78 protein-coding genes and 1 riboswitch are annotated in these 107,465 nt (G+C 74.3%); of the genes, 38 read left to right on the top strand and 40 right to left on the bottom strand.

Going from position 1 to position 107,465, the window contains the following annotated elements; genetic code table 11:
- Nucleotides 1-128 precede the first annotated feature (128 nt).
- Nucleotides 129-368 carry a hypothetical protein gene (locus tag CLV70_RS32720; RefSeq protein WP_106130486.1) on the bottom strand — a complete coding sequence of 80 codons (240 nt, stop codon included), beginning with the start codon at nucleotides 366-368 and terminating at the stop codon, nucleotides 129-131.
- Between the two features lie 233 nt (nucleotides 369-601).
- On the opposite strand from CLV70_RS32720, the gene CLV70_RS32715 reads away from it, so the two are divergent.
- Together CLV70_RS32715 and CLV70_RS32710 are read left to right on the top strand one after the other, a co-directional pair.
- A complete protein-coding gene (locus CLV70_RS32715; protein WP_211303981.1) occupies nucleotides 602-2,173 on the top strand; it encodes a serine/threonine-protein kinase in 1,572 nt (523 codons plus the stop codon).
- Between the two features lie 18 nt (nucleotides 2,174-2,191).
- Nucleotides 2,192-2,259: riboswitch (guanidine-III (ykkC-III) riboswitch) on the top strand.
- Nucleotides 2,260-2,273: 14 nt separating this feature from the next.
- Nucleotides 2,274-2,588: a DMT family transporter gene (locus tag CLV70_RS32710; protein WP_106130485.1), complete on the top strand. Its 315-nt coding sequence runs from the start codon at nucleotides 2,274-2,276 to the stop codon at nucleotides 2,586-2,588.
- A 77-nt stretch (nucleotides 2,589-2,665) separates the two neighbouring features.
- Here the strand turns inward: CLV70_RS32710 and CLV70_RS32705 are convergent, their stop codons facing one another.
- Entirely contained in the window at nucleotides 2,666-2,866 is a 201-nt protein-coding gene (locus CLV70_RS32705; RefSeq protein WP_211303980.1) for a hypothetical protein, read from the bottom strand.
- A 295-nt stretch (nucleotides 2,867-3,161) separates the two neighbouring features.
- Here CLV70_RS32705 and CLV70_RS32695 point away from each other — a divergent pair, with 295 nt between their 5' ends.
- A complete protein-coding gene (locus CLV70_RS32695; protein ID WP_106130484.1) occupies nucleotides 3,162-4,175 on the top strand; it encodes a hypothetical protein in 1,014 nt (337 codons plus the stop codon).
- A gap of 13 nt (nucleotides 4,176-4,188) precedes the next feature.
- On the opposite strand, the gene CLV70_RS32690 is transcribed toward CLV70_RS32695, so the two are convergent.
- From CLV70_RS32690 to CLV70_RS32675, 4 genes are all read right to left on the bottom strand, one after another.
- Nucleotides 4,189-4,533 (bottom strand): helix-turn-helix domain-containing protein, encoded by a 345-nt coding sequence (locus CLV70_RS32690; RefSeq protein WP_106130483.1) that lies wholly within the window; start codon nucleotides 4,531-4,533, stop codon nucleotides 4,189-4,191.
- 107 nt (nucleotides 4,534-4,640) lie between these two features.
- On the bottom strand, nucleotides 4,641-6,185 hold the full coding sequence (locus CLV70_RS32685; protein ID WP_245908601.1) for an MDR family MFS transporter: 1,545 nt from the start codon (nucleotides 6,183-6,185) through the stop codon (nucleotides 4,641-4,643).
- A complete protein-coding gene (gene helR / locus CLV70_RS32680; protein WP_106130482.1) occupies nucleotides 6,182-8,329 on the bottom strand; it encodes an RNA polymerase recycling motor ATPase HelR in 2,148 nt (715 codons plus the stop codon). The genes CLV70_RS32685 and helR overlap by 4 nt, the downstream gene beginning before the upstream one ends.
- Before the next feature lie 191 nt (nucleotides 8,330-8,520).
- The gene (locus CLV70_RS32675) at nucleotides 8,521-9,126 is read right to left on the bottom strand and encodes a TetR/AcrR family transcriptional regulator (protein ID WP_106130481.1); all 606 of its coding nucleotides are present in this window, start codon (nucleotides 9,124-9,126) and stop codon (nucleotides 8,521-8,523) included.
- Between the two features lie 80 nt (nucleotides 9,127-9,206).
- Here CLV70_RS32675 and CLV70_RS32670 point away from each other — a divergent pair, with 80 nt between their 5' ends.
- The 5 genes from CLV70_RS32670 to CLV70_RS32650 all read left to right on the top strand — a co-directional run bounded on the left by CLV70_RS32670 (nucleotide 9,207) and on the right by CLV70_RS32650 (nucleotide 13,897).
- A complete protein-coding gene (locus CLV70_RS32670) occupies nucleotides 9,207-10,091 on the top strand; it encodes an alpha/beta hydrolase family protein (RefSeq protein ID WP_106130480.1) in 885 nt (294 codons plus the stop codon).
- Between the two features lie 20 nt (nucleotides 10,092-10,111).
- The gene (locus CLV70_RS32665) at nucleotides 10,112-10,948 is read left to right on the top strand and encodes an LLM class flavin-dependent oxidoreductase (RefSeq protein ID WP_106130496.1); all 837 of its coding nucleotides are present in this window, start codon (nucleotides 10,112-10,114) and stop codon (nucleotides 10,946-10,948) included.
- A gap of 37 nt (nucleotides 10,949-10,985) precedes the next feature.
- Nucleotides 10,986-11,678: a hypothetical protein gene (locus CLV70_RS32660; protein ID WP_106130479.1), complete on the top strand. Its 693-nt coding sequence runs from the start codon at nucleotides 10,986-10,988 to the stop codon at nucleotides 11,676-11,678.
- Between the two features lie 117 nt (nucleotides 11,679-11,795).
- Complete coding sequence (locus tag CLV70_RS32655) at nucleotides 11,796-12,872, top strand: sensor histidine kinase (protein ID WP_106130478.1); 1,077 nt, start codon at nucleotides 11,796-11,798, stop codon at nucleotides 12,870-12,872.
- Between the two features lie 38 nt (nucleotides 12,873-12,910).
- Nucleotides 12,911-13,897, top strand: a complete 987-nt coding sequence (locus CLV70_RS32650) for a LysR family transcriptional regulator (RefSeq protein WP_106130477.1) — start codon at nucleotides 12,911-12,913, stop codon at nucleotides 13,895-13,897.
- Nucleotides 13,898-14,262: 365 nt separating this feature from the next.
- Here CLV70_RS32650 and CLV70_RS32645 read toward each other — a convergent pair whose 3' ends face one another.
- Nucleotides 14,263-16,050: a glycosyl hydrolase gene (locus tag CLV70_RS32645; protein WP_146164246.1), complete on the bottom strand. Its 1,788-nt coding sequence runs from the start codon at nucleotides 16,048-16,050 to the stop codon at nucleotides 14,263-14,265.
- Nucleotides 16,051-16,233: 183 nt separating this feature from the next.
- Entirely contained in the window at nucleotides 16,234-17,319 is a 1,086-nt protein-coding gene (locus CLV70_RS32640; protein ID WP_106130475.1) for a citrate synthase 2, read from the bottom strand.
- Between the two features lie 68 nt (nucleotides 17,320-17,387).
- Here CLV70_RS32640 and CLV70_RS32635 point away from each other — a divergent pair, with 68 nt between their 5' ends.
- Nucleotides 17,388-18,590, top strand: coding sequence for a citrate synthase (locus CLV70_RS32635; protein WP_106130474.1), 1,203 nt, complete (start codon nucleotides 17,388-17,390; stop codon nucleotides 18,588-18,590).
- A gap of 213 nt (nucleotides 18,591-18,803) precedes the next feature.
- On the top strand, nucleotides 18,804-22,178 hold the full coding sequence (locus CLV70_RS32630; protein WP_106130473.1) for a CARDB domain-containing protein: 3,375 nt from the start codon (nucleotides 18,804-18,806) through the stop codon (nucleotides 22,176-22,178).
- A 121-nt stretch (nucleotides 22,179-22,299) separates the two neighbouring features.
- On the opposite strand, the gene CLV70_RS32625 is transcribed toward CLV70_RS32630, so the two are convergent.
- The 9 genes from CLV70_RS32625 to CLV70_RS32585 all read right to left on the bottom strand — a co-directional run bounded on the left by CLV70_RS32625 (nucleotide 22,300) and on the right by CLV70_RS32585 (nucleotide 32,436).
- Nucleotides 22,300-22,959 carry a copper resistance CopC family protein gene (locus CLV70_RS32625; protein ID WP_106130472.1) on the bottom strand — a complete coding sequence of 220 codons (660 nt, stop codon included), beginning with the start codon at nucleotides 22,957-22,959 and terminating at the stop codon, nucleotides 22,300-22,302.
- Nucleotides 22,960-23,006: 47 nt separating this feature from the next.
- Nucleotides 23,007-23,822 carry a MerR family transcriptional regulator gene (locus CLV70_RS32620; protein ID WP_106130471.1) on the bottom strand — a complete coding sequence of 272 codons (816 nt, stop codon included), beginning with the start codon at nucleotides 23,820-23,822 and terminating at the stop codon, nucleotides 23,007-23,009.
- Between the two features lie 81 nt (nucleotides 23,823-23,903).
- Nucleotides 23,904-24,752, bottom strand: a complete 849-nt coding sequence (locus CLV70_RS32615; protein ID WP_106130470.1) for an ABC transporter permease subunit — start codon at nucleotides 24,750-24,752, stop codon at nucleotides 23,904-23,906.
- Entirely contained in the window at nucleotides 24,749-25,750 is a 1,002-nt protein-coding gene (locus CLV70_RS32610; RefSeq protein WP_106130469.1) for an ABC transporter ATP-binding protein, read from the bottom strand. Before CLV70_RS32610 ends, CLV70_RS32615 begins: the two co-directional genes overlap by 4 nt.
- Nucleotides 25,747-26,916, bottom strand: a complete 1,170-nt coding sequence (locus CLV70_RS32605; RefSeq protein WP_106130468.1) for a hypothetical protein — start codon at nucleotides 26,914-26,916, stop codon at nucleotides 25,747-25,749. Before CLV70_RS32605 ends, CLV70_RS32610 begins: the two co-directional genes overlap by 4 nt.
- Nucleotides 26,900-27,550, bottom strand: coding sequence for a sigma-70 family RNA polymerase sigma factor (locus CLV70_RS32600; RefSeq protein ID WP_211303979.1), 651 nt, complete (start codon nucleotides 27,548-27,550; stop codon nucleotides 26,900-26,902). Before CLV70_RS32600 ends, CLV70_RS32605 begins: the two co-directional genes overlap by 17 nt.
- A gap of 72 nt (nucleotides 27,551-27,622) precedes the next feature.
- Nucleotides 27,623-29,092 carry a GTPase domain-containing protein gene (locus CLV70_RS32595; protein ID WP_106130467.1) on the bottom strand — a complete coding sequence of 490 codons (1,470 nt, stop codon included), beginning with the start codon at nucleotides 29,090-29,092 and terminating at the stop codon, nucleotides 27,623-27,625.
- Nucleotides 29,093-29,447: 355 nt separating this feature from the next.
- Nucleotides 29,448-31,406, bottom strand: coding sequence for a P-loop NTPase family protein (locus CLV70_RS32590; RefSeq protein ID WP_158277877.1), 1,959 nt, complete (start codon nucleotides 31,404-31,406; stop codon nucleotides 29,448-29,450).
- Nucleotides 31,407-31,560: 154 nt separating this feature from the next.
- On the bottom strand, nucleotides 31,561-32,436 hold the full coding sequence (locus CLV70_RS32585; protein ID WP_146164244.1) for an IniB N-terminal domain-containing protein: 876 nt from the start codon (nucleotides 32,434-32,436) through the stop codon (nucleotides 31,561-31,563).
- A 278-nt stretch (nucleotides 32,437-32,714) separates the two neighbouring features.
- On the opposite strand from CLV70_RS32585, the gene CLV70_RS32580 reads away from it, so the two are divergent.
- The 8 genes from CLV70_RS32580 to CLV70_RS32545 all read left to right on the top strand — a co-directional run bounded on the left by CLV70_RS32580 (nucleotide 32,715) and on the right by CLV70_RS32545 (nucleotide 44,135).
- Nucleotides 32,715-33,773 carry an Hsp70 family protein gene (locus CLV70_RS32580; protein WP_146164243.1) on the top strand — a complete coding sequence of 353 codons (1,059 nt, stop codon included), beginning with the start codon at nucleotides 32,715-32,717 and terminating at the stop codon, nucleotides 33,771-33,773.
- A gap of 8 nt (nucleotides 33,774-33,781) precedes the next feature.
- A complete protein-coding gene (locus CLV70_RS32575) occupies nucleotides 33,782-36,478 on the top strand; it encodes a helix-turn-helix transcriptional regulator (protein WP_106130463.1) in 2,697 nt (898 codons plus the stop codon).
- Nucleotides 36,475-38,295: a sensor histidine kinase gene (locus CLV70_RS32570; RefSeq protein WP_158277876.1), complete on the top strand. Its 1,821-nt coding sequence runs from the start codon at nucleotides 36,475-36,477 to the stop codon at nucleotides 38,293-38,295. Before CLV70_RS32575 ends, CLV70_RS32570 begins: the two co-directional genes overlap by 4 nt.
- Nucleotides 38,296-38,336: 41 nt before the next feature.
- Nucleotides 38,337-39,131, top strand: coding sequence for a cellulose binding domain-containing protein (locus CLV70_RS32565; RefSeq protein ID WP_158277875.1), 795 nt, complete (start codon nucleotides 38,337-38,339; stop codon nucleotides 39,129-39,131).
- A gap of 250 nt (nucleotides 39,132-39,381) precedes the next feature.
- Nucleotides 39,382-42,639, top strand: a complete 3,258-nt coding sequence (locus tag CLV70_RS41880) for a sensor histidine kinase (RefSeq protein WP_106130460.1) — start codon at nucleotides 39,382-39,384, stop codon at nucleotides 42,637-42,639.
- Nucleotides 42,640-42,677: 38 nt separating this feature from the next.
- Nucleotides 42,678-43,100 carry a roadblock/LC7 domain-containing protein gene (locus tag CLV70_RS32555; protein ID WP_106130459.1) on the top strand — a complete coding sequence of 141 codons (423 nt, stop codon included), beginning with the start codon at nucleotides 42,678-42,680 and terminating at the stop codon, nucleotides 43,098-43,100.
- Nucleotides 43,100-43,468, top strand: a complete 369-nt coding sequence (locus CLV70_RS32550; RefSeq protein WP_245908599.1) for a DUF742 domain-containing protein — start codon at nucleotides 43,100-43,102, stop codon at nucleotides 43,466-43,468. Before CLV70_RS32555 ends, CLV70_RS32550 begins: the two co-directional genes overlap by 1 nt.
- A 112-nt stretch (nucleotides 43,469-43,580) precedes the next feature.
- Entirely contained in the window at nucleotides 43,581-44,135 is a 555-nt protein-coding gene (locus CLV70_RS32545) for a GTP-binding protein (RefSeq protein ID WP_106130457.1), read from the top strand.
- A 555-nt stretch (nucleotides 44,136-44,690) separates the two neighbouring features.
- On the opposite strand, the gene CLV70_RS32540 is transcribed toward CLV70_RS32545, so the two are convergent.
- From CLV70_RS32540 to CLV70_RS39335, 3 genes are all read right to left on the bottom strand, one after another.
- A complete protein-coding gene (locus CLV70_RS32540) occupies nucleotides 44,691-46,079 on the bottom strand; it encodes a tryptophanase (protein WP_211303978.1) in 1,389 nt (462 codons plus the stop codon).
- Nucleotides 46,080-46,108: 29 nt separating this feature from the next.
- Complete coding sequence (locus CLV70_RS32535; RefSeq protein WP_106130455.1) at nucleotides 46,109-47,206, bottom strand: tryptophan dimethylallyltransferase family protein; 1,098 nt, start codon at nucleotides 47,204-47,206, stop codon at nucleotides 46,109-46,111.
- 113 nt (nucleotides 47,207-47,319) lie between these two features.
- A complete protein-coding gene (locus CLV70_RS39335) occupies nucleotides 47,320-47,880 on the bottom strand; it encodes a hypothetical protein (RefSeq protein WP_146164242.1) in 561 nt (186 codons plus the stop codon).
- Between the two features lie 130 nt (nucleotides 47,881-48,010).
- On the opposite strand from CLV70_RS39335, the gene CLV70_RS39330 reads away from it, so the two are divergent.
- Nucleotides 48,011-48,760 carry a GAF and ANTAR domain-containing protein gene (locus CLV70_RS39330; protein WP_146164241.1) on the top strand — a complete coding sequence of 250 codons (750 nt, stop codon included), beginning with the start codon at nucleotides 48,011-48,013 and terminating at the stop codon, nucleotides 48,758-48,760.
- Here the strand turns inward: CLV70_RS39330 and CLV70_RS32525 are convergent.
- The 5 genes from CLV70_RS32525 to CLV70_RS32505 form a co-directional block, all read right to left on the bottom strand.
- Nucleotides 48,757-49,311, bottom strand: a complete 555-nt coding sequence (locus CLV70_RS32525) for an STAS domain-containing protein (protein WP_158277874.1) — start codon at nucleotides 49,309-49,311, stop codon at nucleotides 48,757-48,759. The two genes, CLV70_RS39330 and CLV70_RS32525, sit on opposite strands and share 4 nt — an antisense overlap.
- Nucleotides 49,312-49,482: 171 nt before the next feature.
- A complete protein-coding gene (locus CLV70_RS32520) occupies nucleotides 49,483-50,064 on the bottom strand; it encodes a DUF3455 domain-containing protein (protein ID WP_106130452.1) in 582 nt (193 codons plus the stop codon).
- 155 nt (nucleotides 50,065-50,219) lie between these two features.
- On the bottom strand, nucleotides 50,220-50,795 hold the full coding sequence (locus CLV70_RS32515; RefSeq protein WP_425440256.1) for a copper resistance CopC family protein: 576 nt from the start codon (nucleotides 50,793-50,795) through the stop codon (nucleotides 50,220-50,222).
- On the bottom strand, nucleotides 50,753-51,916 hold the full coding sequence (locus CLV70_RS32510) for a Dyp-type peroxidase (RefSeq protein WP_106130450.1): 1,164 nt from the start codon (nucleotides 51,914-51,916) through the stop codon (nucleotides 50,753-50,755). Before CLV70_RS32510 ends, CLV70_RS32515 begins: the two co-directional genes overlap by 43 nt.
- Nucleotides 51,913-52,473, bottom strand: coding sequence for a copper chaperone PCu(A)C (locus CLV70_RS32505; RefSeq protein WP_106130449.1), 561 nt, complete (start codon nucleotides 52,471-52,473; stop codon nucleotides 51,913-51,915). Before CLV70_RS32505 ends, CLV70_RS32510 begins: the two co-directional genes overlap by 4 nt.
- A 160-nt stretch (nucleotides 52,474-52,633) precedes the next feature.
- Between CLV70_RS32505 and CLV70_RS32500 the strand changes: the two genes are divergently transcribed.
- Together CLV70_RS32500 and CLV70_RS32495 are read left to right on the top strand one after the other, a co-directional pair.
- The gene (locus CLV70_RS32500) at nucleotides 52,634-53,209 is read left to right on the top strand and encodes a DUF2087 domain-containing protein (protein ID WP_106130448.1); all 576 of its coding nucleotides are present in this window, start codon (nucleotides 52,634-52,636) and stop codon (nucleotides 53,207-53,209) included.
- A gap of 198 nt (nucleotides 53,210-53,407) precedes the next feature.
- Complete coding sequence (locus CLV70_RS32495) at nucleotides 53,408-56,056, top strand: glycosyl hydrolase (protein ID WP_106130447.1); 2,649 nt, start codon at nucleotides 53,408-53,410, stop codon at nucleotides 56,054-56,056.
- A 7-nt stretch (nucleotides 56,057-56,063) separates the two neighbouring features.
- Here CLV70_RS32495 and CLV70_RS32490 read toward each other — a convergent pair whose 3' ends face one another.
- The gene (locus CLV70_RS32490) at nucleotides 56,064-56,453 is read right to left on the bottom strand and encodes a VOC family protein (protein ID WP_106130446.1); all 390 of its coding nucleotides are present in this window, start codon (nucleotides 56,451-56,453) and stop codon (nucleotides 56,064-56,066) included.
- Nucleotides 56,454-56,540: 87 nt separating this feature from the next.
- On the opposite strand from CLV70_RS32490, the gene CLV70_RS32485 reads away from it, so the two are divergent.
- Both CLV70_RS32485 and CLV70_RS32480 read left to right on the top strand, forming a co-directional pair.
- Entirely contained in the window at nucleotides 56,541-57,311 is a 771-nt protein-coding gene (locus tag CLV70_RS32485; protein ID WP_106130494.1) for an FkbM family methyltransferase, read from the top strand.
- Nucleotides 57,312-57,415: 104 nt separating this feature from the next.
- On the top strand, nucleotides 57,416-60,625 hold the full coding sequence (locus CLV70_RS32480; protein WP_106130445.1) for a penicillin acylase family protein: 3,210 nt from the start codon (nucleotides 57,416-57,418) through the stop codon (nucleotides 60,623-60,625).
- A gap of 19 nt (nucleotides 60,626-60,644) precedes the next feature.
- On the opposite strand, the gene CLV70_RS32475 is transcribed toward CLV70_RS32480, so the two are convergent.
- From CLV70_RS32475 to CLV70_RS32455, 5 genes are all read right to left on the bottom strand, one after another.
- Nucleotides 60,645-61,871, bottom strand: a complete 1,227-nt coding sequence (locus CLV70_RS32475) for an MFS transporter (protein ID WP_106130444.1) — start codon at nucleotides 61,869-61,871, stop codon at nucleotides 60,645-60,647.
- Nucleotides 61,868-63,190 (bottom strand): GH1 family beta-glucosidase, encoded by a 1,323-nt coding sequence (locus tag CLV70_RS32470; protein WP_106130493.1) that lies wholly within the window; start codon nucleotides 63,188-63,190, stop codon nucleotides 61,868-61,870. The genes CLV70_RS32475 and CLV70_RS32470 overlap by 4 nt, the downstream gene beginning before the upstream one ends.
- Before the next feature lie 35 nt (nucleotides 63,191-63,225).
- Nucleotides 63,226-64,050, bottom strand: a complete 825-nt coding sequence (locus CLV70_RS32465) for a phosphatase PAP2 family protein (RefSeq protein ID WP_106130443.1) — start codon at nucleotides 64,048-64,050, stop codon at nucleotides 63,226-63,228.
- A 46-nt stretch (nucleotides 64,051-64,096) separates the two neighbouring features.
- The gene (locus tag CLV70_RS32460) at nucleotides 64,097-64,903 is read right to left on the bottom strand and encodes an SAM-dependent methyltransferase (RefSeq protein WP_106130442.1); all 807 of its coding nucleotides are present in this window, start codon (nucleotides 64,901-64,903) and stop codon (nucleotides 64,097-64,099) included.
- Nucleotides 64,904-64,989: 86 nt separating this feature from the next.
- Complete coding sequence (locus CLV70_RS32455) at nucleotides 64,990-66,120, bottom strand: Rossmann-fold NAD(P)-binding domain-containing protein (protein WP_211303977.1); 1,131 nt, start codon at nucleotides 66,118-66,120, stop codon at nucleotides 64,990-64,992.
- Nucleotides 66,121-66,202: 82 nt separating this feature from the next.
- Here CLV70_RS32455 and CLV70_RS32450 point away from each other — a divergent pair, with 82 nt between their 5' ends.
- A complete protein-coding gene (locus CLV70_RS32450; RefSeq protein ID WP_106130441.1) occupies nucleotides 66,203-66,772 on the top strand; it encodes a TetR/AcrR family transcriptional regulator in 570 nt (189 codons plus the stop codon).
- A gap of 31 nt (nucleotides 66,773-66,803) precedes the next feature.
- On the opposite strand, the gene CLV70_RS32445 is transcribed toward CLV70_RS32450, so the two are convergent.
- Complete coding sequence (locus tag CLV70_RS32445; protein ID WP_146164240.1) at nucleotides 66,804-67,214, bottom strand: hypothetical protein; 411 nt, start codon at nucleotides 67,212-67,214, stop codon at nucleotides 66,804-66,806.
- 160 nt (nucleotides 67,215-67,374) lie between these two features.
- A complete protein-coding gene (locus CLV70_RS32440; RefSeq protein WP_106130439.1) occupies nucleotides 67,375-67,956 on the bottom strand; it encodes a dihydrofolate reductase family protein in 582 nt (193 codons plus the stop codon).
- Between the two features lie 92 nt (nucleotides 67,957-68,048).
- Between CLV70_RS32440 and CLV70_RS32435 the strand changes: the two genes are divergently transcribed.
- A complete protein-coding gene (locus CLV70_RS32435) occupies nucleotides 68,049-68,570 on the top strand; it encodes a hypothetical protein (protein ID WP_106130438.1) in 522 nt (173 codons plus the stop codon).
- On the opposite strand, the gene CLV70_RS32430 is transcribed toward CLV70_RS32435, so the two are convergent.
- Nucleotides 68,543-68,995, bottom strand: a complete 453-nt coding sequence (locus tag CLV70_RS32430) for a hypothetical protein (RefSeq protein WP_106130492.1) — start codon at nucleotides 68,993-68,995, stop codon at nucleotides 68,543-68,545. The genes CLV70_RS32435 and CLV70_RS32430 overlap by 28 nt on opposite strands.
- A gap of 92 nt (nucleotides 68,996-69,087) precedes the next feature.
- Between CLV70_RS32430 and CLV70_RS32425 the strand changes: the two genes are divergently transcribed.
- Nucleotides 69,088-69,672: a hypothetical protein gene (locus tag CLV70_RS32425; protein ID WP_106130437.1), complete on the top strand. Its 585-nt coding sequence runs from the start codon at nucleotides 69,088-69,090 to the stop codon at nucleotides 69,670-69,672.
- Between the two features lie 7 nt (nucleotides 69,673-69,679).
- Here the strand turns inward: CLV70_RS32425 and CLV70_RS32420 are convergent, their stop codons facing one another.
- Both CLV70_RS32420 and CLV70_RS39940 read right to left on the bottom strand, forming a co-directional pair.
- Nucleotides 69,680-71,776 (bottom strand): peptidoglycan-binding domain-containing protein, encoded by a 2,097-nt coding sequence (locus CLV70_RS32420; protein WP_106130436.1) that lies wholly within the window; start codon nucleotides 71,774-71,776, stop codon nucleotides 69,680-69,682.
- A complete protein-coding gene (locus CLV70_RS39940) occupies nucleotides 71,773-75,009 on the bottom strand; it encodes a hypothetical protein (protein WP_158277873.1) in 3,237 nt (1,078 codons plus the stop codon). Before CLV70_RS39940 ends, CLV70_RS32420 begins: the two co-directional genes overlap by 4 nt.
- Before the next feature lie 165 nt (nucleotides 75,010-75,174).
- On the opposite strand from CLV70_RS39940, the gene CLV70_RS32410 reads away from it, so the two are divergent.
- The 5 genes from CLV70_RS32410 (at nucleotide 75,175) to CLV70_RS40580 (ending at nucleotide 94,963) form a co-directional block, all read left to right on the top strand.
- Nucleotides 75,175-83,334, top strand: a complete 8,160-nt coding sequence (locus CLV70_RS32410; protein ID WP_106130435.1) for a DUF6603 domain-containing protein — start codon at nucleotides 75,175-75,177, stop codon at nucleotides 83,332-83,334.
- Nucleotides 83,331-86,456 (top strand): hypothetical protein, encoded by a 3,126-nt coding sequence (locus tag CLV70_RS32405; protein ID WP_106130434.1) that lies wholly within the window; start codon nucleotides 83,331-83,333, stop codon nucleotides 86,454-86,456. Before CLV70_RS32410 ends, CLV70_RS32405 begins: the two co-directional genes overlap by 4 nt.
- Nucleotides 86,456-92,401, top strand: a complete 5,946-nt coding sequence (locus CLV70_RS32400; protein WP_106130433.1) for a hypothetical protein — start codon at nucleotides 86,456-86,458, stop codon at nucleotides 92,399-92,401. The genes CLV70_RS32405 and CLV70_RS32400 overlap by 1 nt, the downstream gene beginning before the upstream one ends.
- Entirely contained in the window at nucleotides 92,398-94,197 is a 1,800-nt protein-coding gene (locus tag CLV70_RS32395; protein ID WP_146164239.1) for a hypothetical protein, read from the top strand. Before CLV70_RS32400 ends, CLV70_RS32395 begins: the two co-directional genes overlap by 4 nt.
- Nucleotides 94,198-94,381: 184 nt before the next feature.
- A complete protein-coding gene (locus tag CLV70_RS40580; protein WP_106130431.1) occupies nucleotides 94,382-94,963 on the top strand; it encodes a tRNA 2-selenouridine(34) synthase MnmH in 582 nt (193 codons plus the stop codon).
- 61 nt (nucleotides 94,964-95,024) lie between these two features.
- Here CLV70_RS40580 and CLV70_RS32385 read toward each other — a convergent pair whose 3' ends face one another.
- Together CLV70_RS32385 and CLV70_RS32380 are read right to left on the bottom strand one after the other, a co-directional pair.
- Nucleotides 95,025-95,765 (bottom strand): hypothetical protein, encoded by a 741-nt coding sequence (locus CLV70_RS32385; protein ID WP_146164238.1) that lies wholly within the window; start codon nucleotides 95,763-95,765, stop codon nucleotides 95,025-95,027.
- A 71-nt stretch (nucleotides 95,766-95,836) separates the two neighbouring features.
- Nucleotides 95,837-97,162, bottom strand: coding sequence for a DUF2079 domain-containing protein (locus tag CLV70_RS32380; protein ID WP_106130429.1), 1,326 nt, complete (start codon nucleotides 97,160-97,162; stop codon nucleotides 95,837-95,839).
- Nucleotides 97,163-97,255: 93 nt separating this feature from the next.
- Here CLV70_RS32380 and CLV70_RS32375 point away from each other — a divergent pair, with 93 nt between their 5' ends.
- A complete protein-coding gene (locus tag CLV70_RS32375; protein WP_106130490.1) occupies nucleotides 97,256-97,933 on the top strand; it encodes a response regulator in 678 nt (225 codons plus the stop codon).
- Nucleotides 97,926-99,311: a sensor histidine kinase gene (locus tag CLV70_RS32370; RefSeq protein WP_211303976.1), complete on the top strand. Its 1,386-nt coding sequence runs from the start codon at nucleotides 97,926-97,928 to the stop codon at nucleotides 99,309-99,311. The genes CLV70_RS32375 and CLV70_RS32370 overlap by 8 nt, the downstream gene beginning before the upstream one ends.
- 197 nt (nucleotides 99,312-99,508) lie before the next feature.
- Here the strand turns inward: CLV70_RS32370 and CLV70_RS41455 are convergent, their stop codons facing one another.
- Nucleotides 99,509-101,461, bottom strand: coding sequence for an ABC transporter ATP-binding protein (locus tag CLV70_RS41455; RefSeq protein WP_245908596.1), 1,953 nt, complete (start codon nucleotides 101,459-101,461; stop codon nucleotides 99,509-99,511).
- Between the two features lie 201 nt (nucleotides 101,462-101,662).
- Entirely contained in the window at nucleotides 101,663-103,243 is a 1,581-nt protein-coding gene (locus CLV70_RS32355; protein ID WP_106130489.1) for an ABC transporter transmembrane domain-containing protein, read from the bottom strand.
- A gap of 129 nt (nucleotides 103,244-103,372) precedes the next feature.
- Between CLV70_RS32355 and CLV70_RS32350 the strand changes: the two genes are divergently transcribed.
- The 5 genes from CLV70_RS32350 (at nucleotide 103,373) to CLV70_RS32330 (ending at nucleotide 107,335) form a co-directional block, all read left to right on the top strand.
- Nucleotides 103,373-103,909, top strand: a complete 537-nt coding sequence (locus tag CLV70_RS32350; RefSeq protein ID WP_106130488.1) for a GNAT family N-acetyltransferase — start codon at nucleotides 103,373-103,375, stop codon at nucleotides 103,907-103,909.
- Nucleotides 103,910-104,259: 350 nt separating this feature from the next.
- Nucleotides 104,260-105,012 (top strand): SGNH/GDSL hydrolase family protein, encoded by a 753-nt coding sequence (locus CLV70_RS32345; RefSeq protein ID WP_106130428.1) that lies wholly within the window; start codon nucleotides 104,260-104,262, stop codon nucleotides 105,010-105,012.
- A 92-nt stretch (nucleotides 105,013-105,104) separates the two neighbouring features.
- Entirely contained in the window at nucleotides 105,105-105,797 is a 693-nt protein-coding gene (locus CLV70_RS41450; protein ID WP_170148692.1) for a DUF2752 domain-containing protein, read from the top strand.
- Nucleotides 105,798-105,826: 29 nt separating this feature from the next.
- Nucleotides 105,827-106,318: an RDD family protein gene (locus CLV70_RS32335; protein WP_106130427.1), complete on the top strand. Its 492-nt coding sequence runs from the start codon at nucleotides 105,827-105,829 to the stop codon at nucleotides 106,316-106,318.
- A 381-nt stretch (nucleotides 106,319-106,699) separates the two neighbouring features.
- Nucleotides 106,700-107,335, top strand: a complete 636-nt coding sequence (locus CLV70_RS32330) for a hypothetical protein (protein WP_106130426.1) — start codon at nucleotides 106,700-106,702, stop codon at nucleotides 107,333-107,335.
- Nucleotides 107,336-107,465 lie beyond the last annotated feature (130 nt).

Here is a 107,465-nt window from a genome sequence, read left to right as displayed (position 1 = left end):
TCGGTCAACACCAGCGGTGCAGTCGGGCGCCCGGTTCGTGCCATCAACCCACCCTACACCGACTTAACAGGCGAATTTCCGGCGCAGCACACTAGGGGGTGCGGCGTACGCGATCGGCGTGGGCCCCGTCAGTCGCGGCGGTAGCCGCGGCCGATGAGCCATTCTCCCGCCGCGTACAGGGCCAGGGCGCCGGCGACGATGCCGGCCTGGACGTACCAGTGGCGCAGCGGGCCGTCGGCGAAGTTGCCCGCGATGATCAGGCCCTTGAGGCCGGCGACCGCGAGGAACGCGACCACTCCCATGCCGATCCAGCGGCGGTCCGCGCGTACGCCCTCGGTTGCCCGTTCGGTCTTGTCGTTCTCGATCATGTGGGCAATCGTCGCCGGTGCGGGGCGGGGCGCGCATCGCCCGCCGGACATAGATCTTCCGACAGAGGCGGGCCGGGAGCCGCACGTTCTACTCAGGAGGAGTGGTTTCGGCGAGGTTACGGCAACCTGAGCGGCTCCTTTGGCCGGCCGCCACGATGGAGGCGCTGAGGTAGGGTCCGTCACGGCGGTGCACCGACGTACCGGAAGACCGACGGGAGAAGAAGCGACCCGACATGGACCGGATAGGTGCGTACCGGCTGCTCCGCCGGCTCGGCGAGGGCGGCATGGGCACCGTCTATCTCGCGGTCGATCCGCGGGGACGGCAGGTGGCCGTCAAGACCGTACGCGCCGACGTGGCCCGCGAGGACCAGTTCCGGCGGCGGTTCCGCAGCGAGGTCAACCGGGCCCGGCAGGTGCCGCCGTTCTGTACGGCCGAGGTGCTCGACGCCGACCCGTACCACGATCCGCCGTACCTGGTCGTGGAGTACATCGACGGACCGAACCTGTTCGAGGTCGTCCGGGAGCAGGGTCCGCTGACCCGCGCCCACCTGCACAGCGTCGCCGTGGGCATCGCCACCGCGCTGACCGCGATCCACGGCGCCGGGGTGATCCACCGCGACCTCAAGCCGGGCAACGTCCTCTTCGGGCTCGGCGGGATCAAGGTCATCGACTTCGGCATCGCCCGGGCCCTCGACGCGACCAGCCAGCACACCCGCACCAACCAGATGGTGGGCACGGTCGCGTACATGGCGCCGGAACGCTTCGACCACGAGTCGTCGTCGCGGGTCGACACGGCCGCGGACATCTTCGCGTGGGGTGCCGTGGTGGCTTTCGCGGGCACCGGCCGTACCCCGTTCGGCGCGGACTCCGGACCGGCGACGGCCGTGCGCATCCTCACCCAACAGCCGGAGTTGTTCGACCTGGAGGAGCCGATGCGGGGCCTGGTCGCCCGGGCCCTGGCCAAGGAGCCGCGGGACCGGCCGACGAGCCGGGAGCTGCTCGACGACCTGCTCGCCGTCGCCCCGCAGGCGCAGGACCGGCTGGTCGACGCCCCGGCGGCCGGGCTGCGCGGCACCCCGTTCCTGCGGGAGATCGTGGAGGAGGCAGCCGGCCGGCGATCCGCACCGCCGCCGGCCGCGTCGCCCGCCCCCATCCCGATGACCTCCACCGAGGTACGCCTGAACCGCCCGGCGTGGCGCCCCCGCCCCGCGTCACCGTGGCGCCGGGCGACCTCGGTGCTGCGCCGCTTCCAGGTGGCCGCGGTCGCCGCAGTGGTGCTCGCGGTGACCGCCGTGGTGGTGACCGCCCTCAACGGCGAGGCGTCGGGCCCGGACGGCAACGCCGGCGCGTCGACCGCCGCGGCGCCGACCCCGCAGGCGCCGAGCCTGCTCACCGGCGACCGGCGCGTCGCGTTCCGGCTCACCGGCTCCGGCCGCGAGCTCGGCCTCGAGGGCAGCGGGCGGGCCTCCCTCGGCGACCGGGCGAGCCCGGCCGACTTCACCGTGGCGGCGCGGGTGGGCTCGTACCAGATCAGGCACGTCCCCCGCGACGGCGGCCCGGCGGAACGCTGCCTGGAGGTGACCGGCCGCGGCCCGGCGGCGACGCTGCGGCTGGGTTCCTGCGACGACCTCGGCACCAGCGCGTTCACGCTGACCCCGGCCGGCGGCACCGCCACGTTCGTCATCGTCAGCCCGGAGCACGGCGTGGTCCACTGGAGCGACGACCGGGCGGCCCTCTCGCTGGAGTCGCCGGACTCCGGCCAGGACCCGACCCGCTTCACCCTGATCGACCGGGGCCCGCTGTAGGGGCAGGTACGATGGGCGGCGATGCGGCGACGCCGCCATCCCGGACGAGTTGCGTGTCGTACCCGGCCTGCGAAGACGACCGCCGAAAAGGTGAGCCGTCATGGCCTGGATCGTCCTGATCATCTCCGGCATGCTCGAAACCGTCTGGGCCGTCGCCCTCGGCAGGACCGCCGGCTTCACCCGGCCGGTGCCGTCGGCCGTCTTCCTGGCGGCGCTGACACTGAGCATGGCCGGCCTCGCGTACGCACTGCGCAGCATCCCGGTGGGCACCGGCTACGCCATCTGGGTCGGCATCGGCGCGGTCGGCACGGCGGTGGTCGGCATGGTCGCCCTCGGCGAATCGACCAGTCTGCCCCGCGTACTGTGCCTGCTCCTGGTCGTCAGCGGCGTGATCGGCCTCAAGATCTTCCACTGACCACCCGACCCCGGCCTCGTGCGGCACGGTCACCGCCTCCGCGACGTCAGCCGCGGTGCGCAGCGCCGTACCGATGCTCATGGGGCCGGCGGCGAGCCGCTCCGCCAGGGTGCCGCGAGGTGGTGCGCCCAGTTGTCGGCCAGCACCTTGATCGCGACGCGGGAGTCGAGCACGTCGTCCTCGGCCAGCCAGACCGTGGCGAACGCGCCGGAGCCCAGCCTCCGCACGACCCGGTAACGGCCGATCTCGGCGGGCATGGACACGTACGTATTATTCATGGACCGCAGCTGTGACGGGGGCCCGGATGCGCGACGACCACCAGGAAGACCTCGCCCGGCGGGCGGCGGCCGGCGACGCGGCGGCGCTCGACGCGCTGCTCCCGGTTCCTGCCGTGCCCGCAGGACGCGGAGGAGGCCTGCCAGGACGTGCTGTTGCAGGTCGCCCGCAACATCCACCGCTTCGAGGAGCGCGCGTGGTTCTCGACCTGGCCGCCTGCATCGCCGAGGGCACGGTGAAGTCGCGGATCCACCACGCCCGCGCGCACGTCCGCGGGTCGCTGATGCGCGGCTCGACGTGATCCCGGCCTACGACGAGCCGTCCACCCTGACCGGGGCGCTGCAACGCGGGCTGGGCCGGGGAGCGCGCCGGGCGTCGGACGATCCGGCCGGCCGGTCGGCGGTGGCGCAGTGCCTCGCCCACGACTACCGATGGGACCGGCAGGCCGACGAGCGGGCCGTCTACCTGGCCCGGCTGGTGCGCGACCTGGGCCTGCCGGTGGCGCCGCTGGCCGGGATGCTGCGCGAGGGGCACGAGGCCGCCGACGGCGCGCTGGAGGTGCTGGAGGTTCTCGCCCGCGCCGGTAACGCGGAGGCGCTCGAGGCTGTCCGCCCCTACGCCGGGACGACGACGCCGCGCCGGAGGGTGCCGCCGCGACCGTACGAGGCGTCGCCGGCCACGGCGTTGCTGAGACTGCTGCGCGCCGGCGACCTCGACGGGCAGCGGGCGGCCCTGCGCGAGCTGAACCGGCGCGGCCCGGTGCCGGAGCTGCCGGCCCTGCTGGATGCTCTGCCGGTGCGGGAGCTGGCGGGTCCGCTGGACCGGGCGCTGGAGTTGCTCGGCGCGGCCGTTCTCGCCCCCGCGCGGTCCTGGTCCGCGACGCCGGGCCACCCGCTGCGGTGGACCGGATGCCGCGTGCTCGCCGCGCACGGCGACGAGTCGGACGTGCCCGCCCTGCTGGCCGGCTGGGACGACCTGGCCGGCCGGTGCGGCTATCAGGATCTTGCCGCCGGGCTGGCGCGGATCGGCGGCCCGGCCGCGCGGGAGGGCGTGGACCGGTTGCACGCCGCATGGCTCGGCCCGCACAGCGCCGAGCGGGCCGCCTGCCTGCGCGCCCTGCTGGTGCTCGACCCGGCGGGCTCCGGCGAGCTGCTGGTCGAGGGCCTGTGGGATTGCGAGAGCGACGTCCGGGAGCTCGCCGCCGCCCACGCCTCGCCCGACCGGCCGGTGCGGGACCGGCTGGCCGAGCTGAGCGGGGACCCGATCGAGACCCCGGGGGTACGCGCCGCCGCGGCGGCGCGCCTCCCCTGACGGGTCCGGGTGATCAGGGCCGGTGACGGTCCGGGCCGCCCCGGGGCCGCACGCCGCGACGGCCCTCGGGGTAGACCTTGTGGAACGCGATCAGCCAGCGGATCTGCTCCCGGGGCGGTACGCCGCAGCCGCGCAGGAAGCCCAGCAGCGTCTCCTGCCGGGGCGTCCCCCCGGCGGTGATCAGGTTGTGGACCGTGGCGCGGGAGATCGGCGTCCCGGCGTCGCGGCTGCGCCGGGCCACGCTGTCCAGGGATCGTCTGCGGGTGTCCATCAGGGAACGGAGGCGCCCCGCGAACTCGACCGGCGTGGTCGCGCCGGTCGGATCCGGGGGTACCGCCGAGGTGGTGGCGACGCTCATTTCCTTCGCCCTCGTCCTTGGTCGGATCGGCCGAGCCGTGTGCAGCCCGAAACCGACCTTCGTGCGACGGGACCGCCGAAACAAGTACGCGGCTGCGTGCATGCCGGCTACCGCGCCGCCGCCTCCTCCTCGGCGCGCCGCTCGTCGCCGCTGCGGGTGTGCAGCGGCTTCTCCCTGATGAACAGCACCGCGACCACGGCCAGCGCGGCGATGGGCGCCCCGACCAGGAACAGTTCGGCGGTGGCCCGGGCATAGACGTCCGCCACCACCGCCCGTACCGGATCCGGCAGTATCTTCAGATCGGGCACCGCCTGCGTGCCGCCGCCGGTGGCCGCGGCCTGCGGGAATTTCTCGGCGAACAGGGTGGTGACCCGGGCGGCCAGCACCGCGCCCAGCGCGCTGACCCCGATCGCGCCGCCCATGCTGCGGAAGAAGGTCAGCGCCGACGTCGTGGCTCCCAGCCGCTGGGCGGGGACGTCGTTCTGCGCCGCCAGCACCAGGTTCTGCATCAGCATGCCGACCCCGATCCCGAGGACCGCCATGTACGCCGACAGCTCCGGCACGCCGGTGTGCTCGTCGATCGTGCTCAGCAGCAGCATCCCGGCGGTCATCACCACCGCCCCCGCGACCAGGTATGCCTTCCACCTGCCGTACTTGGTGATCAGTTGACCGGCGATGGTGGACGACACCAGCAGCCCGAAGATCATCGGCAGGCTCATCAGCCCGGCCACCGTCGGGGATTTGCCCAGCGAGATCTGGAAGTACTGCGACAGGAACACGGTGCCGCCGAACATCGCCACGCCGACCAGCACGCTCGCCGCGATGGTCAGCGCCACCGTGCGGTTCGTGAAGATGCTGAGCGGGATGATCGGTTCCGGCACGCGGGTCTCCACCCGCGCCGCGACGACCAGCAGCGCCACCCCGGCGGTGACGAACAGGGCCGTCTGCCACGAACCCCACGGGAACCGGTGACCGGCCAGCGTCGACCAGATCAGCAGGTCGCAGACCCCCGCCGTGATCAGCAGCGCGCCCCACCAGTCGATCGTCACCTCCCGGCGTACCGAAGGCAGGTGCAGGGTCTTCTGCAGCAGCACGATCGCGGCCAGGGAGAACGGCACGCCGATGAAGAAGCACCATCGCCACCCCAGCCAGGACGTGTCGACCAGCACACCGCCGATCAGCGGGCCCGCGATCGTCGCGATCCCGAAGACCGCCCCGAACAGACCCGAGTAGCGGCCCAGTTCGCGCGGCGGGATCATCGCCGCCATCACGATCATCGCCAGCGCGCTCATGCCGCCCGCGCCGACGCCCTGCACCACCCGGGAGGCGATCAGCACCTGCACGTCGGGGGTGAAGCCGGCGATCAGCGACCCGGCCACGAACAGCCCCAGCGAGAGCTGGATCAGCAGCTTCTTGCTGTAGAGGTCGGCCATCTTGCCCCACAGCGGCACCGTCGCCGTCATCGCCAGCAGCTCGGTGGTGACGATCCAGGTGTACACCGACTGGGAACCGCCCAGGTCGGCGATGATCCGTGGCAGCGCGTTCGACACGATCGTCGACGCCAGGATCGCCACGAACATGCCGAGCATCAGTCCGGACAGGGCCTGGACGACCTCCCGGCGGGACATTCTCGCGGTGGTGACGGCCGTCATCGGCTCTCCTCGGTGGTCGAAGTCAGCACAACCAGTTGCCGGGTGGCGCGGGTCATCGCGACGTAGCGGTCAACGGCTCCCTCGATGCCGTCGCCGAACGCGTCCGGGTCGACCAGCACGACCAGGTCGAACTCGAGCCCCTTCGCCAGCTCCGGGGTAAGCGACCGCACGCGCGGCACCGGCCGGAACGCCGGATCGCCGATGACGCAGGCGATTCCCTCATCGTTCTCCGCGAGCCAGGCATCCACAATCGACTTCCCGTCGGCGGCGTCGCCGCGGACGACCGGGACGCCGCCCTGCCGGATGGAGACCGGCACGTTGGCGTCCGGCAGGGCCGCCCGGATGACCGGTTCCGCCTCGGCCATGATCTCGGCCGGTGTCCGGTAGTTGACGGTCAGCGAGGCGAGGGTGATCCGGTCGAGCCCGGCGCGGGCGAGCCGGTCCTGCCACGACTCCGGGAAGCCGTGCCGGGCCTGGGCCCGGTCGCCGACGATGGTGAAGCTGCGCGAGGGACACCGCAGGAGCAGCATCTGCCACTCGGCGCCGGTCAGCTCCTGGGCCTCGTCGACGACGATGTGCGCGAACGGGCCGGCGAGCCGGTCGGGGTCCGCGGCGGGCAGAGCACCCTCGTCGACCAGGGCGTCCCGGAAGTCCTCGCCCCGCAGCATCGTCACGAGGCCGGTGCCGTACTCGTCGTCGGCGACCGCGATCAGGTCGTCGACGACGCGGGTCATGCGCTCGCGTTCGACGGCCACGGACGCGTCGTGGCGGCGCCGGCGTCCGGCGGCCTCCGGGTCGCCGAGCCGGTGCCGGGCCGCGTCCAGCAGCGGAAGATCCTCGACGGTCCAGGCCCGCGGGTCGTCACGCTGCAGCCTGCGTACGTCGCCGGCTCCGAGCCAGGGCGCGCACCTGCGCAGGTACGCCGGCACCGACCAGAGGTCGCCCACGATGTCGGCGGGCTCGAGCAGCGGCCAGGCCCGGTGCAGCGCCGTCCGCAACTCCCGGTGCTGCGACAGCGATCCCCGTGCCAGGCCCTTGTCCTCCAGGATGGTCAGCAGTTCCGCCCAGATCTGCTCGCGCGCCTCGTTGTGCGGGGTGCCGGGCTCGCGCGCGTCGAACGCCCGCGCCCAGTCGTCCGCGCTCAGCCGCGCCTCCGCCTCGTCCGTCGCGACCGTCATCCCCCGCGCCGGCGGCTCCTCGTGGAAGGCGACGGCCGCCTCGATCGCCCGGACCAGACCCGCGGCCGACTTCAGCGCCGCCACCTCCGGGTCCGTCTCCCGCACGGCCGCGGCCCCTTCCGGTACGAGATCCCGCAGCGTGCACGTCCGCACGTCGTCCTCGCCGAGGCTGGGCAGCACGTCGGACACGTACGCCAGGTACGGCTCGTGCGGCCCGACGACCAGCACCCCGCCCCGGCGGTGACCGAGGCGGGGGTCGGCGTAGAGCAGGTACGCGGTGCGGTGCAGGGCGACGACGGTCTTGCCCGTACCCGGACCGCCGTCGACGACCAGGGCGCCGCGCGACGGCGCCCGGATGATCGCGTCCTGGTCGGCCTGGAGCGTGCCGAGCACGTCGCGCATCCGCTCCGACCGGTTGCCGCCGAGGCCGGCGATGAAGGCGGACTGGTCGTCGAGGGCGGCATGCCCCTCCAGCCCGTCCGGGGTGAACACCTCGTCCCAGTAGTCGCCGACCCGGCCGCGTACCCAGCGGTAGCGGCGGCGGCTCACCAGCCCCATCGGGTCGGCGTGGGTGGCCCCGAAGAACGGTCCGGCGGCCGGGGAACGCCAGTCCAGCAGCAGCCGGCGGCCGGTGAGGTCGGTGAGGCCGAAGCGTCCGACGTACACGGGATCGCTGCCGTCGGCGGCGACCATGCGCCCCAGGCACAGGTCGAGGCCGAAGCGCCGCAACCCGCGCAGCCGGGCGGTCAGCCGGTGGATCTCCTGGTCGCGGTCCAGCGCCTGCCGCCCGATGCCGCCGCGCGTTTTCCGTTCGGCGTCGAGCCGCCCGGAAAGGTCGGCGATCGCTTCGGCGAGGCTTTCGGCGATGGCGGCGAAATGGCGTTCATCCCTTTCGATAAGCGCCGGGTCGGCCTTGTGGGAAAGCCGCTCGGGAAGGTCGAACACGCTGGTGGTGAGCGGGGGCACGGCATCAGCTCCGATCGGGAATGGCCGATGAGATCGCGCCGGAAGCGGGCACGACGAAGCACACCCCCTGAAAGAGGCGATGTGTTTCCGGCTACGAGAAGCGATTCTGCGCCATCACCCGGGGCTTGCCGCAAGCCCCGGGGTGCGGTATACCTTGGAAAGGGAAAGGAGTGCGTACTCCTTTCCCTTTACTATGCGGTGCGCAGACCCGTGAGCAGGTAGCCGACCACCCGGCGGGCGTCGTAGCGGGGATCCCAGTTCGCGCCGATGCAGAGGTTGCCGACGGCGAGCAGCAGCTCGAACGGCTCGATGCCGGGCCGGATCTCCCCCGCCGCGGCGGCCGCCTCGAGCAGCTCGGCGCAGACCGGCAGCAGGCGGTCCAGGAAGTAGCCGTGCAGGGTCGCGAACGTGGGATCGTCGGACCGGAGCGCCTCGGCCAGCCCGTGCTTGGTGACCAGGAAGTCCACGAAGAGGTCGATCCAGCGGGCCAGGGCGGCGTGCGCGGAACCGCCGGCCGCCAGCAGGGCCGGGCCCGCCTCGGCGCACGCCTCGACCTGATGGCGGTACACCGCGACGACCAGGTCGGCCCGGGTCGGGAAGTGACGGTAGATGGTGCCGACGCCGACCCCGGCCCGCGCCGCGATGTCGCGTACGGGTGCGTCGACGCCGGCCGCGATGAACGCCGCCGCGGCCGCCTCCAGCAGGGTCTTCTCGTTGCGCCGGGCGTCCGCCCGCTTGCGCGGGGCCGCCGCCGTACCGCCCGTGTCCGCCACCGCGCTGTTACCTCCGTCACCCATCTGGCAAAGCGGAACCTTGTTCCGTATCGTCGGTACCGGAACTTCGATCCGCTTACCCATCATGTCACCTGGGAGCAGCCATGAACACCGTTGTCCTCTCGGCCCGCCCTGTCCTGCTGCCGGCCCCGGACCGGGGCGATGACCTGCGCGTACGCGTGACCGCCCCGGCCGGCGGCGGCAAGCTGCCGCTGATCGTCCTCTCGCACGGCTTCGGCGGGTCCCTCGACGGCTACGCCCCGCTGGTCGACCACTGGACCGCGCACGGCTTCGCGGTCGTGCAGCCCACCCACCTCGACTCGCGGACCCTCGGCGTCACCCCCGACGACCCCCGCTACGGCGACATCTGGCGCATCCGGGTCCGGGACCTGACCCGCGTCCTCGACCACCTCGACCTCGTCGAGGCCGCCCTGCCCGGCCTCGCGGGCCGCCTCGACCGCGGCCGCATCGCCGTCGCCGGGCACTCCTGGGGCGCCCAGACCGCGAGCATGCTGCTCGGCGCCCGGGTCCTCGACGCCGGCGGCGTACCCGGCGAGGACCTGACCGACCCGCGGGTCAGGGCCGGCGTGCTGTTCGCCGTGCCCGGCACCGGCGGCGCCGACCTGACGCCCTTCGCCGCCGAGCACTTCGCCTTCATGAACCCCGACTTCACCGGGCTGACCACCCCGACCCTCGTGGTCGCCGGCGACAAGGACCAGTCGGCGCTCAGCGTCCGGGGCCCGGAGTGGTTCACCGACGCGTACACGCTCAGCCCCGGCGCCCGGAGCCTGCTCACCCTGCACGGCGCCGAGCACTCGCTGGGCGGGATCACCGGCTACGCCGTCACGGAGACCACCGACGAGAGCCCCGAGCGGGTCGAGGTGATCCGGCGGGTCAGCACGGCCTTCCTGCGCAGCGCCCTCGACCCCGCGGACCCGTCCTGGCCGGCGGCGGACGCGGGCGGCCTGGGCCGGATCGACTCCAAGTGACCCGGCCCAGCTTCGGCATCATGACGGCGCCCATGCAGGTGGACTACGACGACGTCCTGCGGGTCTGGCGGGAGGCCGACGAGGTCGAGGAGATCGCGCACGCGTGGCTCTTCGACCACCTCATGCCGATCGGCGGCGACCCGGCCGGGCCCGCGTACGAGGGGTGGACCCTGCTGTCGGCGCTCGCCGCGCAGACCCGGCGCCTGCGCGTCGGCCTGCTCGTGACCAGCAACCGGTTCCGCCCGCCGGCGATGCTCGCCAAGATCGCGACGACCGTCGACATCGTCTCCGGCGGGCGCCTCGACTTCGGCATCGGCGCGGGCTCGCGGCCGGACCACCCGCTGGCCCGGCGCGAGTACGAGGCACACGGCCTGCCGTACCACGACTTCGCGCACTCCGTCGGCAGCCTCGACGAGGCGTGCACCGTCATCCGGCGGTTGTGGACGGAGACCGAGCCGTTCGACTTCGACGGGACGTACGTGCGGCTCACCGGCGCCTACGGAAATCCGAAGCCGGTGCAGCGGCCGTACCCTCCGATCGTGATCGGCGGGCGTTCCTCCGCGACGCTGCGGGTGGTGGCCCGGCACGCCGACGTGTGGAACATCCCCGGCGGCGACCTCGAGGACGCCGTGCGCCGCAGCGCGCTGCTGGACCGCTATTGCGCCGAGATCGGGCGCGATCCCGCCGCGATCACCCGCTCGATGCACCTGCAGGTCGCCTACGACCGTCCGCAAGCGACCCGGGACGCGATCCGCGGGGCGCTGGCCGCCGGGTTCCCGCACCTCGTGCTCGGCCTGCCGGCGCCGTACCCGGCCCGGGTCGCGCGGTGGGTCGCCGAGGAGCTCATCGCCCACTAGCATGTGGCAGTTCCGACGGCGGTGGAGACGAGGCGACATGCGGTGGTTCCGGGGCGGGGCGGGCAAACGGCAGGTCGACCACGACCCGGACCGCCGGCAGGCGCTGCTCGACGAGGTGCGCGAACGCTTCGGCGTGCACGTCCCGCAGCGCTTCCCCGAGCAGGCCCGGGCGGTGGCCGAGCTGCTGACCGGTGACGACGGTCTCGCCGTGGCGGCCACGATCCTCCAGCAGTACGCCGACGCCGCGTACGCGGACCTGGTCTCGCAGGTCCGCCCCGGATATCCGCTCGACCGCCGCAACTACCGCCCCTTGTGGTCGGCCGCCGGGTCGCAGCTGCGGTGGCAGCTGTTCGCCCTGCCCGGCGGCTTCCACCCATACGTGCAGGTCGCGGGTGCCGTCGCGGCGGTGGGCGGGCAGGCCCGGCGGATCGTCCGGGTGACCGACCCCCGCCCGCTGCTCTCCCACCTGTTCGAGGTGCTCGACCTGCTCCTCGACGGCTGGGAGTTCGCCCGGGTGCGGGTGGACACGGACGCGGCCTCGCTCGCCGTCACCCTCATCACCGCGGCCCGCGACCTCAACGCGGAGCTGGACGACCCGCCGCCGCTGCCGCCGCCGGTCCGCGAGCTGATGCGCCGCAACCGCACGATCGACGTGTACGCCACCACGGACAACCGCATCGCCGGCACCTTCAACCCGGGCAAGACGATGCGCGAGGCCCTCCTCGCCTGAGCGGGCTCGGGCGATCTTGACGCCGGCCTGACAGTGCGCCTGACATAATCCCGGCGTGCATGGCATGCCGGGACTCCCAGGGGCGGCGCGCGGCGCCGGCCGGGCCGGGCTGCCCTGATGTCGCTCCGCGTGCGGCTCGCCATCGCCTGCTTCGGCGTGGTGACGATGGCCTACGTGATCGACTTCTACGCCGACCTGCTGCCGGTGGCCATGCCGTACTACGTTCCGTGCGCGGACGACATCAACGGCATGGCCTGCCGCATCTCCCGCAAGGTGCCGATCACCGACTTCTACAAGTACGGCCTCATGCTGGCGGCGACGGCGATCGTCCTCCCGCTGATCGTGCGCTGGGTGCTGACCCCGGTGCGCCGCCTCGTGCCGGTCGTCGAGCAGGTCGGCCCGCAGAACCTGGGCTACCGGGTACGCCCGGGGCGCCGCAGCCGCGACGAACTCAAGCGGCTCGGCCGGGCCCTCGACGCGATGATGGACCGCATCGCCTCCGGGTACGAGGGCCAGCGCCGGTTCGCCGCCAACGCCTCCCACGAGCTGCGCACCCCTCTGGCGCTGCAACGCACGCTGATCGAGGTCGGCATGGCCGAACCGCTGACGCCCGAGCAGTCGGCCCTGCTCGCCGGCCAGCTGCTCGCCGCCAACGCCCGCAACGAACGCCTGATCGAGGGCCTGCTCGTGCTCAGCCAGGCGGATCAGGGGCTGGCCGCCCGCACACCCCAGCGCCTGGACCGCATCGTCGCCGACATCCTCGAGACGCACGCACCCGCCGCCGAGGAAGCGGACGTCAAGATCCTCACGTCGCTCTCCCCGCGTACGGTCCCGGGCGAGAAGGTCCTCCTGGAACGCCTCGTCCGCAACCTCGTGCACAACGCGATCAAGTACAACCACCCCGGCGGCACCGTGCGCGTCGCCGTCGGAGCAGCGCCGTCAGTGGCCCTGACCGCCTCGCCGTCCCTCGCCCTGACCGTGGAGAACACCGGCCCGGCGGTGGCGGCCGAGGACGTGGCCCGCCTGTTCGAGCCGTTCACCCGTCTCGCCTCGGACCGCATCGACCACAGCGGCGGCAGCGGACTGGGGCTGGCCATCGCCCGCTCGATCGTCCAGGCCCACGACGGCACCATCACGGCGGTCCCGGCGGACGGCGGCGGCCTGCGCTTCTCGGTGACCCTCCCGCACGCCTGACCCACCCGGCTCCCGCTGGGGCGCCCCGAGGAGACGCCATGGAACTGCGGCACCTGCGGTACTTCGTCGTGCTGGCCCAGGAGGAGAACTTCCACCGCGCGGCCCAGCGGCTCCACGTCTCGCAGTCGCCGCTGAGCCGCCAGATGCAGGCCCTGCAGGCCGAGATCGGGGCGGCGCTGCTCGAACCGCACGGCCGGGGCGTACGGCTGACCCCCGCCGGCCGGCTCTTCGCCCAGCGTGCCGAGGCGATCCTGGCCGCCTCCGACGCGGCCGTCACCGAGGCCCGGCTGATGGGCCAGGGCCGCATCGGCACCATCCCGATCGGCTTCGAGACGGGAACCGCCTACTTCGGGACCCTCGCCGCCATCGTGACCACCGCCCGGCGCCGCGAACCCCGCATCACCCTCGACCTCACCCCGATGAGCAGCGCCGAGCAGTGGGAGGCCCTCCAGGCCGGCACGATCGCCCTCGGCTACGGCCACTACCCGCCGGACGATCCGGACCTGGCCTGGCGGGAGATCAGCCGCGCCCGCATCGGCGTGGTCCTCGCCGGCGACCACCGGCTGGCCGCCCGCCCCGAGCTGACCCTGGCGGACCTCCGCGGCGAACCGGTGCTGCTCCAGCCCCGCCGCCACTACCCCCGGCTGCACGACGACCTGATCGCCGCCGTCCGCGCCCGCGGGCTCGTGCTCGACGTGCTGGCCGAGATCACCGACCTCGAGGCCATCCTGGCCCTGGTCGCCGGCGGCGACGCGGTCACGTTCCTCCCGGAGAACCAGATCCCGATCCTGCTCCTGGGCACGGCCGTCTGGAAGCCCGTGACGGACCTGGACGTGCACCGAGCCGACATCGTCATGTGGCGCCGCCAGGACGAGCGGTCGCCGCTGCTGCGCCCCCTGATCGACATCGTCCGGGAGGTCGCCGAAAGGCCCCGCCATGAACCGGACCACCCGAGCGGCCGTTCCTCCGGTCATGAGCATGGTGGAGACCCAGCGAACCGTCCCGGGATCGGCGAATCTGGCTAAGGCGGCTCGGCTGGAAGGCGTTTTCCGGCAGGAGACGGCGCGGTTGAACAAGGAGCGACGGGACGATTTGAGTACCTCGCGTGATTCCCCGCTCGCCCCTTACGAATATCGGGATCGAGTAGCGCAGCAGGGCTATGCGGACCGCGCCGGGCAGAACGCGGGACTGGCCCGCGCGGCGGCCATATCGTCGGTCTCCCGTCCCTCGCCCGCGGCACCCGCGCGACCGACCGTCCGTGGAAACAGTCCCGCTGCGACGCCCCGCCGCGGCCGGACTCGCTGAGCCTACGCCGTACCGGAAGGCCCTTTCGCCGGTGCGCCCGCCCGGATGAATGCCGGGCGGGCGCACTTCGCCGCGGAGATCCGTCTCAGCGCGGGGTGCCGAAGTCCTGGGTCCACCAGGGACCGCCGTCCGAGTCGCGGACCACACCCACACCGACTTCCCGGTAATCGCAGTTCAAGATGTTCTGCCGATGACCGGGGCTCTCCATGAAGCCGGTGAAGGCCGTGTACGCATCGTGCTTGCCGTACATGGCGATCTCGGGGGTGGGGAAAGCGCCCGGCGCGATGTTCTCGGCGATTGCCGACCAGGTGTAACCGGCCGCGGTGAACCGTTCGCCGAGGCCCTGTTCCCCCGAAAGCTGGTGTTCCAGCTTCTTCCGCCCGGCCATCAGCTGCGAATGTGCACGTGCCGCTACGGTCAGGGCGTCGTTCTTGATGACCGGCCGGCAATTGGCTTTGCCGCGTTCGACGTTGATCAGTTCGATCATGCGATCTTCCAGCGCGGCCTCGCCGGACGGCTTGGGCTGGTCGCCCGGCTTGGGCTGGTCGCCCGGCTTCGGCTGGTCGCCCGGCTTCGGCTGGTCAACCGCGGGCGGCGGATTCCCCGGGCCGGGCTGCGAGGGACCCTGGGACGGCCCCTGAGACGGGACCTGTGCCAGGTTCGAGCCTCCGGAACCCGGGGGTACCAGGCCGGCCGCGGCCGGCTGCGGCCGGCCCGCGTCCCGGTAAGCCACGCCCGCCTCGGTCGCAGTGCCGTCCTCCCGGTACAGGCCGTACGCCTCCGATTTCGCTGCTGCCGTGGCCGGCAGGGACGAATACGCGTAACGCTCCACATACGGCGTCGCGTTCAACTGCTCTGTGGTCTTCGAAAGAAACGTGGCCAGCTGCTTCGCGTCCGGATACCGCGGCTCACCCTTGAAGTTGGTGAGGCCGAACTGAGTGATCCAGATCGGCATGTCATAGCGCTCGTGAACCCTCTCCACATAGGCCATGAGCTGGCCGGCCGCGGCATCGCTGAAATCCGACCCGAACCAGTGCAGGGCGATGAAGTCGACCCGCAGCTTCTTGTTCCGGGCTCCCTTCAGGAAGCGGTCCAGCCAGCCGTCGGATACATCGGCCCCGGCGGAGACCGCCGGGCTGCCGAGGCGCAGCCCGGTCCTCTCGAGACGGGGCCAGAGCTTGAGCGCCCTGTCGACGGTCAGGTGAGCCTGATCCCTGCGATCGGGTTCGTGGAAGCCGAGCAGGGTCTTACTCGACTTCTTCGCGGCCTCGAGCTCGGTGGCGGTCACGGAGCCGGGGCCCCAGATCGTCGCGACGAACTCGGCCTCCGCCGGAATGTCCCGGTTGTCGGACGACCAGTCGTGATACCAACTGGCTCCGATGGCGCGCATACCGTCGGCCGCCCGCGGGAAGGGCCAGGTACTCACGCCCTTCTTCGAATCGGCCTGCGCGGTCTTCGGAACCGGCAGGGTCCATGACTGGGTCTGGACCGCTGCGCATTTCCAGATCTGCAGGGCCACGCCGTCGCGACCACCCTCATGGGCATCCAGACACTTGCCCGAGCCCGTGTTGATCAGCTGCCCGTTGGCGAACCGCCACCGCCGCGCATCCGTACCGTCGCAATCGAGCAACTGCACAGCCGTGCCGTCGCCCGACGACCCGCCCGCGACACCGAGACACTTGCCCAGGGCACGAACCTCTCCCTGCCGCTGATCGATCTCCCAGCGCTGCCGGTCGGAACCGTTGCAATCCCCGAGCCGGACCGCCGCCACACCGGTGCTCCCCGGCTCTGCGACGTCGGCACACATACCGGCCGCCCCGATGATGGCGGCATCGTTGCGGGCCGGTCCGGTCTCCGCCCCGGCGTCGGGCATGGCACCCACCCCTGCTGCGATCACCGCCCCGACGGCCCCTAGAACGGCGACACCGCGTGCCGTCCGGTTCCTTCGCAAGTCCTGCCAGGCACTCACCATTTGCCTCCGTATCCCGCAGTGGCCACACCCGAGCCGGCAGGCGACAGGTGCGCGCGGGAGTAACGGACAACACAAGGCCCGGGTTCACGTCCAGCCCGCGACCTGTGACGGTTCGCGGTCGGCCGGGCCCACGTAGTCCGCGGACGGGCGGATGATCTTTCCGAGCCGTTTCTGTTCGAGGATGTGGGCGCTCCAGCCCGCCGTACGCGCGCACACGAACAGCGGCGTGAACAGGTCGGCCGGCACGCCCGCGAAGTCGAGGACGATGGCGGCCCAGAATTCGACGTTGGTCTCGAGGACGCGGTCCGGCTTGCGGTCGCGGAGTTCGGCCAGCGCCGCGTTCTCCAGGGCCAGCGCCACCTCGTAGCGCGGGGCGCCGAGTTCCTTGGCCGCGGCGCGCAGGATGCGGGCCCGGGGGTCCTCCGCGCGGTACACAGCGTGTCCGAAACCCATCAGGCGGCGACCGCCGTCGAGGACGCTCCTGACGTACCCGCGGGGGTCGCCGTCGCGTTCGACGGCCTCGACCATGCCGAGGGCGCGGGACGGCGCGCCGCCGTGCAGCGGCCCGGACATCGAGGCCACCGCGCCGGAGAGGGCCGCGGCGACGTCGGCGCCGGTGCTCGCGATGACGCGGGCGGTGAACGTGGAGGCGTTCATGCCGTGCTCGGCCGCACAGATCCAGTAGCGGTCGATCGCCTCGGCGTGGCGCGGGTCCGGGTCGCCCTGCCAGGTGATCAGGAAGCGTTCGGCGGCGGTCCGGCCCTCGTCGACGCGCCGCCGCGGCACCGGTGGCAGGTCGCCGCGGGCGCCCTGCGCCACGAACGACAGCATCGCGGCCGCCGTGCGGGCCAGGTCGTCGCGCGCCTGCGGCTGGTCGATATCGATCAGCGGGCGGAGTTTCCCGTACGCCCCCAGCATCGCCGTCGCCGCCTGGAGGTCCACCCGCGGGTCGCCGGAGCGCACGGGCAGCGCCGGCGCCTCCACGGGGGCGAGCGGGCGCTCGAAGTCGCCGTCGACGAGCAGCGCCCACACGTCGGCGAAGGTCGCGCCGCCGATCAGCTTCTCCACATCGATGCCGCGGTAGCGCAGCGCGCCGCCGTCACGGTCGGGTTCGGCGATCTCGGTGTCGAAGGCGACGACGCCGGCGAGGCCGGGCTTCACGTTCATCATGGGCCCACTGTCCGGCCCGGCGAATCCAGTTGTCAATGTTGATTCAGTCAACATGAGAAGATGACCACATGGGCGAGGACCGGTTGCTGACCACGGACGAGGTCGCGATGCACCTCGGGGTCAAGAAGGCGACCGTCTACGCGTACGTGAGCAGGGGTCTGCTGAGCAGCAGGCGCCACGCCGGGGGCAAGGAGAGCCTGTTCAGCGAGGCCGACGTCCGGGCGTTCGGGGCGCAGCGGCGCAGGGGGGCCACCGACTCGCCGGCCATCCACACCGGCATCACGCTCATCACCGGCGACACGCTGTACTACCGCGGCCTCGACGCGGCCGGCCTGGCCCGCCGGGAGCCGTTCGAGGCCGTCGCCACCCTGCTGTGGACCGGCGAGCTGCGGCCCGTGCCGTTCGCCGGCGACCCGGAGCTGCGCGCGCTCGCCGAGGCCGTGATCGCGCCGCTGCCCGCGGACGCCCGGCTCGCCGATCTGCTCCGGGTCGTCGTGGCCGCCGCCGGCTCGGCCGACCGGCTGCGCTTCGACACGACGCCCGCCGCGGTGACCGCGACCGGCCGGACCATCGTGTCCACCATGGTCGGCGCGCTGCCGGTCCGGTCGGGCGAGACGGCGCCCGGACCGTTCCCGCTCGCCGCCGAGCTGTGGCGCCGGCTCACCGCCGAGGCGCCGGCCCCCGAGCGGATCGGCGCGCTCAACGCCGCCCTGGTGCTGCTCGCCGATCACGATCTGGCCGCCTCCACGTACGCGGCCCGGGTCGCGGCCTCCACGCGGGCGCATCCGTACGCGGTGGTCGGCGCCGGGCTCGCCGCGCTCGACGGGCCCCTGCACGGCGCGGCGAGCGGGCTCGTCGTCGAGATGCTCGCCGAGGCGGTACGCACCGGCGACGCCGTCGGCACCGTCTCGCGTCAGCTGCGCGCGGGCGGCGGCGTACCCGGCTTCGGCCATCCGCTCTATCCCGGCGGCGACCCCCGCGCCGCCGCCCTGCTCGCGCTCGTGACCGCCCTCCCGGCCGGCCCGGGCGTCCTGGCGGCGATCGGCGAGGTCGCCGCGGCGATGGCCTCGCGGGCCGCCGCGGCGCCCGACATCGACTATGCGCTGGCGGCGTTGACGCTGGTCACCGGCATGCGGCCGGACGCCGGCGAGGCGATCTTCGCGATCGCGCGGACGGCCGGCTGGCTGGCGCACGCCATCGAGGAGTACGGCGACGAGCCCAGCCGGTTCCGCCCCCACGGCCGGTACGCCGGCCGCCTCCCGCGCGCCTGAGCGCCCGCCGCCGCGCCGTCCGGCCGGGCAGCGCCGCCGCGTCCGTGACCAGCACCCGTTGACGAACTGGTCACATATCTGAAACCTTGAATACCCACTCCTGCAAGAAGTTCGCAGAGGGACGAAATTTCTGCTCCTGCTTCTGCAACTTCCCGTCCTTCTCCCCCTGCACGGATCCGCTCTGTCGTCCCCCGAACAGAACAGAGGGCACCCATGACCCCCAGGTCCAGACGCCGCCTCCTCGGCGGCCTGCTCGCCGCCACCCTCGTCGCGGCCGGCCTCACCGCCGGCCCCGCCCACGCCGCCGGGGGCCCCAACCTCGCGGCCGGGAAGACGGCCACCGCGAGCGGCGCCCACGGCGAATACCCGGCCCGCAACGTCACCGACGGCAACGCCCAGTCGTACTGGGAGAGCCCCACGAACGCCTTCCCGCAGTGGATCCAGGTCGACCTGGGCAGCGGCGTCAGCATCGACCAGGTGGTGCTCAAGCTGCCGCCGGCCGCCGCGTGGGCCACCCGTACGCAGACCCTCAGCGTGCAGGGCAGCACCGACGGCAGCAGCTTCAGCACGCTGTCCGGCTCCGCCGGACGGGTCTTCGACCCGGCCTCCGGCAACACGGTGACCATCGGATTCACCGCGGCGACGGTGCGCTACGTGCGGGCGACCATCACCGCCAACACCGGCTGGACCGCGGGACAACTGTCCGAGTTCGAGGTCTACGGCACCGCCGGCGGCCCCGATCCCGACCCGGACCCGGACCCCGACCCGCCGGTGGGCGGGAACCTCGCGGTGGGCAAGCCGATCGAGGCGAACTCGTCCACGTTCACCTTCGTGGCCGCCAACGCCAACGACGACAACACCGGCACGTACTGGGAGTCGGCGGGCTACCCCGGGACCCTGACCGTACGGCTCGGCGCCAACGCCGACGTGACCGGCGTGGTGGTCAAGCTGAACCCCGACCCGGTGTGGGGCCCGCGTACCCAGAACATCCAGGTCCTCGGCCGTGAGCAGGCCGCGACCGGGTTCACCTCGCTCAAGGCCCGCGCGGACTACGCCTTCCACCCGTCGGGCAACCGCAACACCGTCACGATCCCGGTCACCGGCCGCGTCGCCGACGTGCAGCTCCAGGTGTTCGCCAACTCCGGCGCACCCGGCGGCCAGGTCGCCGAGTTCCAGGTGCTCGGCCAGTACGCGCCGAACCCCGACCTGGTCGTCACCGGGCTGACGTGGTCGCCCGCGACGCCCGACGAGACGACGCCGGTGACGGTGGCCGCGACCGTGCAGAACCGCGGCACCGCGGCGGCCCCGGCCAGCTCGCTCAACGTCAGTGTCGGCGGCACCGTCGCCGGCACCGCGGCGGTCGGCGCCCTCGCCGCCGGCGCCTCGACCACCGTGCAGGTCAACGCCGGACGGCGCGGGCAGGGCAGCTACGCCGTCTCGGCGGTCGTCGACCCGTCCAACACGGTGCCCGAGCAGAACAACGACAACAACAGCTTCACCTCACCCACCCAGCTGGTCGTCGCCCAGGCGCCCGGCCCCGACCTGCAGGTTCTGAGCGTCACGACGAACCCGCCCAACCCCGCCGCCGGCGCGGCGGTCAGCTTCTCGGTGGCCGTCAACAACCGCGGCACCAGCGCGGCAGCGGCCAGCGTGACCCGGGTCAGCGTCGGCGGCACGACGCTGAACACCAACACCCCGCAGATCGCCGCCGGCGCCACCGCCACCGTGGCGATCTCCGGCACCTGGACGGCCACCGCGGGCGGGGCCACGGTCACCGCCACCGCCGACGCGACCGGCGTCGTGGCCGAGACCAACGAGGACAACAACGCGCTGACCAGGTCGATCGTGGTCGGGCGCGGCGCCGCGGTGCCGTACGTCGAGTACGAGGCCGAGGCCGCCCGATACCAGGGCACGCTGCTGACCGCCGACCCGCTGCGCACGTTCTCGCACACGAACTTCGCCACCGAGTCGTCCGGCCGCCAGTCGGTGCGGCTCACCGGCACCGGCCAGTTCGTCGAGTTCACCTCCACGAACCAGGCCAACTCCATCGTGGTCCGCAACTCCGTGCCGGACGCGCCGGGCGGCGGCGGCCAGGACCACACCATCAGCCTCTACATCAACGACGCGTTCGTGCAGAAGCTGACGCTGTCGTCGCGCAACAGCTGGCTCTACGGCACCAGCGACGACACCGAGTCGCTGTCCAACACGCCGTCGGCCGACGCGCGCCGGCTCTTCGACGAGTCGCACGCGCTGCTGGCCCAGTCGTACCCGGCCGGCACCCGGTTCAAGCTCCAGCGGGACGCGGCCGACAGCGCGGCGTACCAGATCATCGACCTGATCGACCTGGAGCAGGTGGCCCCGGCGCCGACCGCCGTGCCCGCCGGCTGCACGTCGATCACCGCGTACGGTGCGGTCCCGAACGACGGCAACGACGACACCGCGGCGATCCAGCGGGCGGTGACCGACGACGAGAACGGGGTCATCGGCTGCGTCTGGATCCCGGCCGGCCAGTGGCGCCAGGAGCAGAAGATCCTCACCCCGGACCCGGCGCGCGGCCAGTACAACCAGAAGGGCATCCGCAACGTCGTCGTCCGCGGCGCCGGCATGTGGCACACCCAGCTCTACTCGAACACCCAGCCGCAGAACGTGGTCGGCAACATCAACCACCCGCACGAGGGCAACGTCGGCTTCGACATCGACGACAACACCCAGATCTCGGACCTCGCCATCTTCGGCAACACGCAGAACCGTTCCTACCGCGGCCACGGCCTCAACGGGCGCTTCGGCAAGAACACGAAGATCAGCAACGTCTGGATCGAGCACGTCAACGTCGGCGCCTGGGTGGGTCGCGACTACTCCGACACGCCCGCCTACTGGAACCCGGGCGACGGCCTCGAGTTCTCCGGCATGCGCATCCGCAACACGTTCGCCGACGGCATCAACTTCAGCAACGGCACCCGCAACTCGCGCGTCTTCAACTCCTCGTTCCGCAACACGGGCGACGACGCGCTCGCCGTGTGGGCCAACCCGCGGGTCAAGGACACGTCGGTGGACGTGGCCTCCAACAACCGGTTCCTCAACAACACGATCCAGCTGCCGTGGCGGGCCAACGGCATCGCCGTCTACGGCGGGTTCGGCAACAACGTCGAGAACAACCTGGTCTACGACACCATGACGTACCCGGGCATCATGATCGCCACCGACCACGACCCGCTCCCGTTCAGCGGCACCACGCTGGTCGCCAACAACGGCCTCTACCGCGACGGCGGCGCCTTCTGGAACGAGGACCAGGAGTTCGGCGCGATCACGCTCTTCCCCAAGACCTCGGACATCACCGGGGTCACGATCCGCGACACCGAGATCGTCGACTCCACCTTCGACGGCATCCAGTTCAAGAACGGCGGCGGCGCCATGCCGAACGTCGCGATCACCAACGTACGCATCGACAAGTCCAACAACGGCGCCGGGATCCTGGCGATGGGCGGGGCACGCGGCAGCGCGAACCTGTCCAACGTGACGATCACGAACTCGGCCGACGGGAACATCGTGATCCAGCCCGGATCCACGTTCACCATCGCCGGCAGCTGACCGTCCCGCCCGGGTGGCGCCTCCGGCTTCCGGCCGGGGGCGTCACCCGTGGCCGACCGTCCCCATCGGGTCGCGCTCCCGGCTTCCGGCCGGGGCGCCACCCGTGGCGGACCGTCCCGCGTCACCCGTTGCGGCGGGAACCGCCGAGGGCGGCCGGCGGGCGCACCACCAGGTACGACAGCCCGGCGGCCACGAGCAGCAGCACGGGCACCAGCCAGACCCACACGCTCGCGTCGTCCGCCGGTTCCTCGCTCGCCGCGGCCGGCTGCCCCGCGACGGCGAGCAACTCCGGCTGCGGCCCCTCCACCGGCGGCTGCCAGCCCGCCGGCACCGGCGTCGACCCTCCGGTGTACGAGAACCGCAGCTCCCCTTTGACCTGATCCCCGTCCGAGGCGACCGTGTGGTAGCGCACCACGTAGTCCCCGGGCGCCGGCCAGTGCATGACCCTGACCTTGACCGGGAAGCCGGTGGGATACAGCTGCGGCGCCCAGGTGCCGTCGGTCAGCTGGTATTCGCGCACGGGCGTGGCCAGCCGGACCGGCTCCGCGTTCGACCAACCGCCGTCGACCCGGTCCCCGGTGGGCGCGGTCACGGTGAAGTACGCGTACGGTGCGGGCTTCTCGGTGAAGGTCAGCGAGACCGCCTCGATCGGCTCGCTCACGACGGCGTCCGCGGCCGGAACCGTGACGACCAGGCCCCCGTGGGCCGACGCGCGCCCGGGTGCCACGACGGCCCCGGCCAGCACCCCGGCGAGCAGAACGGCGAAACCGCGGCGCACCATGGCCGAAGGCTAACCGCTGCCGCTCACCTTGGACAGACTCCGGGCGCTCAGCGGAACGGCACGGCCACGTCGCAGATCACGTCCTCGGGGCCGGTCGCGTCCAGGTCCGCGCCGTATCCGTAGACCTCGCGCGCCGCGGCCGTCACCGTGTGGCCGTGCTCGCGGACCCAGCGGTGCGCCGCGTCGTACACCGACAGGATCTGCGGCGGCTCGAAGTGGCCCCGGCGCACCGGGACGTACGCCTCGCGGTGGGCCGGCTCCGTGCGTACGGAAGCCTCCGGCCGGACCGGCACGCAGACCTCGACCGGGCCCGGGGCGTCCTCGGTCACGTCGCCGTGGAAGACCACGAAGCGCGGGCCCGTCGCACCGCCCGAGCGAGCGGCCAGTTCGGTGAGCCGGTCGGTCGCCTCCCGGATCCACCGCAGCTCCGCGGCGGTGACGTACCGCAGCTCGGTGACGATGTGCTGCTCGGGCACGTCGCGGACGGAGACCGGCCAGGTGCCGCCCGGGGCCGGCGCCGGCGTCTCGGCGGCGAGGCTGCGCACCAGGCGGTCGGCGAGCTCCCGCTGGGCGGCGAGCCGGCGCTCCACTCCCGTCCAGTACCCGGCGAGAAGCTCCGCCGCCTCCGGGGCGGCGGCGCCGACGATCTCGGTGATCTCGGACAGCGGCATGTCGAGCCGGCGCAGCAGCGCGATCAACCGGCCGGCGTAGAGCTGGCCGCCCGTGTACCGCCGGTAGCCGGTCGCGGCGACCACCTCCGCCGGGCGCAGCAGGCCGATCCGGTCGTAGAGCCGGAGCGCCCGGACCGACAGCCCGGACCGGCGGGCGAACTCCCCGATGGTCAGCAGCCCGGCGCCACCCATGATCGCCTCCCGTCCCGGCGACGACCGCGCGCCGCCGGAGTCAGCCTGCAGTCTCCCCCAAGGTCAGGGTCAAGCGGGCCGTCACAGGTCGCGCCGGCCGAAGGCGAGGGCCGTCAGGGTCAGCACCAGCATCGTCCACACGCCTGTCCAGGCCAGATAGGTCACCGTGAGCGGCGCCATGCTGAGGAACGGCGACTCCTCCACGCCCGTACCCACCTGCAACAGCAGCGCCGGATCCTGGAACGAGTTCATGGCGCCGCGCCACAGCCCGTCGGTCGGCAGCAGCATCCTCGACACCGTACCGACCTGCGCCATGCTCTCGTTGCCGAGCGCGTCGCCGACCGAGCCGACCACGCCCGCGATCCACGTCGCGCCGAACAGGCCGACCGCCACGATGCCCGACGCCATCGGCGAGATCGCGGTCGACAGCAGCAGCCCCAGGGTGAGCAGCACCGTCGTCTGCAACGCCAGCAGGGCCAGCCCGGTCAGCGGCTTCGGCGGCCAGTAGCCGACGGTCACCCGCACGATGACGAACTGGGCGAACCCGGCCACGACGACGAACCCGCCACCGAACACGACCAGGCCCAGCCACTTGCCGGCCAGCACCGCCCAGCGGCGGACCGGACGGGCCAGCACCGCCAGCGCGCTGCCCGACTCGATCTCCCCGGCCACGGTCGGGCCGGCGAGGAAGGCCGTACCCAGCGCGGCGATCAGGCTCAACCCGAACATCACCAGGTTGAGCACGATCGACCCGGCCGCCTTCGCCTCGCCGGAGGTCAGCCCGCCGAACTCGGCGTCCAGCCGGGCGAACCCCCACGCGCTCAGCGCGAGCAACAGGAGGGTCAGCACCGCCAGGGACCGCAAGACCCGCCGGCGTCCGGCTTCCTGCAGGGTCAGGGCGGCAACGATCCATACGGTACGCGCGGTCATCGATGCTCCTCGCCGGATCCGGTACGCAGAATGTCCAGCAGCCGTTCCTCGAGGCTGATCCTGGTGGGCTCGACCGCGTGCACGCGCACCCCGAGGGCGACCAGGTCGGCCACCAGCCCGGGCACGGCGCCGGGGTCAGGGTCGGGGTCGGCGGCCAGCGCGACGGTGAACACCTCCCCGGGATCACCGTCCCGGGCCCGGGTCCACGCGCCGGCCTCCGCCAGCCGCGCCTCCGCCCGCGCCCGCACCCCCTCGAGCCGCAACCGCAGCTCCCGCCGCCCGAGCAGCTCCGCCAGGGTTCCCGAGGCCGCCACCCGGCCCCGGTCCAGGATCACGACCCGATCGCAGACCCGTTCCACCTCACCGATCAGGTGCGAGTTCAGCAGCACCGCGACCCCGCGCTCCTTGAGAGCGAGCAACAGATCCCGTACGTCGGCACGCCCGAGCGGATCCAGGGCGCTGGTCGGCTCGTCCAGCACCACGAGCTCCGGGCGGGCGACGAGCGCGACGGCCAGCCCCAGCCGCTGCTGCATGCCCTTCGAGAAGCCGCCCACCCGGTCGCCGGCCCGGTCCGCGAGACCCACACCGGCCAGGCATTCGCGCTGGTCGGCGGCGGAGACGGCGGTGCCGGAGAGGCGTACGTGCAACCGGAGCACCTCGGCGGCGGTCAGCCAGGGCTGATAGCGGAAGAGCTCCGGCAGGTAGCCGGCGCGGGCGCGGGACTGCGGGTCCCCGGCGGGCCGCCCGAGCAGCAGCACCTCGCCGGCGTCCGGCCGGACGAGCCCGAGCAGGATCTTGATCACGCTCGTCTTCCCGGCGCCGTTCGGGCCGAGCAGCCCGACCACCTCGCCCCGGCCGACGGTGAACGAGACGCCGTCGACCGCGGTCCGCCGCCGGTAACGCTTGCGCAGCCCGGAACACCACACGGCGGGCGCCGGCGGCAGCTCCGAGAGCAGCCGCTCCGCGGCGGCCAGGCTCTCCCCGGCCGGGCCGGTCATCGGTGCCACCGCAGGCCGCGGGCCACCGTCAGCACCTCGTCACCGCTCAGCGAGCCGGCGACCGCGGTGACGACGCCGTCGTTCACCCAGACCACGGCGGCCATCACGCCGTCCCGCGAGGCGAGCACCGTGGCCGGCGTCCCGTTGACGTCCGCCTGCCTGCTCGTCAGATGCTCGACGGACATGAACAGCGGCAGCGTCGTCCCGTCACCGGAGAACGCGCGCAGCTGCGACGCCACGTTCGGCGGCAGGATCGGCAGCGACAGCAGGTAGTCCCGCGCGGTCGCGAAGGGAATGCCCTCCGAGTACGCCTTCGGCGCGACCAGGCGGCCGACCACCATCGCCGGCACCGGGCGCCCCGCCGACCAGACCGCGGCCACGCCGGGCCCCGCCACCAGCCGGAACCGGCTCCCGTCGAGCCTCGCGGGCGGCGGCGGCAGCGACTCCCCGGCCGCGGCGGCGGTCCGCGCGGCCGTCTCCGCCTCGTACGTGAACACCGCCGTCGCCCGGTTCGCGACGTGGTACTCCGGCTCCCCGGACACCCCCCGCGGCAGCTCCGTCACCCGCGGGATCGTCAGCCCGGCCGCCTCCTCCGCGGCGGCGGGGCCGCTCACCCGCCGTACGCTCACCCTCTCGGTCACGTCGAGCCGGCCGAACGCGGACAGCTCCGGCAGCTTCACCAGATCGGCCTCCGGCGCGGTGACCGGGGTGATCTGCTCGGCCCGGAAGATCGGCAGCCAGTCGGTGGCGGCCGCGGCACCGGCCCCGGCGAGCAGCGCGACCACCCCGGCGACGGCGACCACCGGGCTGCGCAGCGCGGCCCGCCAGCGCCGCCGGTCCGGGTAGGCGGCGCGCTCCCCCACGGACGCCCGCCCGGGGCGTTCTCCCGCGGACGCCTGCCCGGGGTGCTCCCCCGCGTCGAGGGCCTGCGACAGGCGGGCCCATCCGCGGTCCACGTCCGGCGCGGCACCCGTCCCGGGCGCCGCGTCGGTGATCGCCGGGTTCTCCCAGGCCAGGGCCGCGGTCATGAGTGCCGCGTCCTCCCGGGCGGCGGCCAGACCGGCCAGGCACGCCGGGCAGCCCGCCACGTGTTCGCGGTCGGCCTGGGAGACGCCCGCCGGATCGTCCACGAGCCGGCGCACAATGCCGTCAGTCGGATGACGCATGACGGTTCAACTCCTTGCGTAGGGCGGACTCGGCACGGCGCACGGTGGTGCCCACGCTGCCGGGGGAAAGATCGAGGGCGGCGGCGACCTCCGCGTAGCTGAGGCCGCTGTGCCGCAGAACGAGGGCGACGGCCTGCTTGCGGGGCAGCCGGGCCAGCGCCGCGCGGACCCGCCGGCGCTCGTCGAGCGTCACGACCGCGTCGGCGACATCCCCGGCCACGGCGTCCGCGTCACCGGCGAACTCCTCCCGCGCCACCCGCCGCCGGCCGGACCGGAGATGGTTGAGGGCGGTGTGCGCGGCGGCGACGGACAGCCAGCCGGTCGCCTCGGCCGCCGGCACCGACGAGCGCCCGAAGGTGAGAAACACCTCCTGCGCGACGTCCTCGGCCTCGTCCCGCGAGCCCAGCACGCGGGCGGCGACCCCGACGACCCGCGGATACGCCCCCCGGAACACCATCTCCAGGTCGGGACGCACGCCCCCGCGCCCGGGCAGAGCCGTCACCGCACCGCCGTCCTTCCACCCGGCCCGCACCGCACCGCCGTCCTTCCACCCGGCCCGCACCGCACCCGGCACGGACAGCACCGCCGCCGGTCCGGGGCCCGGGGGTCCCGCGAGCTCGACTTGTTCCTCCATATCTTCAGAGCACCGCGGAGCCCGCACATGTGACATGGCGTGGAAAAAGCCGGCCCGGCCGCCGGGTACGGCTCAGGGCAGCTGCTGGAGCATTGCCTCGCAGCTGCGCAGCACCGTCTGGGCCGCCTCCATCTGCTGGCCGGTCCGGTCCGGCTGCTGGGCGAGCACCCGCCACCTGTCGGCCGCGGCCGCCGCATGCGCGCGGATCTCGTCCGGTGGCGCCTCCGCGGGCAGGCCGAGCCGCTCGACCAGGGTGCCGCCCTCGCCCCCGACCAGGCGGCGCCCCTCCACCGCCAGTTCGCCCGGGAGCCCGGCGCGGCGCGCGCGCAACGCCGCCAGCAGGCGCAACTCGCGGAACTCGTGGGCCGCGCTCACGGTCTGCTCCACGCGTACAAGAAGGTGCCCCGACTGGGGTCTCGGCTCGCGATGCGCCAGCTGTTCGACGGCTATCAGGGCAGTGCGGGCCTTGAGCACCGTACGGCGGGCCGAGAACAGGTCGGTGATCGCCACCTGGAGCTCGGCGAGCCCGCTGTGCCGCAGCAGCGCCTCGGCCAGCGCGCTCGGATCACGGGCCCCGGAGCGCACCAGCGTGGTGGCCAGCTTGACGCCGGTCAGCGTCAGCCGGTCGAGCAGCCGCTCCCGCCACGCCGGCTCCAGGGCGATCGCCTCGCCCGCCGCCCGGAACCGGTCGACGGAGAGCAGGTACGGTTCCAGCTCCGCCCGCGACGAGCCGGCCAGCACGGCGAGGGCGTCGAACTCGTCCTGGCGCAGGCTGCGGGCGGCGTACCCGAGAAGCCCGGACACCGCGAGCACGTCCTGGCACAACATGGTCAGGTCCGGCTCGTGCCGCCGCCGGCGGGCGATCTGCTTCGCGGCGAGCATGGCGTCGACCCGCCCGCCGGCGGTCTCGTCGGCACGGGACAGGACGACGACGTGGTGCAGCGGCAGGGTGGCCGCGGCCCAGCCCCCGCGGGCGGGCGGCAGGCGGTGAAGGTCGGCGGAGGCGAGCGTACGGCTGAGGAACAGCACCGCGTCGGCCTCCTGCCGCATCCGGGCGGCCCGCAGCCACCCGTCATCCCCGGGCGGAAGCCCTGGCGTGTCGTAGACGTGCGTGTGCCGCAGCGAGCGACTGGGCCACTCGACGTGCACCTCGTGGATCTCGCCGTCCTGCTCCGCCGCCTCGTACGGCCGCAGCGAGTCGGCCAGCTGCAACCCCTGCTCGGCCCGGTGAACCGGCAACTCGTACGGCGCCCCGTGCCGCGGCCGCACCTGGGCCCGAGGCTGCGGCCCGTCCCGATACCACGCGGGATGCCCGCCCTGCCCCCGCGACCGCACGGGCGCGACACTCTCCCCGATCAACGCGTTGACCAACGTAGACTTCCCGGCCTGGGAAGGCCCGGCCACGGCGAGCAGCAGCGGCCCGTCAAGCCGCACGGCATGCCGGTGCAGCCACTCCTGCGCCCGCGGGCTGTCATGGTAGATCCGCATCGCCTCGGCAAGCACCTCGTGCACCCGCCCGGCAAGCCCGTCCTCGGCGCTCATCGTCCCCCCGCGCGATCCGCCCCCACGAGCCGCCCTCGCCTGCGACCGGCCCGGCGCTCCCCCGCCACCGCAGTAAACGGCGGGGCGGCGGTCACCCGGTTCCCGAGCCCAGCGCCGCACGCCCGGCCCGACCGCGGACGACTCCCGAGCCCGACACCGCACACCCGGCCCGACCACGGACCACTCCCGAGCCCGACACCGCACACCCGGCCCGACCACGGACCACTCCCGAGCCCGACACCGCACGCCCAGCTCGACCGCGGACCACTCCCGAGGCCGACGCCGCGCGCCCGGGCAGCGGACGTCCCGTTCCCCGGTCCGGCGGTACGCACCCGGCTCGGCAGCGGGGCGGTGGTCATCCGGTTTCCGATGCCGTGGCGCCGATGGCCGGGTTGCGGGCCGGGGACAGGGCCTGGGCCTGCTGGTAGAGGCCCGAGAGCCGGTCGAGTTCCTGTTCGATGCGCCGGGCGCGCTGGGCTCGGGCGGCGAGTTCGCGGTCGGCGGCTGCCTTGGCCGAGCGGAGGGACTCGATGATGGCCTCGTGGATGTCCTCGGTGACGCCGCTGTAGTGGTCGCGGAGGGTGCGCTGCATCCGGCGTACGGAATCCTTGGCGTCCTTGGCCAGGCCGATGAAGATCTGGTCGATGTGGCGCTGCACCGCCAGTTTCGCCGCGGCCTGGCGGCGTTTGAGCAGGGACTTGCCCTCCTCGCGGACGGTGCGGCTGCCGAAGAGGGCGCCGCCGCCGATCGAGATGGGGTTGATCAGGGACATTCCGGCCATGCTGGTGGCCAGGCCGACCATGAGGATGCCGCCGTACGAGCCGCGCAGACCGGTGAAGAGCTTCTGCGCCGTCGTGAACCGCTCGACCGGCGGCGCGTTGAGGTCGGTCGCGCGGTCGGGGAGCTGGTCGAGGGGGACGCCGGCCCAGCCGGGGAGCACGTCGTCGCCGTACTCGGGGAACTGCTCGGCCACCCTGTACGCCAGCCACTCGCCACGCTCGGCGAGCCAGGCGAAGCTCGACTCGGCCGCCTCCTGGACCGCCTGGCGCAGCCACGCGTGGAAGTCGTCCCACTCGCGGGCCGGGTCCATGGTGTCGAGGGTCTGCTCGGCCTCGGCGAGCACCGCGCGGGTCCGCTCGCGCAGGTCCTGCTCGACGTCGGACATGAGGTCGCCCGACTCGTCGGCCAGGCAGTTCTGCCAGCGGGTCGTGATCCGGCGCAGATCCTCGAGGCGGCGCTGGGCCTCGTGCAGCTGCTCGACCGCGGCGGACGGCTCGGCGCTGCGCACCAGGTCGGCGCGCAGAGGGGTGACGATGTCCTCGATGACCAGCCGGCCGACCACCGAGACGGTGTCGCGCGCGAGGCCGTCGTGCTTGGTCGCGACCGTGTCCCGCAGGTGCGCGATGAGGTGCGGGAATCCGGACTCGTCGTTGAGCTCGGTGCTGTTGGACCGCACGGCGTGGTCGCGCAGCGTGCTGGAGAGGGCGATGACGGTGGCCGGCACCTCGGCGGCGATGAGCTGATCGCGGGCGTGCGCGACGGCATGACGCCAGCGCGGCGCGATGTCGGTCTTGGTCAGGGCCACCACGACGTGCGGGTAGAGCCTGCACAGGTCGACGAGCACGTCGAGCTCGGCGTCCGTGAGCTCGCGCGTCGACTCACAGGCGAAGACCACAAGATCGGCCCTCGCGTACGTGACGAGCCGCCGAAGCTCGTCGGTGGCCGCCACCGCGTCCTCGGGCAGCTGCGGCGGCGCGGGCGTGTCGATCAGCACCAGGCCGCCGGCCAGCAGGGCCCGCGGAAGCTGGACCTCGGTGTGCAGGAGCGAGGCCGCCGACGCGGGCTGGGTGAGCAGCGCCTCGGCCATCGACCTGCCGAGTTCCTCGGTGGACAGCGGGACGCTCCCGTGCAGGCCGGGCGGCGCGGTCCACGCCGCCGCCGGTCCCGCCCGGGTCACCAGCTGGGCGGCCGGGGTGTCGCCGTGGCGCACGACCGTGGCGACCCCGCCGGCGGAACCGTGCCCGACGGGGCACACCGGAGCGTTGATCAGGGCATTGACCAGGTGGCTCTTGCCCTGGCCCGCGGCGCCGGTGACGAGCACCCGGAGCTGCGGGTGCAGCAACTGTGCGCGACGGCCGGACAACCACTCCTGCAGATCGGCGCGACCGTGCGTGGTGCACATCTGGATGGTCGCGTCCAGCACGTCGAGCCAGAGCGGCGCCTGCGCCTGCGCGGCGACCTGCGTCCGGCTGTCGGCATGCACTGGCGAGGTGGGGGCCACCGGTGCCGCAGCCCCCACCTCCCAGCGTTGCATCTTCCCTGCCCGTTCTTCCGCTCGTTGACGTTGTGCCCGTGCCATGCCGTGGCAGGCTGGTGCCACCCTCCGGCACCGCGCCACGCCATGGCCCCGTCAGCGGCGGCTGTCCTGCCCCGTCGCCGCCGGCTACGACCACGGTGCGGGCTCGGGCCTAGAAGAGCAGGTCCGTCACCGCGCCGTGCGCGTGGTCGGCCGTGTCCGGCGCGGTGTGGTGACCGAGCCCGTCGACCAGTCCGGTCACCGGCGAGGTCACGTCACCCGCGACATCCAGGACCCCCTGGGTCGCATCGTGCGATACGGCGCCGAGCGGGTCCGAACCGGTCACGGAGCCGACGACCGAAGAGACTGCCGGGTCGAGGTGCGTCACGTCAAGGTCCGCAACGTCGTGCAGGCCGATCGTCGAGGTCACGCCGGTGACGACCGAGGCCGTTCCGTCCAGCGTCGCGCCGGCGTCCACACCGGTCGAGGCGATGAGACCGTCGGCGTCGCCCACGACCGTCGTGGTCACCGAGGTGGCGGTGGAGACGCCCGCGTCCAGGCCCAGGCCCGGGTCGTGCACCGCGGACAGCGCGCCGTCCACAGGAGCGGTGACCGAGGTGGAGACCGGAGCGTCGACCGTGGCAGCGTGCTCGAGGCCTACACCGACCGCCGGGGTGCCGGCGAGCAGGCCGTCGGTGCTCACCATGAAGGCGCCCGCACCGGCATACGCCACGTCCGGCGCCGCGTGCGCACCGGGAGTCAGGTTGCCGGTCATGGCCTGCAGCTGCGCGACCGCCGCGGAGACGTCGGCGTCGGCGACCCCGGTGGTCAGGTCGTGCACGCCCAGCGGAGCGGTCACGGCGGCGACGTCGGACAGCGGCGCGTAGTCGACCACGAGCGGGATGACTTCCTGCACGTCGACGGCGGTGACGTCGCTGAGGCCGGCGTCCGCGAGGACGCCCTCGGGGTCGAGCTCGAACGCCGACCGGGCGGCCGGGTCGTAGATGAGGTTGAGAACGAAGTCCTGCAAGGTGGGCGAGGAATCCATGGTGGCCATGCTCCTGGGATGGTGGTCGGATGGCGCCGGATCGTCACCCGGCATTGATCACCGTAGAGCGGGGAGGCGGCCCGGGCATCGGGTGCGGACCCCCTTCCTCGGACGCCGCCGCCCGGTGATCCGCCCCCGCCGGCCATTAGGGGCTTAGGGGATTCGCGGCCCCAAGGTTGGGGGACGATCTTCGATGCCCGATCTGGTACGAACGTTAGGGTTCTGCCCGTCCACATCTGATCGCCGCCGGTGCCCACCGACGGCAAGGAGCGAATCACGTGCCGTACCTGCTGGGGATCGATATCGGGCAATGCTCCGTGACGGCTGCCGTGTGCCGGCCGACGGTCCACCCGCACCGCCGCGCCGCCGAGCCGGGGTGGGCTCCCGCCGAGGTGGTCGCGCTCGCCGGCCCGGGTCCGTCGATCGGGTCCGCGCTGCTGCTCTCCGCGGGCGGTGACCTGGTCGCGGCCGAGGTCGGTGCGGGCCACGCGGTCGACCGGGCCGCCGGCTACCTGCACCGGGTCGGCGACGACGTGGCGGTCCTCCTGGGCGGACACGCGTTCCCCGCGCAGACGCTGGTCGCGGGCATGGTGAGCTGGGTCGCGGGCCGGCTGTGGCAGCTCCAGGGGCAGGCGCCGGACCGGATCGCCGTCGCCCATCCGACCGGCTGGGGTCCGCACCGCCTCGGGCTGCTCCGCACCGCCTTCGCCGAGGCCGGTCTCGGCGAGCCGGCCCTGGTGCCGCGCGCCGGGGCGGTCGTGACCAGCGTCCAGGCCGCCGGGCAGCTCCCGGCCGGCGGCGGGGTGCTCGTCGTGTTCGAGCTGGGCGCGTCCGAGCTCGAGGTCTCGTTGATCAACCCGCACACGGCCGGCCGCTACGAGATCATCACGTCGGTGCGCTGCACCGACGTGAGCGGCGGCGATCTCGACGCCGCCGACGCCGGCACGCAGCGGTCCCTCCTGCGCTCCGGGGTGGACCTCGTCCTGCGTACGGTGGCGGCCTGCGGTGTTCCGGCCGGTGAGCTGTCGGCCGTCCTGCTCGCCGGTTCCGCGGCGGGGCACCCCATGCTCGGCGACCTGCTCTCGGCGGCCCTCGGGGTGCCCGTCCTGCAGAACGGTGACCCCCGCACGACCGTGGCCTGCGGCGCCGCCCTGTCCGTCCGGCCGCGCGGCCGGCGCCCGGCCGCCACGCCGATGGTGCCGATGGTGCCCGAGTCGCCCACGGCCGAGGCGCCGCTGATCACCGCGACCCGGCCGGTCTCGCCCAGCCCGCAGGCGGCGCTGCAACCACCCAGACCACCCGTCAAGGTGACGGCGGCTCCGGGAGCGCGGCGATGAGCCCCGGGATGACGACCCGGTCGGCCGCGCTGCTGAGCCCGGCCGCCGGTGCCCTGGTGCAGCAGGTCCTCGACGATCCGGCGGCGCCGCTGAGCGTTGCCGTCTGCGGGCCCGGCGGGTACGGCAAGACGGCACTCCTGCGCGAGCTGGCCGCCTGCTACGAGGCCGCGGGTGTGCCGGTCAGCACGCTGTGGCAACCGGCCGCCGACACCTCGCAGGCCGGGGTGCTGCTGGTCGACGACGCGCACCTCGCCGGGGACGACCGGCTGCGGGAGATCGCACGGCGCGCGGACGAGCCCGGCGCGCGCGTCGTGGTGGCGTACCGTCCATGGCCGCGACCTGCGGCGATGCCGGCGGTGATCGACGTGCTGCGCCGGCACGGGCCCGTGGTCGTGCTGAACGCGCTGACCGAGTCGCAGGTCGCCGCCCGGTGCGCCGAGATGTGGGGGACGGCGCCCGAGCCGGCGTGGACCCGATCCCTGCTGACCTGCAGCGGCGGGGTCCCGCGCTACCTCGACCGGCTCATCGACGGACTCGGCGACGGGGTCCCGGGCCGCGGTGAGCCCGCGGCGGTGACAGGCCGCAGCGAGCCGCCGTGGCAGGCGCCGGCGGCCGCCCTGGCGCCCTTCGCGGCCGAGTTCGACGAGCTCGAGGCCGATCTGCTGACGGTGCTGCTCGCCATGGAGGCGGGCGCCGGGCTCTCCACCGAGCTCGTCGCCGCCCTCCTCGAATGCGAAGCCGAGCGGGCGACAGCCCTGGTGGCGGCGGCGAAGGCCACGGGCCTGCCCACCGCCACGGGAGCCCTCGTGCCGCTGGCTCAGGAGGCGCTCACCCGGCACGGCCCGGTCGCCCAGCGCATCCGCGTACGCCAGAAGCTGGCCGGCTGGCAGCTCGCCCGGGGCGGCTCCGTGCTGGCGCTGATGCGGCCCCTGCTGGACGTCATGCCCGGGGCGGGCACCGAGGACCCGGCGATCGGTGCGCCCTCGGTGGCGCTGGCCCCGCAGGCCGACGGCGCCGATCTCGGGGCCGCGTTCCTCGCGGCCGGCGACGAGGCCCTGCGCGGTGATCCCGCGCTCGCGGCCCAGCTGTTCGCCGCCGCGTCGCGGGCCGGCCGGCCCGCCGTCGCCCGGCGGGCCCTGGCGACGGCGCTCGCCGGCGACCTGGGCCAGGCGTCCCTGCTGGCCGACGAGGTGCTCCGCGGCGGGCCGCCCGAGCAGCGCGGCGAGGCAGCCTGCGTCGGGGCGGCGGCCCTGGCGCACCGTAACCATCTGGCCCGCGCCGTCGAGCTGTACCGGTGGGCCACCCCGCGCCTCGCCGCCGGGTTCGGCGCCATCGCCCTGGTCGGGACCGGGCGGGCCGAGGAGGCCGGGCAGTTGCTCGGCTCCTCGTCGTCGGAGCCGGGTGATCCGTCCGCCGGGCCGCCGACGCTGCTCGAGACCGCCGCGTACGAAATGGGCCGGGGTGTCCTCGACTCGGTGGGGCCCTCCCCCGCGGGGGCGCTGAGCGCGCTGGTGCAGGCCACCGAGCTGCTCGAGCCGTCGGGGGCGGCCGTTCTGCTGCCGGACAGTCCCGCGGCGCTGGCCGCCCTCATCGCCGTGCACTCCGCGGAGTTCGGCACCGCGCGCACGGTTCTCGACCGGGCCATCGGAACGGGGCTGGGCGGGCCGCTGTTCCAGCGGCGGCACCGACTGCTGCTGGCCTGGACCGCGATGGCGCAGGGCCGCCACGCCCATGCCGCGGAGCAGGCCGCCCTGGCGGGCGTGCCGATCGGTGTCCCGGCGCCGGCCGAGGGCGAGGGCGAGGTGGACGGTGCCGGCGCCGAGTTGCAGGGACGTGACCTGCTGTTCGCGGCGGCGCTGCGGCTCGGGCTGGCGCGCCGGGCCAGCGACCTCGTCGCCCTGCGCGCCGCCTGGCCGGAGGCGGCCCACGCGCTCATCGGGCAGCCGATCGACCTGTTCACCCTGATGCCGCTGGGCGAGATCGCCATCTGCGCGGCGCGGCTCGGGGAGCAGCGGCAGGTGCAGCTCGCGCTGACCGCGGCGGACGAGCTGCTGAGCCGGCTCGGCGACCCGGTGCTGTGGAGCGTCCCGCTGCACTGGATCCGCCTGCACGCCGCGTTCCTGGCCGACGACCGGGCGGCCGGTGAGCGTCACGCCGCCGCCCTGCGCGAGCATCGCGACCGCAACTCCTACGCCGCGGCGCTCGCCACCGCGGGCCAGTGCTGGCTCGACGTGCTGTCGGACCGGATCGATCCGCACGCCGTCGAGGACGCGGCGCAGGCGATGGCCGATCTGGGTCTCGCGTGGGACGGTGCGCGGCTGGCCGGGCAGGCCGCTATCCGTACGCCGGACCGCAAGGCGATGACCTCACTGCTCGACTGTGCCCGGTCGCTGCAGGCACGTCAGGAACCGGACCTGCCGGCCGAGGCGCCGGGTCGCCGGGGCGCGGGGGCGGAGGAGAGCTCCCGGCCGATTCTCAGCGACCGGGAGCAGGAGGTGGCCACCCTGGTGCTCGCCGGGCTGACGTACAAGCAGGTGGCAGACCGCCTCTACCTGTCGGCGAAGACCGTCGAGCACCACATGGCCCGGATCCGGCAGAAGCTCGGCAGCACCGACCGTCGCGATCTTCTGGCCCGGCTGCGTACGCTCACCGGCGCGCCCGCGGAGGCACACCCCGCGGGCGAATCGGATCGGAGGCGACCGTGACCGGTGGCAACGCACGGAACCGGAGGCGGCTGACCCGAGTGGGCGGCGGTCTGCTCGTGCTGCTGTGGGCCGCGGCGGCGATCCCGCTGACCCTGGACGCGACCGAGGTGGCCCGCACGCGGGCGATCGCCCGCGTCATCGGCGGCCCGACCGACGCCGTGATCGTGCAGCTCCAGGAGGAGCGGCGGCTGTCCGCCGGGCGGCTGGCCGATGTGGTGGACCGCAGCGCCCTGATCGCGCAGCGCGACCGCACCGACGAGGCCGTCCGGCAGCTGCGCGACGCGCTCACCGGCCCGATGCGGCGCACCGCCATCGGTCCCGAGGCGGCCGGCGGCACCGACATCCTGCTGCGGCAGGTGGACGAGCGGCTGGCCCTGCGCGCCCTGGTCGACGGCAGCAGCCCGGATCCCCGGAAGGTGCTGAACGGTTACACCGGCATCGTCGCCGCCGCGTTCGAGGAGGCGCCCTGGCTGTGGCCGGACCGCAGCACCGGCACCGGGTCCTCGCTGCTCGCGCTGGGCCGGGCCCGGGAGGCGCTGTCCAACGAGGACGCCATCCTGGTCGGGGCCGCCGGCGCCGCGACCCTCGACGCCACCGACCGCACCCGGGTCGCCACGCTGGTGCTGACCCGCCGGGTTCTGCTCGAGGAGGCGGCCCAGCAGCTCCCCGACGCTTCCGTGCCTGGCTACCTCGCGCTGACCGCGGACCCCGCGATCGTCCGGCTGCAGGGGCTGGAGGACGACCTGCTCGACCCCTCCGCGGCGGCCGGGAAGCGCATCGCCCCGGCCTGGGCGACCTCGCTGGACGGGTCCCGCACCAAACTGCGCGCCTTCGAGACCGGGGCGGTGCGCGAGGCCAGCCGCGAGGCCGTGCCCGGCGCCGTGGCCACCGTGGCCGGTGCGGGCCTGGTCGCGGGGCTCGGCCTGGTCGCGGTGGTGGCCGCGCTCACCTGGCTGCGCCGGCTCTTCAGCGGCCTCGGCGCCGACGCGGACCGGACCCCGGCGACCGTACGCGGGGAGTCGACGGAGGACGCCGCGCTGCTGGATCTGCTGCTCGAGCAGAACCGGCGCAACCAGGGCCTCCTCCAGCGGCTGATGCGCCTGCTCGACGGCGTACGGGGACGCACCGACGACGAGGACGCCCTGGGTGAGCTGACCCGGGTCGGTCACCTCGCCGGCCGGGTCCGGCGCAACGTGGAGAAGACCGTCACCCTCAGCGGGGGTACGCCCGGACGCCGCTGGAGCAGCCCAGTTCCGGTCGCCGGCGTGGTGGACGAGGCCGCCGCGGAGGTGCCCGGCTCGGAGCGGGTGTCCATCCCCGACCTGGAGCCGGCCGAGCTGGTCGGCGCCGCCGTCCTTGACGTGACCCACCTGCTCGCCGAGCTGATCGAGAACGCCGCCGCCTTCTCCCCCGCCGAGGCCCCGGTGCTGGTCACCGGCCGGTACGACGAGGACCACTACGTCCTCGCGGTGACCGATCACGGGCCCGGCATGTCCGAGGACGATCTCCGCGTCGCCGCCGAGGTGCTCGCGACGACCGCCGCGCCGCAGACCCGCGCGTGGGACGGCCTGTACACGGCGGGCCGCCTGGCCCATCGCGCCGGTGCGACGGTGCGGTTGCACAACGCCGACGACGGAGGGCTGACCGCGCAGGTGTTCCTGCCGGCCGCCCTCGTGGCGAGCGAGGGTATGTCCGCTTCGGATCTGGGTACCGGCGGGGACACGGCGGTCGTCGATCTGCCGGCGACGCGGCGGCTCGTACCCCGCCAGCGTCCCCGGCCCGGCGCCGCCATGTCGACGATGAGCAGCGATGAGTAGCGGCGAGCGGGGCTCGCGCCATGAATGAGGAGAGGCGCGGCATGTCGGAACCACCGCGGCGCGAGCGCCGTTCCCCCATGGTCGTCCTGCTGGACGCGGCCATGAAGCTGGCGGTGTCGGCGCAGGCCGGCCCCCAGCCCCGGCTGGAACCGGCCGGGCAGGCCCGTCGTACCGCCAGGACCTGGCTGGTGCTCGGCGCGCTGCTTGCCATCGGGGGGACCATCGCCGTGGTCACGGTGCTGCTCCAGGGGCCGGACGACCTGTCGTCCCTGCCGCCGCACACCCCGGCGCGTACCACGGTCGCCGGGGACACCAGCAGCAGTGAATCCGCGTCGGCCCTCCCCGCCACCTCCGGGGCGACCGGCACGGCGCCGGCCCCCGGAACCGCGCCGACGACGGCCGCGCCGGGAGCGGGGCCGAGCGCCCCGCTGTTGCCCCCGACGTCGTCGCGGCCGACCGAACGGGCAACCGTGCCCTCGGCCGTGGCGCTGACCGCGCGTTACTCGGCCGCCAACGGGACCGGACTGCTCGGCTACCGGGCCGAGGTGGCGGTCGCCAACCCCGGCACGGCCGGCCACGACGGCTGGGAGCTGACCCTCACGCTGCCCCGGCCGACGCTGCAGATCGCCGCCGTCTCCGGGGCCACCGCCCGCCAGGACGGTGCGACGTGGACCTTCGCCCCGGACGCCACCACCCGGTCCGTACCCGCGGGGGGCTCGGTCGTGGTGTCCTTCGAGGTCCGGGGCGCCACCCTGCTGGACGCGGCACCCCAGGCCTGCCAGATCGACGGCCGGCGCTGCGCCGGCGTCGGCCCGACCGATCCGCCACCGGCATGAGCACCCGTCGGTGGCGGTCCGGCGGCCGCACTTTCCACCCGCCGGATGAGCACCCTGCACCCGTCCGTGGGACAAACGCGGCACCGGCCCGCCGGACGGGCGACGCTAGGATGAGGACTCCTGTCGACACGGGCCCAGGCACACGCCGAGGGAGTCGGATCCAGCCGTATCCACGTACCGCGAAAGACCCGGATGGAACCGGGAAAGCGCTGCTCAAGGGCACTTTCCCACGACTCAGATCGCGAGCACAGTGACCGACAAAAGCGAATCCGTCGAGGCTGCGCGGGCCCCGGAGAAATCGATCAAACGCCGCATCGCCCGCCTCATTCTCGTGCCCGGTGTGGCGGCGCTCGTCCTGTGGCTCGCCACCTCCACCTACCTGGTCTTCAACGGCTACTACGACCGCGAGGTCGCCAACGGCGTACGAAAGGTGTCGATCCCCGCCGTCCGCACCCTCGCCGCCATTCAGCGCGAACGGCGCGAGAGCATCGACTACCTGTCGCACGCGGCGAAGGACCTGCCGAAGCTGATCGCCGAGCGGCAGCAGACCGACTCGCTCGTGGAGAAGCTGCGGTCGGCCGCCGGCTCGGTGCTGAGCAAGGCGCCGCGGAGCATCGACGTACGGTGGGCGGCGTTCTCGGACCGCCTGGACCGGCTGCCCGGCATCCGCAGCACGATCGACTCCGGCCGCGCCGGGCGCCAGCAGACCACCGAGTTCTACGACGAGCTGGTCAACGCCGCCATCGAACTGTTCGACACCCAGGCGCGGGTCGTGCCCGACGCCACCGCCACCCAGGGCGGCATCACCGCGACCGACACCTTCCGCGCGGGCGACCTCATGGCGCGGGCCAGCTCGGTGATCTCCAGCGGCTTCGGCTCCCGCGGCCTCGCATCGGAGGACCACCTGCAGTTCGTCAAGATGGTCGGCGCCTACCACGCGACCCTCGACGCGGCCGTGCCCCACCTGCACCCGGACGCGCGAGCCGAGTACAACCGGATGGCCGCGACTCCTGAGTGGACGTCGCTGGTGACGGCGGAGAACGCGCTGATCACCGCGGGCCCGTGGAAGACGCGCGCCCCACGGACGTTGCAGCTCAACGCCGAGCAGTGGGACACGGTCACCAACGCGATCGCCGAGCAGCTGGTGTCGCTGACCGTCACCCAGGCCGACCGGACCTCCAGCGACGCGCTGCGCACCGGCAACAACCAGCTGCTCGCCGCCGCGATCGGCAGTGCGGTCGCCCTGCTCATCGCGCTGGGCGCGATCATCTCCGCCGTCCGCCAGTCGCAGGTGCTGGTCAACCGGGCCCTTTCCGTACGCCTGGCGCAGCTGGGACAGGACGCGGTGACGGTCGTCGACGAGCGCCTGCCCTCGATCATCGCGAAGCTCCGCCGCCGCGAGAAGGTGGACCTCGGCGTCGAGCTGCCGCATCGCGACTACGGCCGGGACGAGATCGGTGACCTCGCCACCGTGCTCAACCGGTCCATGCGCGCCGCCGTCGACGCCGCCGTCGAGGAGGCCACCACCCGGGCGGCCGGCATGGCGATGCTCATGGGCGTCGCGCGGCGGCCCCAGCGTCCGCTGCAGCACGGCCTCAAGGTCATCGAGGATCTGCAGAACCGGATCGGCGACGAGCAGATCCTCGGCGAGCTGTTCGACATCAACCACCAGCTGACCCAGACCCGCCGGTTCCTCGAGAACCTCATCATCCTGGCCGGTGGGCAGGCCGGGCGGCGGTTCCCCCGACCCGTGCCGGTGCGCCGCGTGCTGCTCGGGGCGGTCGCCGAGACCCGGCAGTACCAGCGGGTCACGCTGCGTCGCACGCCGGAGATCGCGATCAGCGGCGCGTCCATCGCCGGCATCACCCACCTGGTGGCGGAGCTGCTGGACAACGCCCTGGTCTTCTCCCCGCCGGAGTCCGAGGTGTGGATGAGCTGCACCCAGGCGCACAACGGCGTGGTGATCGAGATCGAGGACGCCGGCGTGGGCATGCCGCCGGAAGCCATGGAGGCCGCGAACGTCCTGCTGGCCACCGCGCCGACGCCCGACCTGAGCGGCCTGAAGGGCGGCGCGCAGATCGGCCTCTGGGTCGTCGCGGAGCTCGCCAAGCGCGGCAACATGCAGGTCACGCTCCGCACCTCGGCGTACGGCGGCGTGCTGGCCGTGGTGCTGCTGCCGGCGAGCGCGATCGCCTCCGGCGAGGACCTGCGCCGGATCACGAACGAGCCCGGCGACGAGCGCCGCACCCTGACCGTCGACCCCTTCGACGAGCTCGGCGAGGACGGCCCGCAGGCGGTGACGGTCCCGGCGTCCCGCGACCGGTCGGCCGCGGCCCCGGCAGCCTCCAACGGTACGCACGGAGCCCGGCAATCCCTCGCCCAGGAGCGGACCGCCCCGCACCCGACCGTCGGCACGCCGGCCACGGCTCCCACCGCCTCCCCCACCGCACCGAGCGCACCCTCCGGCGGCCAGGCGGCACCGGGCATCTGGCCACCCCCGCCGGGCGCCCCGACGTCCGCGCCGACCGCACCGCACCCGGCGCCGTCCGGGCTGCCGGGCGCCCACAACGGCCGCCCCACGGCGGGCGTGAGCTCCCCGGCAAGCACGGGCCAGCAGGCAGGCACGGGCCACCCGGGCGCGGGTCAGCAGGCGGGCGCGGGCCACCCGGGCACGGATCTCCCGGCGCGCGCGGGCCATGCGGGCACGGGCCTCCCGGCGGGCACGGGTCATGCGGGCGCGGGTCAGTGGACTGGTTCGGGGCAGCAGGCGGGCGTTCCCGGCAGGCAGTCCGGGGCCCCGACCGAGGCCCGGGCGGAGACCACCGAGCCTGCGGCGAGTGCGGCGGGCGGCCCCACCCGGCCGCCGCTGCCGCAGCGCCGTCCTCAGGAGAATCTCGCGCACCAGCTCAAGGAACAGCCCCTGGAGAGCCAGGCCACCGGGCCGGCGCACTCGCCGGAAACCGCCCGCAACCGCCTGGCCAGCTACCAGCAGGGCTGGCGCGCCGGCCGCACGGGAGACCTCAACCTGCCGAGCGGCGCTCCCGGCGGGACAACACCGCCGGGCCACCGCACCGGCGACATCACACCGCCGACCGGCACCCCCGGCATCGCTCCCCCGCCGAGCCAGCGCACGGGTGACCCCGGCCTGGCCCGACGCGGCACGGGCGACCTCGTTCCTCCCGGCCACACAGCCCACGCGGCTCCCTCGCCGAACCGCCACGCCAGTGACACCCCTGCCCCGCACCGCGGCACCGCCACGCCGTACAACGGCACCGCCTCAACCCGCACCAGCAGCGCCCTACCCCACAGCGGCACCATTCCGCACAGCAGCAGCGCCCCGCCCCACAGCGGCACCATTCCGCACAACGACGGCACCGTTCCGCCCCACGGCGGCACCGCTTCACCCCACGGCGGCACCGTTCCGCCCCACGGCGGCACCGCCTCGCCACACGGCGGCGACGTCCCGTCCGACGGGGGCGATGTTCCGCCCGGCCGCCGCAGCGAATGACCGCACCCGCACCGCAACCGACACAGACGGGAAGAGCCATGGAACCGACCGCTCACAACGACCTCACCTGGATGCTCGACGAGCTCACGGCCGTGGACCAGGTGCTGCACGCGCTCGTGCTGTCGACCGACGGACTCGTCGTGCAGAAGTCCCGGTCGCTGCCGCAGGACGCCGCCGAGCTGCTGGCCGCTGCCGCGTCCTCGTTGTACAGCGTGGGGGCCGGGGTCGGGCGCCGCTTCGAGAGCGGGCCCGTCGACCAGATCATCGTCGAGTTCCACGACCGTACGCTGTTCATCGCCTCGGCCGGGGAGAACGCGCGCCTGGCGGTGCTCGGCGACGAAGAGGTGGACATGGGCACGGTGGCGTACGAGATGGGCCGGCTCGTCACGCGGATCGGCCAGTACCTGGGTGCCGAGCGACGGACTCCGCAAGCATCGGTCAACGGGCATGCCGGGCGTTGATGATGGATTTCGACGCCCGGCGGCACCGGGACGACGCCGAGCAGGGGCAGCTCGTACCCCTGTATGTGCTGGTGAACGGCCGCACGACGCCGCGCAACGCGTCGCTGGATCTGGCCACGCAGGTGGTCGCGCTGCCGGCCGACACGACCGTGCTCGAGCCGGAGTACCGGGAGATCCTGTGGCAGTGCCGGCAGTGGATGTCCATCGCGGAGATCTCCGCCTATCTGCAGCGGCCGCTCACCGTGGTGAAGGTGCTGGTGGACATCCTGCTCGAACAGGACTATGTGGCCCTCGGCTCCGCCGCGCAGCGGACGGTCTACGATCGCGCCCTGCTGGAGACACTGCTCGGCGGGCTGCAGCGCCTGTGAACCCGCAGCGGCGAGCAGGGGCCGCCATCCCGTACCCCCGCACCACCACCGACCCGGCATCGAGGCGCTGCCCAGCGGCCTCCGCGACCCTGACCGAGGACTGACACGCTATATGGAACGCACATCCGCCAAGGTGGTCGTGGCCGGTGGCTTCGGCGCCGGCAAGACGACGCTGGTCGGCTCGGTCAGCGAGATCTCGCCGCTGACCACCGAGGAGGTCATGACCGAGGCCAGCGTCGGGGTGGACGACCTGGCCGGGCTCGAGGAGAAGACGCGCACCACGGTCGCCCTGGACTTCGGCCGGATCACGATCAACGCCGAGGTGGTGCTCTACCTTTTCGGTACGCCGGGACAGGACCGCTTCTGGTTCATGTGGGACGAGCTCGCGCAGGGCGCCCTCGGTGCCGTGGTGCTGGTCGACACGCGCCGGCTGCCCGCGAGCTTCGCCTCCATCGACTATTTCGAGCGGCGCGGCATCCCGTTCGTGGTGGCCGTCAACACGTTCTACGGCGAGTGCGCCTACACCGACGACGAGATCCGATCGGCGCTCCAGCTGAGCGCCGACGTGCCGTTGACCCGGTGCGACGCCCGCCAGCGGGATTCCGCCCTGGACGCGCTGATCCGGTTGCTCCAGCACGTCCTGGCCAAGCTGCCCACGGCAGCCTGACCCCGCGCTACCTCGTCGGCGCGGCGCGGGTGAGGGCGGGAAGTGCGGATGGGCGCCGGCGATCGATCGGCCCCGGCGGCCGGTGGGCGCCAGCGGTCGGTGGGCGCCAGCGGCGGGTGGGCGCCAGCGGCGGGTGGGCGCCAGCGGCGGGTGGGCGCCAGCGGCGGGTGGGCGCCAGCGGCGGGTGGGGCGTCGACGTTCGGTATGCCCACGGTCGGCGGGCGCCGAAGGGACGCGGCAGCCGCGGCGGTCCATGGCGGCGCGGCGGTCCATGGCGGCGGTGCGGCGGTCCACGGCGGCGCGGCGGTGCGACGGCGCGGCGGGCAGTGCGGCGCGCACCCGCGGTCGGCGGTGGCGCTGGAGCGGTCAGCGTCCCAGGGCCGGTCGAGTCTGGGATCGAAGTCGGGCTCAAGGGTCGCACCGAGGACGGCCGCTCGGGGCGAACGGCCGTCCGACGGCAAGCCGGCAAGCGGCCAACCGACCGGGCGAACGCCAAGTCGGCGACCGGTCGACCGCGCGAACGCCGAACCGGCGCACGGCCGACTGAGGTGAGGGCTACACCGCGGGCTCGAGCCGGACCTTGAAGTGGCGTAGCACCCGGGGCGCCGCGGTGATTCGGTAGCCCGGGACCTGGTCCGGTTGCTTTGCGATCTCGCCCAGGGTTCTGGCCACGTACTCGAGGTGGGCTTCGGTGTAGACCCGGCGGGGGATCGCCAGCCGGACCAGTTCGAACGGGGCCGGGCGGACGAGTTGGTGGTCGTCGTTCAGTTCGCCGAGGTAGAGCGAGCCCAGCTCGGCGCAGCGGATGCCGCCGGTGAGGTAGAGCTGGCTCGCCAGGGCGTGGCCCGGGAAGCGGCCCGGGTCGAGGTGGGGCAGGAGGCGGCCCGCGTTGAGGTACAGGGCGTGGATGCCCGCCGGCTGCACCGTGTCGACGCCTGCCTCGTTGATGAGGCGGGCCAGGCGGGCCGTCGACGCCGCCCGGGAGCGCAGGTAGTCCTCGTCCACGACCTCGCGGAGGCCGACCGCGAGGCGTTCGAGGTCGTGGCCGGCCAGGCCGCCGTACGTGGAGAAGCCCTCGGTGGCGATCAGGTTGGCCTCGCACGTGGCGAAGATGTCGGGGTCGCGGACGCCGATGACGCCGCCGACCGGTGCCAGCCCGTCCTTCTTGAGGCTGATGACGCAGCCGTCGGCGAGCTGGAACGCCCGGGTGGCGATCTCGCGGGGGCTCAGGTCCGCGTAGCCGGGTTCGCGCTCGCGGACCAGCCAGGCGTTCTCGGCGAACCGGGCCGCGTCCAGCCAGAACGGCACCCGGTAGCGGCGGCACAGTTCGCTCGCCGCGGTCAGGTTGGCCATCGACACCGGCTGGGCGCCGAGGCCGTTGTTCGTGATGGTCATCAGCACCAGGCCGACGCGTTCGCCGTCCGGACCGGCGAGGGTGCGTTCCAGCGCGTCGAGGTCGACGTCGCCCTTGAACGGGTCGTCGCTGTCCAGGTCGAGCGCCCTCGGGGTGGGCAGGTCGCGGGCCTCGGCGCCGGCCAGTTCGACGTTGGCGTGGGTGGTGTCGAAGTGGGTGTTGCTCAGGCAGATCTGCCCCGGGCGCAGGATGGTGGAGAAGACGATGCGTTCGGCGGCGCGGCCCTGGTGCACCGGCAGGACGTGCGGATAGCCGGTCAGGTCGCGCACCTCGTCGCGGAAGGGAAACCAGGACCGGGCCCCCGCGTACGACTCATCGCCGCGCGCCGCGGCCGCTTCCTGGGCGGACGACGTGGCTCCCGTGCCCGAGTCGCTGAGCAGGTCCACGGTGATCTGGTCGGCGCGCAGGTTGAACGGGTTGTAGCCGGCCGCCGCATACGCCTCCCGGCGCTGCCCCGCGGTCAGGAACGGGATCGGTTCGACAACCTTGATCCGGTACGGCGGCAGCAACGGAAAAGCTTCCTCGGGCACGACATTTCTCCTACCGGTGACGAGCGGTGCTAGGCGACGCGGCTGCCGGACCAGCCCTGCCCCGACCGGGGGCTGCTGACGGCGTACGCCTCGGACGACAGATAGACGGACACACCCGGCCGGGGCGGCCCCACGCGCAGCGACACGTGCGCGATCAGCCCCACGCCGTCCTCGAGCGGCCGGTCGGTCACCGCTCGTACGGCCGGTGCGAGCCGGTCCGGCGCGAAGCCGTGGCGGATCAGCAGCTCCCGGACGCGGTCGTACGCCTCCCGGTCGTCGGCGACGTAGCTGCGGATCGGCACGTACACGCTGTAGCCGACGGGCTGTTCCGCTCCGGGGCGGAACGTGTAGCTGCTGATGATGGGGCGCCCGTCGTAGGGCCCGGCGGATCCGGCGCCCAGTTCGCAGAACCCCGCCACTTCGGCCGGGTCCACGCCCGGGACCACGGCCGCCGCGCGGGCCACGTCGGCGAGGGTCGCGTCGTGCTGGGACACGTACAGTTTGATCCGGGCCGTGGGTCTGTCGTGCAGGTCGAGGGCGAAGAAGGTCAGGCGGTCGGCCTCGCCGAGCCGGCCCGGCCGCAGCCCCTCCTCGCGCACCGTCCGGAAGGCCGCCCCGGCCCCGAGCCGGTCGAGGGCCTCGTGGACCAGCGGGACGGACCGGGCGACGCCGTGGAGCTCCGGGTTGAGGTAGACCTTGAACTCGGGCAGTGAGCGCAGGATCAGCGAGTGCCACATGCCGAAGGCGCCCTGCGGCCGGTCGGTCGCGAACAGGTCGAGGACCCGTTCGAGGCGTTCGAGGCTGAGCCCGTGCCGCGGGGCCTGCCGCCGCACGAAGGACAGGGCCGGCGCGAGGCCGGCGGGGGTGGCCGGGTCTGTGACCCCGGCCTCGGCGAGCAGGCGCAGCACGGGCGGGCCGTCGCGGTCGAAGGCGACGGAGAACTCGATCGGGGTATGGTCGTCCGCGATGTCGGAGGCCCAGCCGGGTCCGGCGGCGAGCGGACGGTTGCCGGCGCTTCCGAGGAGGTCGGCGACGAGGTCGGCGGAGGCGGCGGGATCGGCGTGCGTCACCTCGCACAGCCGGATCATCTGATGCGTGACGTGCGCGACGAGCGACTCGATCGGCACCGACCCTCCACTCAGGACCGAGGGCACCTGCTCAGATCATTTAAATCGTCCGACATCAATTAGTCCAGCCACGACCGGGTGAAAAAGTTGGTTTGTGTGGATCACCACAGCGGTCAGCTCCCGCCCTTGCGGTAGTTCTCCACGCTCTCCCGGAAGGCCTTGCGCTGGCAATCCTGCTCGTCCTCGTACGCCTTGTTCGCCCCGGCGTTGTCCTCGTAGCGGATCGCGATCGGGTCGCCGCCGACCGTGACCTTGTGGCCCCTGTCCACGAGGCAGCGCGCGGTCTCCCGCAGCAGGTCGGCGAACTCGGGGTTGGTCCGGCGCTCGCGCTCCATCCAGGTCTCGGGGTACAGGTGGTCGCACTTGCGGGCGGCCTCCTTGTTCCTCTCGTACTTCTTCAGGTCGGGGCGGTCCTGCTTGGGCCCGGCCACGCCCTCGCCGTTGAGGCACTTGTTGAAGACCTCGACGTACCGGTCGAAGACGTCACCGCCCTCGTCGGGTCGGACCACCGGACGCTCCCGGGTCGCCGCCGAGGGGGTCGTGGCCGGCGCCGGACCGCCGGACCGGAGGGTGGCCACGTCCGCGCTCTCCTTGTCCCGCGCGTCGGTGCAGCCGGCGAGCAGGAGCAGGGCGGCGAGCGCGCCGGCCGTCACGAGGGAGGTCTTGATCCGCATCGGACCACCATGGACGAATGTTGTCAGGAACCTGTCAGGGCGGGTGAGCGGACGAGGAAGGGTGTCGCGGACGGGGCCGCGGCGGCATGATGGGAAAGGTCCGGAGTCGCCCCTGGTGAGGAGAGCGGACGTGACTCAGGGTGATGCCGGCCGCGGCCGGCCGTCGACGTCGTACACCGGCGAGCCGGTTCCGGACGGCCTCGTGGAGATCCTCGTGGATCTGGCCCGGTCCCTGCAGGATGAGTCCGACCTTCAGGACACCCTCGGCGCGATCGTCACGGCCGCGGTGGGAACGGTGCCGGGCGCCGAGCACGCCGGCCTGACCGTCGCGCAGTCCGGCCGGCGACTGCGGACCTGTGCGGCCACCGCCGACGTGGTGCAGGAGGTGGATGCGATTCAGTACGCGACGAGCCAGGGCCCGTGCCTGGAGGCCAGCCACGAACATCGGACGATCCGGCTGTCCGACATGAACCGGGAACGGCGCTGGCCCGACTTCTGCACGCGGACGGCCCGTCTGGGCGTTCTGAGCATGCTGTCCTTCCAGCTGTACGTCGAACGCGACAATATGGGCGCGCTCAGCCTCTACAGCACCCGGGCGAACGCGTTCTCCGACGAGTCGGAGCATGTCGGACTGCTGTTCGCCGCGCACGCCGCGGTCGCCATGGCGGGCGCCCGCCGGGAGCAGGACCTCGTCCGGGCGCTCTCGGCCCGCGACCTCATCGGCCAGGCCAAGGGCATTCTGATGGAGCGCCACAAGCTGACCGGCGATCAGGCGTTTCAGCTGCTGGTGCGGGCCAGCCAGCGCGCGAACACCAAGCTCACCGACATCGCCCACCAGCTGGTGGAGACCGGCGAGCTGGCTGAACGCGCCGTCCGCTAGCCGTCACTGCGCGGGGCCGGGGACTCCCGGACGGGCGTCTGCGGCTGCCGCCGCAGGTCGCCGGTGAGGCGCAGGGCTCTTGCCTGATCGCGGATCTCCCGGGAGGCCCTGCGGACGGCGGCGGAGCGAATGAACAGGTCCGCCGTCGACTCGGACACGACAGGATTCTTCGGCGGCCGGGGCGCGCCGGCGGGCGCCGGGAGGCCGAACAACTCGCACAGGCGGGTGATCTCGAGGACCTCGGTCACGGCGGGCCGGGGATTCGTCAGGACCAGCCGGCCGCCGGCGTTGCCGACCAGACCGCGGCAGATCAGCAGGGCCCGGATGCCGGAGGAGTCCAGGAAGTTCAGCCTCGACGCCTCGATCTCGACGACCGCCGGGGCCGCGCCGCCGAGAAGGCTTGTCACCGCCCGGATCAGGGGTTCGGCGCTGCCCTCGTCGAGCTCGCCGGCCACGGCCACCCGGGACCGGCCGTCCCGGTCCGGCGGAACGGCGCTGACCTGGAAGTAAGGGGGGATTATGGTGCCGGCGTCGTCGCGCTTCAGATCCACGAGAGGCTCCCGCGTCGCAGCGGTGACCACTTCCCTCGCAGTTTGAAGGCGAAGCCACAACCGACTACACCCTACTCCCCTCCCACCGGAAACGATGCACAGCCGGATGGAGGGGGCCCGAAACGCCGCTGAGCGCCCACCGCGAGGCGGCGGACGCTCAGCGAAGGCGGACTACTTCGCCGCCCAGAAGACGTACACGGCGCCGTAGGGCACGGCGGTCGTCGAGCCGTCCGTGCAGGAGCCGGCCGGCGCGACGCCGCCCGACGTGTAGAGCCGGTTGATGTAGGCGGCCTTGCTCAGGATGCCCGAGCCGGTGTGGCTGTTCACGGTCAGCAGCAGCTCCGCGATCGTGCCCTTGCGCGGGCTCTCCGCCGTCTTGGTCGCGGTGACCAGCGAGCCGTCCCGCTCCGACTGCCAGCTCGGGCCGGCGAAGTGGTGGATCTTGCCGCCGGTGCCGACCAGCGCCGCCTCGGGCGTCGACGCGCCGGTGAAGACACCGCCCGTGCACTTGTACGTCTGCGTTCCCTTGGTCACCACGTACGCCCCGATCGGCCGCGAGCCCTTCGGCGGGCGGATCGCCGACGGGATGCCGGGGATGCCGACCTGACGGGCGTCGGCGCCGCTGGCCACCGGCGCGGCCACGGAGACCTCCGCGGCGTTCGCCTGGTAGGTGACCGCACCGATGGTGGCGACGACGCCGGCCATGCCGACCACGGCCAGGGCGCGGATTCTGGAACGCGACGTGTTGAGCATTCGGGGTCTCCTCCGTTAGCGCGGCAGGTTCCTGCCGTCCACAACCGGGGGACACGATGCAGGGCGCCGAACAGATCGACGCGCACGCCAACCTTGCCCCTAAGTACCGAAGGTACTGGACAATCGGCTATTACCGATGGGTAGACGCCACAGGATCATACCCGGGCCGAGGCGCGGCGGCGAGCCACGTACCGGAAAGCGAGCCCGGCCGCGACGACCAGGACGGCCGCGCCCAGCGCGACCGGCACGCCGCCCGGCATCCCCCCGGATTCCGCGGCCGGCCCGGCGGCACCGGCGGCACCGGACGGCGGAGCCGGCACCGGGCCGGCCGGCCCGGAGGCCACGGCGAAGGAGTACGACCCCTGCACGGTGTGCCCGTCCACCGACACGACCCGGTACGCCACCGTGTACGCCCCCTCACCCAGCGGGGCGGTGAACGTCACCGTGCCCTTCGCGCCGTCGACGACCGGCGCCGACGCCGGCACTCGCCGCTTCGCGCCGTCGCTGACCACGATCGTGGTGAACCGCGGGTTCAGCCGCTGGAGGAACGTCAGCGCCACCCTGTCCGGCGGCTCGGCCAGCGTCGCGTCCCGGGCCGGCTCGGCCGCGACGAGCTGGTTGTGGGCCCGGGCCGGCGTGCCGGGGAGCAGCACGGCCAGCACCGCCGCGAGCGCGAGCAGCAGGCGCCTCACGCCAGCACCTGCTCGCCGATCCAGCCGCCCTCGGCGCAGCCGGGCGGCACGGCGAAGACCGCGGAACCGATCGGGGTGATCCATTCGTTGAGCAGGTCCTTCTCGGCGAGGCGCCGCTGGATGGGCAGGAACTGGCGGACGAGGTCGCGCTGGTACGCGGCGAAGATCAGCCCGGCGTCGGGCCGGCCACCCGCGTCCGGCACGCCGTCGTAGTTGTACGGGCGCCGCAGGATCTTCAGCGCCGGGTCGGTGACGTGCGCGCGGGTGACGTGCGAGAAGTCCGGCATCGCCGGCAGCCCCGACGGGTCGAGGGCGGCGAAATCCGGCTCGTCGTGCTCATCCTGCCCGCTCAGCGGCGCCCCGGTGGCCAGCCGCCGCCCGGTGGCGCTCTCCTTGTCGGCCACGGCGAGCAGATCCCACTTCTCGATCTCGGCACGGATCCGGCGTACGACCAGAGTGGACGAACCGTCGGCGTTCCACACGGCGCCCTCGAGCTCGGCGCCGCGCGGATTGGCGGTGCCGTCGAGCTGGCCGAGCACATTGCGCTGGGTGTGCCCGGGTGCCTGCACGCCGGGGCTGCGCCGGAAGCCCTGCTGGACCCACCGTACGGCGGCGAAGGGCCGCGCGTCCTTGATCAGCATCCGCTGGGTGTGCGCCACCGTCAGCGGGTCGTCCGCGCAGATCTGCAGCAGCAGGTCCCCGCCCGACCAGCGCCGCTCCAGCCGGTCGATGGCGAACCGGGGCAGGTCCGCGACCGGGGCGGGCAGCCCGGCCGAGGTGTAGAGGCCGGGGCCGAAGCCGAACGTGACGGTCAGCCGCGCGGGCAGCACCGCCAGCGTCGCGTCGGTGTCACCGAGCGCGGGCACGCCCCGGGTCAGCCGCGCGGCGTCGTCGCTGAGCAGGCGCAGCATCCGGCCCAGCGCCCGCCGGTCCGTGCCCGCGGCGAGGGTGAAGGCGACGAACGCGGCGTGCGCGGGCGGTTCGTCGGTGATCCCCGACTGCCGGGGTCCGTGGAACGGCACGGTGGCCGTACCCGTGTCGTCCGGCGGGGTCGCCGCGGCCGGGACCGCGCGGTCCGGACCGCCGGCGACGACGGCGGCGGCGACCGCACCGGCCCCCGCGACCGCACCGCCGGCGAGCAGACGCCTGCGCGTCGTCACTTCGCGGTGCCCGGCATGCCGGAGGCGGGCATGTGCATGCCCGGGTCGTAGCTCTCCCCCGCCCCGGCGAACGGCTTGGCGATGGCGGTGAACGGCACGGTCGTGCCGTCGGCCAGGGTCAGGGTGAACGCGACCTCGTCGCCGGCCTCGATCGCCTCGGCCGGCTTCATGAGCATCAGGTGGTCGCCGCCGGGGCCGAGCTCGTGGGTGCCGCGGGCCTTGATGACGAAGCCGCCCTCCTTGGGTCGCATCACCATCTTGCCGTCCTTCATCGCCATCTCGTGCAGTTCCAGCGGCGACGCCGGCGACTGCGCCCCGGCGACCGTGATGTCGGCGTCGGTGTCGTTGACCAGTACGCCGAACGCCGCGGTCATCTCCCCCGCCCTGCCGGCCTTCACCCACGGGTCGCGCACGGTGAGCTTCTGCGCCACGGCACTCGCCGAGGGGTGGGACGTGGGGGTCGCCCCGGCGGGCTCGCCGCTGCCGCCGCACCCGGAGAGGCCGAACACGGCCAGCGCGGCGGACAGGGCGATCGTCGCGGCCTGAGTCTTCTGCATCGTTTCCGTTCCTTCGGTCGGTCGTCAGCGCGTAGGTCGCGGTGCCGGCCGGCGAAGTTCCACCGGGTCCGGAATTTCCGGCGGGGATCCCGGGTACGCGGGCACCTCGGCGATGGAATATCGGATGCGCCGGCCGCGGGCCGGTGCCTACGGTGGCCCGATGTCCATCCAAGCCGCGCGCGCCGCCGATGTTCTCACCCAGCTCTCCGCCGAGGTCCGCCTGCTCACCCTCGCCGAGCTGGTCCGCCGCGGCCGGGACGGTGCCAGCGTGGGCGAGCTGCGGTACGCCATGGACCTGCCGCTGGCCAAGGTCGGCGACGCCTGCGCCCGGCTCGTCGCGCTCGGGCTGGCCACCGGCTCGGGCAACGGGTTCTACCGGGCGCGGCTCGAGGGGCTGCGCGAGGCGGCCGCCGCGGTCGACCGGCAGCAGCCCATCGCCGCGTTGCTCGCCGAGTATCCGCAGCTGCGGGGCAACTTCTCGCACGGGCGGCTGACCAGCATGCCGCCGACCCTCGGCGAGCGCTACGGGCTGCTGGGTGAGCTGCTCATGCGGTTCCTGGCCCTCGACGGGCTGTACGACGAGGACGAGATCAACCGCCGGCTCGCCGAGGTCACCGGCGACGTCGCCGCCGTACGCCGGATGCTGGTCGACACGGGCTGGCTGGAGCGTGACCGGGCCGGCACCACGTACGGGCCGGGCCGCGCGGTGCCGCAGGGCGCTCCCGCCGCACGCTGAGCGACCTCGCCACCGGGCGACCTCCGGGCACGCGAGGGCGCCGGCGGCTGACGATCGTCCCGGCCCGGCGGGGATGAACATCGATGGCGGCTGACCGCTCGGCCGGTGTCGGACCGTCGACGCCCTGGTTACCGTCCGGAAAGGGCACCGGCTGCAACGGGGTAGCCGCGCGGGGGGCCCATCGCTGAGGAGCGCTCGATGACCTCTTCCCGCAATGCCCGGCGTGCCGTCCTGGCCGGGCTCACCGCGATGCTCACCCTCGCCGCGGCCGGGGTGCCGGCGTACGCCGACCGTCCGATCAAGCGGCCCCGGCCGGTCGCCGGCTCGCACGCCGGCACCGCCGGCCTCAAGACCTTCGCCACCCAGATCAGCCAGGCCCGGGTGGCACCGTACGGCTCGGTCGCCGCCGGCGAGTATTCCGAGGCCCTGGCCGATCTGAGAGGGCTGCGCGGGACGTCCGGTCCGTGGCACGAGGTGACGAACCAGCCGTACGACGCCGACGACCCGCGCTACCGGGACCCGGTGTACTCCAACTCGGGCAGCGGCTGGGGCACCGTGGCCGGCCGCGTCACCGGGCTGGCCGCCGGCCGCGGCCACGTGTGGGCCGGCGGGGCGAACGGCGGCGTCTTCCGCAAGAACCTGACCGCGCGGCACGCGGCCTGGCAGCCGATGTCCGACCGGATCCTCGCGCTGTCCACCGGGGACCTCGTCTACGACGAGCGGGCCGACACGCTCTGGTACGCCACCGGCGAGGCCAACACCGGCGCCACCACCTACACCGGCGCGGGCGTCTACCGGCTGCGCAACCCGCGCTCGGGCGCCTTCACCGACGCCGACCGGGTCGGCGGGGACGAGCTCGAGTCGCGCGGCATCAACCAGCTCAAGTTCGACGGCCACGGCACGGTGTACGCGGCCACGACCCGCGGCCTGTGGCGGCACTCCACCGACCGCGCCCGGCACCGCGAACCGTGGCAGCTGGTGCTGATGCCCAATCCCGCCTCGGACACCGACATCACCAGGCCGTACGACAACATCGTCAACGACGTGCTGATCCCGCCGCGGGACCGGGGCCGGACCGTGCTGGCCAACGCGGCGTGGCGGTCCGGGGCGGCGTACAACGGCTACTACCTGTCGACCGCCGGGGGCGCCGCGGGCAGCTTCGCCCGTACCCCGCTGACCGGTCTCGACGACGCCGACGTGGGCAATGCGGAGTTCGCGGTCTCCCGCGACGGCGGCCGTTTCTACCTGGTGCAGGAGAGCCCGGCCGGCCTCGCCGCCGGCACCACCGCGCTCAAGGGCGTCTTCACGGCGAGCGCCGTGCGGGGGCCGTGGACGCTGGTCGCCGACTCGCCGAAGCTGGAGGGTTCCGGCTCCGCGATCGGCGTCGACCAGAGCTACCCGGTGGGCGTCCAGGCCTGGTACAACAACTTCGTCGAGGTCGATCCGGGCGATCCGCGGCACTTCTACGTCGGCCTCGAGGAGGTCTACGAGACCGAGGACGGCGGCGCGACCTGGAAGACCGTCGGGCCGTACTGGAACCTGGGGTTCGACTGCTACGACCCGGCGCAGGCCGACGGCGGCTGCCCGGCCACGACCCACCCGGACCAGCACTCGATCGCGGTCTCCGGCGGCCGGGTGCTGATCGGCAACGACGGCGGCGTCTACGCCCGCCCGCTCGCCCCCGGCCGCAGCACCGAGGACGCCGCCGGGCACGCCACCGACTGGACCAACCACAACGCCGGCCTGCGTACGCTGCAGTACTACTCGGCCGGCACCGGCCGGGACCCGGACCGTCGCGGCTTCGCGGTGGCCGGCGGATTGCAGGACAACGGCGGTTCGCTGCTGCGCGCCGGCGCCCGCAAGCAGGTCAGCCCGTTCGGCGGCGACGGCGGCGACATCGTCGTCAACCCCCGCAACGGCTGCCAGATCCTCAACGAGTACACGTTCCTGGTGCTGTGGACGACCCGCACCTGCGGCGTCAGCGACGGCTCCACCAGCGCGATCTTCGACGTCAGCGTCCCCGACGTGAACGCGCGCTTCACGGCCCCGTTCCGGGTCGTGCGCGGCTCCCGCAACACCGGCGACGGCGCGAGCGAGCGCTGGGTGGCGGGCGGCAACTCGTTCTGGCGGCACGACTACGGGTTCAGCTACACGCCGGCGCAGGCGGCGGCCGACCCGGCTCGCGGGTGGAAGCCGCTGCACGCCCTCGACGCCACCGGCGAGCGGCTGATCGTCGGCATGGACGCCGTGGCGGACCCGGCCCGGCCGGCCGATCCGGCCCGGGACACGTACATCGCCTCGTGGTGCGGGCAGACCAACTGCAACAGCGCGGGCTTCACCCGGGGAGTCGTCACGAACTGGGGCGGCGCGTGGACCGAACTGGACCTCGGCGGCCTGCCGGACCGGTTCCCCAGCAACGTGATCTTCGACCCGGCCGACCGTACGAATGCGACGGTCCTCCTGGTCTTCAACGGCTTCAACCGGCGCTTCGTCGAGGGGCCGGGCGCGGGCGTCAAGCACGTCTACCGCGGGAGGCTGAGCAGGACCTCGACCGGCGTCTCGGTGCGGTGGACGGACCTGTCGGCGGGCTTCCCGGACGTCCCGGCCACCGACGTGGTGACCGTGGGCGACCGCCTGGTGGTGAGCACCGACCTCGGGGTCCTGGTCGCCGACCGGCACGCCACCGCGGGCACGGTCCGCTGGCGCCGGGTCGGCCCGCCGCCCGGCACGACGCGGTCGGCGCTGCCGCTGACGGCCGTGTTCGACCTGCACGTCAGCCGCGACGGTCACCTGTACGCCGCGACGCACGGCCGCGGCATCTGGAGGACGCCGCTGGCGCTCCTCTGAGTCCGCCCTACGCCGGGCGGGCCGCCGGCTGGAAGAGCTCGATGAGGTTGCCGACCGGGTCGGCGAGCAGGATCTGCCGCCCGCCCGGCCCGGACACCAGGTCGCTGCGGAAGGACAGGCCGGCGCCGCCCAGCCGGTCGATCTCGGCGTCCAGGTCGTCCACGATCAGGTGGATGCGGTTGTACCCCGGCCCGCCGGCGTCCGGTGGCGTGGCTCGCGCCCCGGAGCTGGCCGGGCCGGACAGCAGCAGGCGCAGCGGCCCGCGGACCACGTCGGCGAACGCCGGCGCGGCACTCGTCCGCAGCTCGAAGCCGAGGTGGGTGGTGTAGAAGTCGACGGCCGCCTGCACGTCGTCGACCAGGTAGCGGACGGCAGCGGACTGCTCGGGAGCGCTCACGGTCGGACCTCCTCGCCGCCGACGTTACCCGGGTCCGCGGGATTCCGGGTCCGGCTCGCCATGATCAAGATCGAGCTAGGATCGGGCATGGACTCTCGCCGTGACGCCGTCGCAGCCCTGCTCGCCGACCCGGCGGCCGCCCCGATCCGCCGCTCGCTGGAGTTCTACTACGGCAACCCCGCGCAGGACGCGGCCATGGACGCCTTCTACGCGAGCCTGGTCCGCCCCGGCGACCTGGTCTTCGACGTCGGCGCGCACGTCGGCGACCGGATCGGCAGCTTCCGCCGGCTCGGCGCCCGGGTCGTGGCGGTGGAGCCGCAGCCGCTGTGCGTCCGCGCCATCCGCGAGATCTACGCCGGCGACGACGCGGTGACCTGCGTCGAGGCGGTGTGCGGCGCCGACGAGACGACGGTGACGTTCCACGTGAACTCGGCGAACCCCACCGTGTCCACGGCGTCGGCGGAGTTCGTCCGGGCCGCGGACGGCGCGCAGGGCTGGCAGGACCAGGTCTGGGACGAGCGGTTCGACGTGCTGTCGGTGACGCTGGACGGGCTGATCGCGGCGTACGGGACGCCGGCCTTCGTCAAGATCGATGTCGAGGGCTTCGAGGACGCCGTCCTGGCGGGACTCGGCTCGGCCGTACCCGCGCTGTCGTTCGAATTCACCACCATCGGGCGCGCGGTGGCGCAGCGGTGCCTGGACCGGGCCGCCGCCCTGGGGTTCACCCGCTACAACGTCTCCATGGGCGAGCGCATGCGCCTCGACCTCGACGAATGGGTGCCGGTCGAGGCGATGGCGGCCCACCTTCGGGAGCTGCCGCACGAGGCGAACGCGGGCGACGTCTACTGCCTGCGCTGACCGCCGGGCGATTCATCGACGTCACGGTATGGATTCATTTGGAAACACGTGGTTAACATGATGAATCCTTCTCGCGTTCGTGCGGCCCGGAAGGGACACCGCCCATGCACCGACGCCTCCCGCGCCTGCGCGCGGTTCTGACCGCCTCCCTGCTACTGACCGCCACCGTCACTGTGGCACCGATCACCACCGGCCCCGCCGCCGCCGCGTACGTGGGCAACGACTACTGCCTCGGCGAGTGCTCCGACATCCTGCCGCCCGGGCAGAACGGCGACGCCGACCTCGTCCAGATCCTCGCCCACCAGGCGTTCGGCGTCATGCCGCCGCACTCCGGGGACCAGCTCGGCCGCTACGCCGACCTGGTGAACCAGTACACCGGGCTGACCGGCCAGCAGCTGTCCGCGTTCTTCAACGACAGCTCCTTCGGCGTGGCGCCCGGTGACGTCGAACGCAGCTACCAGCCCCGCTCCGACGTCACCGTGGTGCGGGACCGGGCGCTGGGCGTACCGCACATCACCGGGACGACCCGGGCCGGCACGATGTTCGGGGCCGGCTACGCGGGCGCCGAGGACCGGCTCTTCCTCATGGACCTGATGCGGCACGTGGCGCGCGGGGAGCTGACCCCGTTCGCCGGCGGCGCCGAGCCCAACCGGGCGCTCGAGCAGAGCGTGTGGCGCAACTCCCCCTACACCGAGGCGGACCTCCAGGCCCAGATCGACACCCTGCGGACCTCCGGTACGCGCGGCGCCCAGCTCTACGCCGACGTGGAGGCGTACATCGCGGGGATCAACGACTACATCGACGACTGCATGGCGGCCCGCGACTGCCCCGGCGAGTACGTCCTCACCGGACACCTCGACGCGATCACCAACGCCGGCGGCCCCGAGGACTTCCGGCCCACCGACCTGATCGCCGTCGCCGGGGTCATCGGCGGGCTGTTCGGCGGGGGCGGCGGCACCGAGATGCAGTCCGCGCTCGTCCGCGTCGCCGCGCGCGCCAAGTACGGCGCCACCGCCGGGGACGCGGTCTGGACGGCGTTCCGCTCCCAGAACGACCCGGAGGCGGTGCTGACCCTCCACGACGGACAGGTCTTCCCGTACGCGGCGGACAACCGCAACGCCGCCGGGGTGGCCATGCCCGATGCCGGCACCGCCGAGCCCGAGGACCTCGTCTACGACCGCACCGGGTCAGCGGCGTCCGCGACCGCCACCGCCAGAGGCCGCAGCGCCATCGCCGACTCCCTCGGCAACCTCACCCTCGACAGCAGCCACCGCGGCATGTCCAACGCCGCCGTGGTCTCGGCGGCGCACTCGGCCACCGGCCACCCGGTCGCCGTCTTCGGGCCGCAGACCGGCTACTTCGCCCCGCAGCTGCTCATGCTCCAGGAGTTGCAGGGCCCGGGGATCAGCAGCCGGGGCGTCGCCTTCTCCGGCCTCAACCTCTACACCCTGCTGGGCCGCGGGCCGGACTACGCGTGGAGCGCCACCTCGTCGGTCCAGGACATCACCGACACCTACGCGGCCGAGCTGTGCGAGCCGGACGGGCGCACGCCGACCACGGCCTCGACCCACTACCTGTTCCACGGTCAGTGCCTCGCCATGGAGGCGCTGTCCAAGTCGAACGCGTGGAAGCCCACCACCGCCGATTCCACGCCCGCCGGGGCGTACCGGCTCACGATGCTGCGCACCCGGTACGGGCTGGTGTCGTGGCGGGGCCTGTCCGGCGGCAAGCCGGTCGCGTTCACCAGCCTGCGCTCGACGTACCGCCACGAGGCCGACTCGGCGATCGGCTTCCAGATGTTCAACGAACCCGATCAGATGGGTACGCCGGCAGCGTTCACGAACTCGGCGGCGCAGATCTCGTTCGCGTTCAACTGGTTCTACGTCAACTCCGAGCACGCCGCGTACTTCATGTCGGGCGCGAACCCGGTGCGTCCCGCCGGCGCCGACCCGAACCTGCCGACGTGGGGGCGGCCCGCGTACGAGTGGTCCGGCTGGGACCCGGGCAGCAACGTCGCCACGTACCAACCGGCCGCCGCCCACCCGCAGGCGGTCGACCAGGACTACTTCGTGAGCTGGAACAACAAGCAGGCGGCCGGGTTCTCCGCGGCCGACGGCAACTTCAGCTTCGGCGCCGTGCAGCGCGCCGACCTGCTCGACAAGCCGATCCGGGCGGACCTCGCGGCCGGACGCCGCTACGACCGGGCCGGGCTGCTCAGCGTCGTGGAGTCGGCCGGCACCACCGACCTGCGCGGCGCCGAGGTGCTCGACGACCTCCTGCGGGTCGTCGACAGCGCGGCGGTCACCGAACCCGCGCAGGCCGCCGCGGTCGCGAAGCTGCGCGCCTGGCGGGACCGGGGTTCGCACCGGGTCGAGACCGCCAAGGGCAGCAAGGCGTACCAGGACGCCGACGCCATCCGGATCTTCGACGCGTGGTGGCCGAGGCTGGTCGGGGCGCAGTTCGAGGGCCCGCTCGGCGACGACCTCTACCAGGCCCTGGTGAACACGCTGCAGATCAACGAGTCGCCGTCCGGCGGCCAGCAGGGCCGGCTCTCCGACCTGCCCACCTCGGCGAACGAGGCGCAGACCCACAAGGGCTCCGCGTTCCAGTACGGCTGGTGGGGCTACGTCGAGAAGGACCTGCGGGCCGTGCTGGGCGACAGCGTGGCGCAGTGGCCGCGCACGTACTGCGGGGGCGGGAACCTGGCCGCCTGCCGTACCGCCCTGCTGACCAGCCTCACGGCCGCCCTGGCCGAGCCGGCCACCACCACGTATCCCGGCGACGCGCACTGCGCCGCGGGCGACCAGTGGTGCGCCGACGCCATCCTCCAGTCACCGCTGGGCGGCATCAACCACCCGCTGATCAGCTGGCAGAACCGGCCCACGTACCAGCAGGTCGTCTCGTTCCCCGCGAAGCGCGGCGACGACCTGAGCAACCTGGCGGCGGGACGGGCGGCCACCGCGTCGAGCACGCAGGCCGGGCATCCCGCCTCGCACGCCGTCGACGGCAACCTCGGCACCCGCTGGGCCAGCTCCTGGTCCGACAACCAGTGGCTGCGCATCGACCTGGGCAGCAGCCGGCCGGTCGCCCGCATGGTCATCCGATGGGAGGACGCGTACGCGAGCGCGTACCGGACAGAGGTCTCGCCGGACGGCACCACCTGGACCCAGGTCGCCGCCGTGACCGGCGCGAACGGCGGCACCGACACGGTCACCTTCCCGGCGGTCACGGCACGCTACGTCCGGCTCACCGGCCAGACCCGGGCGACCTCGTACGGATTCTCCGCGTACGAGGTGGAGCTGTACTCGCACTGAATCACCGGCCCGCATCCGCTCACGGGACCGAGCGGATGCGGGTCACCAGCACCGAACCCAGCACGGTGACCACGGAGACGGCCAGGTACAGGGCCGGATAACCACCCAGGTACGCCACGATCGGGAAGGCCAGCGCCGGGCCGAGCACCTGCGGCGCGGAGTTCGCGATGTTGATGATCCCCAGGTCCCGCGCCCGGTCCCGGGCCGCCGGCAGCACCTGGGTGATCAGCGCCTGGTCGACCGAGAGGTAGACCCCGAAGCCCAGCCCCAGCACGCCGGCGGCGATGATCGCTCCCGGCCACGTCGGCCAGAGGGCCAGCAGCGCGGTCGCGGCGGCCATCACGTAGCCGGAGATGATGACCGACGGCTTGCGACGCCCGGTACGGTCCGAGATCACGCCGCCGGCCACCACGGTCAGCAGCGTCGCCGCGGTGTTGACCAGCACCAGCACCAGCAGCCCCTGCTCCGCGTCGGGGTGATGCACCCGGTCGCGCAGGAAGTACAGCAGGTACAGCGTGGCCATCGCGTTGCCGAGCTGCACCAGGAAGCGGGTGACCCAGGCCCACGCGAAGTCCGGGGCGTCGCGCGGGCGGAACCGGAACGCGGCCGGCACCGACCGCGGGGTGAACCGCGGGGCAAGCTCCGGCGGCACCGCCGGGTCTCGGGTGAACAGCACGAACGGCGCGGCGGCGAGCACGACCAGCACCCCGGTCAGCAGATACCCGCTGGTGGTGCCGGTGACCACCACCGTCACCAGCACGACGCCGAGCACCACCCCGAACGACTGGGCCAGGCCCACCCAGCCGGAGACCAGTCCGCGCTGGCGCACCGGCGTACGGTCCGGCACGATCGCGGTGATCCCGGCCTGGAGCATGTTGAGGCCGCCCTGCACGAGGCACCAGCACAGCGCCAGGCCGAGCAGGGTGTGCCGGCCGGACAGCAGGGCCAGCCCGGCGAGACCGGTCAGGGCGCCGACCGCCGTCCACGTGTGCCGCCGGCCGGTGCGCGCCGTGGTCGCGTCCGACAGCGCGCCGGCGATCGGGCCCGCGAGCACGGCGACCAGCGCGCCCAGACCGGTGATGACGCCGAGCGCGGTCGTCTTGTCGTCGCCGGCCACCTCCTCCACCTGGTTGGGCAGCAGCACCTGCAACGGCGCGTAGTAGCCGACCCAGAGACCGAGGTTCACCAGCGCCAGCAGGGCTATCCAGCGGCCGCCCACGCGGGGCGGTTCCGCGTACGCGGTCACCGCCGGCCGGAGAGGACGGCGCGCAACCAGGCGAAGGAGTCCTTGGGCGTACGCCGCTGGGTGTCGAAGTCGACCCGGACGAGGCCGAACCGCTGGCTGTAGCCCTCGGCCCACTCGAAGTTGTCGAGCAGCGACCAGACGAAATAGCCGCGCACGTCGACGCCCTCGGTGATCGCCGCGTGCAGGGCGCGCAGGTGCCCGTCGAGATAGTCGATACGCGCCCCGTCGTGCACCCGCCCGTCGGGAGCCGGGATGTCCACGGTGGAGCAGCCGTTCTCGGTGACGTAGATCGGCGGTAGGGCGCCGGCATACCGGTCGCGCAGGCCGGTGAGCACCTCGCGCAGCCCGTCCGGCACCACCGGCCAGCCGAACGCGGTCTGCGGCACGCCCTCGATGCCGACGGTCTCGAACGGCATCGGTCCGCCGTCCGCCGCCTTGATCCGGGTCGGGTTGTAGTAGTTCAGCCCGAGCGCGTCCAGCGGGGTCGCGATGACGTCCAGGTCACCGTCCCGCACGAGACCGGCGTCGGAGAGCGCGGCGGCGAACGGCGGATACTCCCCGCGCAGCACCGGGTCGAGGAAAAGCCGGTTGTGGAAGCCGTCGTACACCGCGGCGGCGGCCACGTCCGCCTCGCCGTCCGAGGCCGGCCACACCGGGGTGCAGTTGTTGGTGATCATCACCTCGGCGGCGCCGCGGGCGCGCAGGGCCCGTACGGCCAGCCCGTGGCCCAGCAGCAGGTGGTGCGCCGCCGGCAGCGCGTCCATCAGCAGCTCGCGTCCCGGGGCGTGGGTGCCGAACGCGTACCCCTGCGCCAGGTGCACGATCGGCTCGTTGAGGGTGATCCAGCGCGCGACCCGGTCGCCCAGCCGGTCGGCGACCACGGCGGCGTACTCGGCGAAGCGCTCAGCCGTGTCCCGGGCCAGCCAGCCGCCGGCATCCTCCAGCGCCTGCGGCAGATCCCAGTGGAACAGCGTCGGGACCGGCACGATCCCCCGGACCAGCAGCCCGTCCACCAACCGGTCGTAGAAGTCGAGGCCCCTGCCGTTCACCGGCCCGGCGCCGTCGGGCCGCACCCGCGGCCAGGCGATCGAGAACCGGTACGCGCCGACGCCCAGCTCCGCGAGCAGCTCGACGTCCTCCTCCCACCGATGGTAGTGGTCGCAGGCGATGTCGCCGGTGTCCCCGTCGCGGACCCGCCCCGGACTGTGGCTGAACGTGTCCCAGATCGAGGCGCCGCGGCCGTCCTCGTGCACCGCACCCTCGATCTGGTACGCCGCGGTGGACACACCCCACAGGAAGTCGGGCGGGAAACTCGGCAGGGCGACCACGGCGCCTCCTCGAAGATGAGTTCGGCTCAGATTAACCGAAACGGCGCCCGCGGGGACTCCGTGACGCTCCGGACGAGGACCGCGCACCCGAAGGCCGTCACGGCGAACACCAGCGGCCCGGCGACCGAGTCGGTCCGCATACCGCCCACGACCGCCCCGGCCGCCGCGAACGCCAGGGAAACCCACGCCGGAAGCGCCCCGTCACCCGCCGGGGCGACGGACGGGACCAGCCGCACGGCGAGCCGGTACCAGAAGCACCCCAGCAGCGTGGCGCCCAGCACGTCGCTGGGCCGGTGGTCGTACAGCGCCTGCACCGCCCCGGCCGTCAGGGCCAGCCACACCAGGCCGGCCGTGAGCACGTACGGACGCGACCGAGGCCCCGCGACGAGGGCGGCACCGAGGGTCAGCGCCGCCGGAACGGCCGCATGCCCGCTCGGAAAGGACGCCGCGGTGAGCATGTCCGGCGCACCCACCAGCTCGGGCCGGGGCAGGACGGCCTTGGCGAGCACCTCGACGCTCCCGACCGTGGCCACCACGACCGCCGCGCCCACCAGGCCCGCTACCCACCGCCGCCGCACCAGCGCCACCCCCATCAGGACGACGAGGCCGGCGACCACGGTGGGCGTGACGGTGACGTCCATCGGCGGCAGGGCGAACGAGCCGTACGCCTTCCCCGACCACCCCCACGACCACGCCTGCTCACCGCCGGGCCCGCCCATCAGGGCGTTCTCGGCCCGCTGCCCGAACGGCGTGCAGACGGCGAGAAGGTAGACCGCCGCGAACGCGGCGGCATACCACCATGCGGGGATCGCCCGTCGCGCCCGCCGCGGCGTGGCCGTCTGTTCGGTCATGCGGCCATTCAACCCGCCCGCTTCAAGACCCTGCGGCGGGCCGGGCTCAGCCGATGCGGCCGACGCCGCCGAACAGGTAGACCTCCGGTTCGGTGGAATCCGGGTCGGGACGCCAGCGGGAGCAGGTCACGACGCCGGGCTCCAGCAACTCCAGCCCGTCGAAGAAGCGTTCGAGCTCGACCCTCGTCCGGGCCCGGATCGGGGTGCCGCCACGCTCGGTGGTCTCCCGCATCACGCGCAGCATCGGCTCGCCGTGGATCTCCGCGGTGGAGTGGGTGAGCACCAGACAGCTACCGGCGGGCATCGCCTGCACCAACTGCGCGACCGAGCCGTACGCCACCTCGTCGTCCATCAGGTGATTGACGACCCCGAGGAGCATCAGCCCGATCGGCTGCGAAAAATCGAGCGTCTCCCGCGCCACGGTCAGTATGGTTTGCGGCTCCCGCAGATCGGCCTCGACGTAGTCGCAGCTGCCCTCCGGCGTGCCGGACAGCAGCGCCCGCGCATGGGCCATGACGAGCGGGTCGTTGTCGATGTAGACGACCCGGCAGTACGGGTCGAGGGCCTGCGCCACCTCGTGCGTGTTGTCCGCCGTGGGAAGCCCGGTGCCGATGTCGAGGAACTGCCGGATCCCGGCGTCCTCGACCAGAAACCTGACCACCCGTTTGAGGAACGCGCGCTCGGCTCTCGCCCCGATCGGGATGTCCGGGATGTGCGCGATCACCTGGTCCCCGGCGGCCCGATCGACCTCGAAGTTGTCCTTGCCCCCGAGCCAGTAGTTCCAGATCCGCGCCGAGTGCGGAACGGTGGTGTCGAGTTTGGACTCTGAGGGGAACGCCCGATCCTCGGTCATGGAGGCATTCTTCCGCGCCGTGGGGGTCGTCGTGCAAGGGGGTCACGACGGCCGGCGAGCGACGTCCCGCCACCTGCCCTGATCGCTCAGCGGATCGGGAGCGCCCGCCGGACCGCGTCCACAAGGGAGTCCGGGCCGGTGTTGAAGGCCAGCCGCGACTCGGGCGCATGCGTACGCACGATGCCGATCAGCTTCTCGAACAGCGGCGTCAGGGACGGCTCGAGGCGTACGCCCGCGCCGATCACGATGACGTCGAAGACTCCGCCGTTCAGGGTGTCGCGCAACGCCGCCTCCGCGCCTTCGCCGCGGTCGAGCAGACAACTGTCGAAGTCCAGCCCCATCCCGGCCAGTTCGGCCGCGGCCCGTTCGATCCCGGCACGCACCTGCGCCGCGTCGACGGCCGGGAACGCCTCGCTCGGCGCACCGGGATCGCCGACGACGCTCGGATCCAGGCCCACGTTGAGCACGGTGGACCGGCCGAGCGCGGCGATCAGCCCCGGCCGCGACGGCGCCCAGCCGAGGGCGTCGCGAGTGGCCCGGCCGGAGACGGGGTTGTCGAGGCCCGCGAGACCGGCCAGCGTCCCGAAGTGCCGGGCGTCGACCCCGGCGACGGGCACGTGCAGACGCCCGGCGATCGCCTCCGCGATGTCGCGCATCGCGATGCCCTCCTCGGCGACGGCATGGAGGCGGGCGCCCGGCGGCGCGGACTCGAGGGCGAGCCGGTAGAGGCGGGCGGCGTCGCGCGCATCGACGGCCGGCCAGCGGTTGCCGCCGTCGCCCGGGCACCCGGACACGCCGGTGGCGCGGGCGACGGCGATCAGGCCCGAGACCGCGCCGTACCGGCCGCTCTCGTGCACGGCGGGCGGCAGGCGGACCACCGCGGCCCGGACGCCGCTGGAGGCGTACGCGAGCAGGGCGTTCTCGGCCTCGCCGGGCAGGGCGATCTCCTCGGTGAGCACGCCGGTGAAGCCGGCGAGCGCCGGGGCGGCGGTCGTGCCCGTACCGATGAAGGGTCTGCCGGTGTTGATCAGGGCCGTGCCGATGGCCCGGATCGCGTTCAGGTCGGTCTCCGCGGCGTGCGGGCCGCCGAGATGGATGACGCCGTCGGCGCTGCTCAGATCCTCCGCACCGGCCCGGTCGGTCACGGTGTGCCCGGCGGCCAGGAGCTCCGAGATCACGGCCGGGGCGAGGGTCCCTCCGGTCACGAGGACGTGCACAGGTCAGGCCTCCCTTGATTTCAGTTACTGCAATCAAGGGAGCGCCGCGATTTCAGAACCTGCAATCACTAGGCTGGTACGCATGCCGCGCTGGGAACCGAACGCCGCCGGACGCCTCCAGCAGGCCGCCATCGACCTCTTCACCGCCCAGGGCTACGAGCGGACCACCGTCGCCGAGATCGCGGCCCGTGCCGGCGTCACCGAGCGCACGTTCTTCAACCACTTCAGCCACAAGCGCGACGTCCTCTTCGGTCCGAACTCCGACCGCCTCACCCGGGTCACCGCCCGGGAGATCGCCGCGAGCCCCGCCGGCACCACGCCGCTGACGGCGGTCCTCCACGGCCTCCGGGCCGCGGCCGGCGAGGTCCTCGACGGCCTTCAGGAACCGGCCGCCCGCCGCCGCGGAATCATCGAAGCCACCCCCGAACTCCAGGAACGCGAGGAAAGCAAGCGAGCGGCCCTCGCGGCGGCCATGGCCGGCGCCCTCCGCGACCGCGGCGTCGACGACACCACCGCCCGCCTGGCCGCGGGCATCGGCCTGCTCGTCCACCAGACCGCCGAACACCGCTGGACCGAACCCGGCGCGCCGGACTCGCTGCCCACCCTCCTCACCGAGGCGATGACCGCCCTCCGCACGATCATCGACACCTGACGCCGGCCATCCCGATCGAAGCCCGCGGCAGTCAGCGGTACGGCAGATAGCGCGTGGTCCGCGACCACCGCGGCCACAGGGGAATCGGCAGGCAGGCGGCCAGGCCGTCGTATCCGGTCTCGGACTCCGCCGACCCGTCCGGCATCGTCACCGTGACCCGCGAACGCCGGTACGCGAAGACCTCCGTCACCCGACCGGCGACCACCGACCCGACCACCTCCCGCAGGAACGCGAGATCGACCGATTCCCACCGGCCGCCCAGGGTGCCGGCCTCCAGCACGATCCCGTCCCCCAGCTCACTCCACACGATCGGGAGGGCACCGGCCCGACGCGGCGTCACCCGGACGGTGAGACCGTCGGAAGACCGGCCGATCTCGACGTCGGCGACGCCCTGCAACTCGACGGCGAGCCGGCCCGCCAGCTCTTCACTCTCGTAGGACATGAAACCCACCCCCGGCCCGGGTCACCCACCGCGGTGGTATGGCCGGCATGGGGATGTGCGCATCGGCTCGGGGCGTGGGCCTTCGCCCGTTACAGGAGGGTGACGCCTTTTCGAGGCCCCGGTGCCCTCCCTGGGCCGGCTCGGCGCCTGACCGGACGGGTCAGCGGCGCACCCGGTAGCGCAGGTGGAGCACCCGGTTGCCCGGGAGCACCACGTCGGGGTCCTCCAGCAGGTGCTGGGCGTCGACCGAGCCGAAGTAGCGCCTGCCGGAGCCGAGCACCACGGGCACGACGTCCATGCGTACCTCGTCGACCAGGCCCGCCGCGAGGACCTGGCCGCCGACGTCCCCGGCGGCGACCTCGACCGTGCGGTCGCCCGCGAGCTGCTGTGCCCTGGTCACGGCCGCCTCGATGCCGTCGGCGAAGTGGAACGGCGCCGCGGGGTCCCAGCCCTCGGGCGCCGGGCGGTGCGTCACGACGACCACGTGGTCGATGCCGCTCGGCGGCTGCCCGTCCCAGCCGTCGGTCAGGTCGAAGACGTGGCGCCCGCAGATGGTCACCCCGATCTCGTCCCAGTACGGCCGGAGGTAGTCGTAGGACGTCTGCGACACCTTCACCGCGCCGGAATCGTCGAGCGGGACGTCGCCGCTGGACAGCCACTCGAACAGCGGACCGGGCTGGTCGTTGTCGTCGGCGACGAAACCGTCCACCGACACCGAGCCGTACATGACCACCCTGCCCACGGCTTTCTCCTCTGCTTCCGGGATCCTCAAACTAGCGGCATCGGGGCGCGACCCGAGCGGAGAACACGCCCCGGGATCGGTACTGTCGGGTGATGTCGCCCGAGTCCGTCGCCAGCCGGCTCGCCGCGGGCGATGGTGTCCGAGCGGTGTTCCTCAGCCTGGTGCGCGACGGTGTTCCCCCGGATGCCGCCGCGACAGCCGTCTGTGTCGCGGCCGGCTCCCGCCGCGAGGACGCGGTCGAGCGCCTCGGGCAATTCGCGGGCCTGTGGGAGGAGCTTCGTCCCGGCGAGGAGGCGGACGGCATCGACCTGCTCATCGCGCAGGGCTGTTTCGAGCCGGACGCGGACCTCGACGATCGGCGGCGGGAGGCTCGCGACCACCTGCGCGCGGCGCTGAGCTCGGTCACGGGAATTCCGAGCGGTGCCGCGGCCTCGTTGAGCAACCGGCTCCGCACCGGGCGTCTCGTCGACGCGCACCTCCAGCTCGAGCGCCTGGGCGGCCGGCGGTGGCCGGACAACGCCCGCTTCTGGGCGGCGCTGCGCCGAGCCGGTGAGCTCCTCGGGCTCGGGGCGGACCCAGGCCGGCCTCAGTCGCCGGAGGCGCCCCAGAAGTAGATCTCGGCCGGTCGGCCGGCGTCGTCGTGCAGCACCGCGCAGCGACCGAACCAGCGCCGCTCCGCCAGGCCCTCGATGCGGTCGACGTGGGCCCGGGTCAGGCTGGCCAGGCCCACTCCCGCGCTCCGTAGCGCTTCCGCCTCGGTGACCGGCTCGACCGTGCAGTAATCGGGGTTCTCGCCCGGGCGCACAATCTCGTGCATGTCGAGGATGGAGTGGGTTCCGGACTCCCGCACCAACTCGGAGCTCCACAGCTCCTCCTCGGTCCGCGGCCGGTTCGGGAAGTCCATCGCCGACTTGCCGAACTCGCACGGCTCGGCCCACCAGTAGTCGCCCTCCGCGAAGACCCTCGCGCGCAACTCTCGCAGCGCCTTGCCCAGATCGGGCTGATACTCCACGTGGTAGTCCCAACCGGATGCACCCACGGCACTCTCCTCGTCCCCGGAAACGTCGACCACGACATCGAAGCACCGGGGTACGACATTTAGCGGTTGCCCCGGGCACTTAGCATGACCCGATGAATCTGCGACGATCCCTGTCGGTCCTGGTCGCGCTGGTGGCCGTGCTGACGATGGCCCCGTCCCCCGCCCACGCCGCTCCCACGGTCGGCGGCACGCTGAAGTTCGGGTGGCGCGGGGTGGAGTTCTTCGCGGCGTCCGGGATCGCCAACGACCTGCGCGGGTTCACCGCCGAGGACGGCACGCTGTCCGTCTACGACACGGGCCGCGACATCGCCATCGACCCCGACATCGCCTACAAGTGCACGAAGACGCAGGGCCAGGACATCATCGTCGTCTGTAAGTTCAACGCGTACCTGTTCTTCCAGCTCGGCGACCGGGACGACCGGATCCAGATCGGCGGGCCCATCCCGGTGAGCGTGCAGGGCGGCAGCGGCAACGACCAGCTCGACGCCAACGGCCAGAAGGCACCGGCCTCGCTGTACGGCCAGCAGGGCGACGACCGGCTCTGGGGCGGCCCGGCCGGCGACTACCTCGACGTCGGTGCCGGCGACCGCACCAAGCAGTCCATCGTGGACTACTGGACGGGCGACGACACGTGCAAGGGCGCGTTCGACTACTCCGTGGGATGCGACCGGTTCTGAGGTCGCGTCACAGCGTCAGTTCGGAGTCGTCGAAGCGGAATGAGCCGCGGGTGGTGAGCAGCCGGCGCTCGGCTGCCGGGAGGGCGGCGACCGGCAGGGTGAAGCCGCGCGGGTTCGCGCCCCAGGCCGGCCAGTTGTCCACCATGGCCAGGGTGGTGACCATGCTGCTCGGGTTGCCGTTCGCGGCGGGCGGGAAGAGCACCGCCGCCCGGGCCGGGAAGGCGACGACCAGCGCGGTCTCGTGGGCGTCGGTCCATCCGGCCGGCGAGCCGGCGAAGTTGGGTCCGGCCGCCGCCGCGGCGGCCACGATCGAGCGCAGCGCGTTGCCGGCCCGGCCGCCGCTGACCATGCCGGCCGGGCTGAGGATGTGCCAGCGGTAGGCGAACGCGACCGACCGCTCGGAGCCCAGCACGTCGCCGATCCGCGCCGGCCGCGCTCCGCCGGGCGCCGCCGGGTCGGGGACGGCCGCGAGGGTGGCGGCGGCCCCGGGGGTGTCCCACGGGGTGGCCAGGATGTCCCGGAGGCGGAGCCGGGCCATGTGCCACATCCGGCGGCGGAAGCCGTCGATCGTGCGGCCCGCCATGACGAAGCGGTAGAACCAGTGCCAGGACCGGAACACGTCGAACTCGGCGACGATCTGCTGCACCTGCTGCGGCACGCCCTCCTCCTGCGGGACGGCCGGCCGGGAGACGTACTTGCGGTCCTGGGTGGGCAGGAACAGGTTGCGGCCGTCCGTACCCCAGGGGTCGTCGATCTCGAGGCCGAACCGGCCGACGGCGCCGGTCCAGGCAGCGGGGTCCGCCGCCTGCAGATACGAGAGGTACGCCCACAGCTCGCCGTCGCGGACGTTCCAGGTAGGACGCGGCGGCTGCGGGGCGGCAGGAACCGCTATCGGCCCGGCGGTCCAGTGGCACGGGCCGAGCGACAGAAACGCGTTGTCCCAGCCGTTCACGCCGTCGAAGAAGCCGACCGCCTCCACCTCGGCGACCGCCCGGACCACCTTGAACGTGGACAGCTGCCGCCCCGCCCGCTCGCGATCGCCGGCCGCGGCGCCGGCGTCGTCGCGGAGCCGGACGAGGTCGCCGAGCGCCGGGGCCGCCGCGTCCGGCGCCGGGCGCGGCAGCAGGTTCTCCGGCAGCATCTCGCCCTCCGGATGCCAGGTGTGGCGTTCCGGCAGGGCGAGCGGGCCGTCGAAGCCGAGCGCCGTGGTCCACTCCCCGACCGGGTCGAGCTCGGGGTGCGCCGGCGACACGGGCGGGCGGACCGGCCGGGGCCAGGTGGCGGTGAGGTCGCGGGCGAACATCCGGGGCGCGCCCACCGGAAGGTCGGTGTGCAGCCACAGGTTGTCGGCGAACCCGCCGCCGGGAGCGACGTGCAGTCGATCGGGTACGCCGCCCGCCATGTCCCAGGCCTCGACGACGATCGGGCAGCGCCAGCCCTCGGCCAGCCACCGGTCGAGCACCATCCGGGTCCAGGCGTTGACCACCCCGGTCGCCTCGCGGGGGTAGCGCTCGTAGAACCAGGCCGGCTCCGGGCGCAGCCGGTCCGACCAGCGCGCCGACCGGACGACGGCGCCCTGCGCGTGGGCCGCCGCGGCGGTGCCGGCCGTGGCGCGGGTGACGGTCAGCTCCGGGGTGCCGAGCCCGCCGGTCACGGTGAGGATCTCGGCGTCGATCCGGACCGGGAAGGGTACGGCCGCCGGAAGGCCGTCGGTGGACGTGACCGGGACGGTGGTCCGCGCGTCGGTGATCCCCGCGGTGGTGGTGACCGTGCCGGCCGCCTCGACCGCGGCGCCGTGCAGGGCCGCGTACCGCTGGAATTCCTGGACCGCCCATCTGGTCCGGCGGTCGAAGGTGGTCGCGCCGTCGGGCGCGATCAGGAAGCCCAGCGTGCGAAGGTCGCGGTGCAGGTCGGCCACGTGGCTCGCGGCCGGCGCGCCGGGCTGTTGCTCGCCGCCGTAGCGCGCGGGGGCTCCCGCCGCCGGGTCCCGATCGCCCTCCCGCAGGTCGAAGCCGCCGTACGAGCCGGACGAGGGGCCGGCGATGACGGCGATCGCCCACCGCACGATCTGGCCCAGCTCCCGCGCCGCGTCCACCACGATCATCGCAGGTCCACCCACTCCCGGTCGCCGAACCGGACCCGGGTGATCGGGCTGCCGCCGCCCCGCAGCACGGTGATCATCGCGTCCATGTCCGCCTGGGTGCCGGGCTCGCGGATGAACCAGAGCGCGTACCGCGAGCCGGGCGGCAGATTCTCGGCGTCGCCGGTCGCGTCGGTGAGGTAGCCCCTGGCGAGCGCCCGCAGCTCGGCGGTGCTCTGCTGGTGGATCAGGTCGGACTTCAGCTCCAGCGCCTCCCACCGGCCGTCCACCTGATACCAGTCGTCGGAGACGGTGCAGCCGGAGACGACCTGGCGGATCTGCTTGCCCCGCAGCCAGACCGTACGGCGGAAGCCACGGCCGGGGATGAACAGCCATTCGGCGAGGGTGCCGCGGCGGCCGCTGATCGAGCCGGGGCTCAGGCCGTACTGGCGGCCCAGGGCGTCGAAGCGGTCGAGCATGGCGAGGCGGGTGGCGTGCGAGAGGCTCTTGGCGAACTTGCCGGCGCGGGCCGCCTCGAGCACCTGGTCGAGGTCGGCGCGGCCGTCCCGTTGCTCGGCCGTCAGGTGCGGATAGTTGCGTTCGATCTCCGCCCGGATGGTGCGCCACTGCACCAGCGACCGGTCTATCTTGAGGCTGTCCTTGGTGGCGGCCTGCCGGACGATCCGCTTGGCGGTGCCGATGCGCAGCCGGAACCGCCGGTCGTCGAGGGTCAGCAGCTCCTGGATCAGCGGGTCCCGCCGGGCCGGTTCGGCCGCCTCGATCAGCCCGGCCGTCCGTTCCCGGGCGTCCACCCGCGCCGGTCCCGGCCCGAACATGGTGTAGAGCTTCACCGCGAGCCTGGGCCCGTACGCCCGGCCGAACGCGACCGCGCGCGCGTCCTGGCCGATCGCCTCCCAGGCCTCACCGCCGGCGTTGCGGACCGCCGTGACCTGGGCCAGCTCGGGGTGGGCGAGCAGGCGCAGCAGCTCGATCTGCCGGTCCCCCGCGGCGGCCAGCACGTTGTCGACCTTCCTGGCGCCGAACGCCTCGGTCAGCCGGACCAGCCCGAGCGTGGCCACGTCGTCGAAGAGCACGTCCTCGGGGACCACGCCGCGCACCAGGGCGAGCTCGGCCGGGGTCGGCGCGCGCTCCGGCAGCGCCGAGGTCAGGAAGATCGTCCGGGCGCCGCCGGGCCGGGCGCCGACCAGCACCCCGGGCAGCGTGGCCGGCTCCAGCGTGCCCTCCCGCTCGGCGTGGAACTGCTCCAGGCGGGCCCGCGCCTCGGCGGAGACCGCGACCACGCCGGGACGGACCGGCCGGCAGGCCGGCGGCAGGCCGCCGCTGTCCGGGCTGAGGATGCCGATCATCGCGAGCCGCAGCTCCAGCTCGAACCGCGCCTTGGCGAACGGCTCGATCAGGGCGGGCACCCGGGCGTCCTCCGGCGGCAGCGTGTCCACCAGCTTGAGGAAGTCGGTCCACAGCGCCTGCGCGTCGGTCAGGTAGGTGGCCACCTGCTCCGGGGTCGCCCGCCCGGCCTCGATCTGGCGGAACCGGGTGGCGGCCAGCGCCCGGCGCGCCTCGAGCAGCTGGAGCCGGGTCGCGTCGATGCGCGGCTCCCCGGTCAGCCGCTCGGCGAAGGACGTGCCCAGCAGCCGGCCGATGCTCAGCGTCGCGGTCATCACGATCTGCTGGAGCGCCGCCGCGGCCGCCTCCTCGCCGGTGAGCAGCCGGCCGCGGTGCACCAGGCTCTGCAACTCGGCGAAGGCGAACAGGGACAGCTGCGCGACCGCCGTACGCCCGGCCACGAACGCGATCCGGGCCGCCGCCGTGTCCGCCCGGACGAGCTGCACGAACACGGTGGCGAAGCCGCGCTCGACCGCCTTGATCCCGCCCATCATGGCCGCGTTCCAGAACAGCTCCTCGGCGAACGAGGTGTGGCTGACCGAATCGGGGCCGAGCAGCAGCTCGTTGCCGGCCCGGACGGCCACGGTGAACCACAGGGCCTCGACGGCGAACGAGCCGATCGCCCCCACCGCCGCCGCCTCGGCCAGGGTCAGGCCGCCCGCCGCCGCGCCGGACGCGAGCGCGCCGCCGACCGCCGCGCCGGCCATTCCCGCGGTGAGGGCGGCGGCCGCGACCACCGCCGTGGCCAGCAGCGCCATCTTCACCGCGGTCTCGACGCCGATCACGGTGCCGAGTTCGTCCAGGTCGTCCTTGACCTGCCGGCGGCCCAGCAACTCGGCCAGCGCGGTGATGGCGGCGACCTGCGCGGTGGCCGCGGCCGCCATCCGGGCCGGGTCGTCCGGGTGGGTCCGGGCCGCGAACGCGTCCGAGAATCCGCGCAGCACGGCGTCGAGCTCGCCGAGATACCCGGTCACCCGGGCGGTCAGGTCGGGAAAGGCGATCACCTGGTCGACCCAGGCGGACACCTGCTCGCGGACGGTCAGCGCGGTCAGGGCGGCGTGCTGGATCTGCACCGTACGGATCAGGTCCTGCATCGCCTCCTCGAGGCCCGGTTCCCCGTTGTCCCGCATCGCCCGCGCCCGGCCGAGCGCGTCGTCCAGGTCGGCGCGCAGCGGCCAGGTGGTCACGTTCGGGCCGGCGTCGGCGGCGGTGCCGTGGTCCGCGCCGGTCGGCCCGCTCACCGGCCGGCCCAGCTGCGCCCGGAGCTCCCGCAGGCCGGACCAGGCGGCCGCGGCGTCGGTGATGCCGCCCTGCACCCCCCGAAGGTCGTCGAGGTAGCGATCGCGGACGAAGACCGGGAAGGCTGCCATCGCCCGGTCGGCGGCCACCAGGTGGACGCCGGCCGGCCCGCGCACCGGCGAGCGCAGCTCGGTGAGGATCGCCGCGCTGTAGAGCCGCCGGATCCGCGCCGTCTCGACGGCGATCACGTCGGCGAACGAGGGCAGGTAGCGCTCCGGGCGGGCCAGGTCGATCAGCTTGGCCACCACCGGGCCGGCCGTCACGACCATGGCGAACCCCGCGGTCACCCGGCTCTCCTCGACGGCGTACTCGATCATCGTCGGCGGCGCCGAGGCCGGATCGGGATCCGCCCGGGCGGCGGCGATGATCGAGCGGGCCGCGGCCAACTCCGGAGCGCCGAGGACCAGCGGCTCGAGCCAGAGGTCCATCAGGTCCAGCATCGCCGGGACGTCGAGCACCGGCGGGGGCTGTTCGGCGCGCAGGACCGGCGCCGGCTCCTCGACCGCGCCCAGCGCGCCGAGGATCGCGGTGACGATGTCGCCGGTCAGCGCCACGCGGGCTCCTCCGATCGCCGCGGTCCTCGGTCGCCGCCATCGTGGACGACCGCACCCCCATTCCACCAGCGACGTTCCGGCAGTTTCGTCAACCTGTCGGGGGCTTTCGGTCCGTCGGGGATTCGGGTTCGATCCACCCAGGATGTTCGCGGCCCTGGGGGTGACATGGCGCTGTCGATGGGCGCGGACCCGCGTCTCACCTCGGTACTGCGCGCCATCGGGCTGCTCGACGCGGCCGGCCAGATCGATCCACAGTGGTTCGATCACCCGATCGAGTCGCTCGGCCGCTGCCTGTCGGATCCCGGACAGCGCAGCGCGGTGCTCGCCCTTCTGGGTGACGCGTTGCCGCCGGAGCCCGGCCCGTGGCAGGCCGACGGCAGCTCCTGGCACCCGGTGCTGGCGGCGAACCCGGTCGGCAACGTCTATCTGACCGTCTCGGGAACCGTGCTCGGGCTGGCCGCGCGGGCGAAGGGCCCGTGGACGGGCACGCCCGGCGTCGACCTGGCGGTGCGGTTGCCGCTGGTGGACGCGGACGGCGACGCCGTGCGGGCGGTGGCCGCGACCGAGGACGGTCCGCTCGAGGTCGCGCTGCGGGTCACACTCGGCGCGGGGATCATCCCCGAGGCGATCGAGGTGCGCGTCGCCGTGGACGCCGCGAACGGCGTGCGCGTGCGGGTAATCCTCGAGCAGAGCGGGCAGCCGCCGGCCGTGCTGGATCCGGCCCACCTGGACCGGGGCGCCGTCGACGCCGTACAGATGCTGATCCTGGCCCTGCTCGGCCACGAGACCGCCGTCGACCCGCGGATCCGCCGCCTGGTCGAGCACCTGCCCGGCGCGTTCGGCCTGGACGACGCCGTGCTCACCCCGATGCCGGTGACCGACCCGGCGTCGATCCGCCCGTGGCTGGCCGGGATCGCCGCCGATCCGGCCACGCTGCGCGCCTGGTTCCGCCACCTCGCCGGCCTGCTCGGCGGCCTCCCCCTGGACCGGGACGACCCGGCGATCGCCGGGGCCGGCACCGCCGCCGAACCGTTCCGCGCCACCCTCGTCGATCTCGGCGGCGACATCGCCGTGGCCCTCACCCTCGGCGCCACCCGGGACGCGCCCCCGGCCCTGCTGGTCGGCACGGAGATCAGCGTGCCGCTGGGCGGCGCCCGGCTCACCGCCGCCGCCACCCTCGCCTCGCTGCCGCTGGCCGGCGACGCGCCGGCCGGTGTCCTGCCGGCGGTCCGGGTGACGGTGAGCGCCCCGGTCGCCGGCGGCCACGTCGACGGCGGCGCCACCTGGGACGGCCGGCAGGTCCGGCCGCTGCTCGGCCTGCGCGCGGTCACCGTCGGCGGCACCCCGCGGACGATGGATCTGAGCAGCGCCGACGCGGTCGTCGAGGCGGTCACCGATCAGGTCGCGATCGCGGTACGCGCGGCCACCGGCGAGGCCGGGCCGGGGCAGAGCCTGCTGGCACTGGCCGGGCTGGCCGACCCCACCGGTACGGTCGGCTGGCAGCATCGGCTGGGGGCCGCCCTGTTCTCCGGCGACCCGCTCGCCGCGATCGCCGGCATGCACCGGGCCGCGCTGGACGACGACTGGGCTCCGCTGTTCGCCGAGCTGGCCGCCCTGGCCGGGCTGACCGCCGAGCCCGGCGGCGCGGGCCTGCCCGGAGCCCCGTGGCGGGCGGTGATCACCGGGAACGACGACCTCACGCTGGAGCTGGTGGCCTGGGACGACCGGAGCCCGGACACCCCGGCCGGCGCGCACCAGCTGCGCATCGGGTTGCGCATCGGCGCCGTCGCCGGCCCCCTGGAGCTGACCCTCACCAGCGAGGTGCTCGCCTTCGATCTGGGGCCCTCGGCGACGAACGCCCGGTTCAGCGGCGCGCAGCGGCTGCGGGCCTCCGTCCGCGAGCTGCCCGCCCTGGACGCCGGCGACGGTTCCAGCGTCGCCGCGCAGGCCGTCGTGCTGACCGCCGGGTGGCGGCCGGACGCGTCGCTGAGCGCCGGGGTGGAGATCCGCGACCTGGCGATCGGCGAGCTCGATCCGGTCACCGTGCGGCTGCCGCCCGGCCCGCTCGACCGTACCCGCCCGGACCTGGGGCTCGGTCTGCCGGAGGAGGCGGTGCCCGAGCTGGTCGGCCTGCTCGCGGTCCGTGCGCTGCGGTGGTGGGGTACGGACTCCGCCGCGTACGCCCTCGCGGGGTTGCTCGGCCTGCACGCCGACCTGCCCGGCCTGCCGTCCGACTGGCCACGCCTGCTGCCCGGCACGGCGGCGGGCCTGCTGTCGGCGCTGGACGATCCCCGGGCCGCCCTCGCCACGCACCTGCGCACCGTGGCGAGCGGGCACAGCCGCACCGGCGAGCCGTTCCTGCCCGCCGCCCTGCGCTGGCTCTCCGCGCTGCTCACCGGCACGGCGCCGACCGGGCCAGGCGCGGCACCCGGCCCGGGACCGGCGGTCACCGGGCGGGGATCGGACGCCGATCCGTGGGCGGTCCCGCTGCTCGGCGCCGACGTCGACCTCCTGCTCTGGCTGGATCCGCCGCCCGCGCCCGGCCCTTCCCTCGTCGAGGCCGCGACGGACGGCGAAACGCTGCTGCGCCGGCTCGCCGCGGCCGTCGATCCGCCCGCGCTGCGGGGCCGGGACCCGGGCCGGGCCGGGGAGGCGCTCGACCGGCTGGACGCCTGGCTGGCGGCCGGGGACGGGCTGGTCCCGTACGCGTCGGCCACCGCCGTGCCGGCCGGCTGGACCGTGGGCACCGCCGCCACCTGCCCGCACGACGCGCTGCCCACCGATCCCGCCGTGGTCGCCCAGGTCGTCGCCCAGCTGCGGGCCTGGGGCGCCGGGCCGGCCTGCCCGGTGCTGCTGATCGGCGGGGACGCCGCCGGCTGGTCGGCGCTGATCGGCGTGCTCGAACCCGGCCGCGACCCGGACGCCGACACCGATCCGTCGGTCCCGGCGGTCTGCCGGGTGGTGCCGGCGCCGGACGCCCGTACGGCGATCGGCCCGGTGCTCGCCGCGGCCGGCGCGGCCCGGCTCGTGCTGGCCGGCCACGGTCCCGCGGGCGTGCTGGCCCGCACGATCGCCGCCGAGAACCCCGCCCGGGTACGCGGTGTCGTCACGCTCGGCGCCCCGCACGCCGGCAGCAGCCTGCTCCCGCTCACCGACCCGGAGGTGGCCGACGCCGCCCGCCTGGCCCGGCAGCTGATCCCCGGCGACGCCCTGTCCATGCTGGCCACCCGCCTCGACGGCGGCCCGTTCCACAACGGCCGTCCGGCCCCGCCCGAGTCCTTCGCCGGCATGCCGCCGACCGGCGCCGAACCGGTGCCCGGCCTCGCGATCGGCTCCCGGGTGGGCTCCGGGCTGGTGCGGCGCCTCGCCGCGGCACACGCCCAGGACCCGGCGGCCCCGGCCGTCGCACCCAGCCACCTCGGCGTCGGCGTCCGGGTCCCGGCCGGCACCGCCCCCGGCCGGCCCGGCGATCTCACGGTGGACGGTCACGTGCGGGTCGACGCCCTGCGCGTCCGGGTCGGCACCGGCCCCGAGCCCGGCCGGCCGGCCCAGCGGATCTCCGTGCACGCGTGGGCCGGCCGCGCCGGCGGCTGGCTGATCGGCGGCCCCGGGCCCGGCGTGGCCGTCCGGGCCCGCCTCGCCGAACTGGCCGTGGTGGCCGGCCGGGACGCCACCGGCGGGGTGGCGCTGAGCACGGTCGCGGTGGCCCACGAGGCGGGACCGGCCGGGATCACCACCGACCGCGCCGAGCTGGCCGACCTGGCCGACGGTGAGCTCCGCGACTTCCTGCTGCGGCTGGGCACGGCGCCCGGCCCGCTGCTCGCCGAGCGGATGCCCGACCTGCTCACCCTGGTCCTGCCGGCGCTGGGCGCGCGGTCCACCGGCGACGGCGGCTGGGAGCTGGCACTGCCCGCCGGGGCCGTCCTCGCGGTCACGCCCGGCCCGTGGACGGTGCACGCCCGTACCACCGCGGCGGCCGGCCTGCCGATCGAGGTGGACGCCGCGCTCGGCCTGCCCGGCTTCGCCGCCACGGTCACGGCTGGTGTCACGGTCGGCGGGCTGCGGGTGCGCTGGTCGTCGGCGTCCGGGACGCTGAGCGCGGCGCTGGAGCCGTGGCTGCCCGAGGTGGTCCTGCTGCCCGCCCCGCCGCCCGCGGTCCTCGCCGACGCGGTGCTGGCCGCGCTGCCCGGGGTGCTGACGTCGGCGGCGATCGCGCTGGTGGTGCAGCCCGCGCTCGGCGACGGCGCCCGGGCGCTGCCGCTGGACCGGCTGATCTCCGCCCCGGCCGCCTGGCTGCGGCGGCCCGCAGCGCTGGGCCGCACCGACGGACCCGGGTTCGACGCGGCCGCCGTCGCCGAGCTGATCGACCTGGTCGTGACCGCGATCGGTGGCCTGCCGGGCGGCCTGACCCTCACCGCGCGGGCCGCCGCGGGCGACGCGGTCGACCTGCGGCTGGCCGGGACGGTCGCGCTGGACGCCGCGACCATCACGATCGACCTCGGGCTGGCTGCCGGCCCCGCCGGGGTCCGCCCGTCCGGGCTGGTGGGGGTCGGGGTCACGCTGCCGGGCGACTGGGGCGCGGTCACCGTCGAGGCCGGGCTGGCCGCGGAGGGTCTGGTCCTGGCGATCGTGCTGGACACCGGCGACCGGATCGACCTCCTGCCCCGGTTCGGCGGGCTGGGGGCGGTCGCCGCGGCCGGCGCCCGGCTGCTGCCCCGGGTGCTGCAGGAGCTGGTGGACGAGCTGCGGCCACCGGTCGGCGACCCGGAGGGGCTGCTGCGCGCGGTGCTCGCGCTGGCCACCGGGCTGGACGTCTACGCCGACGACAGCGAGGGTTTCACCGCGCCGGAACGCGCCGAGCGGCTGGCCGCGATGCTGGACCCGGGCTGGTGGGCGGCGCGGGCGGCCGATCCGGCGCAGGTCGCCGAGATCGTCGCCGGGATGGCCGGGATGTTCGGGCCGCCGCCGCTGCTGCCGCTGCCCGCCGGTCAGCTGCGGGCCGAGGACGGCACGGTGGTGTGGACGGTGCAGCCGCCGGGGATCGGCACGGTGACGGTGCGGCTCGGCTGGACGGCCGCCGGCCCGGTGCTCACGGTCGGTGCGGCAGGCGTACGCATCGGCCCGGTCGTGCTCGACGAGTTCGCCGCCGGCGTCGCGCCCGGGCCGCACGCCGATCTCACCCTGCACCTGGAGGTCGACGGGCTGTTCGCGCCGATCCGGCCGGCCGTACGGGCCGAGGTGGACGCGGGCCGGTTCGCGGTGGCGGTGCTGCCGCTCGGCGCGGACGCCGCCGGCGACCTCAGCCTCACGCTGGCGCCCGTGCCCGCGCTGGCGGCCACCCCGGAGGCGGCGCTGCTCCTGGTCGAGCGCTGGGGCCTGCCGATCGCCGCCGAGCTGCTCCTGCGGGCGGTCGACGGGGCCGCGCCGGGCGGCCGGCCGGAGCCGCTGCTGCGCCGCCCGCTGTGGCAGGACGGGCCGACCGCCGAGGCCGTGCTGGTCGCGTCCGGACTGGTCACCACGACCGCCGGCGGGCTGCGGGCGGCCCGGCCGCTGCCGGAGCCGGGCGGGGCCGTGCTGCGCGCGCTGCAGGCCGCCGCCACCGGCATCGCCATCCAGGTGGTGCCGGGGCAGCTGGAGGTGGCGCTGATCTCCGAACCGGCTACCGGCGGCAGCCGTACCGGCCTGCGGCTGCGGGGCCGGGCGGACATCGAGGCCGGCGAGCTCACCGTGCGGCTGCGCTTCGGGGACGCGAGCTGGCTCACCGACGCCGACCGCGGGGTGACAGTGTGGCTGCTGGAGCCCGATCCCACGCCGGGCGCGGCGCTGCCGCTGCGGCTCACCGCGGCGTTGCGGGTGGCGGGCTTCGGGATGCTGCTGTCGCGTACGGACGGCGAGCCGCTCACCGACGGCGTCGTGGTCCTCGGCGCGGCCGGCGGCCTGCTGTTCCTCGAGGCGGAGTTCCTCGGCGCCGACCGCGCTCCGGCCGTCACGGTCGGCGGGCTGGGGGCGGCGCTGGAGGTCCAGCGGGCCTTCGTCAACGTGGCCGGCGAGGATGCGGACAGCTTCATCGCCAAGGTGCTGCCGCCTCAGCTGGCGGCGCCGTTCGATCTGGCCGTCATCTACCGCGACGGCGCGCTGCGGATCGAGGGCGGCGGCGGTGAGCCGGGGCGCCTCGAGCTGGCCGTACCCCTGGATCTGGATCTCGCGGTCATCCGGATCACCGAGCTGCTGCTGGCGCTGCAGACCGGCACCGGCGGGGTCTCCATCGAGGCGGCGCTCAGCGGCGGCGCCGACGTCGGTCCGGTGCACGCGGTCGTCAAGCGGGTCGGGCTGATCGCGGCGTTCCGCCCGGAGGGCCCGCAGCTGAGGTTCCGGCCGCCGGACATGGTCGGCCTCTCGATCGACTCGCCGAGCCTGCGGCTGGGCGGTTTTCTGCTGGTGGACGAGCCCCGCGGCCGCTACATCGGCGCGATCGAGATCTCCCTGCTCGGCAAGTTCGAGATCTCCGCGGTCGGGCTGATCACCACGAAGAACCCCGACGGTACGCCGGGCTTCTCGCTGCTGTTCATCATCTCGATCATCTTCCCGACGCCGATCGCGCTGGGCTACGGCTTCTTCTTCGCCGGTGCGGGCGGCATGCTCGGCCTCAACCGCTCGGTCGACCTCGACCGGCTGCGCGACGGGCTGCGCACCGGCGCCGCCGACAGCATCCTGTTCCCCACCGACGTGGTCCGCCGGGCCGACGCGATCGTCCGTGACCTGGAGGCGGTCTTCCCGGTCGCGCCCGGCCAGTTCCTGGTCGGCCCGATGGCCCTGATCACCTGGGGCGTCCCGGCCCTGATCAGCATCAAGCTGGGCATCATCCTGGAGCTCGGCGCGCGGGTGAAGGTGGCGGTGCTGGGCGCCGTACGGGCGGCGCTGCCGGACCCCGGGTCGGCCGTCCTCGACCTCAAGGCGGCGTTCCTCGGCACCGTCGACGTGGCCGCCGGGCTGCTCACCTTCGACGCCGCCATCTACGACTCCTACCTGGGCACCGGCGACCTGAAGTTCACCTTCGAGGGCGACATCGCGGTCCGGCTGTCCTGGGGCGCGCAGCCCGACTTCGTGATGTCGGTCGGCGGGTTCCACCCCACCTACAAGCCGGCCGCGCACCTGCGGCTGCCGACGATGCGCCGGATCAGCATCAGCCTGCTGCGCGACAACCCGCGGCTGACCCTGGCGACCTACTTCGCGATCACCTCGAACACCGTCCAGTTCGGCGCCCGGCTCTCCTTCTACCTCGGGGTCTCCGGCTTCTCGGTGGAGGGCGACTTCGGCTTCGACGTGCTGTTCCAGTTCTCGCCGTTCCGGTTCGACGCGCACGCCTGGGCGCACCTGGCGGTCAAGGCCGGCGGGTCGGTGCTGCTCTGCCTCACGCTGGACTTCACGCTGCGCGGGCCGGCCCCGTGGATCGCCCGGGGCACCGCCTCCTTCTCGATCCTGTTCTTCTCGGTCTCGGTCGAGTTCGAGGCGACCTTCGGCGACACGGTCCTCGACACCATGCCCGGGATCGCGCTGCTCCCCCGGCTGATCGAGGAGCTGGGCCGGCCGGAGAACTGGACCGGCGCGCTCGCGGCCGGCGCGACCTCGGTGGTGTCCCTGCTCGCGGTGCCGTCGACGGTGATCGACGCCGGCGGCTCGCTGACGGTCAGCCAGCGGGTGCTGCCGCTGGGCACCGACGTCACCCTCTTCGGCACCAGCAAGCCGACCGACCTGCGCCGCCTCGACCTGCTCGGGCTCGACGTCGGCGACGACCCCGCCGGGTCCGAGCCGGTGACCGACGCGTTCAGCCCGGCCGCGTTCCAGGAGATGTCGGACAGCGACAAGCTGCGCGCGCCGGCCTTCGAGCGCCGGCCGGCCGGGGCCCGGGTCACCTCCGGCGCCCGCCTGCACACCACCCACACGGTGGTCCGGCCGGCGAAGTTCGACCTCATCGTGGTGGACGCGGACGACACGACCGTCACCGTCGCCCGGCCGCTGGACGCGGCCACGCTGGGCCGGCAGGTGCGCGGCGCGGCGGCGGCGCGCAGCCCCGCGGCCAAGCGCCGCCGGCTGGACGCCGAGACCGCCTCGGTGCTCGCGGCCGGCGAGCCGGCCGACGCGTACGCGGTGACCTCGCTCGGCGACCTGCGCCCGCTGACCGCCACCGGCGGCCCCGCAACGCCCGGCAGCCCGGAGGCCCGGCTGCCGCGCAGCGAGGCCGAGCAGCTCGCCGCGGCCCTCGACAACGCCGGCTTCGACGTCCAGGTCGTGCCGGCCGCCCAGGTGGAGGTGCCGGTCCGATGACCCAGCCCGGCGAGTACACGTTCGTACCGTGGTTCCGGCGCGGCGCGGCGGCCGACATCACCGTCGCCGACGACCTGACCGCGACCGCCACCGGCCGCGCGACGATGCCGGTCCGCGTACGCCTGCGGTACGTCCCCGCCGCCGGCGGCCCGGCGCAGCCGCTGCCCCCGGTCGAGCGCACCGTCGAACTGGTCGGCCCGGGCGACGTCCGCGCGCTGCTCCCGGACGCCGTGCTGCGCCTGCACCCGCCGGAGAACACCCGCGACGCGGTCCCCGGCGAGCTGGCCTTCGCCGAGTTCTACGACGAGGACCTGCCGTGGCGGTTCACCCCGGCGCGGGCGGCCGAGACCGCGACCGGCGCCGGCCCGGCCACCCGGCTGCGCCCGTGGCTGGCGCTGCTGGTGCTGACCGACGACGAGCACTCGGTCGCGCCGCGCCCCGACGGGACAGCCGTGCTGACCGTGCACCCGGCCGCCGAGCTGCCGCCGGTGCTGGAGTCGTGGGCGTGGGCGCACGCCCAGCTGACCGGCGGCTTCGCCGATCCGGACGCGGCCGGCGCGGAGGCCGACACCCGGCCGGACTCGGCGGTCGCCCGGCTGCTCAGCCCGCGCAGGCTGCTGGCGGACACCGCCTACACCGGATTCCTGGTGCCCGCCTTCGAGACCGGGCGGCTGGCCGGCCTCGGCCTGGACACCGCCACCACGCCGGCCCAGCAGGCGTCCTGGGGCACCGGGCAGGCCGACCGGCGCTTCCCGGTCTACCGGTCGTGGCGGTTCCGGACCGGCGCCGGCGGCGGCTTCGAGGCGCTCTGCCGCGGCCTGACCGGGCGCCCGGCCGGTCCCGGCTTCGGCAAGCGGCCGGTGGTGCTCGACCTGGACGGCCACGGCCTGCCGGACCCGGCGGTGGCGGGGACGCCGCTGCTGGAGGGGGCGTTGCGGCCGCCGGACTTCTCCCGTACGCCCTATCCGGACTTCCCCGGCACCGCGCTGGTGGCCGGGCTGGAGTCGCTGGTCGACCTGGGCGCCGACCTGCTGGATCCGGGAACCCCGGCGCCGGCCGACCCGATCATCGCGCCGCCGGGCTACGGCCGCCTGCACGCCGGGGTCGGCAGGGTGTCCGACGTGGACGATGCCGGGGAGTCCGGCTGGGTCCGCGAACTCAACCTCGACCCGCGCAACCGGGCCGCCGCCGGGCTGGGCGCCCAGGTGGTGCGCGACCGCCAGGAGGAGTTCATGGCCCGCGCCTGGCAGCAGGTCGGCCGGCTGCGGGACGCGAACCAGCGGCTGCGCGAGGCGGAGCTGGCGCTGGTGGTGTCGCGCTCGGCGTACGCGAAGCATCTCGACGGCCTGGAGCCCGACCGCGCCCTGCTGCTGACCGCCGCCGCGCACCGCGGGCTGACCACCACCGTGACCGGCTCGCCCGGCGCGCTCACCGCGGGCCCGGTGACCGTGCGCGGCGCGGTGACCGCCAGCCGGGTGCCGAACGCGGTGCAGGACCCGGCGTTCCGGCGGCTGACCCGGCCCGCGCGGCCGTTCGTGCGGCAGGCCACCGGCGGGCGGACCGTGGACGCCTTCCAGCACGGCCTGATCCGCGAGCTGGACGGGACGGTCTCGGCGGCGCCGGTCCTCGCCCCGCCGGCCACCACGGTCCCGATCACCGCCGCGATGACGCTGGCCACGGCGGCGGTCGCCGGGCTGACCGGCCACGCCGACGAACCCAAGCGGGTCTTCCTCACCCTCGCCGCCGACGATCTGGCCGCCCGCCCGGGCCTGCCCACCGCCCGGCAGTTCGCCGACGCGATGACCGTCGCCGCGACCGCCTGGCGGAACGCCCACCCGGCCGCGGCCGATCAGGGCCGGCGCCTGCAACTGCTGATCGACGCCGTCATCGCGGTCACGGCCGACGGCCCCGGCGCGAGGGTGGCGCTGCGCACGGCCGCGTTCGCCGCCGAGTTCGGCGACGACCTGGCCGGCAAGGGGTTCCGGGGCGTCACCGCGGTCCCCGAGGTCCCGCCGGCCGGCGGGAAGCTCGCCCGGATGGTCGACGCCGGCCTCGCCGCCGAGGTCCGCGACGACGTCGCCTCGCTGACCGCCGACCTCGCCGCCCGGCTGGCCGAGCAGGCACCGCCGCCCCCTCCCCTGGGCTCGGTGGGCGCGCTGGCGACCGACGTGCTGCGGGCCGTCGACCCGGCCCGCAGCGTCGCCGGGCGGGTCGCCGATCAGCTGCCCGGGCTGGCCGACCGCCTCGCCGAGCAGGCGCGCGTCCGGACCCGCCGGTTGCAGCCGGTGCTCGCCCACCCGACGTTCCCGGACCCGATGGTGGACGCCCTGTCCGCGCAGTCGGCCGACCACGTGCTGCCCGGCCTGAGCGGCCTGCCGCCCGAGACGCTGACCGTGATGGAGCCGAACGCGCGGTTCATCGAGTCGTACCTGGCCGGGATGAACACCGAGATGGCCCGGGAACTGCTCTGGCGCGAGTATCCGACGGATCTGCGCGGCAGCTACTTCCGGGTGTTCTGGGACCGCGCCGACGCCGCCGACCCGGACGCCGCCGACGTGCCCGAGCTGGCCGGATGGCAGGCCGCGCTGGGATCCAACGCGCTGACCGCGGCGACACCGATCGTGCTGGTCCTGCGCAGCGAACTGCTCCGGCTCCACCCCAACACCCTGGTGTACGCCCTCCCGGCGCGCTGGGACGGCGACCCCGCCGCGGGCCGGCGTACGGTCGACCCGGCCGCCCCCGCCCGCGAGCCGGTCTTCCACGGCAGCCTCGACCCGGACGTCGCCCTGTACGGCTTCGACCTGACCGCGGCGCAGGCGTTCGGCCACCCGCCGGACGACCCGGGCTGGTTCTTCGTCCTGCAGGAGCGCCCCGGCCAGCCCCGCTTCGGCCTCGACCCGGAGCACCGCGCGGCCGGTGTGCGCGGCTGGGACGACCTGTCCTGGGCGGACCTCACCGGCTCGGACACCTACCTGCGGCTGGCCGGCAACCCGGCGGTCCCGGCGCCGGCCGGCGAACCCGGGCGCTGGGGCACCACCTCGGCCGACCTGGCGGCGATCCTGCTGCGCAGCCCGGTGATGTACGCCCGGCACGCCGACGACCTACTGCCCCGGAGCACCTGATGGAGATCACCACGCTGACCGGGGACGACCTGGGCGCCGGCTTCCGGCCCGGCAACGCCGAGGCGGTGGCCGCGGTCGGGCAGGTCGCGGCCGGTCTGGACGACGCCCTGCCGGTGCTGCTCACGCCCGTACGCCTGGAGACCCGCTTCGACCGGGTGCAGGTCGCCTGGACCGACCCGGTGTCGGCGACCGCGACGCTGACCGGCGGGCTGGCCGCGCTGTCCGGGCCGCTGGAGCGGCTGGCCGGGCTGGACCTGCGGACCGTGCTGCCGGCCGGCACCCGGGCCCGCGCCGAGTACAAGCGGGACACCGAGGATCCGCTCGTGGAGCGGGCCGCCGGGTTGCTGGCCGCGGCCGGCGCCGCCCTGAGCGCCGCCCGCCCGGCCCCGGCCGACGTCGCCACCGGCACCGTGCCGGAGCTCGAGGAGCTGCGGGCCACCGCCGCCCGGCTGGGGCCCGCCCTGGCCGGCGCCCGCGCCGCGCTGGCCGGGCTGCGGTCCGGCTTCCACCGGGACCGGCTCACCGCCGAGCTCGACCGGATCGACGCCACCGCGGCGGCCGTCCTCGAGGACAGCGCAACCGTCCTCGCTCCCACGCCGGACCGGCTGCTGCGCGAGCGGCTGGAGCAGATCCGCGACGCGGCAGTCGCGCTGGACCCGCCCGGGGTGGACGAGCCCCGGCGGCTCGAGATGTTCGCCGCGCGGGCCGGCGCCCTGCGCGCGCTCACCGAACGGACCCTCGCCGAGCTCCGCGAGCCGGCGGCGCTGTCCCCACGGGAGCGGGCCGGGCTGGCCGGCCTCGCCGCGGAGGCGAGCGCGGCGGTGCTCGGGGCGACCGGGCCGCTGCTGCGGGCGGACGGGCCGGCGGCCGAGGACGCGCGGGCGCTGGACGCGGCGATCCGGCTGCTCGGCGACCGGGCGACGGCCGTGCGCGTACGCCCGGAGGGGGTGCTGCGCCCACCCCGCCCGGCGCGGCAGACCCGCACGGTCGACGTGCTGCGGGTGCGCATCTTCCCGGACGACGTGGCAGTGCTCACCCACGAGACCGGGCTGACCGCGGCCGAGCAGACGGCCGGGCATGCCTACTGGGCCGCCGGGGCGGCCGGCGGCGGCGACGAGACGGCGTTCCGCGCGGCCTGGCGGGCGCTGGTCGCCAAGCACGGCCCGCGACGGGCGGCCTGGGTCGCCCGCCAGACCCGGCCGGCCGATCCCGCGCCGGCACCCGAGCTGGAGACGGCGCTGGTCGCGATGCGCACCCTGCAACGCCGCATCGACGAGGTGGCCGGGCGCGGCGGCCGGCGGGCCGGGTCGCTGGAGACCGCCGCCCGGGCGGCGCTGGACGCGGTGCGCGCGCTGCCCGGCGCCCCGGAGCCGGCCGTGGCCCGGCTGCGCGAGCAGGCCACGTCGGCGGCGTTGCGGGCCGCCGGGCTGCGCGCCGAGGTGTCGGCGGACCTGGACGAGCTCACCGCGCACCTGGACGCCGTGGCGGCGATCCCGGTCCCGCCGCCCCCGGAACCGGCCGGCGCCAAGGACGCCGCGTGGACCGAGCCGCCGCGCGCCGGGCTGCTGCCGCGCCGGTTCGTGGTGGTGACCGTCTCCGGCGACCGGGTCAGCCACGTCGTCGCGGGCGCCGAGGTGGCGCCGGAGCTGCTGCTGGGCCTCGACCCGCGGGCCGGCGACCCGGCCGACGCGCCGCACGTGGACCCGGACGGCCGGCTGGTCGTCGGGCCGGCCCTGCGCTGGATGGTCGACTACGCGGCGGCGGAGAGCGCCGGCATGGCCGTCACCGTGCCGATCACCGCGCAGGAGGCGACCGCCGGCTTCGACCGGGTGTACGTCATCGGGCTGTCCGATCCGGACCCGGCGGGCGCGGCCGGGCGGCTGCGCGACGCCCTCGACGACCACCACTACACGACCGGTCTCGCCCTGCTGCCGGTGGACAGCCCGACCAACGTGACCGAGGCGGCCGACTCGGCGTTCACCAGCGCCGCCGACCCGGACGTCTCCTTCGACGTCGAGCAGGGCCCGGCGCTGACCACCGCCGACGCCGCCGGCCGGCCCGGCGACGGGCGGCGGCTGGCCCGCGCGCTCGGCCTGGACGCCGGGGTCTTCGCGCACGTCGCGCACGCCGGCGGCAACGACGTGAACGAGGCGCTGGACGTCAACGCCGCGCTCTGGCCGGGTACCGCCGGTTATGCCGCGGAGGAACTGCTCGGCGGGTTCCTCGGCGTACCGGCCCAGGACGAGCTGCGCGCGTTCGGCACCCGGCACGTGCTCGCCCGCGGGCCGCTGCCCAGCCTGCGGGTCGGGCGCCAGCCGTACGGGGTGCTGGTGACCAGCGCGTTCAGCAGGTGGACGCCGGACGGCAGCCCGGTCCTGCCGGCCGGTCCGGCGCTCAGCGACGCCCAGCGCGCCCAGCGCTTCCGGATGCTGCTGCGCGACGTGCTCGCGCTCATGCGACGGGACTGGGCCCGGCACCGGGCGGCGGTCCGGCACGCCGGCGAGGACGGCATCACCGACCCGCAGCAGCACATCATCGAGCTGCTCGGGCTGGAGAGCACCTCGGTCGGCTTCGATCAGCGCTTCTCGCTGAACGTCGGCCGCCGCGGCGCCGGGATCGGCCCGTCCTCGCTGCACGTCGGCCTGCCCGGTCCGGTGCCGCGCAGGGACGACAACGCCGGGGCGTTCGCGCTGCTCGACCGGTTCGCCGAGGTGTTCCGGGCGGCCGGCGGCCTCCCGGCCGGCCCGCTGCTCGACAAGGGCCTGGTCGGGGCGGCGTTCACCGGCACGTACGAGCGGCTGACCGGTTCCCGCGGCTACGAGGTCCGCTACGTCGACACCGCGGTGACGCTCACCCCGGACGGCGAGGCGGGCCCGGGCGACATCGACGCGCTGCTCGCCGCCGGCCTGGAGACGCTGGCCCGGGCGGCGGGCTCGGCCACCCCGCAGCCGTTGCTGCTCCTGCTGCTGCGGCAGGCGCTGCTGGCGCAGGCCCGGGACGTCGCGCTGCGCATCGCGGTCCGGGAGGGCCTGGCCACCCCGGAGCTGCGGGCCCGGGTCGGCGCCGGGGACCTGTTCCGGCTGAGCACGCTGGGCGGGGACGTGCGGGTGACCCGGTGGAGCTTCCTGCTGGCCCGGCTCGGCCGGCTCGACGGGCTGCTCGGCCGTCCGTACGCGGCGGGACCGGGAACGCTGTACGGCTACCTGACCGCCAACGGCGCCGACCGGCTGCACCTCTACCTGAACCGGCGCGGCGACAACCCGCTGTTCCAGGGCTTTCCCCGGTCCGGCGAGCACGCCGACCTGCTGGCGCCCGCGCGCCGGCACGCGGAGGCGGTCGGGCGGCTCGCGGCGATCCCGCCCGTACGCCTGGATCAGCTCCTCCGCGAGCACCTCGACCTCTGCTCGCACCGCCTGGACGCCTGGGTGCTCGGCCAGGCCGGCGAGCGGCTGGAGGCGATGCGCGACGCCGCGGCGACCGGCGTGCACCTCGGCGCGTTCGGCTGGGTCGAGGCGCTGACCCCGAACCCGGCGGGCAGCCCCGAGACCGACGTGCCCGCCGCGTTGCGCGCCTTCGATCCCTCGCCGGTCTTCCACGACCGGCACAGCCAGGGCTTCGTGCACGCGCCGTCGGTCACCCACGCGGTCACCGCGGCCGTGCTGCGCGCCGGGTACGTGGCCCAGGGCGACCAGCAGGGCCGGGGGCGGATGGCGGTGAACCTGTCGTCGCGGCGGGTGCGTACGGCGCTGGCCCTGATCGACGGCGTGGCGGCCGGCAACGACCTCGGCAGCCTGCTCGGCTACCAGCTCGAACGGGACCTGCACGAGGCGGTGCAGGCGGACGGCGTGGCGCTCGACGACCTGATCGCCCCGCTGCGGCGGGCCTTCCCGTCCGCGGTGCCGGTGGACCCCGCCTCCCCTGCCACCGGCGACGCCGACCGCCTGGTGGTGGACGGGCTCCGCGTGATCACGGTGGTGCGCGACTGGGTCCGGCTGTCCGGCGGCGGCGCCGGGCGGCTGCTCGACGACCTGGTGGCGGACAACTTCGCCCGTTATCCGTACGGCCTGACCGCGCCGGACCGCACGGCGCTGCTGCCGGGGCGCGGGGAACCGGACCGGCTGCGCGCGGCGGCCGAGGCGATCGACCGGCTGGCCGACACCGTCGACGCGGTCGGCGACCTCGTGCTGGCCGAGGGGATCCACCAGATCGTGCAGGGCAATCAGGTACGCGCCGCGGCGGTGCTCTCCGCGCTGGGCGAGGGCCGCGCGCCGGCCCGCCCGGAGATCGTCGACACCCCGGACGAGGGCACCCGGGTGACCCACCGGGTGCTGCTGCACCTGCCGGTCCGCGACGCCGCACCGGAGGGGTGGGAGCACGCCCCGATGACGCCGCGGGCGCTGGCCGAGCCGTCGCTGAACCACTGGCTGGGCGGGCTGCTCGGCCCGGCGGGGGCGACCCGGGTGGCGATCACCGGCCCGGACGGCGTCCGCGTCGCCGACGTCAGCCTGCGCGCCCTCGGGGTTCAGCCGATCGATCTGCTGGCCGCCCTGCACGACGGGTTCGACCAGGGGCTGGCCGAGCTGACCGCCCGCCTCGTCGACACCCGGCGGCCGGTCGACGTGCTCGACGCCGTACCCGCGCCCGTGCTCGGCGTCAGCCTCGACCGCGACGCGAGCTGGCCGGACGGCGTACGGGGGCTGCCGGAGACCGCCGCGCTGCTGGAGACCGCCGCCGCGCTGGCCACCACCTGGCGACCGGCCGAGGTCGCCGACTACCTGCTGACCGAGACGGCCGCCGGCGCCACCGGCGGCGGCCCCGACACCGCCGAATTCGACGCGCGCGCGACCGCGGCGGCCGGCGGGCTCGCCGCGCTGGCCGCCCGGCTGGCCGGCCTGATCAGCGACGGCGCCACCGCCGACCCGGGCGCGGACCCGGCGCGGTTCCTCGAGGAGCACCACGACACGTACCGTGGCGGTGCGCCGCCGGGCGCACCCATGGCCCGGTTGGACGCCTGGTGGCAGCGCCGGGCCGACGCGCGCGAGGCGGTCTGGGCCGCCGCCGGGCACGGCGTCGCGGTCGCCCCGCCGATCCGCTGGACCGGTCGCGACCAGGTCGGCCGTGAGCTCCTGGACGCCGTCGAGAACGCGTTCGCCGAGGTGTCCCGGCGGCTCGTCGCGGCGGCCGCGGCCGGCGACGCTGCCGAACGGCTCCGGGCGGTCTTCGGATCGTCCGTGATCGCGCTGCCCCACCTGCGGCTGGGCAACGAGACCGAGATCGCCGCCGGCCTGGCCGACGGGCCCGCACGGGCCGACCGGTCCGGGGTGAGCCGGTGGCTGGCCGGCGCGGCGGCGGTCCGGGAGCCGGTGCAGAGCCTGACCACCCTGTTCGCGATCGGCGAGGCGTTCGGCGCCGCGGCGACCGGGTCGGCCGTGGTCCAGCTGCCGACGGTGCCCGGCGAGACCTGGGCCGGCGCCACCTGGACGGCGGACGGCGAGCCGGGTTCCGGCGCGGCCGGGACGGCACCGGACGGCGACCGGGTCAGCCTGGTGCTGCTGCGCCCCGGGGACCGGCCGACCGGCTCGCACGCGGCCGTGGCCGTCCGCGTCGACACCTGGTCCGAGCTGGTGCCCGCGGCCCGTGCCACGACGGCGCTGGCGGTGCACTACGACCAGCCGGACGCCCGGGCGCCGCAGAGCCTGCTGCTGGCCGTACCGCCGGCGCGCCGCGGCTCGTGGCGGCTGGAGGACCTGGTGCAGACCCTGCACGACACCCTCGAGCTGGCCAAGGACCGCGCGGTCGAGCCCGAGCATCTGCGCGAGGACGTGTACGGCCAGCTGCTGCCCGCGCTGATCGGCGAGATCGGGCCGCGGGAGGGCAGCACCGGACTGGTCGAGCACCGGGTGGCCCTGGACTTCGGCCTGATGCAGAAGGGCGGGACGACGTGACGATGCCCGGGTGCGAACCGGTCCGGGTGTGGAGCCGGCTGGAGCTCAGGACCCGCCAGGTGGAGCTGGACAGGGTGCTGCAGGCGCGCACCGCCGATCCGCTGTGGATGCTCACCCGGCAGTGGCAGTTCGGCGAGTTCCAGGGCGAGGACACCGGGTCGGCGGTGCTGGCCACGCTGGCCCGCCGCACCGGCACGGTGACCGGCCTGGACATCGACGGCACCCCGCGGCCGTACCGGCCGGAACTGCCGCTGGACGCCCAGGTCGAGCAGTTGCCCCCGCACTTCCCGCCGGCCGCGCGGGCGCACGCCGGGCGCTGCTTCCTCGACCTGCTGGCCGGCCACCTGACCGCGGACGGGCTGCCGTCCGCGACCGCCGCGGCGGCCCGGGTCCTGGCCGGGCTCTTCCCCATCGAGGCCCCGGCGCTGGACCCGCAGGCGCCCGGGCAGGCCGTACGGGTGGCCCGGCGGCTGGCCGCCAGCACCGCCCAGCGGGTCGCGCAGGCGCTCGCCGGGCGGTCCTTCGACGGCGTGGCGCTGGCGGTCGCGGGCGTGGCACCGGCCGCCCTGCGCCCCGCCGTGCCCTCCGGCGGCGAGGCGGCGCTGGACCGGGCCGTCCGGGACCACGCCGCCTGGTGGCGCGGGCTCTTCCTGGACCCGGGTACGGCCGGCGAGGCGTGGGACGACGCGCGGCTGGGCTACGACTTCGGGGCGACGGTGAGCCACGGCGACGGCGAGCGGATCCGGCTGCGCGGCGGCGACGGCGAACCCGGCTGGCACGCGTTCGACGTCGAGGCCACCGGCACGGGTGCACCGGGCGGCACCGGCACCGACGTCACCAGCACCCTCCCGTCGCCGGCCCAGTTCGCCGGCATGCCCAGCTCCCGGTGGTGGCAACTGGAGGACAGCGCGGTCAGCCTGGGCCGGATCCGGGCCGACGCCGGCGACCTGACGAAGCTGCTGGCCACCGAGTTCGCCCTGCTCTACGGCAACGACTGGCTGATCATCGGCGACACCCAGGCGGCCGGCACGATGGTCGAGGTCGAGGCGGTCGTCATCACCGACACCTTCGGCCGCCGCTCGATCGTCCGGTCCGCCTCGGACAGCGCCGGCACCGACTGGTCGCGCTGGGACCTGTTCAGCGTGGCCCCGGCCCGGGAACGCGGCGCGGGGGCGCTCGCCCAGCACCTGTGGACGCCGCCGGTCGCCCCGCCGCCCCTGGACGGCCCCGTACGCGAGGAGACGGTCCTCCTGCGCGACGAGGGCAGCAACACCGTCTGGGCGGTGGAGTCCCGGGTGCCGGACGGTCTCGGCGGCGGCACCGACGGCGCCCGGGTCGCCCGGCACGTCCGCGCCACGCTCGACGAACTGGCCGGGCGGGCGGCGGCACCGGCCGGCCCGGACGATCCCGGCGTGCGCTGGCGGTACCGGCTCGGCACCACGGTGCCGGAGAACTGGATCCCGTTCGTGCCGGTGCACGTCCCGGGCGGCAACCGCGAGGTGATGCTGCAGCGGGCGTCGATGCCGCGGTTCTTCCCGCCGGGCTCGCCGCGGGTCCGGCCGATCACCGGCATCCTGCGGCCCGGCCTGGCCGAGGACGACGAACAGCACGCGCCCTACTACATCAACGAGGAGGAGGTGTCCCGCGCCGGGCTGGTCATCCGGGGCGGGATGCGGCGGGCCCGGTGGCTGGACGGCCGGACGGTGGTGTGGCACGCCCGCCGGCGCGCGACCGGGCGGGGCGAGGGCGACAGCGGCCTGGCCTTCGACCGGGTGGAACCGGTCGGCGACGGTTGAGGAAAGTCCCTGGTGACACATAGGATTCAGGGACCTCTGCTGCGTCACGCAGGCTCGCTCTTTAATCGGGTGGAAATCTGAAATGGTGGACCTGAGGGAGTCCTCTCGGGCGGTCCGGCTCTCCTCGTCAGGTGGATTCCTGTCGGTGCTTGCCCGTTCCGTTCGAGGGGCACCCACCATCCCCGTGGCCGGGCGGGCGCTGCGGCCGGTGCTGCTGACCGGCCTGACCGGATCGGGCAAGACCGGACTGCTGCACGGCCTGCGCCGCGCCGGCGAGCAGGTGCTCGACCTCGAGAAGCTGGCCGCGCACCGCGGCTCCGCGTTCGGCGCCGCCGGCCCCCAGCCCACGCACCGCGACTTCACCCGGGCCGTGCTGACCCGGCTCTCCGCCGCCGATCCGGACCGTCCGCTGTGGATGGAATACAAGGGCGGGTATCTCGGCTCCGTGGGTCTCCCGGCGGAGCTGAGCCGCGCGTTCGCCGTCATGCCACTCGTCCGGGTCGAGCGCCCGTCCGCGAGCCGGGCGGCGGCCATCCTCGCCGGCTACGCAGCCCTGCCCGCCGCGGGCTGGCTCGCCGGCGTCGCCCGCATCGAGACCCGGCTCGGCGGCGCCCGCACGGCGGCCGTCCGCACCGCGCTCGGGCGTGGCGAGCTGCGCACGGCGATCGAGCTCCTGCTGGACTACTACGACCGGACGTACGCCCCCCATCTGGCCGCGCTCGGCGGGCCAGTGCTGCACCAACTCGCGTCGGCGACTGATTTGTAGTATCCGAGGACCTTCACGGCGGCGCTGAACGTGATGCTCGTGAGTGCTGCGGCGGTTCGCGTCAGCTGCCGGAGGACGCTTCGTAGTCGTAGCCCTCGGTCGGCGCGAGCGCGACGAGACGATCGAGGACCGGCTCGGTGTTGGTGCCCCACATCTTCGACAGCACCCACGTCCTGCCGTCATCATGGAGGGGCGCCTCGGTGAACCATCGCCCCAGCCGCTTCTGCGATCCCGGATAAGCGCTGGCGAACGCCGCAGCGAGCGCCTCCCCGGTCAGGGTGCCGTCGACCGGCAGGAAGCGGGAACGCGGAATGGCCCCGGCCAGGGCGGTCGCGCTGACACCGGCCCGGTGAAGAGCGGTGACCATCGCCAGCACGGCTCGCCTCTTGCGGAGCGGCTCGGTGCGCCCGGCCGGGGTGATGATCTCGTACGGCGTCCAGTCCCGGGTGTCACTGCCGGCCGCCCGGGCCCGCGTCTGCCGGCGCCGCAGCTGAACGGTGAGCTGGCTCGCCTCGGGCAGCGGAATGACCTGCTGCACGTCGAGCAGGAGGCGGTTGTCGACCTTGTACGGGGTGAGCCGCACGCACCGCACGTCGAGCCCGTAGACGTCATTGAGCCACAGCACGGTGGTGGTGATCTCCCGGTCGAAACCGGCCGCGACCAGCACGACCCGGACCTCACGGCTGAGGACGGCCTCCTCGCCGCCCACATCCTCGAGGAACTCGGCGAGGCGCGTCCGGGCTTCCTCGACCGCCTGAGGTTCGACCTTCTCCAGATAGAGCCACGGTCGATCGGCAGTCATCTCGAACAGCGGCACCCGTCCATGCTGACCCGCTGGGAGCCCGCGGGGAAGGCCGGTTCGTCCCTACCGGTTCAGCGATCGGGTGAGCGGGTGAACAGCAGCACCCCCTCCCCCGATGCCGCCGGCCGGTAGCCGAGGCTCGGCAGGGCTTCCCTCGCCGCGACGGATCTCGGGTCGTTCGACGGGGCGTCCGGGATCGCCACCCAGGTGGGCCGCAGGGCGGCGCTGGGATAGAAGGGGAAGAGGTAGACCTCGCAGCGCGCGGTCAGCTGCGGCGCGAGGCGGTTGTCCGCCGCGACCGTGGCGCCGTCCGGGATCCGGTGCAGGGCCGCGCGGGTCGCCGTCGCCGCGCGGTCCGGGCGCCACGTTCCCGGGTCGGCGAGGGCGTGGAGCGGGAGCATCGTGGTCAGCAGGGCCGCGAAGGCCAGGCACCAGGCGGGCAGCCACCGCCGGCTCCGGGCGGGCGGGGAGTCGAGCATCGCGACGAAGACGATCGGCATCAGCACCGCGCTGTAGTGGAACTCGGTGCCCCAGTAGGACGGGTTCGCCGACCAGAAGCGCCAGCCCAGCGTGGGCAGGGCCAGGAGCAGGATCGGCGAGCGTACGGCCAGGAAGCCGGTCGGCAGCAGCACCATCAGCACCGTGAGCAGCTTCTGCGGGAGGCCGGAGAGCGGGGCGCTGCCGGAGGCGTACCCGTAGGTGTGCGCGGCGTTGAACGCGGGGATCAGCACCTCGACGATGAGCAGCCCGGCGGCCACCGCGCCGCACACGGTCGCCCCACCGAGGCGGCGACGGCCGTGCAGGATCAGGTAGCCGCCGACGGCCGCCACGGTCGCCGGCAGGTCCTCCTTCACCAGGATCAGCGGCGCCGCCCACGCCACCGCCGCGGCCCAGCGGCGGTCGACCAGGCATTCGAGGCTGAAGGCCAGCAGCGGCACCGCGAAGCAGATCTCGTGGAAGTCGAAGCCGACGGCGCGCTGCATGCCCCAGGACAGGCCGTACGCGGCGCCGATCGCCGACCCTCCGCGGGTGCCGAACCGGCGGATCGCCAGCCGCGTCACCGGCACCGCGGACACGGCCAGCAACGCGGCCTGCGCGATCAGCAACGTGGAGGGACCGGGAAAGAGCCGGTAAAACGGCACGAGCAGCACCAGGATCGGATGGAAGTGGTCACCCAGCAGATGGACCCCGGGACCCTTCAGCGGCGCCGTCGGTGCGCCCCAGCCGGCGTACCCGCGGATGCCCTGCTCGAAGATGCCCAGGTCGAACCCCGTGGAACGGACCCGGAGGTGCCTGGTCACCGACGCTGTCGCGTACGCGCAGAAAAGCGCGACCGCCGGCACGGCGATGACCACCGACCGGGTCCTGGGCCGGGTGGCGAGATCCGAGGTCCGCATGCGGCGAGGATCGGCGCCGCCCGCTGAAGCCTCCCTGAAGCCGCCTGAAGATCACTTCAGGTCCGAGCTGCGCGGGATTGGCATCATGTGCCCGTGCGCATACTGCTGGTCGAGGACGAACGCGACCTGGCCGCCTCCCTCCGGGCGGGGCTGGAGGCCGAGGGTTACGCGGTCGACGTCGCGCACGACGGGCGGGAGGGCTGGAACCTGGCCCGGCTCTACCGGTACCAGCTGTTCATCCTGGATCTGATGCTGCCCGGGCTGAACGGCTTCCGGCTGTGCGGGCACCTCCGCGAGGCGGGCATCACCGCTCCCGTCCTGGTGCTCACGGCCAAGGACGGCGAGTACGACGAGGCCGAGGCGCTCGACACCGGCGCCGACGACTACCTGACCAAGCCGTTCTCCTACGTCGTGCTGCTGGCCCGGCTGCGGGCGCTGCTGCGGCGCCGGCCCGGTCCCGCCGGGACGCCGCTGCGGGTCGGCGACCTGGTGATCGACCAGGTCACGCGCCGCTGCCGGCGGGGCACCACCGACATCGCGCTGACCGCCAAGCAGTTCGCCGTCCTGGTCACCCTGGCCCGCCGGCCCGGCGAGGTGGTCACCAAGACCGAGATCATCGAGGAGGTCTGGGACATGGCGTTCGACGGCGACATCAACATCATCGAGGTGTACGTGTCCGCGCTGCGCCGCCGGATCGACCTGCCCTTCGGACTGCACAGCATCGAGACGGTGCGTGGCGCCGGCTACCGGCTGGTGGACGCCCGTGCCTAGGCCCGGCCTCGCCTCGATCCGGGTACGCACCACCCTCGCCGCCGCCGCGGCCGCCGCCGTCTGCTTCGGTGCCGGGGCGTTGTGGCTGCGCCACGAGCTGTACGCCAACCGCTTCGAGGCGTCGGTCGAGCAGGGCACCGGTGACGTACGCCGGCTCGCCACCGCGCACGCCACCCGGGACGAGAACGGCCTGCGGGAGTTCGCCCACGAGCGGTGGATCGCCTTCAACGCCGACCGGACGGTACGGGCAAGCGCCGGGCTGGAGCCGTACCTCGGTGACCTGCGCTGGTTGCCCGGCCCGGAGCCGTCGGCCGAACGGCCGGGCCCGGTGACCATGCCGCTCGGCGGGAGTCCCGCCACCTTCGTGGCCGTCACCGTCTTCCTCGACCCGCACGGCCGGATCGTCGAGGCCCTCACCGGCCCGGTGGCCGAGCCGTCCCGGGTCACCTACTTCCTGCAGGTGTCGCCGGCCGAGGCGAAGGCGGCCATCCGCGCCGTGGACCCCGTCCTCGCCGCCGCCCAGCCCGCGGCGACGATGCTGGTGGCGGCGGTCGCCTGGTTCGTGGCGGGCCGCGCGCTCCGCCCGGTCGAGGCGGTACGCGCGGAGCTGGCCGCGATCACGTCCGCGGACCTGCACCGCCGGGTGCCCGTGCCGGCGACCGGCGACGAACTCGAACGCCTCGCCGTGACCACCAACGCCACCCTCGACCGGCTCGACGACGCGATCGCGCGGCAGCGACGGTTCGCCGGGGACGCCGCGCACGAGCTGCGCAGCCCGCTGGCCACCCTGCGCAACACGGTCGAGGTGGCCCGGGCGTCCGGGCCGGCGGCCGAGCTGCCCGCCGTGCTGGACGTCGTCCTGGCCTCGACCCGCCGGCTACAGAGCCTCACCGACGACCTGCTGCTCCTCGCCCGTCTGGAGAGCTCCGGCGCCCGCCCGCAGGACCGCGTCGACCTGGCGGAGATCGCCCAGGAGCAGGTGGCGGAGCGCCGCCACGGCACCGGCCGGGTGACGTTCACCGCGACGGTGACCGGCCCGGCCGTCGTACGGGGCGACCAGGGTCAGCTCGAACGGCTGGTACACAACCTCCTGGACAACGCGAACCGGCACGCCCGCACCACGGTCACCGTCACCACCGGCCCCGACAGCGGCGACGTGGTCCTGACGGTCACCGACGACGGCGACGGCATCGCCGAGGCCGACCGCGAGCGAATCTTCGAGCGCTTCACCCGCCTGGACGAGGCCCGCACCCGCGACAGCGGCGGCGCCGGCCTGGGCCTGGCCATCGTCCGCGACATCGCGGTACGGCACGGCGGCCGGGTCGAGGCCGGCGCCGGGCCGGGCGCGCGCTTCACCCTCAAACTCCCCGCCGCGTAAATCCTGGTGGGCGTCGCGGTTCTCCAGGCGACCCCGGTCCGAGCCCGTCCAGCACCGGGCCGGGCCAACCGCGCCCGCCGCACACCGGGCCGAGCGAGCCGCGCCCGCCGCACGCCGGCACGGCCGAGGCACGCCCCGCCGCACGCCGGCCGGGCGAGTCACGCCCGGCGCACGCCGGAACGGGCGGGCCGGGCCTGCTAGGTGCCGTGCCAGGAGGCCCATAGGGACGCGTACGGGCCGCAGGCGCGTAGCAGTTCGTCGTGGCTGCCCAGCTCGATGATGCGGCCGCCCTCCATCACCGCCACCCGGTCGGCATCGTGGGCGGTCTGGAGCCGGTGGGCGATGGCGATGACCGTACGGTCGTGCAGGACGGCGGCCAGCGCCCGTTCCGCGTCGCGCGCCGCCGTGGGGTCCAGCAGCGCGGTGGCCTCGTCCAGGATGACCGTGTGCGGGTCGGCCAGGACAACCCGGGCCAGCGCGAGTTGCTGGGCGCGGGCGCCGTCGGGCGGGTTCTCGCCCAGGTCCGCGTCGAGGTCGTCGGCCCAGTCGGCGCCCACGGTCCGCAACGCCCGGCGCAACACGTCGTCCGGCGCCGCGACGATGAGGTTGTCGCGCAGGGACTCGCGGAAGATGTGATGCTCCTGCGTCACCAGGACGACGTGCCGGCGCAGCTCGTCCGGGGGAAGATCGGCCGGGGGCACGCCACCCACCGTCACCGACCCGGTGTGCGGCCGGTCCAGCCCGGCGATCAGCCGCCCCAGCGTCGACTTGCCGGCGCCGGACAACCCGACGACGGCGAGCCGTTCCCCCGGCCGCACGGTCAGATCCACGTCGAGCAGCACATCGCGCCCCGGCTCGTAGACGAACCGCACCCCGCGCACCTCGATCAGGTCCCCGTCCGGCACCCACCCGGTCGTGCCACCCTCCGCCACCCGACCCGGCGCGGCGCGGTCCGCCACCCGACCCGGCAGCGCGTGGTCTGCCGCCCGACCCGGCGTCACGTGGTCAGCCGTCCGACCCGGCGTGGTGCGGTCCGCCGCCTGCCGCGGCGGCGCGTGGTCCGCAACCCGGCCCGATGCGGTGCGGTCCGAAACCCGACCCGGCGCGGTGCGGGCCGCCGCTCGGCCCGGCGGCGCGTGGTCTGCTGCCCTGACCGGCGTGGTGCGGTCCGGGGGCACCGTGGCCAGGCCCTCGGCGCGGGCGAACGAGGCGCTGCTGCTCTGGAGTTGCTCGATCCAGAGCATGATCGTGTCCAGGGGGCCGACCATCTGCCGCAGGTACAGCAGCGCCGCCGCGACGGTGCCCAGCGTCACCGAGCCGGCGAAGTAGAGCGCGCCGCCGGCGAGGAGGACCACGACGATCGGGGCCACGTACGAGAATTCCACCAGCGGGAAGAAGACGGACCGCAGCCGCAGGGTGGCCAGGCGGGTCCGGTTCGTCTCGGCGATCGCGGCGTGGCCGGCGGCCAGGCGTCGCGCCCTCAGGCCGAAGGCCTCGATCGTGCGGGCGCCCGCGGTCGTGGCCGCCAGTTCGTCGGCCATCGCCGAGTTGGCCTCGCCCTCCCGCAGGTACGCCTCCCGCGCCCGGCACAGATACCACCGGGTCACGAACCAGATGCCGGTGAAGCCGAGCAGCCCGGCCGCCCCGAGCGGCGGGCTGAGCACCACGACCGCCACGGTGATGAGCACCATCCGCACGATCGCGACGAACATCTCGGGAAGCACGTTGCGCAGGGTGGTGGCCACCGCGTCCACATCGGTCGTTCCCCGGGCCACGAGGTCGCCGGTCGGCACCCGTTCGACCACCGCGGCGGGGAGGTTCAGCGACCGCTCGAGGAAGCCCTCCCGGATCCGCGCCGCGGTCCGTTCCCCGAACCGGTGGCCGAGTCTCAGCGCGGACCGGGACAGCAGCGTCTGGACGACGGCGCAGGCCAGCACGGCCAGGGCCAGCCGGTCCACCGTCGCGGTGCCGGACCCGCCGGTGACGGCGTCGACGATCCGGCCGAACAGCCACGGACCACCGAGCCCGGCCAGGGCGGCGAGCACGTTGAGCACCACCATGACGGTCACGGTCCGCCGGTCGGCGGCCAGCAGGCGCCGGGCGGCCCGGGCCACCGTCCGCGGATCCGCCACCGGCAGCGTGCCGATCATCCGTCCTCCCTCAGAACCGGCCGCCCACGGCGCGACTCCCGCGCCGCGCCGCCCGCACATCGGCATCGGCACCGGCACCGGCGAGCCGCCACCCCCGGCCCGTCCGCCACCCGGCCCCGCCCGGCACCCGACACGCGGGCACCCGGCACGCGAGCACGCGACGCGCGAGCACGCGACGCGCGGGCACGCTGGGTGGACTGGTCATTCGTCCTCTCCGAAGACTCTGGCGACCAGGCGGTGGTAGCCGGGCTGCGCCGTCAGCAGGTGCCGGTGGGTACCGCTCGCCGCGACCCGGCCGTCGACCAGGTAGTGCACGACGTCGGCCTGGTCGAGCACGACCGGGGACGTGGTGGCGAGGACCGTGGTGCGGCCCGCCCGCGCCGTCCTGAGGCGGGACGCGATCGCCGCCTCGGTGTGAGCGTCGACCGCCGACGTCGGCTCGGCGGCCAGCAGGACCTCGGCGTCCCGGTAGAGCGCCCGCGCCAGGCGTACCCGTTGCCGCTGGCCGCCGGAGAGGTTGCGCCCGCCCCACTCCACGAGGTGGTCCGGCGCCCCGACGTCCCGGGCCGCGGCCGCGCCGATCACCGTCTCGATCCGCTCGTCGCGCGGGGTGTCGGGACCGGCGATCACCTCGCCCAGCGTCCCGGGGAACAGGTCGGCCGAGTGCTCGGCGACGAGGATCCGGGCCCGGACCTCGTCCAGCGCGACCTCGTCGAGCCGCAGGCCGCCCCAGGTGGCATCCGTCGGGCCGTACCGGCCCAGCCGCTCCAGCACCGCGGCCGTGTCGGCCGGCCGGGCGCTCGCCAGCACGGTCAGCCGGCCGGGCTCGACGCGTACGCCGGAATCGGGATCGTGCAGCCCGGCCGGTCCGTCCGGAGCCGGCATCCCGGCGGTGTCCTCCGGCGGCAGCCGCAGGAAGGTGACCACGTGCCGGGCCGACACCAGCCCCCGGGTGACGTCGAAGCCGCAGAAGATGAAGACGCTCACCGGCACGACGAGCATGGCCGTGTAGCCGTACACGGCGACGAGTTCCCCGACGGTGAGCCGGCCCGCCGCCGCCTCCCGCGCGGCCAGCCAGATCACCACCGCGAGGAAGATCCCCGGCAGTCCCTCCCCCAGCGCCCCCACCCAGCTGCTCATCCGCCCGACGCGGTAGCCGAGGTCGCGCAGCTCCGCCGAGCCGTTGCGGAACCGCGCCAGGTGCCCCTGCTTGCCGCCGAGCCCGTTGAGGATGCGCAGGCCCTCGATCACATCGACGAGCTGGGCGGCCAGACCGCCCTGCCGTTTCCGGTACGTCGTCGCGGCGGCCTGCACGCGCAACAGCAGCGGTCCCACCGCGAGTCCCAGCACCGGCACGCCACCCAGTGCCACGAAGGCGAGCATCGGCGAGGTGCGGAACAACAGGACGGACACCACCGTGTACGCGAGAGCACTCGCCACCCCGACGCCGCCGACGTTCATGGCCCGCCCGATCGTCCACACGTCGGAGATGCCGATGGTGACCACCTCTCCGGAGGTCACCCGCCGGGGCAGGGCGGCGCCGAGCCGGGTCGCGTGCGTCATGACGGCATCCGCGGTCCGCAGCGCCGCCGCCAGCCGCAACTTGGTCATCGACCGGTGTCGCATGATGCCCAGCCCCGCGCTCGCCGCGCCGGTCACCAGCACCGCACCCGTCCAGGCGAGCAGCACCGCCGGCCGCCGCGGACCGAGACCCCGGTCGATGGCCTGAGACAACAGGTACGGCGTCAGGGCCAGGCTCGCGAACCACAGCGACCCGAACATCGCCCCGAGCGCCACCCGGCCCTTCAGCTGCCTCGCCAGCCACCACAGATAGCGCGCGGGTCCCCGAGTGTCCACCCACCCATGCTGCCCGAACGCCCCGGACCGCCGCGCGCCCCGAGAATGGTGTCCGTGGCCACTCTGGAGACCGGACGCCTGATCCTGCGCTGCTGGCGCGACGACGACCTCGACGCCCTCGCCGCCGTCAACGCCGACCCTGAGGTGATGCGCTACATCATGGACGGTTCCGTCCGCACCCGGGACGAGTCGGCGGAGGCCCTGGCGAAGATGCGGCGGGACTGGCGGGAGCAGGGCTTCGGGCTCTTCGCCGTCGAGCTGCGCGACTCCGGCGAGCTGGCCGGCTGGGCGGGACTCGCGGTGCCCGCCTTCCTGCCGGAGGTGCTCCCCGCCGTCGAGATCGGCTGGCGCCTGGCCCGGCGCTTCTGGGGGCACGGCTACGCCACCGAAGCGGCCACGGCGGCCCTGCGCTTCGGCTTCGCCGACCCCGGCCTGGACCGGATCATCAGCATCCGCCACGAGAACAACCTCCGCTCGGCGCGCGTCATGGAAAAGCTCGGAATCGGGTACGCCTTCAGCACCACCGTCCCGTCGAACCAGCAACCGGTTGCCGTGCACGCCATCACCCGCCACCAGTACGAGTCCCACTGACCCGTCCTGGCGGCGCCGCACCTCCACCGGCGCCGCACCCGGGCGGGCTCCGCCGGCGCCGCACCCGGGCGGGCTCCGCCGGCGGCCGCGCCCGTCGCCCGGCAGCCGGCCGGGCGCGCCGGGCCACCCGCGGGGTGACGGTCATCGGTCTCGGGTCGGCTCGCTGCATGCCGGGAGTCCACCAGAGGGGTACGACACTTTTCGGACCGGCGTGGCGAGAGAGAACCCGCCGACGCGGCGAGCGGGCGGCACCCGGCCGGTGGGCGACACCCGTCACCTTGGCTCACGGTCGCGCGGTGCCGTGGGTAACGTTCGGGTGGCCGGAACGACGGGGACGGAAGGGGGCGCTGGTGCGCTACGTGGCGATCGGGGACAGCTTCACCGAAGGGCTCGGCGACGAGCTGCCGGACGGGTCCGTGCGGGGCTGGGCCGACCGGGTCGCCGCCGGGCTGGCGGTCGCTTCCGGAGAGCCCGTCGAGTACGCGAACCTGGCCATCCGGGGGCGCCTGCTGGAGCCCATCGTCACCGAGCAGCTCGACACCGCGCTCGCGCTCTCGCCGCAGCCGACGCTGATGACGCTCAACGGCGGCGGCAACGACATGATGCGCCCCGGCAGCGACATGAACCGGCTGGTCGAGCTCACCGAGCAGGCCGTGCGGCGGTGCGTGGACGCCGGCGTACGCCTGGTGCTCATCAGCGGTGCCGACCCGTCGGAGCGGCTGCCGTTCGGGGGTTTCATGCGCCGCCGCGGCGAGCTGCTCACCGTCGCGGTGCGGGAGCTGGCGCAACGGTACGACCTGCCGTTCGCCAACGTCTTCCACGACCAGGAGATCCGCCGGCCGCACTACTGGTCACCGGACCGCCTGCACCTCAACGCCGCCGGCCACCAGCGCGCCGCCGGGCTGATCCTCACCGCGATGGGTCACCCGACCGCCGCGCACGTGGTGGATCCCGGCCCGGCCGAGGGGCGACGGCTGCTCGCCGAGGCCCGGTACTACCGCGAGCACGTGCTGCCCTGGCTGCAGCGCCGGGTGCGCGGACGCTCGTCCGGCGACGACCGCACCGCCAAGTTCCCGACCTGGACACCGATCGGCGCCGCCTGAGCCGGGGCCCCGGGTCCCCGCCGCACCCGCCGCCTCGGTGCCTGGGGTGCCTCGGGTGCCCGGGCCTCGGTGCCTCGGGTGCCCGGGCCTCGATGCCTCGGGTGCCTCGGTGCCTCGGGTGCCTGGTCCTCGGCGCCTCGGTGCCTCGGTGCCACAGAAACGGGCGAGCGGGGCGCCGCGCACCGGACCGCGTACCTCGAACGGGGGACATCGGGCGGGCCCATCGGCGTCGGCTCTCCCATGGGCGGGGGGAGAGGAGGCCCGCTGCCCCGGCGCGGCCGGCGTTCCGCGGGTGGTGGCGACGGCCGGCCGGAACTCGTCTCGGACGGGGTCGCGGAACGGCCCGCGGGCATCTAGCATCAGGCCTCCCCCCTCGACATCGGAGTACTACCCTGCGGACTTTCTCGATCCCGGAACGGATCGGTGGGTTCGGGCTCGCCGCTGCGGCGGCCGCACTCGTGTGGCCGGCTCTCACCGACAGCACCGGCCTGGGTCTGCCGTGTCCGCTGCGGACCCTGACGGGTATTCCGTGCCCCGGCTGCGGTCTCACGACCGCGGCTGTCGCGCTCGTGCGCGGCGATGTCGGTGAGGCGATCGCGGCCAATCCGCTGATTCTGGCGCTGGCGGCGGTCACGGCCGGCACGGTCCCGCTGGTGGCGCTGCGCGCTGCCGGCGTACTGACCGGGCCCCGGCCGTGGTCCGCCGACCGGCGCCGGAGACTGCGCTGGCCGATCACCCTGCTCGCCGCGGCGAGCTGGTTCTTTCAACTGCACCGGCTCGGCTGAGGCCGAACCGCTTTCACGAGGGATTTCGCATGAGCTACCCGCAGGATCCGTACGGCGCCGCCCCCGGTGCCCCCTACTCCGGCCAGCCGGGGTACGCCGCCCAGACCCCGGACTACGCGTCCTGGCTCAGCCGCGTCGGCGCGTACCTGATCGACGCTCTGGCCGTGCTGCCGTTCTCGATCCTGGCTCTGATCCTGGGCCGGGGCACGGACGAGGCCACCGGCCTGCCCACCTTCAACGCCCTGTACTGGATCTTCACCCTGCTCGGCATCGCGGTCAGCGGCTACAACCGCTGGTTCCAGGCCGGCCGGACCGGTCAGAGCTGGGGCCGCAAGGCGCTCGGCATCCGCCTCGTCGGCGAGCAGACCGGTCAGCCGATCGGCGCCGGCATGGCCTTCGTCCGCGACCTGGCGCACATCGTCGACGGCCTGATCTGCTACATCGGCTTCCTGTTCCCGCTCTGGGACGCCAAGAAGCAGACGCTGGCCGACAAGATGGTCAAGACCCTCGTGGTCCGCTGACGCCCGGCGGGTCGCGGCCGCACCGGCCGCGACCCGCACCCAGCACGACAGCCGGGCACGACGACGCGCACAGCCGAGCCGCCCCGAGCCGCCCCGAGCCGCCCCGAGCCGCCAGCGAGCACGACGAACAGCGACCGAGCACGACGAACAGCGGTGGGCACAGCCGGGGCGAGACCCGGAAACAAGCGGCCGAGCACGACGAACGGCGGCCGGACACAGCCGGGGCGAACCCCGGCCGGTCTCCCGGGTGGAGGCGGCGGCACGGCCGGATGACCCGCCGGCGGGTGATCGGGGGGTGGGCGGCGGCACGGCCGGAGGGCCTGCCGGCGGTGATCGGGGGTTGGCGCCCCCGCGGCCGGCCGGCGCACCTACGCTGGCCGGGTGACGTGGCTCGACGTGATCGGCTGGATCGGTTCCGCCCTGCTCGTGTGGTCGCTGCTGCAGAGCCGGCTGCTGCGCCTGCGTGCGCTCAATCTGGTGGGCTGTCTGGTGCTCATCGGCTTCAACGCGGCGCTCGGGGTGTGGCCCATGGTGGGGCTCAACGTCGTGCTCGCGGTGATCAACGTCTGGTATCTGGTGCGGATGGTGGCCACGCGGCACGACGAGAAGGCGTACCGGGTGGTGGAGGTGCGGGACGAGGAGATCGTCCGGTATCTGCTCGAGCTGCACCGGGAGGACATCGCGCGGTTCAACCCGCGGTTCCGGTGGGACGGCGGCGACGCGGACCGGGCGTCGTTTCTCGTGGTCAACGGCGATGAGATCGTCGGGGTGGTGCTGTTCCGCGGCGACGAGGACGGGGTCGCGCGCGTCGAGCTGGACTACGTCACCCAGCGGTACAGGGATTTCACGCCGGGCGAGTTCGTCTACCGGCGCAGCCATTACTTCACCGACCGGGGCTGCCGGCGCGTGATCACGCCGCCCGGCATGCTCGCCCCGTACTACGGCCGGCTGGGGTTCCGGCGCGAGGGCGAGAGCTACGTGCTCGACCTGGCGGATTCCTCCCCGGCCGGTAATTGACACCGGTGTCCGGTTCTCCGGCGAGGGGCTGACCGGACCGGGACTTTGGTCCTTCACAGTCGGTGAGTTCGGCCCGAGCGGATCACCACCCCATCAGCGACCGTTGAGGAGTCAAAGAAAAAGTCACCCG

Source organism: Pseudosporangium ferrugineum (assembly GCF_003002065.1).
In the GTDB taxonomy this organism is placed as follows: domain Bacteria; phylum Actinomycetota; class Actinomycetes; order Mycobacteriales; family Micromonosporaceae; genus Actinoplanes; species Actinoplanes ferrugineus_A.
Note: the sequence above shows the minus strand (reverse complement) of the source record. Positions and strands in the feature narration are given on the sequence as shown.

What these genes read in the sequence shown, in the direction of transcription:
- CLV70_RS32720 (WP_106130486.1), bottom strand. Translation starts at nt 368, where the DNA reads ATGATCGAGAACGACAAGACCGAACGGGCAACCGAGGGCGTACGCGCG.
- CLV70_RS32715 (WP_211303981.1), top strand. Translation starts at nt 602, where the DNA reads ATGGACCGGATAGGTGCGTACCGGCTGCTCCGCCGGCTCGGCGAGGGC.
- CLV70_RS32710 (WP_106130485.1), top strand. Translation starts at nt 2,274, where the DNA reads ATGGCCTGGATCGTCCTGATCATCTCCGGCATGCTCGAAACCGTCTGG.
- CLV70_RS32705 (WP_211303980.1), bottom strand. Translation starts at nt 2,866, where the DNA reads ATGAATAATACGTACGTGTCCATGCCCGCCGAGATCGGCCGTTACCGG.
- CLV70_RS32690 (WP_106130483.1), bottom strand. Translation starts at nt 4,533, where the DNA reads ATGAGCGTCGCCACCACCTCGGCGGTACCCCCGGATCCGACCGGCGCG.
- CLV70_RS32685 (WP_245908601.1), bottom strand. Translation starts at nt 6,185, where the DNA reads ATGACGGCCGTCACCACCGCGAGAATGTCCCGCCGGGAGGTCGTCCAG.
- CLV70_RS32675 (WP_106130481.1), bottom strand. Translation starts at nt 9,126, where the DNA reads ATGGGTGACGGAGGTAACAGCGCGGTGGCGGACACGGGCGGTACGGCG.
- CLV70_RS32670 (WP_106130480.1), top strand. Translation starts at nt 9,207, where the DNA reads ATGAACACCGTTGTCCTCTCGGCCCGCCCTGTCCTGCTGCCGGCCCCG.
- CLV70_RS32665 (WP_106130496.1), top strand. Translation starts at nt 10,112, where the DNA reads ATGACGGCGCCCATGCAGGTGGACTACGACGACGTCCTGCGGGTCTGG.
- CLV70_RS32660 (WP_106130479.1), top strand. Translation starts at nt 10,986, where the DNA reads ATGCGGTGGTTCCGGGGCGGGGCGGGCAAACGGCAGGTCGACCACGAC.
- CLV70_RS32655 (WP_106130478.1), top strand. Translation starts at nt 11,796, where the DNA reads ATGTCGCTCCGCGTGCGGCTCGCCATCGCCTGCTTCGGCGTGGTGACG.
- CLV70_RS32650 (WP_106130477.1), top strand. Translation starts at nt 12,911, where the DNA reads ATGGAACTGCGGCACCTGCGGTACTTCGTCGTGCTGGCCCAGGAGGAG.
- CLV70_RS32645 (WP_146164246.1), bottom strand. Translation starts at nt 16,050, where the DNA reads ATGCCCGACGCCGGGGCGGAGACCGGACCGGCCCGCAACGATGCCGCC.
- CLV70_RS32640 (WP_106130475.1), bottom strand. Translation starts at nt 17,319, where the DNA reads ATGATGAACGTGAAGCCCGGCCTCGCCGGCGTCGTCGCCTTCGACACC.
- CLV70_RS32635 (WP_106130474.1), top strand. Translation starts at nt 17,388, where the DNA reads ATGGGCGAGGACCGGTTGCTGACCACGGACGAGGTCGCGATGCACCTC.
- CLV70_RS32630 (WP_106130473.1), top strand. Translation starts at nt 18,804, where the DNA reads ATGACCCCCAGGTCCAGACGCCGCCTCCTCGGCGGCCTGCTCGCCGCC.
- CLV70_RS32625 (WP_106130472.1), bottom strand. Translation starts at nt 22,959, where the DNA reads ATGGTGCGCCGCGGTTTCGCCGTTCTGCTCGCCGGGGTGCTGGCCGGG.
- CLV70_RS32620 (WP_106130471.1), bottom strand. Translation starts at nt 23,822, where the DNA reads ATGGGTGGCGCCGGGCTGCTGACCATCGGGGAGTTCGCCCGCCGGTCC.
- CLV70_RS32615 (WP_106130470.1), bottom strand. Translation starts at nt 24,752, where the DNA reads ATGACCGCGCGTACCGTATGGATCGTTGCCGCCCTGACCCTGCAGGAA.
- CLV70_RS32610 (WP_106130469.1), bottom strand. Translation starts at nt 25,750, where the DNA reads ATGACCGGCCCGGCCGGGGAGAGCCTGGCCGCCGCGGAGCGGCTGCTC.
- CLV70_RS32605 (WP_106130468.1), bottom strand. Translation starts at nt 26,916, where the DNA reads ATGCGTCATCCGACTGACGGCATTGTGCGCCGGCTCGTGGACGATCCG.
- CLV70_RS32600 (WP_211303979.1), bottom strand. Translation starts at nt 27,550, where the DNA reads ATGGAGGAACAAGTCGAGCTCGCGGGACCCCCGGGCCCCGGACCGGCG.
- CLV70_RS32595 (WP_106130467.1), bottom strand. Translation starts at nt 29,092, where the DNA reads ATGAGCGCCGAGGACGGGCTTGCCGGGCGGGTGCACGAGGTGCTTGCC.
- CLV70_RS32590 (WP_158277877.1), bottom strand. Translation starts at nt 31,406, where the DNA reads ATGCAACGCTGGGAGGTGGGGGCTGCGGCACCGGTGGCCCCCACCTCG.
- CLV70_RS32585 (WP_146164244.1), bottom strand. Translation starts at nt 32,436, where the DNA reads ATGGATTCCTCGCCCACCTTGCAGGACTTCGTTCTCAACCTCATCTAC.
- CLV70_RS32575 (WP_106130463.1), top strand. Translation starts at nt 33,782, where the DNA reads ATGACGACCCGGTCGGCCGCGCTGCTGAGCCCGGCCGCCGGTGCCCTG.
- CLV70_RS32565 (WP_158277875.1), top strand. Translation starts at nt 38,337, where the DNA reads ATGTCGGAACCACCGCGGCGCGAGCGCCGTTCCCCCATGGTCGTCCTG.
- CLV70_RS32555 (WP_106130459.1), top strand. Translation starts at nt 42,678, where the DNA reads ATGGAACCGACCGCTCACAACGACCTCACCTGGATGCTCGACGAGCTC.
- CLV70_RS32550 (WP_245908599.1), top strand. Translation starts at nt 43,100, where the DNA reads ATGATGGATTTCGACGCCCGGCGGCACCGGGACGACGCCGAGCAGGGG.
- CLV70_RS32545 (WP_106130457.1), top strand. Translation starts at nt 43,581, where the DNA reads ATGGAACGCACATCCGCCAAGGTGGTCGTGGCCGGTGGCTTCGGCGCC.
- CLV70_RS39335 (WP_146164242.1), bottom strand. Translation starts at nt 47,880, where the DNA reads ATGCGGATCAAGACCTCCCTCGTGACGGCCGGCGCGCTCGCCGCCCTG.
- CLV70_RS32520 (WP_106130452.1), bottom strand. Translation starts at nt 50,064, where the DNA reads ATGCTCAACACGTCGCGTTCCAGAATCCGCGCCCTGGCCGTGGTCGGC.
- CLV70_RS32505 (WP_106130449.1), bottom strand. Translation starts at nt 52,473, where the DNA reads ATGCAGAAGACTCAGGCCGCGACGATCGCCCTGTCCGCCGCGCTGGCC.
- CLV70_RS32500 (WP_106130448.1), top strand. Translation starts at nt 52,634, where the DNA reads ATGTCCATCCAAGCCGCGCGCGCCGCCGATGTTCTCACCCAGCTCTCC.
- CLV70_RS32495 (WP_106130447.1), top strand. Translation starts at nt 53,408, where the DNA reads ATGACCTCTTCCCGCAATGCCCGGCGTGCCGTCCTGGCCGGGCTCACC.
- CLV70_RS32485 (WP_106130494.1), top strand. Translation starts at nt 56,541, where the DNA reads ATGGACTCTCGCCGTGACGCCGTCGCAGCCCTGCTCGCCGACCCGGCG.
- CLV70_RS32480 (WP_106130445.1), top strand. Translation starts at nt 57,416, where the DNA reads ATGCACCGACGCCTCCCGCGCCTGCGCGCGGTTCTGACCGCCTCCCTG.
- CLV70_RS32465 (WP_106130443.1), bottom strand. Translation starts at nt 64,050, where the DNA reads ATGACCGAACAGACGGCCACGCCGCGGCGGGCGCGACGGGCGATCCCC.
- CLV70_RS32460 (WP_106130442.1), bottom strand. Translation starts at nt 64,903, where the DNA reads ATGACCGAGGATCGGGCGTTCCCCTCAGAGTCCAAACTCGACACCACC.
- CLV70_RS32450 (WP_106130441.1), top strand. Translation starts at nt 66,203, where the DNA reads ATGCCGCGCTGGGAACCGAACGCCGCCGGACGCCTCCAGCAGGCCGCC.
- CLV70_RS32445 (WP_146164240.1), bottom strand. Translation starts at nt 67,214, where the DNA reads ATGTCCTACGAGAGTGAAGAGCTGGCGGGCCGGCTCGCCGTCGAGTTG.
- CLV70_RS32435 (WP_106130438.1), top strand. Translation starts at nt 68,049, where the DNA reads ATGTCGCCCGAGTCCGTCGCCAGCCGGCTCGCCGCGGGCGATGGTGTC.
- CLV70_RS32425 (WP_106130437.1), top strand. Translation starts at nt 69,088, where the DNA reads ATGAATCTGCGACGATCCCTGTCGGTCCTGGTCGCGCTGGTGGCCGTG.
- CLV70_RS32420 (WP_106130436.1), bottom strand. Translation starts at nt 71,776, where the DNA reads ATGATCGTGGTGGACGCGGCGCGGGAGCTGGGCCAGATCGTGCGGTGG.
- CLV70_RS32410 (WP_106130435.1), top strand. Translation starts at nt 75,175, where the DNA reads ATGGCGCTGTCGATGGGCGCGGACCCGCGTCTCACCTCGGTACTGCGC.
- CLV70_RS32405 (WP_106130434.1), top strand. Translation starts at nt 83,331, where the DNA reads ATGACCCAGCCCGGCGAGTACACGTTCGTACCGTGGTTCCGGCGCGGC.
- CLV70_RS32400 (WP_106130433.1), top strand. Translation starts at nt 86,456, where the DNA reads ATGGAGATCACCACGCTGACCGGGGACGACCTGGGCGCCGGCTTCCGG.
- CLV70_RS32385 (WP_146164238.1), bottom strand. Translation starts at nt 95,765, where the DNA reads ATGACTGCCGATCGACCGTGGCTCTATCTGGAGAAGGTCGAACCTCAG.
- CLV70_RS32380 (WP_106130429.1), bottom strand. Translation starts at nt 97,162, where the DNA reads ATGCGGACCTCGGATCTCGCCACCCGGCCCAGGACCCGGTCGGTGGTC.
- CLV70_RS41455 (WP_245908596.1), bottom strand. Translation starts at nt 101,461, where the DNA reads ATGATCGGCACGCTGCCGGTGGCGGATCCGCGGACGGTGGCCCGGGCC.
- CLV70_RS32355 (WP_106130489.1), bottom strand. Translation starts at nt 103,243, where the DNA reads ATGTTCGGGTCGCTGTGGTTCGCGAGCCTGGCCCTGACGCCGTACCTG.
- CLV70_RS41450 (WP_170148692.1), top strand. Translation starts at nt 105,105, where the DNA reads ATGCCTCGGGTGCCTCGGTGCCTCGGGTGCCTGGTCCTCGGCGCCTCG.
- CLV70_RS32335 (WP_106130427.1), top strand. Translation starts at nt 105,827, where the DNA reads ATGAGCTACCCGCAGGATCCGTACGGCGCCGCCCCCGGTGCCCCCTAC.